A 115,343-nucleotide genomic window follows, 5' to 3' on the forward strand; every position below is an offset into this window, starting at 1 on the left:
TACTTCTCGGTGGCGATGCTGATCCTGCGCGGCACGCTGCTCTGACGCTCTGAAAGCCTCCCGGGCGGACGACCGCCCGGGAGGGGACGACGCGTCAGGCGGGCACGCGACCGTCGGGGGTGTAGCGGTCGATCGCCTGGGGCAGGTCCCGCGACAGGCGGGACAGCAATTCCTCCCTGGACAGGCCCGTCTGTTGCGCGAGGGTCGCCAGGATGTCCGGACCGATGGCCTTTTCGAGGTTTTGCGGCGCGATCTCCTGGTTGGGGCCCTGGTTGACCCAGGACGAAGCCGTCTCGCCGTGGCCGTTCTGGGTGAAACGCTCCACGAGTTCGCTCAATCCGCCGCCGAGGAGGCCGCCCACTCCCGCACCGCCGAGCGCGCCTCCCAACTGGCCGAGGATGCCGCCAAGCCCGCCCTGATCGACCCCGTTCTGACCGGGCCCGCCCTGCTTGTCGGTGACGGCTCCGGATGTGCCCGGAGCCGTGCCCTTGTTCGAAGCGCCGCCCAAAAACTCGGCGATCGTGTCTCTGTTCTGGTAGCCCGCCACGGCGAGCAGGCCCAGCAGGGCCGTCATGGACGGATATCCGCGGCTCATGCGCTTTCTCCCTCAAGGGTTCGCCGCCGGTCTTCGGCGAGGCGACGCGCGTTCAACGTGCAGGGGGCGCGGCGGGATGCATCGGGCCTCCGGACTGCACGGGATGATGCCTTTATGGCGCGCCGCACACAAAACTCGTCCGCCCGGCGGTTGTCCGCCGCGACCCGCGCGTTACGTCGCAAGCGAAGCCGTATGCCGAGGGAACCAGACCCTCGCGGATGGCCTTCTCACCTGTGGCCGGTGCGACCCTGCCGCGAGGTTTCCCAGTGAACGAGATGGCGGTCTGATGCGGCGCACACACGACATGAATTTCGGCGCCGCCATCGCGGCGGACGGCGTGCGCTTCGCCATCTGGGCCCCCACGGCCAGGGACGTCGCCCTCGTGGTCGACGGGGCCGAGCATCCGATCCCCGAGGCCGGCGAAGGCTGGCGCCGCACCACCGTGCCGGATGTCCGCCCCGGCGCCCGCTACGGGTTCCGCATCGACGGCGACCTCGTCGTGCCGGATCCCGCCTCGCGCTTCCAGCCGGACGACGTGTCGGGTCTGAGCGAGGTCATCGATCCGAAGGCGTTCGACTGGAGCGACGGCGAATGGACGGGCCGCCCCTGGGAAGAGACGGTCCTCTACGAGCTGCATGTGGGCACCGCCACGCCGGAGGGCACCTATGCCGCCCTGGAGGCCAAGCTCGAAGACCTGACCCATCTCGGCGTTACGGCCATCGAACTCCTGCCGCTCGCCGATTTCAAGGGCACCCGCAACTGGGGCTATGACGGCGTGCTGCCCTATGCGCCCGATGCCGCCTACGGACGGCCGGACGAGCTCAAGCACCTGATCGATAAGGCGCATTCGCTCGGGCTGATGGTGTTCCTCGACGCGGTCTACAACCATTTCGGCCCGGCCGGGAATTACCTCCACGCCTATGCCAAGACCTTCTTCACCGAGCGTCACCAGACGCCCTGGGGGGCGGGGATCAATTTCGACGGCGAGACCAGCGGCAAGGTCGTGCGCGACTACTTCATCGAGAACGCCCTCTACTGGCTCGAAGAGTACCATTTCGACGGCATCCGCTTCGACGCGGTCCATGCCATCCTGGACGATTCGCCCAAGCACTTCATCGGCGAGCTTGCCGAGACGATCCGCACGCGCCTGCCGGGACGGCACATCCACCTCGTCCTCGAGAACGAGGCCAATCAGGCCCGCTGGCTCGAACGCGACGACAAGGCCCAGCCGATCCAGCACACGGCGCAATGGGCCGACGACCTCCACCATTGCTGGCACGTGCTGCTGACGGGGGAGGATGCCGGCTACTATGTCAGCTTCGCCGACAAGCCGGTGGATCATCTCGCCCGCTGTCTCGCGGAAGGGTTCGCCTATCAGGGCGAGCCGTTCCCGAGCCTCGACAACCATCCGCGCGGCGAGCCCTCCGCCCATCTGCCGCCCTCGGCCTTCGTCACCTTCCTCCAGAACCACGATCAGGTGGGCAACCGGGCGCTCGGCGAGCGCCTGAGCGCGCTCAGCGACCCGGACAAGCTCAGCCTGGCGCGGGCCGGCCTGCTCCTTGCTCCGCAGATCCCGATGCTGTGGATGGGCGAGGAATGGTCGGCCACGGCGCCGTTCCTGTTCTTCGTCGATTTTGCGCCGGACGAGGAGCTGAACAAGGCGGTGCGCGAGGGGCGCCGGCGTGAGTTCAAGAGCTTCGCGGCCTTCGCCGACGACACCTCGGTCATCCCCGATCCGACCGCCGAGGCGACCTTCCTCGATTCGAAGCTCGACTGGTCGGAGCCGGAGCGGCAGCCCCATCGGGGCGTCTGGGCCGATACCCGCAACCTGCTCCAGATCCGGCACCAGTCCGTCGTGCCCCTGACGAAGACCCGCTATCTCGGGGCCGCCGTGACCCGGCCGTCCCCGGATTCCCTCGACGTGACGTGGCGCTACGCGGGCGGCACCCTGCGTTTCGTCGCCAATTTCGGCGCGGATCCCCTCGCCGTCGATTCCCATGGAGGTCAGGTGATCTGGTCGAACGGTCATACGGGCAGCGAGATCGAGCTTCCCTCCTGGACGGGCATCGTGCTGACGGGAGCCGCCCGATGAGCCGCGACCTCGAACGTCTCTCCGATCTCCTCGGCATCGCATCGGGCTATACCGACGCGTTCGGCCAGCCCGTGGCGACCGACATCCAGACCCGGCGCGGCATGGTCGCCGCCCTGGGGTTCCCGGCGGGCACCGACGACGAGATCGCCGACAGTCTCGCGGAGGTGGAATCCGTGCGGCTCGGGCTCGTCCCGTCGCTGATTCCGGTGGAGGCGCGGCGCGCCTCGACGATCCCGCTCCTGGCTGCGGAGGCACACGGCGCCGTATCGTGGCGCCTCGTCGACGAGCGCGGCCTCGCGCGGGAGGGGAGGGCGTCGATCACGGGGGCGGGCGAACCGCATATCGAGCTTCCGCCCCTGACGCCGGGCTACCATCGGCTCACCGTCGCCCTGGGCGAGCGGAAATCGGAATCCTGGATCATCTCCGCGCCGCAGCGCTGCTGGCGCCCGGCCGCCTATGCCGACGAGGGCGCGCGCGATTGGGGCCTCGCCGCGCAGCTCTACGGCCTGCGCTCGCCGCACAATCTCGGCATCGGCAGCTACGCCGATGCGGGCCGCGCCGCGCGGGATGCCGGCATCCGCGGCGCCTCGTTCCTGGGGCTGAGCCCGGTCCATGCCCTGTTCGAATCGGACCGCAGCAAGATCTCGCCCTATTCGCCGTCCTCGCGCCTGTTCCTCGAGACGCTGTTCATCGAGCCCGGCGTGCTGCCCGGTTTCGCCGGTTCGCACGCCGCCGCGCTCCTGGCGGCGAAGGCCACGGACATCGCCGCCCTCCAGGCCGCGACCCTCGTGGACCATCCCGGCATCTGGGACGTACTGTCCCCCGTGCTCGAGGCGTTCTGGCAGGATTCCCCGGCCCGCGCCGGGCAGGATCCCGCCTTCTCGGCCTTCCGCGAGGAAGGCGGGGCGGATCTCGAAGCCCATGGGACGTTCGAGGCCCTGTCCGCCCATTACAAGGCGCTCGGCGCCCATTGGTCCGGCGACTGGCCGGAGGAGATGCGCCGTGCCGGGACGCCGGCCGTGGAGGCGTTCGCGCAGGACCATGCCGAGGCCGTCACCTACCATATCTGGCTGCAATACCTCGCCGATCGCCAACTGGCCGATGCGTCGAAGGCCGCCCTCGAAAGCGGCATGCGTCTCGGCCTCTATCGCGATCTCGCGGTGGGTGCCGATCGCGGCGGCTCGGAGGTCTGGTCACATCCCGAACGCTTCGCCAACGGCGTCTCCATCGGCGCGCCGCCCGATCTCCTGGCACCCAAGGGCCAGGATTGGGGCCTCCCGGCCTTCCACCCCCTCGAGATGGAACGCGACGGCCTCGCCGCCTTCCGCGCCCTGGTCCAGGCGAACATGCGCCATGCCGGCGCGATCCGCATCGACCACGCCTTCCAGCTCGCCCGGCTCTTCCTCATCCCGGTCACCGGCTCGGCCAGGGACGGGGCCTATGTGGCCATGCCGTTCGAGCCGATGCTCGCGGTCCTGCGGCTGGAGAGCCACCGGGCCAAGTGTCTCGTCATCGCCGAGGATCTCGGCACCGCGCCTGAGGGGTTCTCCGACGCGCTGATGCAGGCAGGCATCCTGAGCTACCGCATCCTCGCCTTCGAGCGCGAGCATGGCGGCCGCTTCAAGAGCCCCGGCGCCTATCCCCGCGACGCGCTCACCGCCATCACGACACACGACCTGCCGACCTTCGTCGGCTGGTGGCGCGGCGTTGACACCGACACCCGTCAGGCCCTCGGCCTCTACGATGCCGAGCGGGCGGAATCCGAGCGCCGGGAGCGCGTCACCGAACGCTCCCGCCTCACCGAGGCCCTGGCCTCCGAGCAGCTGCTGCCGGGCTACGACGTGCCCGAGGTGGCGCCGTTCGAAGCGGCGGCCCGCTACCTCGCCCGGGCGCCGTCCATGCTCACGGCGGTGCAGTACGAGGACGTCGTCTCGGAACTCAGCCAGGCCAACGTGCCGGGCTCGACGGAGGGCTATCCGAACTGGCGGCGCAAGCTCGACCGCAGCCTGGAGGCCATCGCCGCGCCGGGCGGCCCCCTGGCCAAACTCGCCGCCGCCCTCTCGGCCGAGGAACGCGGTCCCCGTTCCGGGGCGGCCAGACTCGCCTCGACGCCGCCGCGCGCGACCTACCGGCTGCAGTTCCACAAGGACTTCACCTTCGCCGACGCCGAGCGGATCGTGCCGTATCTGGCCAAACTCGGAATCAGCCACGTCTATGCCTCGCCGATCCAGAAGGCGCGGCCGGGCTCGACCCATGGCTACGACATCGTCGACCATTCCACGATCAACCCGGAACTCGGCGGCGAGGAGGGCTTCGTCCGCTTCTCCGACGTGATGCACCGGCACGGCCTTAAGCTGCTCCTGGACATCGTGCCGAACCACATGGGCGTCGGCGGCGCGGACAATCCGTGGTGGCTCTCCGTCCTCGAATGGGGCGATCTCTCGCCCCTGGCCCATGCCTTCGACATCGACTGGCAGCGGCAGGGTGCCCGCAACAACCTCGTCATCCCGTTCCTGGGCGACCGCTACGGCGAGGCCCTGGAACACGGCACCCTCGACCTGAAATACGACGCGGCGGCCGGGGCCTTCAGCGTCTGGCATTACGAGCATCAGTTCCCGATCTGCCCGCTGCAATATCCGTCGATCCTCAACCGCGCCCTGGCGGCGCATGGCGAGATCGGCGACGACGCGGCGGCGGAGGTTCTGTCCGTCTCCGAGCGTCTGCGGCTCATGAGCGAGGAGACGAACCCGGAGCGGCGCCGGGGCTTCCCGGAGGAGGCCGACGGCCTCAAACGCCGGCTCGCCGACGCGGTGGAGGCCTCGCCCGCCATCGCCAAGGCCATCGACCGGACGCTCACCTTGCTCAACGGGTTCGAGGGAAGGCCCGACAGTTTCGGGCCGCTCCACCGGCTCCTCGAGCAGCAATCCTACCGCCTCGCGCATTGGCGGGTGGCGGCGAGCGACATCAACTACCGCCGCTTCTTCGACGTGAACGGCCTCGCCGGCCTGCGCGTGGAGAAATCCGACATCTTCCACCGTTCGCACGAGACCGCGTTCCGCCTCATTGCCGAGGGGCGGATCGACGGGTTGCGCATCGATCACATCGACGGTCTAGCCGACCCGCAGGGCTATGCGCGCGCCCTGCAGAGCGCCGTGGGACCGGGCTTCTACGTGGTGGTCGAGAAGATCCTAGAACCCGGCGAGAAGCTGCGGCCCTGGCCGGTCGCCGGCACCACCGGCTACGACGTGCTCAACCAGCTCGACGGCATCCTCGTGGACCAGGAGAAGCACACCCGGATCACCCGGTTCTATCGCTGGGCCACCGGCATGGACGAGCCCTACAAGGCTCAGCTCCGGGCGGCCAAGGCGGAGATCCTGGAGATCAGCTTCGCCAGCGAGCTCGAAGTGCTCACCGCCGACCTGAAGCGCATCGCCGATGCGGACCGGCGCACCCGCGACTTCTCGGTGAACGCCATCCGCCGGGCGCTGATCGAGATCATCGCGCGCTTTCCCACCTACCGCTCCTACCTGCCGGGCGATCTCGACGAGAGCGACGTGGAGGCGGAGGATATCCGCCTCATCGAAGGGGCGGTGGCCAAGGCCAAGCGCTGGAGCGCCCTGCCGGACAGGTCGGTCCACGATTTCGCCTCGCAGGCCCTCCTCGGCCGGATCGATTCCGGGGGGCCGGGTCGTCCCGACCCCGCCGTCATCCTGCGTTTCCGCCGCCGCTTCCAGCAGCTCACCGGGCCGGTCATGGCCAAGAGCCTGGAGGACACGCTGTTCTACCGCTTCTCGGAACTCCTCGCCCTCAACGAGGTCGGCGGCGATCCGGGGGAATACGGCATCGACCTCGAGCATTTCCACGCGCTCCAGGCGGCGCGGGCGCGCGACTGGCCGAACGCCATGATCACCACGGCGACCCACGACACCAAGCGCGGCGAGGACGCCCGGTCGCGCCTGCTGGCTTTGTCCGAGATCCCCGAAGTCTGGGCCGAGGCCTGGACGATCCTCGGCCAGTCGGCCCGCACCCACCTCACCGCCATGGAGGAGGGCCCCGCGCCGGACGCCAACGACCAGTGGATGTTCCTGCAGGCCATCCTCGGCGCCTGGCCGCTCGAATTGCTGGACGGGGACGACGAGGCCGCCATCGCGGAGTTCCGCGACCGTCTCGACGCGTATTCCGAAAAGGCCCTGCGCGAGGGCAAGCGCCGCTCGAGCTGGGTCAATGTGGACGAGCAGTACGAGGCGGCGGTCAAGCGGCTGTTCGCCGGGCTGATCGCGCCGGGCGCGAAGTTCATGACGCTGATGCGTCCGATCGCCCGGCGGCTCGCCCATCTCGGCATGATCGCCGGCCTCGGCCGGACGGTGCTGAAGGCGACCCTGCCGGGGCTTCCCGACGTGTACCAGGGCACCGAGTTCTGGGACTTCTCCTTCGTCGATCCCGACAACCGCCGCCCGGTGGACTACGCGGCGCGGGAAGAGGCCCTGAGCGACACGGCCGATCTGCCCGCCTTGCTCGATCACTGGCCGGACGGGCGGGTGAAGCAGGCGACGCTGGCGCGTCTCCTCGCCGATCGGGCGGAGCGCTCCAGCTTCTACGCCGATGCCGACCACATCGCGGTGACGGCCGAGGGCCGACTGAGCGCCCATGTCATCGCATTCACACGCTCCGATGCCACAAGCGGGGAGGGCGACCTCCTCGTGGCGGTTCCGCGCCTCGTCTCCGGCCTCGTCGGCGACGCGACGTGGTCCGGCGAGGCCTTTGTCGGCACCACCCTGCCGGTGGCGGCGGAGAGCCGCTGGATCGACCTGATGACGGGCGGCGAGGTCCAGCCGGAGGGAACTTCGATCGATCTCGGCCGGTTGTTCGCGCGTTTGCCCTACGCGGTCCTGAAGCGCATCGCCTGACTCCCGGATTCGGGACGGCCGCCGAAACAAGAAGGGCTTTCCCCGCCGGGGATCGCCCGTCCCCGCCTCGTCCGCTCTCATGCGGGGGGCCTCCCACGGGAGGGGGGACACGCCAAACCAGAACGGAGTACGCATGAACGCGCCGAGCCCAGCCAAGATCTCCGCCGAGCGGACCGAAGCCGGAACCGTGGCGCTGCCTGCGGGCCTCGCCCCCCGCGCCGAGGGGCCGCGCATCTACAACCTGTTCCCCCTCCTCGTCGGGCGGGTCTCCGCCTGGACGGCGGAGCTTCCCCGCATCGCCGGGATGGGGTTCGACTGGATCTACCTCAACCCGTTCCACCAGACCGGCGGCTCGCGCAGCCTCTACGCGGTCTCCGATCCGGACCGGCTCGACGAGCGGTTCCGCGACGATGACGGCACCTCGGACGACGAGCAGATCCGGCGCTTCTGCGCCGCCGCCGCCGCGCACGGCATCGGCGTGATGACCGACCTCGTCATCAACCACACCGCCAAGGACGGCCCGCTCGCGCGGGACCGGCCGGACCTGTTCCTGCGCGACGAGGCCGGCAATATCGAGAGCCCGGCGGCCGTGGACCCGGACGATCCGTCGATCCGTACGGTCTGGGGCGATCTCGCCGAACTGAACTACCATTCGGCCGACGCCAGGGAGGAGCTGACCCGGCTCTGGGCCGGCTACATCAACCGGATGCAGGATCTCGGGGTCGGCGGGTTCCGCTGCGACGCCGCCTACAAGGTGCCGCCGGATGTCTGGCGCGGCCTGATCGGTGCCGCCAAGGCGCTGGAGCCCGATTGCCTGTTCGCCGCCGAGACCCTCGGTTGCACCTTCGAGGAGGCCCAGGCCACGGCCGGGGCCGGCTTCGACTACCTGTTCAACTCCTTCGCCTGGTGGGACCTGAAGGCGCCGTGGGCGCTGGAGCAATACGACCGCCTGCGCGTGATCGCCCCCTCCATTGCCTTCCCCGAGAACCACGACATGCCCCGCCTCGCCGCCGGCCTCGGCGGCGGTGCGGATGCGGTCGCGCGGCACCTGAAGGCGCGCTACGCCCTGGCCGCCTTCTTCTCGGCCGGCGTGCTCCTGCCCATCGGCTACGAATGGGGCTACCGCCGCGCCCTGCACGTGGTCGAGACCACGCCGGATTCCCGCGAATCCGACACCGGCATCGACATTTCCGGCTATGTCACCGCCATCAACGCCCTGAAGGCCAGCCTCGCCTCCGCCAATGTCGAGGGTGCCCAGTCCCGCATTTCGGCGCCAGACGCGGATTACGTGGCGCTCCTCAAGTTCGACACCGGACACGGCGCCTCGGCGCGCCACGCCACCCTCGTCCTGTTCAATCCCGGCCCCGTGGCGGTGGCGGTGGATGCCGGCCCGCTGGTTGCGCGGACGGGCGGGATGCTCGACCGCTTCCAGGATGTCACGCCGGAAGCGGAGCCCATCGACTTCCTCCCCGGCACGAGCCTCGACCTCGCTCCGGGGGAAATCCGCATCCTCGCCGCCGAACGGCGTGTGGTGACCAAGCCCCCGGCGCCCTCGACGCCGTCCGGCGAAGGCCGCGTCGTCATCGAGGCGGTGTCGCCCGAGATCGACGGGGGCCGTTCCCCGGTCAAGCGCGTGGTCGGCGAAGAGGTGACGGTCACCGCCGACATCTTCAGCGACGGCCACGAGATCATCGATGCCGCGATCCTGTCGCGCATCGTCGGCGCGGAGGAGTGGCGCTTCGACCGCATGGTGTTCGTGGACAACGACCGCTGGAGCGGCTCCTTTCCCCTCGAACACAATGCCCGCTACGAATTCACCATCGAGGCCTGGCGCGACGCCTTCTCGTCCTGGATCCGCGACACCCTGAAGAAGCGCGATGCGGGCGTCGACGTGCGCCTCGAGACCATCGAGGGCGTCAGCTTCGTGCAGGGTGCGGCGGACCTCGCCACCGGGCCGGATCAGGCCCGGCTGCAGGCGGTCGTTTCGGCTCTTGCCGCCGAGAAGACCGGATCGGCGGCGCAGCTCGACCTCATCCTCGCGCCCGAGACCGCGTCCCTGATCCGCAGGCATGCCGAGCGGGTCAACCGCTCGCGCTACCCGGTGAACGTGCCGGTGATCGCCGACCGTCTCGCGGCCCGGTTCTCGGCCTGGTACGAGATCTTCCCGCGCTCGCAGTCGATGGACGTGAACCGCCACGGCACGTTCGACGACGTGATCCGGCGCCTACCCGAGATCCGCGAGCTCGGCTTCGACGTGCTCTACTTCACGCCGATCCACCCGATCGGGAAGACCAACCGCAAGGGCAAGAACAACACCCTCACGGCGCTCGACGGCGATGTCGGCTCGGTCTACGCGGTCGGTTCGGAGGCGGGCGGGCACGAGGCGGTCCATCCCGAACTCGGCACCCTCGACGACTTCCGTCGGCTCGTCGCCGCGAGCCACGCCTACGGCATGGAGATCGCCCTCGATTTCGCGATCCAGTGCTCGCCCGACCATCCCTGGATCAAGAACCACCCGGAATGGTTCGAATGGCGTCCCGACGGGACGCTGAAATTCGCCGAGAACCCGCCCAAGAAGTACGAGGACATCTCCAACGTCCATTTCTACGGCGGCGCGCTGCCCTCCCTCTGGATCGAGCTGCGCGACATCGTCATGGGCTGGGCCGAACTCGGCGCCCGCATCTTCCGGGTCGACAACCCGCACACCAAGCCGATTCCGTTCTGGGAATGGATGATCGGCGAAGTAAACGCGCGCTATCCCGACGTGATCTTCCTCGCCGAGGCCTTCACCCGGCCGAAGATGATGAAGAAGCTCGCCAAGGCCGGCTACCAGCAGAGCTACACCTACTTCACCTGGCGCAACACGAAGCAGGAGCTCATCGACTATTCCACCGAGCTCGCCGGCGAGATGGGCGAGTATTACCGGCCGAATTTCTTCGCCAACACGCCGGACATCAACCCGGTCTATCTCCAGACCAGCGGCCGCGCCGGCTTCGTCGTGCGGGCGACATTGGCGGCGACGCTGTCCTCGGTCTACGGCATCTATAACGGCTTCGAGATGTGCGAGGCAGCCCCTTATCCGGGCAAGGAAGAGTACCTCAACTCCGAGAAATACGAGCTGAAGGCCTGGGACTACCATGCGCCGGGCAACATCCGCGCGCACATCATCAAGCTCAACCGCATCCGGCAGGAGAACCCGGCGCTCTGGGACTTCCGCAACATCACCTTCACGGGGGCGTATAACGACCAGATCGTCGCCTATGCCAAGACGACGCCCGAGGGCGACAATTGCATCTTCGTGATGGTCAACCTCGATCCGAAGAACCGCCAGGAATGCACCTACGAGGTGCCGCTCTGGCTCCTCGGACAGCCCGATGACGGGTCCGTCGAGGTGGAGGACCTGCTGCTCGGCTACACGTTCGAGCTGCGCGGCAAGTCCCACCGCATCGCCCTCGATCCGGCGGAGCGGTCGGCGGTGATCTGGCGTCTGCGCGCGCCCCGCCGGGTTGCGGAGTAGCGGCCCGCGTGTCAGCACAAACCTTCGAGTTTTCAGCCGTCCGTCGCGTTGTCGCCCAGAAGAAGGTGCCAAAGCTGCGGACGACGCGGCCGGCACCGTTCGTATCCGCGAACGGTGCCGCTGTGACGCCGAACACGCCCCTGAACCCGACGCATGAGGCAACGACGCGATGATCGATCGTAGCGATCCGCAATGGTACCGTGACGCCATCATCTATCAGATCCACGTCAAGTCGTTCTTCGACTCGAACAACGATGGGATCGGCGATTTCGAGGGCCTGACGCAGAAACTGGATTATGTGCGGGACCTCGGGGTCACCGCCATCTGGCTGATGCCGTTCTATCCCTCGCCCCTGCGCGACGACGGCTACGATATCGGCGACTACCGCGACGTGAACCCGTCCTACGGGACGATGGAGGAATTCCGGAAGTTCGTGGAGGCGGCCCATGACCGCGGCCTGCGCGTCATCACCGAGCTCGTCATCAACCACACCTCGGACCAGCATCCCTGGTTCCAGCGCGCCCGAGAGGCGCCGGCCGGCTCGCCTGAGCGTGACTTCTACGTCTGGTCGGACACCGACACGCCGTATTCGGACACGCGCATCATCTTCCTCGACACCGAGACCTCGAACTGGACCTGGGATCCCGTCGCCAAGCAGTATTTCTGGCACCGGTTTTACAGCCACCAGCCGGATCTCAACTTCGACAACCCCGCCGTGCTGGAGGGGGTGATTGAGGTCATGCGCTACTGGCTCGACATGGGCGTCGACGGCCTGCGGCTGGACGCGATCCCCTACCTGATCGAGCGCGACGGCACGAATTGCGAGAACCTGCCGGAGACCCACACGGTCATCAAGGCGATCCGCGCGGCGCTGGACGCGAGCTACCCGGACCGGATGCTGCTGGCGGAAGCCAACCAGTGGCCGGAGGAGACCGCGCAGTATTTCGGCGACGGCGACGAATGCCACATGGCGTTCCACTTCCCGCTGATGCCGCGCATGTACATGGCGATCGCCCGCGAGGACCGGCACCCGATCACCGACATCATGCGCCAGACGCCTGAGATCCCGGAGGGCTGCCAATGGGCGATCTTCCTGCGCAACCACGACGAGCTCACCCTCGAGATGGTCACGGCGGAAGAGCGTGACTACCTCTGGTCGTTCTACGCCGCCGAGCGCCGCGCCCGCATCAACCTCGGCATCCGCCGCCGTCTGGCTCCGCTCCTGGAGAACGACCGCCGCAAGATCGAGCTGATGAAATCCCTCGTCCTGTCGATGCCCGGCACGCCGGTGCTCTACTACGGCGACGAGATCGGCATGGGCGACAACATCTATCTCGGCGACCGCGACGGCGTGCGCACCCCGATGCAATGGTCCCCCGACCGCAACGGCGGCTTCTCCCGCGCCAACCCGGCCAAGCTCTTTCTGCCCTCGGTGCAGGACCCGATCTACGGCTTCGACGCCATCAACGTCGAGGCGCAGACCCAGTCGCAGACCAGCCTGCTGAACTGGACGCGCCGCATGATCGCGATCCGCAACAACTCCGTCGCCCTCGGGCGCGGCGGCATGCAGTTCCTGTATCCCACCAACCGCAAGGTCCTGGCCTGGATCCGCGAGTTCGAGGGCGAGCGCGTGCTCTGCGTCGCCAACCTGTCCCGCGCGCCGCAGGCGGTGCAGCTCGACCTCTCCGAGTTCCGCAGCGCCGTGCCGATCGAGCTCACCGGCGGATCGGAATTCCCGGCCATCGGCGAGCTGCCCTATCTGCTCACGCTGCCGTCCTACGGGTTCTACTGGTTCTCCCTCAATGCCGCGAATGCCGGACAGATCGGCCCGCAGCCGGAGACGCCCGAACTGTTCACCCTCGTCCTCACCGGCGGGGTCGAGACCCTGATGGCCGGACGCGAGCGGACCGCCTTCGAGCGCACCGTGGCGCCGCGATTCATCGGCACCCGCCGCTGGTTCGGCGCCAAGGGCACCCGCATCAAGTCGGTCTCGGTGATCGACAGCGCCACCCTGAAGGATGCCGGCGGCGCCACCCGCTTCCTGCTGCCGCGGGTTGCGGTGCATCTCGCCAACGGCGAGCGTCAGGACTACTTCGTGCCCCTCGGAGTCGATGAGGGCCGCGAGGACGAGACGCTGCTGTCGCACGCGGTCGCCCGCGTCCGCCGCGGACCGCGCACGGGCCTCCTGTTCGGGGCCTCCGCCTCGCCCGCCTTCTCGGTCGCCCTCATCGACGGGATGCGCAACGGCATCGAACTGCCGACGGAGACAGGCAAGCTCGTCTTCTCCCATACCTCGGCCTTCGATCGCGACGTGGCCGTGGACCTGGCGGAAGTCCGCAGCCTGAACGCGGAGCAGAGCAACACGTCGATCGCCATCGGCTCGAAGATGATGCTCAAGCTCCTGCGCCGCATGCAGACGGGCGTCCATCCCGAGATCGAGGTGGGCCGGTTCCTCACCGAACAGGCGGGCTTCGCCAACACCCCGGCTCTTCTCGGCGTCGTCGAGCACGTGGCCGAGGACGGGACGCGGACGGCGCTGGCCGTGCTTCAGGCCTTCGTGCCGAACCAGGGCGATGCCTGGACCCTGATGCTGGAAGGCCTGCGCCGGGACTTCGACACCGTCGTGCTGGCGCCCGAAAGCGAGGCGCCGACGCCGACCGAGGCCTTCGCCCCGCACCTGCGCTGGGCCGAGCTCCTCGGTCGCCGCACCGCCGAGCTGCACAACGCCTTCGCCATCGAGACCGACGACCCGGCCTTCGCGCCGGAGCCGTTCACGCATGACGACCTGCGCGACCTCGGCGAGGATGCGCGCCGCCTCGGCGAGAGGGCCTTCCGCGCCCTCGACGCCCTGGCGGGACGCACCTCCAGCACGGCGATCACCGAGCTGGCCGGTCGCCGCCGCGAGGTCGAGCTCCTGATCGAGGACATGACGGCGCGTCCGCCGGTGGGGGCGACCAAGACCCGCATCCACGGGGACTTCCATCTCGGTCAGGTCCTCGCCTCCGAGAGCGACCTCATCATCATCGACTTCGAGGGCGAGCCCGCCCGGCCGGCCGACGAGCGCCGCGCCAAGTCGACGCCGCTGCGCGACGTCGCCGGGATGCTGCGCTCCTTCGCCTACGGGGCCGAGACCGTCACGCGCGAGATCGCGGCGCGGTTCGCGGATTCGGAAGGCCGGGCCCGGAGCGCGTCGATCGCCTGGCGTGGCATGATCGATGCCGCCTTCCTCGATGCCTACCGCAGCGTGGCCTCGACGAGCCGCGCGGCGGTGACCGACCCGGAGACCGAGGCGCGGCTGCTCTCGCTCTCGCTCCTCGCGAAGGCCCTCTACGAGGTCGATTACGAGGCCAACAACCGTCCGGATTGGATCGAAATCCCAGCCCGTGGGGTTCTCACAATTCTGGACGACACCAAGAAAGGCGTTTGAATGACGGATATCGACGAGAGGCTGGCGAAGACGTCCGAGCGCGAGCCGACGCCGTCCGAGAGGGCGGCGAAGCCGGCGGCTGCGTCAGGAGGTTCCCGCCAGCCCGATTCCGGTTCGTCGACCGTCCAAGGCGTCCATCCGGACGCGGTGGCCGCCGTGATGAGGGCGGATCATGGCGATCCGTTCTCCGTGCTCGGCCCACACCAGATCGGCCCCGGCCTGTGGGAGGTTCGGGCCATCCTGCCGGAGGCGAAATCCGCCTCCCTGCTCACGGCGGGCAAGCGCATCCCGTTCGAGCGGCGCCATCAGGACGGGTTCTACGTCGCCCGGGTCCAGAGCGAGGGACGTCCGCTCTATGAACTGGCGGTGGAAGGCTGGGACGGGACAGAGCGTCCGCGCCACGACCCCTACAGCTTCGGTTCGTCGCTGCATCAGCAGGACATCGACAACCTGCGCGAGATCGGCAGCGACGTCACCTATCGGGTGCTCGGCGCCCAATCCATGGTCCTCGACGGTATAGACGGCTTCCGCTTCGCGGTCTGGGCGCCCAATGCCCGCCGGGTGAGCATCGTCGGCGATTTCAACGACTGGGACGGCCGCCGCCATCCCATGCGGCTCTGGCAGAACGGCGGGATCTGGGAGCTGTTCGTTCCGGGTCTCCGCGCGGGCGTCCACTACAAGTTCGAGATCCGCGGACCCGATGGGTCGCTGCTGCCGCTGAAGGCCGACCCCGTCGCCTTCGCGGCGCAGAAGCCGCCCGAGACGGCCTCGGTGCTGCAGGGCACGAACGCGCCCGTCTGGAACGACACCAAGTGGATGGCGACGCGGGGCGAGAAGGACCCGCGCCACACCGCCATCTCGATCTACGAGGTGCATCTGGGCTCCTGGGCGCGCGTCGCCGAGGAGGGCAACCGCTACCTGACCTACAAGGAGCTGGGCGAGCGCCTGATCCCCTACGTCAAGGAGATGGGCTTCACCCATATCGAGATGCTGCCGATCACGGAATATCCGTTCGACGGTTCGTGGGGCTACCAGCCGGTCTCGCTGTTCGCCCCGACGAGCCGCTTCGGTACGCCGGACGACTTCGCCGCCTTCGTCGACGCGGCCCACGAGGCCGGCATCGGCGTGATGCTGGACTGGGTGCCGGGCCACTTCCCCCTCGACGCCCATGGTCTGGGCCAGTTCGACGGGACGCATCTCTACGAACATGCCGATCCGCGCCAGGGCTTCCACCAGGATTGGGGGACCTACATCTACAATTTCGGCCGCACGGAGGTGTCGAGCTTCCTCGCCGCCAATGCCCGGTTCTGGCTCGAACACTACCACCTCGACGGCCTGCGCGTGGATGCCGTCGCCTCCATGCTCTACCTCGACTATTCGCGCCGGCAGGGCGAGTGGATCCCCAACCAATACGGCGGCAACGAGAATCTCGACGCCATCAACTTCCTGCGCAAGACCAACGAGGCGACCTACAGCCACGCGCCGGGTACGATGACCATCGCCGAGGAATCCACTTCCTGGCCGGGCGTCTCCCACCCGACCTATACGGGCGGTCTCGGCTTCGGCTTCAAGTGGAACATGGGGTGGATGCACGACACCCTGGAATTCATGTCGAAGCAGACGATCCATCGCCGCTATCACCACCACGACCTGACCTTCGGCCTGCTCTACGCCTTCTCCGAGAACTTCATCCTGCCGCTCTCGCATGACGAAGTCGTCCATGGAAAAGGCTCGCTGCTGGACAAGATGCCGGGCGACAGCTGGCAGAAATTCGCGAATCTGCGCGCGTATTTCGGCTACATGTGGGGCCATCCGGGCAAGAAGCTGCTCTTCATGGGCGGCGAGTTCGGCCAGCAGAAAGAGTGGAACCACAACCAGAGCCTCGACTGGCATCTGCTCGACGATCCGCTGCATCGCGGCGTGAAGGATCTCGTCCGCGACCTGAACCGCCTCTACACTTCGACGCCCGCCCTCCATGTGAGGGATTGCGAGGCCGCGGGCTTCCAGTGGCTCGTCTCCGACGACCAGGACAACAGCGTCATCGCCTGGGCGCGCAAGGGGACGAATCCGGGGGAGGTCGCCGTTGTCGTCTCCAACTTCACGCCGATCCCGCGTGAGGGATACCGGATCGGCGTGCCGGAGGCGGGGTTCTACCGCGAGGCGATCAACTCGGATTCCGAGCGTTACGGCGGCTCGAACGTCGGCAACATGGGCGGCATCCAGGCGGAGGCCGTGGAGAGCCACGGCCAGCCCTATTCCGTGGTGCTTTCGGCGCCGCCGCTCGGGACGATCATCTTCGTGCGCGAAGGCTGAGATCGGGCCGGTTGGGCCGATGATATGAGAAAGGGCGCCGGTTCGAGGAACCGGCGCCCTTTTTCGTGGGATCGATCGTCGGTCCGAGGCCCGCGCTCATACCAAGTCTCACTGACTCTGACCCATAGGTCAGGGTCAGTGAGGTCCGGCGGACGACCGCCGCCGCGTAGTCGCGCGGGCAGACCTCGATGAGTCAGACTCATCGAGGTCTGGTATCAGACCGTGCGAGCGCGAAGCCCGCCGCCATTGCCCAGGGCCCGCGCGTAGAGCGCCGAGTAATCCATCGCCGCGCCGTCCCATGTGAAGGAGCGGGACATGGCGCGGCGGCGCATGGCGTTGAGGCGCTTCTTCTCGCCGAACGTGTCGAGGGCGCGGCGGACGGCGCCGAGGAACCCCTTCTGCGAGGCTTCGCCAAAGGTGAAGCCGGTGACCCCGTCCTCCACCGTGTCGGCGAGGCCGCCGGTGCGGCGCACGATCGGCAGCGAGCCGAAACGCTGGGCGTACATCTGCGCGAGGCCGCAGGGTTCGAAGCGCGAGGGCATCAGCAGGAAGTCGCTTCCGGCGAACATCCGCCGGGCCTCCTTCTCCTCGAACCCCACCTGGACCCCGACGGAATCCGGATGGCGGCGGGCGAGATCGCTGAGCGCGGTCTCGAACCGGCGCTCACCCTCGCCGATCACGACGATCTGGCCGCCCTCGGCCACGATGGTCTCGGCCGCGCTGAGGCTGAGGTCGATGCCCTTCTGGTGGACGAGGCGGGAGACGATGGCGAAGAGCGGGCCGCGCGAGACGGCAAGGCCGAAATGGCGGCGGACCGTCTCGGCATTGGCGCGCTTGCCCTTCCAGTCGTCGGCCTCGAAGCGCGTGGCGAGGTGGGGATCGGTGCGCGGGTCCCAGCTCTCGTCGATCCCGTTGAGGATGCCGGCGAGACGTCCCTGGGCGGCGCGCGTGCGCAGCAGGCCGTCGAGGCCGCAGCCGGATTCCGGCATCATGATCTCGCGGGCATAGGTCTCGCTCACCGTGGTGACGTGCGAGGCGTAGTAGATGCCGGCCTTGAGGAAGGAGAGGTGGCCGTAGAACTCGCAGCCATCCATCTGGAAGGCGCCGTCCGGGATGCCGAGGCGCCCAAGTGAATCGCTCGGGAACAGGCCCTGATAGGCGAGGTTGTGGATCGTCAGGACGCTGGGGACGCGCTGCCCGGTCCATTCGAGATAGGCGGGGGCGAGGGCCGTCTGCCAGTCGTTGAGGTGAAGGAGGTCGGCCGACCAGGACGGATCGACCCCGCCGGTCAATTCAGCCGCCGCGAGGCTGAGGCGCGCGAAGCGCAGGTCGTTGTCGCGAAAATCTCCCTGCGCGTCGCCATAGGGCGTGCCGTCGCGCTGGTAGAGGTCCGCGCTGAGGATGATGTAGACCTTGAGCCCGTCCCCCGTCTCGATGAGGCCGAGATCGCAGGGCGGGATACCGGCATGGCCCCGCAGATGGGCGACGACGGGGATGTGATCGAACCGGTCCACCACCTGGCGATAGCCGGGAATGAGCACGCGGACGTCGTAGTGGCGACGCAGCGACCGGGGCAGGGCTCCGGCGACTTCGCCGAGGCCGCCGGTCTTGACGAAATCCGCCATCTCTGGGGTCGCGTAGAGAATGCGCGGCTGGAGCGAGAGGCCGCGGATCACCCCGGCGTCCGCCCCGCCTGAGGCGAAAACCGGTGGGGCCAGGTCGGCACTGGAGGTGGTCGTCGCCGGCATAGGATGGAGACCTCTAGGGCAGATCGTGCTCTTCGCGATGCACAACTCAAGCCACCGGGTCGGTTAATACAACGTTCAGTTTGCTGCGGCGCGGGGAAAATGTCGCGCCGCATTAATTTTTTGCGTGTCCCTCCCCGTGACGGGGGTCAATCGGGGTGTCTGAGCAGGATCACGCCCTCGTCCCCCGCCACGTCGAGCACCTCCGAGGCGCCGATATCGGCCCGCCCGGGATGGGTGGAGAGGAGGACGCTCCAGCCTGATTCGCCGCCCAAGGAGAACCGGACCGGACTTGCCGAGAAGTTCAGGACGATCCGCACGGTCTCGCCGGCCTCCACCCTGTCATAGGCGAGGACATGGTCGAGCCCGTCGGTCTCCAGGCGCCGGTAGCTGCCCACCGCCAGGGCGGGATAGGCGCGGCGCAGGTGCAGGAGCCGCCGGTAGAGGGTGAGGATCGAGGTGGAATCGTCGCGCAGGCCCTCCACGTGCCGCCTGTCCCGGTCGGCGCTCAGGGGCAGCCAGGGTTCGGCCTCGCTGAAGCCGGCATGCGCGCTGTCGTCCCACTGCATCGGCGTCCGCTCCGGGTCGCGGCCATGGCCCGGCTCGTTGAACCCCCAGGGGTCGCGCATCCGCTCCTGCGGGATCTCCACATGGGCGAGGCCGATCTCGTCGCCGTAATAGACCGTGGGCGTGCCGCGAAGCGTCAGGAGGAGGATCGCCGCGATCCGCGCCTGCGCCTCGCCGATCCGTGCGGCGATGCGGGGCTGGTCGTGGTTGCCCAGCACCCAGTTCGGCCAGCCGCCGGGGGGCAACGCCTCCTCGTACTCGTCCACCAGGGCCGCCACGGCATCGGCCTGCCACGGGGTCTGGATCAGCTGGAAGTTGAACGGCAGATCGACACCGGACAGGCCGGGGCCGTAATAGGCCACCAGCCGCTCGATCGGCAGGTAGATCTCCCCGATCAGCACCCGGTCGTTGTAGGCGTCGAGCACGCGGCGCATCCCGGCGATGATGTCGAACACCTCCGGGCGGTCGGCGGAATAGACCTGATCGAACCGGTTGATCTCCGGCTGTTCGGGATGGAAGTCGGGGTTCGCCGGATTGTCGCGAAACCCCTCGTCCTTCATCAGGTGCCAGATCACGTCGACGCGGAATCCGTCGATGCCCCGGTCGAGCCAGAAGCGCAGCACGTCGTGCATCGCCTCCCGCACCGCCGGGTTGCGCCAGTTCAGGTCCGGCTGTTCGGCGAGGAAGGCGTGATAATAGTATTGGCCGCTTGCCGCGTCGAAGGTCCAGGCCGGGCCGCCGAAATTGCTCAGCCAGTTGTTGGGCGGCCCGCCATCCGGCGCCGGATCGCGCCAGATGTACCAGTCCCGCCGCGGATTCTCGCGCGAGGCGCGGCTCTCTCCGAACCAGGGATGCGCGATGGAGGAGTGGTTCGGCACGAAGTCGAGGATGACCCTGAGCCGGCGGGCATGGGCCTCCGCGATCAACGCGTCGAGGTCGGCGAGGCTGCCGAAAAGCGGGTCGACGCCGCAATAATCGGCGACGTCGTAGCCGTAATCGGCCATGGGCGACGGGTAGATCGGCGAGATCCAGACGGCGTCGACGCCGAGCCAGGCGAGATAGTCGAGGCGGCGCGTGATGCCGGGGAGATCGCCGACACCGTCGCCGTCCGTGTCCTGGAACGAACGCGGATAGACCTGATAGACGGTCCCCCGCTTCCACCAGACGGCTTTCGCCAGATCCAGAACAGTCGCCTCGCCTGACGTCATCCGTCCCCCGATTCACGCCCCGATATCGGCCACAGCCTAGCCTGTGCCGGAGCGCCAAGCGACCCCGTCGAGCGACCCCGCCGGGCGTGGCCGGGTGTTGCCGCGCCAGCGCGCTTCTGCCGCATTCATGAAACCTTTAGCGCTAAATGGTCTCATTCCCGCACGGTTTGGATGGGAGACAGGCGAATCGCGGGGATCGGTCACCGTCGGCGGGATCGGTCGATCCTCGAAGGCCGACCTGTCCATAGCGACGCCGCCGCACGGGTCACCGCCGGAAGAAGCAGGTGACGAACAACGCTCTGCGGCAGCGACACTGAGGGGGAATGAGACCATGCTGAACGAAATCCTGGCCGCCACCGCCCGGAGCGAGGATATCGGCACCCGCACCGCCGCCGCGGAGACGCAGGCCAGGCCGAGCTGGACCGCTCCCGCCAAGCCCGCCTCCGGCGATCCCGTGGCCGACCTGCGCGAGGCGATCCTCGCCAAGCTCGCCTATGCCATCGGCAAGACCCCCGAGACGGCGCGCGAGCGCGACTGGTTCGCCGCCACGGCCCTGGCCCTGCGCGACCGGATCGTCGATGCCTGCATGGACGGCCGGTCCACCAGCATTCCCAACAAGCGCGTCTATTACCTCTCCCTCGAATTCCTCATCGGCCGGCTCCTGTCCGACGCCATGAACAATCTCGGCCTCGTGGAGACCACCCGCCGCGCCTTGCGCGACCTCGGCATCGATCTCGGCGACGTCGAGGCGGCCGAACCGGACGCGGCCCTCGGCAATGGCGGTCTCGGCCGTCTCGCCGCCTGTTTCATGGAGAGCATGGCGAGCCTGTCGATCCCCGCCATCGGCTACGGCATCCGCTACGATCACGGCCTGTTCAAGCAATCCCTGGAGGACGGCTGGCAGAAGGAGGCGCCGGAGACCTGGCTCGCGGAAGGAAATCCCTGGGAGTTCGTCCGGCCCGAGGCCACCTACACGATCGGGTTCGGCGGCCACGTCACCATGTCGGCGATCTCAGACGGGGTGATCCGTCGGCACTGGCACCCGGCCGAGACCGTGCGGGCCGTGGCGCACGACGTCCCCGTGGTCGGCTGGCGGGGCAAGCACGTCAACACCCTGCGCCTCTGGAAGGCGGAGGCGGATTCGCCCCTCGAACTCGCCCGCTTCAACGGCGGCGACCACGTGGGCGCGGTGGCGGCCCGCTCCAAGGTCGAGGCGATCTCCCGGGTGCTCTATCCGAGCGATTCCTCGGAGACCGGCCAGGAACTGCGCCTGCGCCAGGAATACTTCTTCACCTCCGCCTCGCTGCAGGACCTCGTCTCCCGGCACGCGGCCGAGCGCGGCGACCTGCGCTCCTTGCCCGACCATGCCGCGATCCAGCTCAACGACACCCACCCCGCCATCGCCGTGCCGGAGCTGATGCGCATCCTCCTCGAGGATCATGGCCTCGCCTGGGAGGATGCCTGGCACATCACCACCCATACCCTGAGCTACACCAACCACACCCTCCTGCCCGAGGCCCTGGAGACCTGGCCGGTGGAGCTGATGGAGCGGTTGCTGCCGCGCCATATGCAGATCATCTACCTCATCAACTGGATGCATCTCGAAGAGCAGGGCCGGCACGGCAGGGCCGACGCGGCGCAGCTCGCCTCGGTCTCGCTCATCGACGAGGCCAACGGCAAGCGCGTCCGGATGGGCCATCTCGCCTTCCTCGGCGCCCGCCGGGTGAACGGCGTCTCGGCGCTCCACACCGACCTGATGCGCTCCACGGTGTTCAAGGACCTCCACGCCCTCGACACCGACAAGATCGTCAACAAGACCAACGGCATCACCTTCCGGCGCTGGCTCCACAACTGTAACCCCGAGCTGACGAAGCTCGCGGTGGAGGTGGTGGGCCCGCGCGTCCTCGACGATCCCGAGGCGCTGCTGGGGCTCGCCGACCACGCTGCCGATCCCGCCTTCCAGGCGCGCTACGCCGCCATGCGCAAGTCCCGCAAGGAGGCGCTGGCCAAGGTGGTGGCCGAGACGACCGGCATCGTCGTCAATCCCTCGGCCCTGTTCGACACGCAGATCAAGCGCATCCACGAATACAAGCGCCAGCTCCTCAACGTCATCGAGACCGTGGCGCTCTATCAGGCGATCAAGGCCGAGCCGCACAAGGACTGGACGCCCCGCGTCAAGATCTTCGGCGGAAAGGCGGCGCCGAGCTACGTCCAGGCCAAGCTCATCATCAAGCTCGCCTGCGATGTGGCCAAGCTCGTCAACGGCGACCCGGACGTCGCCGGCCGGCTCAAGGTGGTGTTCCTGCCCAACTACCGCGTCAGCCTCGCCGAGGCGATCACCCCGGCCTCCGACCTGTCGGAGCAGATCTCCACCGCCGGCATGGAGGCGTCGGGCACCGGCAACATGAAGCTGGCGCTCAACGGCGCCCTCACCGTCGGCACCCTCGACGGCGCCAATATCGAGATCCGCGACCATGTGGGGGCCGACAACATCTTCATCTTCGGCCTCGACGCGGCCGGGGTTCAGAAGCGTTCGGCCGAGCCGGATTACGCCGCCAGGGCCATCGCGGCCTCGCCGCGCCTCGCCGCCGCCCTCGCCTTCATCGAGGCGGGCGGTTTCTCCCCGGAGGAGCGCGGCCGCTTCCAGCCGATCGTGGACGACCTGCGCCACAACGACCGCTACCTGCTCACCGTCGATTTCGACGATTACTGGCGCATCCAGCGCGAGATCGACGCCGCCTGGATCGACACGCGGAGCTGGTGGCGGAAGGCCATCCTCAACACCGCCCGGATGGCCTGGTTCTCCTCCGACCGCTCCATGCGCGAATACGCCGACGACATCTGGCGGGTGAAGGTGGGGTGAGCCGAGAGGCTCGTCCTTCCCCCGAGTGGTCGAAACCGGCCTGCCGGCCGTCACCCCCCCCCGGAAGACTCCGGCGCAGCGGGTGACGGCCCGTCCGCGTGCTCGGCCAAGGCCATGTCGTTCCACCCCTTTTCCGGAGAGAAGCGATGTTCACTCACGTGATGATCGGCAGCAACGACCTGGAGCGGGCCCGAGCCTTCTACGACGCTACCTTCGCCGCATTGGGCGCCGAGCCCGGCGAGATGGATGCCAGAGGCAGGCTGATCTATTCCCATGAAGGCGGTCGACTGATGGTCACGAAGCCCATCGACGGCAAGCCGGCAACCGCGGCCAACGGCGGAACGATCGGCATCGCCGCGGCGAGCCGCGATCATGTCCTGGCGTGGCATCGGGCCGGTACGGAGCATGGGGGCACCGCGATCGAGAGCCCGCCCGCAGAGCGTCCGAACGGGGCCTTCGTCGCCTACCTTCGCGAACCCGATGGCAACAAGCTCACCGCACGGACCCGGCCGGCGACGTGACGGCCATCGCGGCCGCCCTGGCCCCGCTCGACCCCGCGGCCGGGTGCGAGGGCTGATGCCGGGCGTCCAGGAACGGGCGGTCGCGACCATGCGCGACGGGGATCGGGCAGGTCAGGTCCGGGCTACCCGGACGCATGGCCTCCGGCTCAGATCCGGCACGCGCCTTCGAGCGCGGTGTTTTCCGCGTCCGTAAAAATCCGCGAGCGGATGAGGAAGCGCCGGTCGCGGCCGTTCTCCAGGGAGAACATGCCGCCGCGGCCGGGCACCACGTCGAGGATCAGGTGGGTGTGCTTCCAGACCTGGAATTGCGGGCGGCTGATCCAGAAATCGGCGCCGGCCACCTGGCCGAGATGGACATCGCTGTCGCCGGTGAGGAAATCGCCCACCGGGTAGCACATGGGCGAGGACCCGTCGCAGCACCCGCCCGATTGGTGGAACATCACCGGCCCGTGCTCGGCCCGCAATTCCTCGATCAGGGCGATGGCCGCCGGCGTCGCCGTGACCCGCAGGGGCGTTCCGTCCGCGCCGACCTGATCGGCGGTGGTCGCTTCGATCGTGCTCATGGAACGCTCTCTCCTGTGGTATGGCCCCGGCCGGGGGATGTCCCGGGCCGGGGTGTTCGATCACGCCGCCTTCTTGGCCGCGGCGTCGCCGTAGAAGGTGCCGCCGGCCTCCGCCATGCGCAGGAGGTTGTCCGGCACCGCGAAACGCGCCCCGTGCCTGGCTTCCAGTCCCTGGGCCAGGGCCACGAACGCCTTCGCACCCATGAAGTCGATGTAGGACAGCGCCCCGCCGGTGAAAGGGGCGAAGCCGAAACCGAGGATGGAGCCCACATCGGCCTCGCGCGGGTCGGTGATGACGCCTTCCCCCACCGTGCGGGCGGCTTCCAGCGCCTGGACCACGAGGAGCCGCTGCTTCAGCTCGGTGAAATCGACGTCGTCGGGGTCGATGCGCGTCGGCTGGAGGTCCGCCAGTCCGGGCCAGAGCTTCTTCGCGGCGCCGTCGGGATAGTCGTAGAATCCCTTTCGGTTCTTGCGCCCGAGCCGGCCCTCGCCCTCCACCAGGGCGGTGAGCAGCGCCTTCTGGTCGGGATCGATCGCCTCGGCGCCGAGCTGCGCCTCGGTGGCCTTGACGATCCTGAGGGCGAGGTCGACGGCGACCTCGTCGGTGAGGGAGAGGGGCCCCACCGGCATGCCCGCCTGCCGGCCGGCATTCTCGATCATCGCCGCGGGAACGCCCTCGATGAGCATCTTGTGGCCTTCGTAGAGATAGGCGCCCACACAGCGATTGGCGAAGAAGCCCCGGCTGTCATTGACGACGATGGGCGTCTTCTTGATCGCGCGCACGTAGTCGAGGGCGGTGGCGAGCGCCCCGTCCCCGGTCTCCTCGCCCTTGATGATCTCCACGAGCATCATCTTCTCCACCGGCGAGAAGAAGTGGATGCCGACGAAATTCTGAGGACGCCGCGACGTCTTGGCGAGGCCCGAGATCGGCAGGGTCGAGGTGTTGGAGGCGAAGATCACGTCCTCGCCGATCACCGCCTCCACCTTGGCGATGACATCGGCCTTCACCTTCGGGTCCTCGAACACCGCCTCGATCACGAGATCACAGGACGACAGGTCGGCGTAATCGGCGCTGGTGGTGATGCGGGCGAGCAGGGCCTCGCGGTCGGCGGTCTTGGCCCGTCCCTTGTTGATCTGGTCGGTGACGAGCTTGTGGGCGTAGGCCTTGCCCTTCTCGGCGGCCTCCGTGGACTGGTCGAGGAGGACGACGTCCATCCCGGCATTGGCGGTGACGTAGGCGACCCCGGCCCCCATGAAGCCGGCGCCGACGACGCCCACCCGCGTGACGCTGGTCCTGGCGATCTCCTTCGGCCGGCGCGCGCCCTTGTTCAGCTCGCCCATGGAGATGAACAGCGTGCGGATCATCGCCGCCGCCTCCGTCGAGCGCAGGATCTTGGCGAAGTACCGGCTCTCCACCCGCAGGGCGAGATCCATCGGCAGCTGCAGGCCCTCGTAGACCGAGGCGAGGATGGCCTTGGCGGCGGGATAATTGTCGTGGGTCTCGCGGCGGTAGATCGCGTTGGCCGGGGGCCAGATCATCATGCCGGCGGGCGAATAGACCTTGCCCGAGGGCGCCTTGAACTTCGGCTGGTCCCACGGGGCGACGGCCGAGCCGCCGGCCCTGATCCAGGCCTTGGCCTTCTCGACGATCTCCTCCTTGGGCGCCACCTCGTGGACGAGGCCCATGGTCTTGGCCATGAGCGGGCGGATCTGCTCACCCTTGAACAGCATCTGCAGGGCGTCGCCGGTCTGCATCAGCCGGGGGACGCGCTGGGTCCCGCCGGCGCCGGGAAACAGCCCGACCTTGATCTCCGGCAGGCCGACGCGGGTCTTGGAATCGTCGGACAGCACCCGGTGATGGCACGAGAGCGAAAGCTCGAACGCGCCGCCGAGGCAGATGCCGTTCACCGCCGCCGCGAAGGGCTTGCCGCAGGTCTCGAGCTTGCGGAAGAGCAGGGTGAGCTTGCGCGATTCCTCGAAGAAGTGGCGCATGGCCTCCTCCTCGCCCTTCTCGGATCTCAGCTTCTCGTAGGCCTGGCCGAGGCCCTGCAACATGGTCAGGTCGGCGCCGCCGGAGAAGTTGTCCTTGCCCGAGGTGATGACGCAGCCCTTCACGGCGGGATCGGCCACGACGGCGTCGATGACCTGGTGCAGGTCGCTCATCACCCCTTCGGTGAAGACGTTCATCGAACGGCCGGGCATGTCCCAGGTGGCGAGCGCGATGCCGTCGGAATCGACCTCGAAGCTGAAGTTCGTGAGATTCATGTCTGATCCTTTGGGGGCGGCTGAGAAAGCGAAGGGATTAAGACGTTTTAAAAACTTGAGATGGATGGTCTTTTCCGGGATCGAGAAGGTGGAACGAGGATTTTTTCGAATGACGGCGCGAAACGTCTGCCAGGGATGCCGAGACGGCGCCGATCTCGACTTTACGTTTACGATGGCGTTCCAACCCATCCTCGATCTGGATGCTCAACGCGTATGGGGATACGAGGCCCTCGTGCGCGGCCCCGAAGGCCAGTCCGCGGCCTCGATCCTCGACCGCGTGACCGAGAAGACGGTCTATCGCTTCGACCAGGCCGCGCGGGTCCGGGCCATCGAGCTGGCCGGCCGCCTGTTTCCCGTGGACGACGAGACCAAGCTGTCCATCAACTTCATGCCGAACGCGGTCTACGAGCCGGCGGCCTGCATCCGCTCCTCGCTGGAGGCCGCGCGCCGGGCCGGGTTCGCCCATGACCGGATCATGTTCGAGTTCACCGAGAACGAGAAATTCCGCGACATCGACCATGTGAAGCGCATCGTCTCCGAATACCGCAAGCAGGGCTTCCTCACGGCGCTGGACGATTTCGGAGCGGGCTTTGCCGGCCTCAGCCTCCTGTCGAATTTCCGTCCCGACCTGATCAAGATCGACATGGACGTCCTGCGCGGAATCGACACGGACAAGGGCCGTCAGATCATCACGGCGGGGATCATCTCCATCGCCCGGCAGCTCGGCGTCGCGGTCATCGCCGAAGGTGTCGAGACGCGGGGCGAACTCGACACCCTGCGCGGGCTCGGGGCGACGCTGTTCCAAGGCTATCACTTCGCCCGTCCCCAACTCGAAGCCCTCCCGCGTGTCGCCGGATTCGAGGCACAGGAGCCCCGCCTCGCCGCCTTGGCGTCGTAGCGCCCCCACGGAACGCCCGCCGCGCCGCCCTGTCCGGACGCTCTGCGCCATCGTTCCGATGCAGGGCCACCCGAGGCGGCGGCCCTGCCGTTGATCCCTGCGCGGGATCGACTCCCGGTCGGTTTCTACTTGGCCGGCGCCGTTCCCGGCAGGGGCGGTGCCCCCGCCGGCCTGTCGCCGGCCGAGGCGATGGCCAGCATGTTCAGGATCTTGGTGACCGCGCCCTGCGAGATCACCGTGACCGTCGAGGCCGGGTCCGAATTGATCGCCTGGAACTTCTGGTAGATCTTGTCGTCGTAGATGCCGCTGAGATGCTTGAGCTCGTCGAGCGTGAATTTCTCGGCATAGGCCTTCGACAATCCCTCGATCATCACCTCGCGCTGCTTGTCGAACTCGGCGCGAACCTCCTTGCGGATGGCCTCGGCCTTGTCCTCGGGCATCGGCTGCACGGTCTTTTCCAGGGCACCGGTGAAGCCGGTTTCGAGGTTCTTGATCAGGGTCTTCTGAACCAGATCCTTGGCGACCGCGACGCGGTCGGCGGCGTCGTCCGCGCGGGCGGCGAACGGCGCGCAGAGCGCGGTCGTGAGCATCAGGGTCGCGAGAAGGCGTGTCATCGTGGCGTGTCTCCCGGAATTTATGATTGCGCCGCCGGCATCGGCGGCGGGAGTGCGCCGTTTAGCAGCGTTTCGAAGGGTTTGGGAGGGACGGCGCCCCATCACACCCGCTCGATGATCGTGGCGGTGCCCATGCCGGCGCCGATGCAGAGGGTGACGAGGGCGCGCTCCTTGCCGGTGCGCTCCAGCTCGTCGAGCACCGTGCCGAGGATCATCGCGCCGGTGGCGCCCAGGGGATGGCCCATGGCGATGGCGCCGCCATTGACGTTCACCTCGGACGGGTTGAGCCCGAAGGCCTGGCAGAAGCGCAGGACCACGGCGGCGAAGGCCTCGTTGACCTCGAACAGGTCGATATCGGCGATGGTCATGCCGGCGCGAGCCAGCACCTTCTTCGTCACGTCCACCGGGCCGGTGAGCATCAGCGCCGGGTCCGAGCCGATATTGGCGAAGGCGCGGATGCGGGCGCGCGGCTTGAGGCCGGCCTTCTCGCCGGCTTCCCTGGACCCCACCAGCACGGCGGCGGCGCCATCGACGATGCCCGAGGAATTGCCGGCATGGTGGACGTGGTTGACCGCCTCCACGTCGGGATGCGCATCGATCGCCACGGCGTCGAACCCGCCCATCTGCCCCATCTGGACGAAGGACGCCTTCAGCCCGGCGAGCGATTGCATGTCGGTGGAGGGGCGCATGTGCTCGTCGGTATCGAGCAGGGTGATGCCGTTGATGTCGCGCACCGGGACGACGGAATTCTTGAACAGCCCCTCGGCCCAGGACTTCGCCGAGCGCTTCTGCGACTCCGCCGCGTAGGCGTCGCAATCGTCGCGGGAGAAGCCGTATTTCGTGGCGATGAGGTCGGCCGAGACGCCCTGGGGCATGAACCACGACTTGATCGCGATGGCCGGGTCCACCGGCCAGGCGCCGCCCGAGGCGCCGAGGCCGACGCGGCTCATGGATTCGACGCCGCCGCCGACGGTGAGGTCGTGCTGGCCGGCCATCACCTGGGCGGCGGCGAAATTCACCGCGTCGAGCCCGGAGGCGCAGAACCGGTTGATCTGGATGCCGGGAACGTGGTCGCCGTAATCGGCCACGAGGGCCGCCGCGCGGGCGATGTCGCCGCCGGCCTCGCCGACGGGGTCGACGCAGCCGAGGATCACGTCGTCCACCTGGCGCGTGTCGAGCCCGTTGCGCTCCTTGAGGGCGCGCAGGGCGGTTTCGGCGAGGCGCAGGGCCGTCACTTCGTGGAGCGCGCCATCCGGCTTGCCGCGGCCCCGCGGGGTGCGGACGTGATCGTAGATGAAGGCCTCGGGCATATGCGTTTCCTTGTTTCCTGACCCTGGCGGCTCGGGCTCGGACCCGCCCCGTGGGGCTGCCGGATTCATAAGTTTCGCGGGTCCCCTCTCCTGGAAGGAGAGGGACAGGGTGAGGTGTGTGACCTATCCGGCGATGGACCACACCTCACCCCAACCCTCTCCTTCCAGGAGAGGGGGGCCCACAGTGCTTCGAGGCCGACCGAGCAGTTGTCGGTGTCCCGACGAGGGTGGCGTCCCCATCGGCACTTGTGAACAGGACGACCCTCGCGGAAGCGGGGGGACATTCGCTGCATCGCTCTAAAACGCCTCGGCGCCGAGCGCCATGGTCGTCTCGGCCCCGGCCTTGATCCGCACCAGCCGCAGGGCGGTCTCGGGGAGCGTCCGCTCCATGTAGAACCGGCCGGTGACGAGCTTCTCGTCCATGTCCTGCGCACGGCCGTCCGCGATCCGCGCCAGGGCGGCCTTGGCGATCCGGGCCCACATGTAGCCCATGGCGACGAGGCCGAGGAGGTGCATGTAGTCGGTGGCGCCGGCCCCCGCATTGTCGGGTTTGGAGAACGCGTTCTGCATGAACCACATCGTGGCACCCTGAAGGTCGTTCAGGCCGGCCTGGAGCGGCCCGGTAAACGGCGCCATGCCCTCCAGCTCGGCATGGTCCTTGATGAAGGTCTGGACCTCGCCGAGGAAGCCCATCATCGCCCGGCCGCCGTCTTTCGGCAGCTTGCGGCCGATGAGGTCCATGGCCTGGATGCCGTTGGCGCCCTCGTAGATCATGGCGATGCGGGCATCGCGCACGAATTGCGACATGCCCCATTCCTCGATGTAGCCGTGGCCGCCGAAGAGCTGCTGGGCCGCCACCGCGTTGTCGAACCCCCTGTCCGTGAGCACGCCCTTCACCACCGGGGTCATCAGGCCCATGTGGTCCTCGGCCTTCTGGCGCTCGGACGCATCGTCGGAGCGGTGGCCGATATCGGCCTGGAGCGCCGTCCACAGCACCAGGGCGCGGGCGGCCTCGTTGAAGGCGCGGATTCCCATGAGGGTCCGGCGCACGTCCGGGTGGACGATGATCGGGTCGGCGGCCTTGTCGGGCGCCTTCGCGCCCGTCAGGGAGCGGCCCTGGAGCCGGTCCTTCGCGTAGGCCACCGCGTTCTGGTAGGCGACCTCGGACTGGGCGAGACCCTGGACGCCCACCGCGAGTCGCGCCTCGTTCATCATCACGAACATCGCGTTCAGGCCGCGATTCTCCTCGCCCACGAGCCAGCCCCTGGCGCCGTCGTAGTTCATGACGCAGGTGGAATTGCCGTGGATGCCCATCTTGTGTTCGAGGGAGCCGCAGGAGACGCCGTTCCGCTCGCCCACCGAGCCGTCCGCCTCGACGAGGAACTTCGGCACCACGAACAGGGAGATGCCCTTCGTGCCCGCCGGCGCGCCTTCGATCCGGGCGATGACGAGATGGACGATGTTCTCCGACAGGTCGTGTTCGCCCGCCGAGATGAAGATCTTGGTGCCGGTGAGGCTGTAGGACCCGTCGCCGTTCGGCACCGCCTTGGTCTTGAGGAGCCCGAGATCCGTGCCGCAATGGGGCTCGGTGAGGTTCATGGTGCCGGTCCAGGCGCCTTCCACCATCTTGGGCAGGTACGTGGCCTTCTGCTCCTCGGACCCGTGCACGAGGAGGGCGGCCATCGCCCCCTGCGTCAGGCCCGGATACATCGTCAGCGCCAGGTTGGCCGACGAGGCGAATTCCGAGATTGCGGTGTTGATCGTGTGCGGCAGGCCCTGGCCGCCATATTCCTCCGGCACGGCGATGCCCATCCAGCCGCCCGCGGCGTAGGCGTCGTAGCCGGCCTTGAACCCGTCCGGCGTGGTGACGCTGCCGTCGGCGTGCCGGGTACAGCCCTGCCTGTCGCCGATGGCGTTGAGGGGGGTGAGCACCTCTTCCGCGAGCTTGGCCCCCTCGGTGAGGACGGCCTGGATCAGGTCCGGCGACGCATCGGCGAACCCGCGCAGGTTGTTGCGGCCGTGGAAGGCGAAGACGTCGTCGAGAAGAAACTGAACGTTCTCCACCGGTGCCCGGTAAGTCGGCATCTCGTCGGTCCTCCACCTGTTCCACCGCGTGCTCGATTCGGCCCGAAAGCCACGGCGCGCTTGATGGTTCACATATAAACTATCTCCGCGGGCAGGGAAAGGGGGACTCTCGCCTCGCCGTCGTGAGGAGATATGGCCAGTTTTGGCACAGAGATTAACCCGCTGTTTACCAAGAGTATCAAATGTCGTGGGTAATCGATCCGCCTCGGTGCCGCTGCGACACCTCCACGTTGCACATTCACACGTCGGATTGGGTCACGGACCTCGCTGCCCCGGGTTTGACGATGAAACGCAACGCGACGCTCAACCTGGAAAAGTTCGACCCGGAAGTCCTCGACGCCGCGCGCGACGTTGCGCGCCGCGCGGGCGTGCCGGTGGAGGCCTGGATCGCGTCGATCGTGTCGCCGGATCAGAAGCCCAAGGCGCGTCGGTCGCGCAACTCCTCGTCGACTCCGCATCCGGCCCGGCCCCGCCCGGACGTCCAGGTCACGTCGCCGCTGCCCGGCGTCGTGGTGGAGACGGCGGTCGCTCCCGAACCTTCGTCCAAGGCCGAGCCCGCCCCCGACTTCTCCCCGGAGGCCGAGCCCGCCGCCCAAGTCCCCGCCACGGGTGACGTCGCTGCCACCGGTGACGTCCCCGCCACGGGTGACGTCGCTGCCGCCGGCGAAGTCGCCGCCACAACCGAAGGCGCTGCCGACGTCGCTGCCGCCGCGCCGGACCCGACCGAGCCGTTCACCACCTCCATCGCCGAGATGATGCGGCGTCTCGACCGGATCGACCACAAGATCGGCCAGGACCAGCAGGCCTCGCAGGAGACGGCGACCCGGGCGATCGAGGAGATCGAGGCCCGGATCAGCACGGTTCTCGATGCCGGCCTGTCCCCGGCGGCCCAGATGGCCGAACGCCTGGCCCAGATCGAGCGCCGCATGGTCGAACTCGGCGAGCAGCTGGCCGCGCCGCGCCCGATCGGCCGGCGCGGTCGTCCCGTCGAGGTCGAGGTGCGCGATGCCGTCGCCGAGATCCGCCAGCGTCAGCGCGAACTCGATTCCGACGGGGCTCCCGCCCAGGGCAAGGCGAGCGGTGCCGCTCTCCGGATGCCGTCTCCCGCCATTTCCGAATTGCAGGCGGAGACGAGCCGCCTGCGCGAATCGATCGGCGGCCTCGCCACGGGCCGCGACGTCGGCGCCCTCGAACAGGCCATGCGCTCCCTCGTCACCGGGGTCCAGCGCGCCCAGGAGCCCGCCGACCTCGCCGCCATCGCGGCCCCGATCGAGTTGATCCGCGTTCAGGTCACCCGTCTCGCCGACGATGTCGCCGAGAACGTCCATGCCCGCGTCGCCAGCGACGTCGAGCGCCTCGCGGCGAAGGTCGACGGTGCCCTCAGCAGCGGCACGCCGGGCTTCGCCGACCGCGACGAACTCGGCATCCTGTTCCGTGAACTCGACGAGATCCGCCGCCTGATCGCCTCCCTGGCCGGGCCGGAGCGGATCCAGAGCCTCGCGCAGGGCCTCCAGGCCATCAGCGCCCAGATCACCGAGCTGCAGGGCGGCGTCGGCGGCGGCGGGACCAACATGGCCGAGCTGCGGCCTCTGCTCGAAGAGATCCGCAGCGGCTTGCGGACCCCTCCATCGGGGGGGATCGAGGAACAGATCCAGGCGATGGGCGCCAAGCTCGACGCCCTGCGGGAAGGCGCCCCCGGCGGCGGCAACTCGGACGCGATCATCGTGCGCATCGACGCCCTGGCCGACAAGGTCGAGCGGGTCAGCGTCAATCCCGTCGGCGACCTGATCGGCCGCCTCGAAGACCTCGGCGAGACCCTGCGCCGGCCGGTGGTTCCCGGCGGCGACCTCGCCTCGATCCACGGCATGCTCCACGACCTCGCGGAGAAGCTCGACCGTGTGGGCGGACCCGTCGGGCCGCGCGCCGAAGGTCTGGATGCGCTGGAGAAGCAGGTCCTGGCGCTTGCCAGCCGCATCGATACGCGGGATGCCGACCCGGCCCTCGCCGGGCTCGAGCGGACGATGTCCGACCTCCTGGCCCAGGTCTCGGCTCTGCGCGACGAGGCGCCGATCGAGGCCGCCGTCGAGCGTGCGGCCCGCAACGCCGTCGCCGGGAGCATCGGCACCACCGGCGATACCGGGGAACTCGAGCTGCTCAAGGCCAGCCTCGCCGACCTTCGCACGCAGCAGGCCGCCTCCGAGCAGCGGATGCAGGCGACCCTCGACGGCGTCCACTCGACCCTCCACAAGCTCGTCGGGCAGCTCGGCACCCTGGCGGATGACGGACCGCTCACCACTCACCGCTCCCGATCGACCCAAGACCTCGCCGAGCGCCTTGCGGTCGCCACGGGCCGTCTGGACGAGCGCGCGCCGATGCAGACGGGCGCCGGGCTTCGGCGTCCCGAGCCCCTGCGGGTCAGCCCTCCGACGCAGTCCTTCGAACTCGGCCACGTGACGGACCTGCCGCTCGAGCCCGGCACCCGGCGCCCGAACCTGGATCCGTCCGCCGACGCCCCGTCGGACGCCGCCGCTCCGACCGAGAGCGACATCAAGACGAGCTTCATCGCCGCCGCCCGGCGCGCGGCGCAGGCGGCGCAGAACGAGGCGGCCGAGTCGGCCCGCTCGCCCGAGATGCGTGGCCGCTCCTCCTCGGACGCCGTCGCCGAAACCCCCATTCCCGGGCGCGGGGCGCGGCTGCGCGCCGAACTCGACAAGCGCCGCAAGCCGCTGCTCCTGGGCCTCGCCGCCATCGTCCTGGCGCTGGGCGCGCTGCAGGCCATCAACACCCGCCGTCCCGAAGCGGACGCGTCCGCCCCTCAGGTCGCCGCGACGACGTCCGCTCCGGCCGAGCCGTCCGAGAGCCCGGACAAGGGCCCCACCGCCACGGCCAGCACGTCATCGACAGGGACGTCGGCGTCCGGCCCGTCCCCGTCCGGCCCCTCGACCGCCGGCACGGAGCCGGCTGCCCGACCCGACCCGGAGACCACCCAGTCGATCTCCGAAGCCGCCCCGGCCGAGCCCGCGGCGCGGCCGCTCCCGCGCTCCGTGCCGAAGGTCGGTTCGCTGCACAACCTGGCCGGCGATCTCGCCGCCGTACCCACCGGGCTCGCGCAGCTTCGCAAGGCCGCCCTCGACGGCGACGGCGCCTCCGTCTACGACCTCGCCGCCCGCGCCCTCGAAGGCCGCGGCATGCCCCGTGATTTCGCCGTGGCCGCGAAGCTGTTCGAGGCCCTGGCCGATGCCGGCTACGCCCCGGCGCAGTACAAGCTCGCCGGCCTCTACGAGAAGGGTTCGGGAGTGGTGCGCGACCTCTCCCAGGCCAAGCTCTGGTACGGGCGCGCGGCGGAGCAGGGCCATGCCCGCTCGATGCACAACATCGCGGTGATCTATGCCGAGAACCCCGCCGCGAACGGCAAGCCGGACTACACCACCGCCTCGCAATGGTTCCGGCGCGGCGCCGAATACGGCATGCGCGACAGCCAGTACAACCTCGCCGTCCTCTACGCGCGCGGCCTCGGTCTGCAGCAGGATCTCGTCCAGTCCTACCTCTGGTTCTCCGCCGCCGCGGCCCAGGGCGACGACGATGCGGGCCGGAAGCGCGACGACGTCGCCGCGAAGCTCCCGCCGAAGGATCTCGTGACGGCGCGGAGCCTCAGCGCCGCGTTCAAACCGAAAGCCGCGGTCCCGGCGGTGAACGAGGCGCCCGCGCCGACGAGCGCCGGTGCGGACGGGTCGATGAGCCTGATCGGCGCGCCGCCCCCGGCCGCTCCGCTGCCGGCGCCGCGTCGCACCACGGGCGCGTGACGCGCTGCGCGTGATAGCGACGCGCATCGTACGAAAGGAGGCTGCGCCGCGGCGAAACGGCGTTGTGCAGCAACGTCTTACCTGGGTTCTCAAGAGGCGCCCGCCCGCCGGCGGCATGGCGTCGGGTCGGCGTTTCGGGCGGTCGGATCCGTGTATATGATCGAAGCCCAAGCGATCCCGCCTCTCGGATCGCGGTTAACGGAGCCGGAGATTCGATGGCGCGTGTGACGCCCATACCGACGTCAGCCCTCGTTCTCGGCGTCGCCGGCCTCATTCCCTTTCTGGGTTTCGCGGTTCTCTCCCTCAGCGGCAGCGATGGCGGCCTCGGCAATGTCGGGCTCGCGCCGCGCACCATCCTCTCCACCTACGGGGCGGTGATCGCCTCGTTCCTCGGCGGGATCCGCTGGGGCGCGGCCGCGTCCGGAGACGCGGGCGGGCGCGACTACGTCATCGCCATCCTGCCCTCCCTCATCGCCTGGGCGGCGCTGGCCTGTCCGGTGCCATGGGACCTGCGCGTGCTCGGGTTCCTCGTCCTCGGCTGGGGCTTCGTCGATCTCGACCTCGTCCGGCGCTGCCTCGTTCCGAGCTGGCTCGGGCGCCTCCGGCTCGTCCTGTCGGTGGTGGCCGGCTGCGCCCTGCTGATCGCGGCGTGAGGGTTCAGGGCCGATCAGGGCTCAGCCGCGCGAGATAGCGCTCCGCCTCGTCCCACGTGCCGCAAGCCCCCGCATAGCCGACATAACCGTCGGGCCTGACGAGGATCAGCCCGTCGCCGTCGGGCGGGCGTCGCGGCGTCGGCTCGACGAGGGCGGGAAACTCCGCGGCGAAGGCGGCGGCCCGTACCGTATCCGCCGCATAGAGGACGAAGAGCGGCACCGATCCGGAGCCGGGGGGCTTTCCGTCATCGGGAAGCGGCGCCCAGCGCATCCCGGCTCCGGGGCCGTGCGAGAGCGGGCTCTCCGCATAGGCGATCTCCACTTCGCTCATCGTGGCCGCCATCCTGTCCTGCACGGCATGGAAGCCGAGCATGAACCGGAGCGCGAGGTTGCGCAGGCCCTGCGCCACGGGATTCGACAGGGTCGCCATGTCGGTGAGCCGGGCGGCATTGCGCAGCACCATCTCGCCGACGGCGTTGCGCTCGGGGCTGTAGCTGTCGAGGAGCGTGGGCGCGGCCTGCCCCCGCTCCACCATCGCCATTTTCCAGGCGAGATTGATGGCGTCCTGCATGCCGGTATTCATGCCCTGGCCACCGGCCGGACTGTGGATATGCGCGGCGTCGCCGGCGAGGACGGCACGCCCGCGCGAATACTGCGAGACCTTGCGCTCGTTGATCCGGAAATGCGTGAGCCAGACCGGATCGACGACACGGAACCCGCCCGCCCGCCGGTCCGCCAGGGCCTGCACCGCGTCGAGGGTCGGGTCCGGGCGCGGATGCGCCGGATCGGTCTTGCCGACCTGGGCGATCAGCCGCGCGCGACCGCCGGGGATGGGGAAGACCACCAGCGGCCCGTCGCGGTGGAGATAGGTAGCGATCTCGTCGCCGGGCGGTGCGCCGTCGCCCTCCACGCGAATATCGGCGAGGAGCCAGTCGTCCCCCTGGGCTGTGCCCTCGAAAGCGAGATCGAGGCCGTGCCGCACGGTGCTGTGCGCGCCGTCGCAGCCGATCAGCCAGGATGCGGACACGGTCTCCTCGGCACCGTCCGCATGACGCAGGGTCGCCTCGACGTGGTTGTCGGCCTGTCTGAAGCTCACGAGTTCCACCTCGCGCTCCACCGCGACGCCGAACGTGGCGAGATGCTCGATCAGCAGGCGCTCGGTTTCCCGCTGCGGGATCATCAGCGCGAAGTTGTAGGCGCCGTCGATCGCGTCGAACCGGATATGGCCGAGAATGCTGCCGGCGCTGCGCAGGGTCGCCCCGTGGGCGCGCAGGCCGGCATCGAGGAAGGCCTGCCTGCAGCCCATCCGGTCCATGAGTTCGAGGGTGCGCGGCCAGACCACGAGGGCCTTCGAGGTCTGCGTCGGCCGCGGGCTCTTGTCGATCAGGCGGAGGCCGATGCCGTACCGGGCGAGTTCGGCGGCGAGGGTGAGGCCGACCGGGCCGGCTCCGACGATGAGCGCTTGAAGCATGACCGGCCGATCTCCGTGGCGACTCGCCGTGAGGCCCCCGGAGGAGACTCGATCGCCCCCGGAGGTCCGGTTCCGGGCCCGATCGCAGCCTCACCGAGATCCGTCGCCCGCATGCTGCGATCTTGCGTGTTCGATGACAAAGATTGCGTAAAGCCGGCGCTCGACGTCGAGCGTCCCGAGGTTTGGTCATGCCTCATCCGCGGGGAGGATGGGACGACGACGGGTCCGGGTGGGTGGCGATGAATTCGCAGATGACCGCGTGGCGGCTTCCGATCGATGGCGGATCGGCCTCCCTCGAGGGTAGCCCTGCGGAGGCCCCGCAGGATGTTCCGCCCCGGGAGCGGGCGACCCCGTCCGCGAGACATCCTCCGCATCGCAGGAAGGGCCGGTGACGGACGACGTCCTGAAACAGACCGCGTCGACGCCCGGCGAGACGATCCGCCAACGGATGCCGAAGAAGTCGGGCCGGACGGGACGGCTCCCTGTCGGCCGGCGCTCAATCCCGCGTCAGCATCGCCTTGCCGATGGCGAAGACCCGGCCGTCGCCCAGGAGATGCGCCGTGAAGCCGGCCGGAAACAGCGGATCGAAGGCCGGGTTGCGCACGTTGAGGCCGCCGGCATAGGCGCCGAACGCCGGCATCACCAGACGCCTCCCGTCGGTGACGAAGCAGCGGCGGCGAACCGCCCGGCCGCGCATGGCGACCTTGCCGCAGGGATGCAGATGGCCGGCGATCTCGCCGTCCGGCGCTTCCGGCGACGGCTCGTGCCGCAGGGTGAGCCCACCGAGCCGCAGCGTCTCGGCATAGCGCCCGCCGACGCCCTCCGAGACGGCCTGGTCGTGGTTGCCGGCGATCCAGACCCAGTCCCGGCCCTCCTGCAGGGCCGCGATCATGGCGCGGTCGCCGGGCTCCATCCGCTCGGGGCCGCGCGCATCGTGGAAGGAATCGCCGAGAGCCACGACGCAGGCCGGGTCGAAGCGGGCCACCGCCTCGTGCAGGCAGGCCAGGGTCTCGCGGGTATCGTAGGGCGGCAGGAACTGGCCGGAGCGCACGGCGAAGGCCGAGCCCTTCTCCAGATGCAGGTCGGACACGATCAGGGTCCGGTGCGCGGCGAGCCACACGCCACCGCAGAGGTCGAGGGTGAGGGCTTCGCCGGCCAGCGTCAGGCCGGGGGTCTTGATGGTCCGTTCGAGTTTCTGGCCGAGCGCCAAGATCGCATCCTCACATCCGGGGAAGGGGCGCGTCACCCGAGCGCCTCTTCGAGAAGCTGCGCCTCGGCCTCCGCCAGGATCTCGTCCGCGCCCTCGCCGTAGACCTTCTCACGCCCGATTTCGAGCATGACGGAGACGGAGAGCGGCGAGACGCGATCCAGGGCCTTGTGGGTGATTCGCCCCTGGATGCGCCTCAACATCATGCCGAGGCGGGCCACGTCGAGGAGTCCGGTTGCCGCATCCTGCCGCGCGGCGCGCAGGAGGAGGTGGTCGGGCTGGTGCTTGCGCAGCACGTCGTAGACGAGGTCGGTGGACATGGTGACCTGCCGACCCGTCTTCTTCTGACCGGGATGGCGCCGCTCGATCAGCCCGGCGATGACGGCGCATTGGCGGAAGGTGCGCTTCATCATCGAGGATTCGTCGAGCCAGGCTTCGAGATCGTCGCCGAGCATGTCCTCGGCGAACAACTCGGCCAGGAAGCCGGGCTCGCGGGCGATGGCCTCGCTCACGTCGCGGGTCATCCACACGGCGATGCCGTAATCGTTGGCGGCGAATCCCAGCGGGCGCAGGCGGGCGCGCTCCATCCGCCGGGTGAGGAGCATCCCCAGGGTCTGGTGGGCGAGGCGGCCCTCGAACGGGAACGCCGTCAGGTAATGGCGGCCGCTCCGCGGAAACGTCTCCACCAGCAGGCCTTCGGGGCCGGGCAGGATCGAGCGCTGACGCTGGAGCAGGAGGTAATCCGCCACCTGCTTCGGCAGCCGGTCCCATTCGAACGGATCGGCGATGAGGGCACGGACGCGGGCGGCGAGGAAGGTGGAGAGCGGGAACTTCGCCCCGGCATAGGACGGGATCGCCGGGTCGGTGCCGGGGCCGGCCCGCGTCGCCAGGGCCTCGTCCTCGGACAGGCCCTCGAAGCGCAGCACCTCGCCGGCGAAGAGGAAGGTGTCGCCCGGCGTCAGGGTGTCGGCGAAATCCTCCTCGATCTCGCCGAGGACGCGTCCGCCCTTGGGCAGGATGGCGCCCGGCTTGCCGCGCACGCCGCGGGCGAGGCGCACCTTCACCTTGGCGGATTCGACGATGGTGCCGACATTCATGCGGTATTGTTGGGCGATCCGCGCGTCGCGCACCCGCCACAGCCCATCCGGCCCGCGTAAAATCTTGGCGAAGCGCTCGTAGGCGCGCAGGGCGTAGCCGCCGGTGGCGACGTAATCGACCACCGCCTCGAAATCCTCCCAGGACAGGGTGGCGTAGGGCGCCGCCGAGACGATCTCGTCGTAGAGCCGGAGCGGGTCGAACGCGTCGGCGCAGGCCATGCCGAGGACGTGCTGGGCAAGGACGTCCGGCGCGCCGAGGCGGGCATCTGGCGTGTCCTGCGCCGCCGCCTCCACCGCGTCGAGGGCGGCCTGGCATTCGAGGATCTCGAAGCGGTTGCCGGGGACGAGATAGGCCTTCGACGGCTCGTCCATGCGGTGGTTGGCGCGCCCGATCCGCTGCATGATCCGGCTCGCGCCCTTCGGCGCGCCGATGTTCACCACGAGGTCGACATCGCCCCAGTCGATGCCGAGATCTAGGGTGGCGGTGCAGACGATCGCCCGCAATTGCCCCGCTGCCATGGCCGCTTCCACCCGTCGCCGCTGGCTGGCGTCGAGGGAGCCGTGATGGAGCGCGATGGGCAGCGACGCCTCGTTGATCCGCCACAGTTCCTGGAAGGTGTACTCGGCCTGGAGCCTCGTGTTGACGAAGACCAGCACCGTCCGGTGCGCCTGGATCAGGTCGTAGATCGCCGGCATCGCCTGGCTGGCGGTGTGGCCGGCGAGCGGCAGGGTCAGGCCGGTCTCGAGCATATGCAGATCGGGCGCGGCCCCGCCCTTCACGACCACGAGGTCGGCCATCGGCGTCGGCTCGGGCGCCACGGCATCGTGGACGCCACGGCGCTCCCTCTCCTGGAAGGAGAGGGTTGGGGTGAGGTGTGTGACCTCTCCGGACAATCCACGCACCTCACCCTGTCCCTCTCCTTCCAGGAGAGGGGACCCGCGCTCCTCTGTCGGACGTGAGCCCTGCGGCACCAGATACCGCCGCAGGTCGTCCGGCTCGCGCACGGTCGCGGAGAGGCCGATGGCGGTGAGGCCGGGGCTCAGGCGGTGGAGCCGCGCCAGCCCGAGGGACAGCAGGTCGCCCCGCTTCGAGGTGACGAGGGCATGCAACTCGTCGAGGACGACGCAGGAGAGGTTCGCGAACAGGTCCGACGCCTCGCGGTGCGCGATGAGCAGGGCGAGCTGCTCCGGCGTCGTCAGCAGGATGTCGGGCGGGCGCTCGATCTGGCGCGTGCGCTTGTGCGAGGGGGTGTCGCCGGTCCGGGTCTCGACCCGGATCGGCAGGCCCATCTCGGCGATGGGCGCCTCGAGGTTGCGGGCGATGTCGACGGCGAGCGCCTTCAGGGGCGAGATGTAGAGGGTGTGGAGCCCCCGCGCTCGTCGCGACGGCGCGCGCTCGGACAGGGCGACGAGGCTCGGCAGGAAGCCTGCCAGCGTCTTGCCGGCCCCCGTCGGCGCCACCAGCAGGGCCGAGCGCCCGTCGCCGACGATGCGAAGAAGCTCGACCTGATGCGGCCGGGGTGCCCATCCGCGCGAGGCGAACCAGGCCTCGAACCGCGCGGGGAGGGAACCCTCAGGCAAGGGTCATCAGGCCAGAGCCATCAGGAACCGGTCGATCAGTTCGAGGGCGCGCTCGGTCATGGCGCCGGGATAGCGCACGAAGACGTGGCAGCCGCCGGGATAGATCGCGGTGTGGCCGCCATTGCCGGCCGCCGCCCAGCGCGACGACATGTAGAGCGTGTCGTCCAGCAGCGGATCGTGCGTGCCCACCGAGAACAGGGCCGGGGACAGGCCCTTCAGGTCGGCATAGAGCGGCGACACGTCGGGCCGGCGCCGGTCGATGCCGTCGCGGACGTAGTCGTTGGCGAAGGTGGTGAGGTCGCGGGTGTTCACCACGAGGCGGGTTTCGCCCCAGTTGCGCACGCTGGGCGTGAGGCCGAGATCGAAGAAGCCGGCATTGAGGTTGGCGCCGCGGAAGGCGCGGGGCAGGTTGTGCCGGTCGCGCAGGCGCAGGAGCGTCATCACGGCGAGATGGGCGCCCGCCGATTCCCCGCCGATGGTGAGGGCCGAGATTCCGAACTCGGCCTTGCCCGGTCCGGCGAGCCAGAGGGCCGCCGCCTCGCAATCCTCCAGCGCCGCCGGGTAGGGATGTTCGGGGGCGAGACGGTACTCGACGGAGAGACAGGCGAAGCCGCAGGCATCGGCGATCCGCTCCAGCCACGGATCCTGCTCGTCGGCCGCGCCCCAGACCCAGCCGCCCCGGTGGATGTGGAGATAGGCGCCGCGCAGCTTCTTCCACTTCCGGGCATCGGGGCGGATCAGCCTCAGGGAGAGCGGCCCGCCGGAGCCGTCGATGACCACTGTCTCGGCGCGGGCGCTGCGGGGCATCGCGGGCGAGGCCTGGGTGCCCTGGCGGCGGCGGGCGCGGACCTCAGAGAGGGGGATGGACCACGGATCGGCCTGTGCCGCATGGGCCGCGACGATCTCGGCGTTCAGGCGGTGGGTTTCCGGATCGATCGTCGCCGGGTCGAACAGGGCGTGGTCGATCATGGAACGATTCGTCTCATCCAGGGTGGGGCCGAAGCAGCGTTCGGGCGGGAGGGTCGAATGTGGGCGAAGCCCGCAACGATGCCAGTCGCCTCGCCGGTACGAGACGGCCTAACGCCTCAATGGACGGACGGTTTCGTCCGGGTGTGTCGCATCGGTCACGCTTCCGCCGGGTTCGGCGGCTTCAGAGAGACCGATGAGGCCCCATATGGCCGAGAGAGTTCGGCCGTCGGACTACGGCCAGAGGATGACAGCATGATCGTCGACAACGACCCGCGCCGACAGGGACCCTACCAGGGCCGTCCCCCCGTCGGGAGCGGCTATTCCGATGGTGAACCCCGCTCGGCCCTGCGGCGCTTCCTCGGCGGTTCGCCCATGGCGGTCCTGGTGAAGCTGCTGTTCCTGTCGGTCCTCGTCGGCGCCATCATGGCGACGTTGGGCGTCACGCCCGGCCTGCTGTTCTGGCACATCTACGATGCGGGTCGTGCGCTCATCGACCTCGGGTTGGAGACCTTCCACGATTTCGGCCGCTGGATCCTGGCGGGCGCCGTGGTGGTGGTGCCGCTCTGGCTGCTGTCGCGGTTCCTGTCGGTGTCGAAATAGGCCGTCCGGGCCGTCCTCGCCCGAGAGACATGAAAAAGGCCGGCGTTTCCGCCGGCCTGTTTCAGTTCAAAGCCTGTCGACGACGATCAGCGCTGGACGATGACCTTCGCGCCGACCTTGGCGCGGGTGTAGAGATCGGCCACGTCGTCGTTGGTCATGCGGATGCAGCCCGACGAGACGGCGGTGCCGATCGTCTCCGGCTCGTTGGAGCCGTGGATGCGGTAGATCGAGCCGCCGAGATACATGGCGCGGGCGCCGAGGGGGTTCTCGATGCCGCCCTTCATGAAGCGCGGCAGGTCGGGGCGGCGGCGCAGCATCTCGGCCGGGGGACGCCAATCGGGCCATTCGCGCTTCATCGTGATGGTCTGGGTGCCGCCCCAGGTGAAGCCGGGACGACCGACGCCGACGCCGTAGCGCAGGGCCTGACCGCCGCCGAGCACGTAGTACAACCGGCGCTCGGCCGTGGAGACGACGATGGTGCCGGGCGCATAATTGCCGCCGAAGGCGACCTGCTCTCGCTGGATCGCCGACATCTGCGGCACGGCCGAGGCCATCGGGTCGGCCGGGTTCAGGGAGGCGTTGGCGGTGGGCACCGCCACGACGGCGGCGGCGGGCTCGGCCTGCGGACGCACGCGCAGCACCAGCGCGTTGTCCAGGGGCTGACGGGTGAGGGGGTCGATTTCATAGGCGGCGGCGGGCGAGGCCCAGACACCAACCATGCAGACGAGCCCGGACAGGGCGGGGGCGATACGGCGCATCAAAGCCTCTCGAAGGCAGGCGAAACGTGGGGGAAACACGGTCGGTAACGCGACGCAGAATACCGTTTTCCGATCGCCAAGACGTAAACGCTGCCGCCCCAAAGCCAAGCTGAATTCGCGATGAAGCGATGGTTGCGGCCGGGTCGTGACTCCGTGGCCACAGTGTGGCGGCTTAGCCGTAGGCCCGGGATTAATGCCGCGCCCGGATGTCCGGAGCGGAACCTTTCACGATGGCCCGTGGCGCGGCGCCCCGGCGTCGCGGCCGGCGCTACGCCGCGTCGAGGCCGAGGTCGATGATCGGCGCGCTGTGGGTGATCCAGCCGCTGGAGATCAGGTCGACGCCGGAGGCGGCGATGGCGCCCACGGTCTCGCGGTTGATGCGGCCCGAGGCCTCCGCGATGGCGCGGCCGTCGATCATCCGCACGGCCTCCCGCAGCTGGTCCGGGCTCATGTTGTCGAGGAGGACGGCGTCGGCGCGGACCGAAAGGGCCTCCGCCAGCTGGTCCAGCGTATCGACCTCGATCTCGATCTTCACGAGGTGCCCGGAATAGGCCCGCGCCCGCTCGATGGCCGGCACGATCCCGCCCGCCACGACGACGTGGTTGTCCTTGATGAGCACCGCGTCGTCGAGGCCGTAGCGGTGGTTGGAGCCGCCCCCGGCCCGCACGGCGTGCTTCTCCAGGGAGCGCAGGCCCGGCGTGGTCTTGCGGGTGCAGACGATCCGCGCCCTGCCGTGCGGTCGGGCCGCCTCCACGAGGCCGGCGGTGGCGGTGGCCACGCCCGACATCCGGCACAGGAGGTTCAGCGCCACCCGCTCGGCGGTGAGGATGGCGCGGGCCGGCCCGTCGAGACGGATCACCACGTCACCGGGCGAGACCCGCGCGCCGTCGCCGCGCTCGACGATGACCGACACGGCCGGGTCGATCAGGCCGAAGGCGATGACCGCCGCGTCGACGCCGGAGATGACCCCGTCCTGCCGGGCCGCGATGACGCCGGAGAGGCGGGCATCGGCGGGCACGATCGCATCGGTGGTGATGTCGCCGGCCCGGCCGAGGTCTTCCAGCAGGGCCGCGCGGACGATCGGCTCCACGAGGAGGCGGGGGAGGGGGACGAGACGGGCATCGCTCATGGGGGCGCTCGTAGAGGGGGCGTTGGAAGGGAGCCGACGGTCCGGGTCGTCCGGTCTAGACCGGAGCGGCCGCGTCGGCCGAGGCGGTCTCCGCGATCCGCCAGACCTCCGCGAGCGTCACGTCGCTATGGCGGGCGGGTGCCTGGTCCGGGTGGTCGCTGCGCCAATGGGCGCCCCGGCTCTCCAGGCGGGACAGGGCCGAGGTCGCGACCATCAACCCGGTGAGGGCGGCATCCGAGCCGAGCTTCGCCGCCGGCGCCAGATGGCGCAGGGCGTCGGTGAGGCCATCCAAGTCGCGCACCACCCCGACCTGGGCTTCCATGATCCCGCGGATCCCGGCGAGATCGGCCTCGTCGTGGCGCCGTGGCTCGGCCGTCGAAGCCGGACCGGGGGCGGGCGTGGACGCGATGGCCTCGGCGATCCAGGGGGCGAAGGCCATCGCCTCGAGAAGGGAATTGCTGGCGAGGCGGTTCGCGCCGTGCAGGCCGGTGGAGGCGACCTCGCCGCAGGCGAAGAGGCCGGGCACGGTGCTGGTGCCGGTGCCGTCCACCTTGATGCCGCCCATGTGGTAATGCGCCGCCGGCCGCACGGGGATCGCCTGGCGCTGCGGGTCGATGCCGGAGGCGGCGCAGAGGCCGGCCACCGTGGGGAACCGCGTCGCCATGCGTGCGCCGAGAGCGCCACGGCAATCGAGAAAGACCTCGGTGCCGCGCCGCCGCGCCTGGAAGATCGCGCGGGCGACCACGTCGCGGGGGGCGAGATCGCCCCCGGCGATGCCGGCCATCACCGGCTCGCCCTCGCTGTCGATCAGCCGCGCGCCCTCGCCGCGCAGGGCTTCGGTGGCCAGCGGCATCGGGTCCAGCCCCACCGAGATGGCGGTGGGGTGGAACTGCACGAACTCCATGTCGCGTAAGGTCGCCCCGGCGCGGACTGCCAGCGCCAGCCCCCGGCCGGTGGCGCCGCGCGGGTTGGTGGTGGAGGCGTAGAGGGCGCCGAGACCGCCCGTGGCGAGCACCACCGACCGCGCGGCGAGTCTCACGGACGCGCCGTCGCGCTCGCAGATCAGTCCGGCGACGGCGCCGCTCTCGTCCTGCATCAGGCCGCGCACGGTGGCGACCAGAATCTCGATGGACGGCGTCCGCGCCACCGCCTTGAGCAGGGTGTCGAGCACCATCCGCCCGGTGGAATCCCCGCCCGCCCGGACGATGCGGCGACGGGAATGGGCCGCTTCGAGGCCGAGCGCCAGGGCGCCGGCGGCGTCCCGGTCGAATGGCGCGCCGAGGCCCACGAGCCAGTCGATCAGGCCGGGACCGGCCTGCGCCACCCGCAGGGCGACGGAGGGATCGGTGAGACCGGCTCCGGCGGCTTCGGTATCGGCCGCATGAAGGGCCGCGGCATCGTCCTCGGCCATGGCGGCGGCGATGCCGCCCTGCGCCCAGCCCGTCGCCGTGCCGCTGCCGAGAGGGGCGGCGCTCACGAGGGTGACCGGGCGGGGGCTGAGCCGCAACGCCGTGGCGAGGCCGGCGACGCCGGCGCCCACGACGATCACGCGGTCCGAGCCGGGAAGGGTGAAGGAGAGGGGGGAATGCGCGTTCATCGCGGACGCACCGCGAGCATGCGCTCCACCGCCGCGCGGGCGCGCCCGGCCAGTTCCGGCTCCACCGTCACCTCGTGGGTGAGGGTCTCCAGGGCATGGCGGATGTTCCGGAGCGACATCCGCTTCATGTGCGGGCACAGGTTGCAGGGCTTGATGAACTCGATGTCCGGGTTGGCGGCGGCGATGTTGTCGCCCATGGAGCACTCGGTGACGAGCACCACCTGACGCGGCCGCTTCTCCGTGACGAAGTTCATCATCATCGCCGTCGAACCCGAGAAATCCGAGGCCGCCACGACGTCGGGCGGGCATTCGGGATGGGCGATGACGGTGACGCCGGGATAGCTCTCGCGCACCTCGTCGATATCGGCGGGGGTGAACTGCTCGTGGACCTCGCAATGGCCCGCCCAGGTGAGGATCTCGACCTCGGGCACCAGGACCTGGACGTTCTGCGCCAGGAACTCGTCGGGGATCATCAGGACGCGGGGCGCATTGAGCGAGCGCACCACGTCCACGGCGTTGCCGGAGGTGCAGCACACGTCCGATTCCGCCTTCACCGCGGCGGAGGTGTTGACGTAGGTCACGATCGGCACGCCGGGATACTTCTCACGAAGCCCACGCACGTCGGCGGCGGTGATCGAATCGGCGAGCGAACACCCGGCCCGCATGTCGGGGATGAGGACGGTCTTGTCCGGATTGAGGAGCTTGGCCGTCTCCGCCATGAAATGGACGCCGGCCAGCACGATGACGTCGGCATCCACGGTGATGGCCTCGCGGGCCAGCGCGAGGCTGTCGCCGACGATGTCCGACACCGTGTGGAAGATCTCGGGCGCCTGGTAGTTGTGGGCGAGGATGACCGCGTTGCGGCTCTTCTTCAGCTCCAGGATCGCCGCGACGTCGTCGGCCAGGGCCGGCCATTCGATGGCCGGGACGTGCCGGCTCACGCGGGCGTAGATCTCGGGCAGGGGCAGGGTCGAAACCCGGTCGATCGGGAAACTCGTGGCCGCCATGGACGCGTCCTCATTTATGCTCAATCTGAGCATTGTGCCGACTAACGTAGGCGCGCGAGATACGCTTGTCTAGATATGCTGAGCCTGAGCATATTCATTTTGCGTTGCAATATTCTGCAATCGTTTCGGCTTCGTGAGCGTGGAACTGCAGAATCCCCGGGGGGAGGTCATCGACCTATGCCGGTGTCGCACCGGTTCCTCACGACGACCGGCGCGACGGGGTCAGCCGGAATCCCGGCGCCGGCCGTTCCAGCAGCACTTCCCGGCGGAAACGCACGAGGCGGGCGGGCCGGCCGGCGGCGCCGCTGGTGACTTCGTCGGTCTCCTCCACCAGCCCCTGCTGGGCGACGAGGCGGCGGAAATTCTGCTTGTGGAGATTGGCGCCCGACAGGGCTTCCACCGTGCGCTGCAGCTGGAACAGGGTGAAGGTCGGCGGCATCAGCTCGAACACCACGGGGCGATACTTGATCTTGCCGCGCAGGCGGCCGATCGCCGTGGCGAGCACCCGGCGGTGGTCGAAGGCCATGGGGCGCCCCGTCGTAGCGATATCCGCGACGCGTGCCTCGCCGGCCTGTCCCTGCGCCTCGGGAATCAGCCCGGCCTCGAACAGGAGTTCATAGCGTTCGAGCACGCGCTCCTCGTTCCAGGCCCCGCCGCCGATGCCGAAGGTGAGGCCGAGCCTGTCCTCGCGCCGGCGCCCGACCTTGGGATCGGAGGCCCCGGCGGCCCAGGCCAGGAGCTTGGCTTCGATGCCGTCCAGGGTCGCGGGCCGGCCCGCGCGCCAATCCTCCCAGGGGAGGAACGCGTACCAATTGTGCCACGACGCCTCGGCGAGGGCGGCGGAGCGCATCTCGCGCACGAGGGCGAGATAGGCCACGGACAGGGAGTGCAGGCCGCCCGAATCGTCGCCCTGCCGGTCGCGGTCGCCGAAGGTGTAGAGCTGTTCCACATAGCCGAGGCGCTGCTGCGTCTGGCGTTCCACCCAGGCGCGCAGGCCGCGCTCCAGCGTCGGGTGCTCGGGCACGAGGGGGCCGGCCGGCAACCCGGTCTCGCGGCCCGTGGCCTGGCCGGGCACCCTCACCGTGAGGGCGCGCGGTTCGCCGTCCGTCGCCGCGACGATGACGGCGACGAGCCCGACCGCCGACGGATTGGGAAGCGCACCGGCCGCCTCCACCGCAAACCCGTCCTGCGCCCTCGTCACCTGTCCGACTCCCCGGTCCGCGAATGAGCCGTCATGGCAGATTGCGTGCCGGAATCAACGCGCGACAGGATGCGCGCGTCGCCTCAGGCCTTGGCGGGGACCGGCCGAGCCGGATTGCCGACCACCGTGGCGCCGGGCGCCACGTCGCGGGTGACGACGGCCCCGGCCCCGATGATCGCATGGTCGCCCACCGTGACGCCGGGCAGGATCAGCGCGCCGCCGCCGATCCAGACGTTGCGCCCGATGGCGATGGGCCGCGCGAATTCCTTCCCGGCCTCGCGCGCCTCCGCCTCGCGGGGATGGTCCGCCGTGAGGATCTGGACACCCGGCCCGATCTGCGTCCGGTCGCCGATCGTCACCGTGGTGCAATCGAGGATGACGCAGTTGAAGTTCAGGAAGACGTGGGCGCCGAGGTGGATGTTGAAGCCGTAATCGCAATGGAACGGCGGCCGGATCACCGCCCCGTCGCCGACGCGCGCGAAGATCTCGCGCAGGAGAACCCGGCGCTCGTCGGCGGGGCGCCCGAGCATGGCGTTGTAGCGCGCGAGCCAGACCTGGCAGGCGCGCAGGTCGGCGGCGAGTTCCGCGTCGTCCGGGTGATAGAGCTCTCCCGCGATCATCTTCTGCTTCGGCGTGCGCCCGGCCCCGGTGGTCATGCCTGTCTCCGTGCTTCGTCGATGCGGGGAGTAGGCCGATGGGCCGGGACCGGCAAGCGACGCGGCGCGGATCGGCTTCCCGTGGCACCGCCGCCCGCCTAGGATGCCGCCGCTGCGGCTCATCGGAGGAACGACGTGATCGGACGTGACACCGCCCCAGGCTCGACCGTGCCGGTCGACGTGAGGCTCTACGGCATCCTCGACGTGGACGTCTGCGGCGATGACGGCGCCGACCTCGTCGAGATGGCGGCCGAGGCCGTCAGGGGTGGCTGCACCCTTCTCCAATACCGCGAGAAATCCATAGAGAACGCCCGCGAGGCCCTGGCGCGCATCCGCGCCATTCGCGTGGCCATCTCGGGCACCGGGGTGCCGCTCCTCGTCAACGACCGCTGCGACCTCGCCCTGGCGGCGGAGGCCGAGGGCGTGCATCTCGGCCAGTCGGACCTGCATCCGGCGGAGGCACGGCGCATTCTGGGGCCGCGCTCGATCATCGGCCTGACCCTGAAATCGGCGGCCCAGGCGGACGAGCTCTATCGCCTGCCCGTGGATTACGCCTGCATCGGCGGCGTCTTCGCCACCACGAGCAAGGACAATCCCGATCCGCCGGTCGGGCTCGACGGCTTCACGCGCATCGCCTTCCGGGCGCGCCTCGCCCGGGGCACCGGGTTTCCCGTAGGCGCCATCGCCGGGATCGACGGCAGCAACGCCGCCGCCGTCATCGCGGCGGGCGCCGACGGCGTCGCCCTGATCTCCGCGCTGTTTTCCACCGAGGAGGTGGAGGCCCGCGCCAGGGACCTGCGTTTCCGGGTGGATTCGGCTCTCGCGACGAGGCGCGCGGCCGGCTAGGCTGCGTACTGGCGGGGTGGCCGGTGAAATTCTCTAAGTCCCTGTTGTAAAATCATTTTCAATCCCGCCGGATTTCCCCGTTCCGGACGATGGTCTAAGCAGGTTCGCATTGACAGGCCGAGGCTTCACTTCGCTGAGGCCTTGAGAGCCGTCGCAGGTTCGAGGACGCAAGGACCGGCGACCATTTTTGCCGAACCTGCTCGGGGTTGCCGCAACGCAAGGGACGAGGAACGCCATGACATCCATCGCGGTCACCATAGCGGGCTCCGATTCCAGCGGCGGCGCCGGCATCCAGGCCGATCTCAAGACCTTCGCGGCGCTGAAGGTCTACGGCGCCAGCGTCATTACCGCGCTCACGGCGCAGAATACCCTGGGCGTCCAGGCCATCCACGACGTGCCGGCCGATTTCATCGCCGCCCAGATCGACAGCGTGTTCTCCGATCTCGCCGTCAAGGCGGTGAAGATCGGCATGCTGTCGAAGCCCGCCGTGATCGAGGCGGTGGCCGCCGGGCTCAGCCGTCATGCCTCGCGCATCCCCATCGTCCTCGACCCCGTCATGGTGGCCACGAGCGGCGACCGTCTCATCTCCGACGAGGCGGTGGAGGCCATGCGCCGCCACCTCCTGCCCCTGGCCGATCTGGTGACGCCGAACCTCCCCGAGGCCGCCACCCTGATCGAGGCCCCCGTGGCGAAGAGCGAGAACGAGGCCGTGGTGCAGGGGCGCAAGCTCCTGGCGATGGGCGCGAGGGCGGTGCTCATCAAGGGCGGTCATGCCGAGGGTACCGAGAGCGTCGATCACCTCATGAGCGCCGACGGCACGCTGCGGCGCTTCGCATCGGCGCGCGTCGACACCCGCAACACGCACGGCACCGGCTGCACCCTGTCCTCGGCCGTGGCGGCGGGTCTCGCCCGCGGTCTCCCCCTGACGGAGGCCGTCGCCCAGGCCAAGCGCTACGTCACCGCCGCCATCGCCGCATCCGGCTCCGTGAATGTGGGGCGGGGACACGGACCGGTCCATCATTTCCACGCCCTCTGGCACTGAGACGAAGGAGAAGTTGGCCTGCTTCGCCTTGCATCGGATGCCTGATTGCGTTTGAAGTACCGCACGATCGTTCGATGTACGGAACGGCGCGATAGGTTCTGGGACAATGCAAGATCAGGCGACGACGCCCGAACGGGGGCGGCAGCGGGACATCCTGAACGGAGCACAGGTTCTCTCGGGCCAGCTCGGCAAGACCATCCAGCGGCTGCGCAAGGCCTACAATCTCTCGCTCTCCGAACTCGCCGAGCAGTCCGGCGTCGCGAAATCGATCATCAGCCAGATCGAGCGCAACGAGACCAACCCGACCCTGGCGACGATCTGGCGCCTGAGCCAGGCCCTCGACGTCTCCATCGAGCGGGTGCTGGCCACCAGCGACGAGGAGCCCTTCATCGAGAAGACCTCCCGCGCCGACACGCCGATCCTGCTCTCGGACGACGGCAAGATCCGCCTGGCCATCGTCGGCTGGATCAAGACGGTGGAATGGCTGCAATGGTACGAGGTCACGGCCGATCCCGGCGGCGTGCTCGATTCCGATCCGCACCAGCGCGGCTCAGTGGAATCCCTCACCGTCACCGAGGGCGCCCTCGAAGTGGAAGTGGCCGGTACGTTCCAGCGGGCACGGGCGGGCGAGACGCTGCGCTACCGCTGCGACAGGCCGCACACCGTGCGCTGCGTCGGCGCCGAGCCGGCCAAGGCGATCATGGTGGTGATCATGAAGGCCGCCGTGATGGAGTGAGCGTGCGACGCGCTCCTCCCCGGGATCAGTGCCCGGAATTCACCCAGCGGACGATATCGGCGAGCACGATGCTGAGGGCGGCATCGAGACCGACCGCGGCGCTGCCCGCCTCGATCTTGGCCACGGGCACCCGCGCGGTGAAGATGCGGGCGGCGACCACCTTGCCGGTGCCGTCGGCGATGAGCTTGGCCGAGACGTCCACCACCGCTTCCCCCGAGTTCGAGGCGATGTCGAAGGCGCGGATCTCGCTGATGAGGGCGTAATCGGCGACGATCTTGTCGCCCGGCCGGCTCACCGATTTCAGGCGCCCGGAATTCTCGAGGCTCTGGATCAGCCGCGTCTGGACGAGGCGCGGCAGGCGGTCGGCCCATTGGCCGCCGCCGAGGAACGACAGGGCGCCCCCGGCCTGACGCACGATGATGCGGTCCTGCTCGAAGGGCTGGAGGCCCACCGGTTCCGCCACCGAGATCGACCGCGCCGCCGCGCTCGGCCTGCCGGAACTCGGCAGGGCGGCGAGGTCGAAGGTCATGGGCGCGCCGCCGCCGCACCCGCCGAGCACGGCGGACAGGCAGGCGATCACGAGGGCATGCGAGCGAAACGTCATACGAAAGGCCTGGAAACCTGTGCGGTGCGGCAGGAAGCGCAACCATAAACTACGGCAAAGCGGTTTCCGTGCCGTGACGTCGGGCACATGCGACCCGGCAGTGCCGGGTTCAGCGACCACCGTTGTATTCCGGCAACGATGGCTTGCCGCCGAAGATCACCTGGGAGGGGTCGCGCTCGAGGCTCTTCACCGTCCGGTTCAGGGTGTTGAGGGTCCGCTGGCCGTCCGACGACAGGGCTTCGACCTCGCGTCGTCCGGTCCCGCTGAGCTTGCTGAAGCTCGACGCGATGGTGGAGGTGCGCTTGTCGAGGTTCTCGGAGAGGGTGCGGAACGCCTTGCCGGCGTCGCGCACCGAGATCGCCGCGTCGCGCACCTCGGCGAAGGTGCTGCTGCCGGTCTGGCCCGAGGCGGAGCCGAGGAAGCTCTCGGCCCCCTTCAGCACGTTGTCCACCCGGTCGGCCGAGGCGTTGAGCTTGCCCGCCAGGGAGCGCGCATCCTTGACCGCGCCCTCGATATCGGGGCTGGCCGTGCTGAGCGCCGCCGAGAAGCGCTCGGCATTGTCGATGACGCGGTTGAGCTTCTGTCCGTCGATGGCCTTCACCAGCGAACTCACGGCGGGGCCGGCATCGTTGAGGGTCTTGGAGAACGATTCCACGTTGGCGAGGGTGCGGGTGATGGCGCCCTCGTTGCCGGCCACGAGCTTGTCGAGGCGCTGGAGCATGTCGTCGGCGCGCTGGGCGATCTGCTTGGCCGCCGTCATCATGTCCTGGATGTCGGAGCTGTCGGCGAAGATGGTCGGGGTCTGGTCGCCCGAGCCGGGCGTCAGGGCCGGGGCATCCGCGTTGCCGCCGGAGAGGGAGATCGTCGAGACGCCGGTGAGCATCGCCGAATCGAGACGGGCGCGGGTGTCGGCGCGCAGGGGCGTCGTGCGGTCCACCTCCACCATGGCGACGACGCGGCGCGGATCCTGCGGCAGCAGGCGCACGTCCATCACCTCGCCGACCTTGATGCCGTTGAAAGCCACGGTCGAGCCCTTGGCGAGGCCGCCGACGCTGCCGGAGAAGACGATGCGCACGCCCTGCCGCGCCTGGCTGCGCGATCCGCCCTGGAGCCAGAACACGAAGCCGAAGGCGGCCACGACCACCGCGAGGGTAAAGGCGCCCACGAGGGCGTAGTTCGCACGAGTCTCCATGGTCTCAGCCATACTCCGGATGGTCATCGCCCGTGCGGTGCGCGGATGCACGCAAGGCATGCGCCGAACCCGGCTTTCCCGAGCGGGGGGCGCGCCTTACGGGGCGTGCGATCGGGTGCCCGCACCCGGATGTCGGAAGGACCTCAGACATGGGCCCGCGGCCTGGTGTCGGTGACGATGGCCCGCGCGCGCTTGCCGTGGAAGTAGGAGCGCAGCCAGGGATGGTCGCTCGCCAGCATGGCCTCGATGGAGCCCTGCGCGATGATCTGCCCGTCGCCCAGCGCCGCGATGCGGTCGCAGGCGGTGTAGAGGCTGTCGAGGTCGTGGGTCACCATGAAGACGGTGAGGCCGAGCGTCTGCTTCAGCGTGGCCACGAGTTCGTCGAACTCGCCCGCGCCGATCGGGTCGAGCCCCGAGGTCGGTTCGTCGAGGAACAGGATTTCCGGGTCGAGGGCCAGCGAGCGGGCGAGCGCCGCGCGCTTGATCATGCCGCCCGAGAGTTCCGAGGGGAGCTTGTCGGCGGCGTCGGGCTTGAGGCCCACCATCTCGATCTTGAGGCGGGCGAACTCGTCGAGCAGGCGCTCGGACAGGTTCAGGTGCTCGCGCATGGGCATCTGGATGTTCTGCTTGACCGTGAGCGCCGAGAACAGGGCGCCCTGCTGGAACAGCACGCCCCAGCGCTGCTCGATCTGCCGGCGGCGGGTCATCGTCATCGCGTCGACGTCCTCGCCGAACACCTCGATCGTGCCCGAGCGCTTCGGCACCAGGCCGAGGATGGTCCGGGTGAGGACCGACTTGCCCTGTCCGGACGGGCCGACGAAGCCGAGGATTTCCCCGCGATAGATGTCGAGGTCGAGCCCCTTCATCACGATCTTGTCGCCGAATCCGACCACGAGATCGCGGACGCCGATGATGACGTCGCGGGCTGGGGCGCTGTCGAACCGCGCGGGGGGCGAAGACATGTGATTCACGGGCGTCAGAAATCGATGGCCGCGAAGAACACGGCGAATAGTCCATCCAGGACGATAACCATGAAGATAGACTTCACGACTGAGGCCGTGACGTGACGGCCGAGCGATTCCGCCGACCCTTCGACCGCGAAACCTTCGATCGTGGCGATGATCCCGATGATCAGCGCCATGAACGGCGCCTTGATCAGGCCCACCGCCACATGGTGGAACGAGACGGCGGCCTGGAGCCGGGCGAGGAACGCGTCGATCGTCATGCCGCCATAGAGCGAGGCGGTGAGGCCGCCCCCGGCCAGGGCCGCCAGCGAGGCGAGGAAGGCGAGGATCGGCAGGCCGATCACCAGGGCGAGGATGCGCGGGACGATGAGGATCTCGATGGGGTCGAGGCCCATCACCCGCAGGGCATCCACCTCCTCGCGCATGCGCATGGAGCCGATCTCGGCGGTGAAGGCCGAGCCCGAACGCCCGGCCACCATGATCGAGGTGAGGAGGACGCCGAGCTCGCGCAGGATGAGCAGGCCGATCAGGTTGACGACGAAGCTCTGCGCGCCGAAGCGCTGCAGCTGGAAGATGCCCTGCTGCGCGACGATGCCGCCCACTAGGAACGAGATCAGCATGATGATCGGCACGCCCCGGAAGGCGACCTGCTCGAGCTGGTTGACCAGGGCCGTGCCGCGAAAGGTGCTCGGCCGCGAGGCGACCCGGATGCAGGCGGTCACCACCTCCCCAAGGAAGGCGAGGCCGCTCACGAGGTCGGATTTCGCGCCGACGACCCGGACCCCGAGATCGTGCAGGAAGCCGACGAAGCGTCCGCGTTTCGGTGTGCCGGCATAGCCGTCGTCGGGCAGCTTCATCTCGCCGAGCAGGATGCGGTGCTCGGCCGAGGCGCCCGCATAGGCGAGACTCCCGCCGGAGGCCTCGATCTCGCCGCGGGTCCGCTCCAGCACCCAGGCGCCGAGCGTATCGAGGCGGGCGACGTTGGAGAGATCGACGAGGATGGAAGCGCCGTTGGTGCTGTCCGCGATCTGCGCGGCGGCCTTCTCCACGGACGAGCCCTGATCCGCCGTCCAGCGGCCGCTCAGGACCACGCGTCCGCCCTCGCCGGGAATCGCGGCTTCTGCGGCGTCTGGGTTCGGCTTGGCAGCAGCGTGGCGCACGAAGCGCGACTCCCGGTTCATGCTTCGGAAAAAAGCAGATCAAGGTTACGGAATGGTCAAGGTTCGCGAACCGACGGCCGAGTGCTGACCTACAAACGAGGCCGTGTGAAGGGCGCATCGGTCGCCGCGCGTGCGGAAAGTGACACGAGACACAGGCCGGACAGGGCCAGCGGCGCCATCAGCGCGAAGGCGAGGCTGCCTCCGCCGGCCTCGTAGGCGACCCCGCAGAGGATCGTGGCGCTCGCCGAGGCGCAGGCATTGACCGCGCTCGAGGTGCCCTGGGCCCGCCCCCGCGCCCCATCGGGCGCGAAAGCCGAGATCGCCGTCATGGCCCCGAGCTGCGTCGCGCCGAAGCTGAAGGCGTGGAGGGTCTGCAGGAGCAGGGCCGGGACGAGGTCGCCTCCCACCTGGGAGAGGCCGACGACGCGGATCAGGGACGCGGCGGCCCCGAGCCCGATGAGGCGGAACGGCGTGCGCCAATGGGCCGGCCAGCGCCCCACGGTGGCGAAGAACACGATCTCGGCGGCGACGCCCGTCGCCCAGAGGACGCCGATCCACGAGGACGAGATGCCGCTGGCCTGCCAATGGATGCTGCCGAAGGCGTAGGTCGCCGCGTGGCTCGCCTGGATCGTCGCCTGCGCGCCGATGCAGAGCCAGAGCACCCGCGGCAGCTTCGGGCGTTCGCCGGGCACGATGCGCGGCTGAGCCGCATGCGCGTCCACCGGACTGGCGAAGATGGTGGCGGCGGCGACGAGGGCGAGGCCGGTGAGGAGGACCGGCACGGCGAGGCGCTCCCCCATGGCGCCGAGGGCCGCCCCGCCGAGCAGGCTGGCGATGAGGAAGCCGATGGATCCCGCCATGCGGATGCGGGCGTAGTCGAGCCGCTTGCTGTGCCGCACGGCGGCGAGGGTGAGGTAGTCGATGGTCGGCACCAGCGGCGCACCGGCCGCGGCGTTCACGGCGACGAGCAAGGCGAGGACCGGCCAGGCGATGGCGGCGCCGGCCGGCATCAGCGCGTAGGTCGCCGCCACCACGAGGCTGCCGACGAGGAGGAGGCGGCGCGCGGCCACGCCCCGGTCGATCAGCCCCACCAGGGGCGCCGTGGCGATGATCTTCATGACGATGGGCAGCGCCAGGAGGGCGCCGATGATCCGCGCATCGAGGCCGAGCGCCTTGAGCCAGACCGGCATGAACGGCATGGCGATGCCGATCTCGACGAAGACGACGGCATAGAGCAGCGACAGACGCGTCGCGTTCGGCTCCGTCGGAGAGGTTTGGGACACCGGATGGACCGCTCGAGCGAGGGGCGGAGCGGCCTGACGGCGAAGCGTTGCCGGCCGCTGACGACGATTCGACCCGTAAAGGGGGCGTTAAAGGCATCGTGTCAATCTGGGGGAGCTGGTCCCCGCGACTTCGCGCAACGGCGCGAGGCACCATCAAGGACACGAGTTCCATGTCTGTCATGCGTTCGCTCACATCGGTCGACGAGTCGGAATACGACCGGATCGAAGCGGCGATGTGCGAGAGCGAACGCGGCCGCTGGTTCCTCGCCGAATACACGCGGCGCAACCGCAGCGCCGACACCGACATGCTCCTCGACGCCATCGCGCGCCTGGAAAGCGCCGTGACGGCGGACCGGCCCTCCGACCGGGAGGCCGAGCGGGTCGGACGCATGCGCGGCGACCTCATGGACATGGCCCATGCCATCGCCCGCACCAAGGCCGAGATCGCGGCGATCAGCACCGTGGATCAGGACCACAGCCGGCTGGGTATCGCCTCCGTCGCCCTCGATGCCATCGTCCGGGCCACCGAGCGCGCCACCTCCGACATTCTCGGTGCGGCGGAGGAGGTGCAGGAAACCGCCTGGACCATGCGCGAAACCGGCGCCGACGCGGAGATCTGCGACGTGCTCGACCGCCGGGCCACGGAGATCTACACCGCCTGCTCGTTCCAGGACCTGACGGCGCAGCGGACCGCGCGCATCATCCACACCCTGCGCTATCTGGAAGAACGCCTCGCGGCGATGATCGCGATCTGGGGCGGCGAGGTGGAGCCGATCCCGCCGGCACCGGGCTCCACCGGGGCGACCGGCGCCCAGGATCTCGACCAGAGCGACGTGGACCGGTTCATCGGCATGGATTCCCCGCCTTCGGAGGCCAGGGCGGCGGCCGTGCCGGCGATGCCGCCCGTCGCCCCGGCGGAACCCCTCGAGGACGAGACCCTGTCCGGCGAGCCGCACGCATTCGAGGCGATGGCCGAAGGCGCGTTCGACGGGTCCGATCCCGAGGCGCACCATCCCGAGACATCCGAGCCCGAGACATCCCTGCTGGAGGCCGCCGACCCGGAGGAGGCCGACACGACCGATCTCGACGAGGCCGCCTTCGGCGACGTCGAGCCCGAGGAGACCACCTTCGACGACGTCGAAGCCGAGGACGCGAAGCCGGAACCGGTGGCGGAGAAGACCGACATCGCCACGGCCTTCGCCGATATCGACGCCCTGAGCGAGAAAGAGAAACTCGCCTTGTTCTCCTGAGGGAGGCGAAAGCCCCGCGCGCATTCTCGCCGGCGCTGATAAGAGGGCGGGCATGGCCCTTCACCTCCTGAAGCTCTGCGTCGGACCCGCGACGATCGAAGACCTCGAACAGCGCATCGCCCGGAACCGGGACGACGCGGTGCAGGCCGGGCGCGATCCGTCCACGTCGCACGTCACCCGCATGGTCCCGAAGCGGGCCTCGGCCATCGCCGGGCAGGGCTCGATCTATTGGGTCATCAAGGGCACGCTGTGCTGCCGCCAGGCCATCACGGCGATCGAGCCGTTCACGGATACCGACGGGATCGGCCGCTGCCGCCTCATCCTCGATCCCGTGGTGGTCCCGGTCAACCCGCGCCCCTGCCGGCCCTTCCAGGGCTGGCGCTACCTCACGGCGCGGTCGGCACCGGCCGATCTCGCCATGGGCCGGACCGACGGCCTCGCCGACATGCCGGAATCGTTGCGCCGCGAACTCTCCGTCCTCGGCCTAATCTGATCTGATCCGACGCCGCTAGGGCTCGGCGACGGAGCGGCGATGCCGCCCCGTCGACGGGGATGTCATCCAACGTCTCACGTGAGCCCGACCCCAGGGGCCGGGCTCATGGGCCGAGCTCACGGGCCGGGCTCATCGAGGCCTGGTATCAGGCCCCTTCGAAGCGCCCGCTCGCATGGGCGAGCATGGTGTAGACCTTGCCCGTCTCCGAGGTGAGGTAGGCATCGGCGCGGCGCGAGTCGCGGTCGTTCTTCGAGACCTCGCCGAGCAGCCGCTCGAACTCGCCGACATATCGGTCCACCGTCCGGCGGAACTCGGCATCGGCCGCGTAGCGCCTGCGGATCTCCTCGAAGGTCTGCCGACCCTGCGCCGTGTAGAGGCGGCGGTCGAACAGGTTCGGCTCACCGCGACGGTAGCGCTCCCACAATTCCACCGCCGTCTGATGCTCGATCATCTTGGCGATGTCGGTGGAGATCGTCTCCAGGGCGGTGCGGCTCCGCTCGACGGCGGCCCTGTTCGACTCGGCACCGGCCGCTCCCTTGGCCGGCTCGGCCTTCGCCGCACCGGCTTTCGCGGATTTGGGCTGATCGGCGTTCGCCGGATCGGACCCGTCCGTGTCGTCGTCGAGGGAGGCGCGGGTCAGGAGATCCGAGAGCCAGCCGCGATTGTCGCGTCCGTCGCGGGACGCCGGGACGGCGCCGCGCGCGGTTTCACCGGGACGCAGGGCGGGCTGGTTGCCGGCCCGGCCCGCTGCCGCCGGCGCGGACACGATGGTCATCTGCTGGGTCGGGCGGGGGTCGGATCCCTTGTCCTCGCGGGCCTTCGGCTCGGAGGGTTTGGCGACCGCCGGCGTCGCGGCCGGATTGGCCGCGGCCTGCTTCGGCTTGGCCGGAGCGGCGTCCGGGACCGGCACGGCCTGCTGCTTCGCGGGCTGGACGTCCGCCTTCTGCTGGGCGGGGGCTGCCGCCTCGGTCACGTCGACGCTGCGGCGCGAGCGCGAGACGAGGGAGGACAGTTCGTTGAGCGCCTTGATCTGGTCGGACACGACCCGACGCATCTCGCCGGTGGCTTCCTGGGTCTCCCGGGGGATTTCCAGGACGCCGCGCTGCAGGTCCGCCCGCGTCGCTTCGAGTTCACGGCGGATCTCCGCCGCCATCTCGCGCATCCCCGCCACCGAGTCGCCGAAGCGGCTGGCGGCGCCCTCGAACACCGTCATCATCTGCTCGGATGCGCCGGAGATCGCCGCACGGACGGCGGTGGCCGTCCGCTCGCCCTCGCTGCCGGCCTCCTTGCGCAGACCCTCGAAGGCTCCGGTCACGCTGGCGCCCGCGCTCTGGGCCGCCTCGGACAGGCTGCCGGCGATGCCGCGCGCCCGCTCCTCGGCGGAGCGAAGGGTCGCGGCCATCTGCGTGTCGAACCGCGCGGTCTGCTCCTCCAGGGCGCCGGACCGCGCCTCGATGCGGGCCAGCACCTCTTCCACCGCCTTGTCGCGGCTGGCGAGGAGATCGACGAGGCGCGTCTCGACGGTCTCGAGCGAGCCCGCCGCGCTGGTGAGCGTGCCCGAATGGGCGCGGGCGATCTCGGTGAGCGAGGTCCCGCGGGCATCGAGCGAGGCGGCGAGGTCGGCCGCATCGCGCAGGGCGCCCTCGGCCACCGATTTCAGCTGATCGACCTGATCGGCCACGCTCCGGCTGGCGCGCTCGGTCTCGCTGCCGATGGCGGAGAGCGTCGCCTGCACCTGCTCGACCCGGCCCGACAGGCCCTGCTCGATGGCGCCGAGATTCTCGCCGGCATCGGTGACGAGGTCGCGCAGGGCCGCATTCGCGCCCTCGACCCGGTTGAGGACGCCGCCGAGTTCGCGGTGGAGCCGGTCGCTCGCCTCGTTGAGGCTCGCCAGGGCGCGGGAGGCGCCGCCGTCGATGGCCGCGAGCAGGGCGTTCCTGGACGCATCCGACTGTTCGGCGAGGTCGCGGATCCGCTCGCGCAGGGTCTCGGCCAGAGGCGTTCCGCTCTCGTCGAGGATGCGCGCGATCTCCTGGTTGCGCTCGCCCAGGGAGGCGACGAGCCGGGTGGCCGGGCCTTCGACGATCTCGCGGAGGCGCTCGGAATGGGTGGCCATCGCCTCGACCACCTGGTTTCCGCGACCGTCGATCGTCTCCACGATCGATCCTCCGCGCTCCTCGATGGCGCGGGTAATGGTCTCCGCGCTCTCGGCGAGACGGCGCGCGAGCGACTGCCCGCGAGCCTCGATCAGCGAGGCCAGGGCGGTGGAGCGGCGATCGAAGCCGGCGACCATGTCCTGGTTGCGGCCGTCGATGAGGGCGGCCACGGCCTCGTTGCGCTGGTCCAGGGCCGTGGCGAGGGCATCGGCATGGGCCTGGGCGAGGGCGGCGTGGCGGCTCACGCGCTCGTCGAAGGCGGAGAGCATCGTCGCGTTGCGCTCGTCGACCAGGGCCGCGTAGGCGTCCTGGCGATCGTCGAAGGCGTTGGCGAGGGCATCGCCCCGAGACGCGACGAGGGACGCGAACACCTTCATCCGGCTGTCGATCCGGTTCGTGAAGGCTTCGCTGCGGGCATCCACGGCCTGGGTCAGGGCGGCGCCGTGATTGTCGATCGCATGGGCGAAGGCGGTCGCACGGCTGTCCACGAGCTGGTCGAGGGCGCGCAGGCACTCGTCGAACAGGGCGGCGATGGCCTGCGTGCGGGCATCGACCGACTGGGTCAGCGACAGGCCCTGATCGTCCACGGTGCGGGTGAACGCGCCCGTCCGGTCTTCGACGAGATCAGCGAGGGCCCGCATGCGCGCGTCGAACACGCTCCCGAGGGCCTGCGCGGTGGCCTCGACGGCCTGGCTCAGGGACGTGCCGCGATGGTCGATGGTCTGCGTCAGCTCGGCGGCACGGTTGTCCACGAGTTGGTCGAGGGCGCGCAGGCGCTCGTCGAACAGCGTCCCCATGGACTGGGTGCGATCGTCCACCGACTGGTACAGGGCGTTGCCCTGCATCTCCACGGTGCGGGCGAACTCCGCCGTCCGGTTCTCCACGAGGGCGTTGAGCTCGCCCAGGCTCCCGTCGAAGAGGGCGCGCAGGGAACCGGTCCGGTCGTCCAGGGACCGGGTGAGGCTGCCGCCGCGCTCGTCCACCGTGTGGATGAGTTGCGCCGTGTGGGTCTCGATCAGTTCGTCGAGGGCGCGCAGGCGCTCGTCGAACAGCGTGCTCATCATGGCCGTGCCCGCATCGACCGAATGGGTCAGGGCGGAGCCCTTCGTGTCGAGGGTCTGGACGAAGTCGGCCGAACGGTTCGCCACCAGGGCGTCGAGGGCCTGCATGCGGTCGTCGAACAGCGCACCCATCGCGTGGGTCCGGTCGTCGACGGTCTGCGTCAGGGCGGTGCCCTTGGTGTCGATGGTGCGGACGAGGTCGGCCGCGCGGTTCTCCACGAGGTCGTCGATCGCCCGCAGGCGCTCGTCGAACAGGGCGCTCAAGGCATGGGTGCGCGCATCGACCCGGTCGGTGAGCGCCTCGGCGCGGCTGTCCACCAGGCCGTCGAGGGCGCTGAGGATGTCGTCAAACAGGGTCCGCAGCCCATGGGTGCGGGCTTCCACGGATTCCGCGATCCTGGCGCCGCGACCGTCCACGAGTTCGTCCAGGGCTCCGATGCGCTGGTCGAACAGCGCGACGAGGTCGCGGGTGCGGGCTTCCACGGCCCCGGCCGCGCCGCCGAGGCTGGCCTCGATCGTGTCGACGAAGGCCCGGCCATGCTGGCCGAGGGACTCGTGCAGGGGCGCGAGCCGGTCGTCGAGGCTGCCGGTGAGAACCTGCGAGTGATCGTCCAGCATCGTCCGGATCTCGTTGGTCCGGTTGTCGAGGAGCTGGTGGACGGTGCGCACGCCCTCATCGAGGAGGCTGCCGATATCGGTGGTCCGCGTCTGCAGGGTGGAGCCGAGGCGGCCCTCGCCCTCGCTCAGCAGGCGGTCCGCATCGGTGACGACGTCGCGCAGGCGGGTGATGATGGTGTCGCCGCGCTGTTCCAGAAGCTCCGCCAGGGAGGAGCCGCCGCGATCGAACAGATGGGCCAGTTCGGTGATGCGGGTGCCGAGGGCGCCGAACACGATGCGTCCCTTCTCGTCGAGCTCCTGGCCCATGGCGGCCGTGCGCTCGTCGATCAGAGCGGCCAGGGCCTCGGCCCGGTGCGAGAACGAGGAGCGGATCGCCTCCGCCTGTCCGGCCAGCGCCTCGTTGGCGTGGCCCGTCCGGCTCTCGATCATCTCGACGAGCTCGCGGGTCCGGTTGGCGAGATCCTCGTCCACCGCGCGGGTGCGGCTCTCGATGAGGCGGATCGCCTCGAAGGCCTGGGAGCCGAAGGTCTCGTCGATCAGGCGGCTGCGCTCCTCGAGCGCCGTGGCGATGGCGTCGAGACGCCCGATGACGCTGGTGTCGAAGCGGCCGACGCCGTCGTCGATGCGGCGGGACAGGTCGATCGCCTGGCGCTCGAAGCGTTCGGCGATCTCGGTGGAGCGGCTGCCGAAGGTGTCGCCCAGGACCAGGCTGCGGGCGGCGATGTCCTGCGCCATGCCGTCGGCGCGGGCATCAAGGGTCTGGACGAGGTCGCGGCTTCCCTCGACCATGATGCGCGCCATCTCGCCGGTGCGCAGGATCAGGGCCTCGTTGAGGGCGGTGGCGCGGGAGCCGAGCTGCCCGTCGATCTGGTTCACAAGATGCGTAAAGGTCTCGCCGATCTCGGCGGAACGCTTCACCGAGCGCTCTTCCAGGGCGCCGAGCTGGCTCTCCACGGTCTCGCGGGCTTCGCGGGTGCGCTCGGCGATGGTCTCGGCCACCGCCTTGCCCTGCACCGTGATGACCCGGTCCATCTCCTGCAGCTGACCGGCTACGGTCTCGCTGAGGGCGGAGGTGTCGCGGGCGATGCGGTCGGCGAGGATGTCGCCGCGGGCGATGGTCTCCTGCAGCGCCGCGAGACGGTCGTTGAGGACGGTGTCGAAGGCCTTCGCCCGGTTCTCCGTCGTGTCGGCGAAGGTGGCGCCGCTCTGGGCGAGGGCATCGCTGACGCGGGCGCTCTGGGCGGTGACCGCCAGCACGATCTCGCGGCCGGTCGTGGCGAGCTGGCCGTGGGCCTCTTCCGCATGGGTGGCGATGAGGTCGGTGAGGCCGCGGCTATGGGTGCCGAAGGCGGCCTCGACATCCTTGATCCGGGCGGCGAGTTCGCCCCCGACATTCTCGGCCGCGCGGGCGATGGAGCCCGTCGCCTCGGTGGCGCGGTGGACCAGGGTCTGGTCGATCTCGGCGAGGGTGCGGCGCAGGGCCTCCATCGCGTCCTGGGCGCGTTCTCCCACCTCTCCGCTGAGGCCGCTGGCGGCCTGCTGGAGGAGCTGCGCGGCCTCCGCCGTGCGGGCGGCGAGTTCGGAGGACGTGGCGGACAGACGCTGCTCGAAGATCTGCACGGCCTCCACGGTCCGGGCCTCGAGTTCGCCGGTCGCGCTCGCCGAGGACCGCCGCAGGGACTGGGCGGCCTCCGACGTGCTGGCGCCGAGGGCCACGGTGGTCTCTTCCGCGCTGCGGCGGAAGATGTCGGCGGCCTCGCTGGTCCGCGAGCCGATCTCGGTGGCCAGGGTGTCGAGGACGGCGCGCAGGCTCGCGATCGCGCTGCCGGACTGGGATTCGAAGGTGCTGCCGAGAACGCCGAAGGCGCCGGTTAGGGTGAGGGTCGCGTCCTCGACGCGCTGGGTGACGAGTCCGCCCACCTGCTCGCCGGCCTTGTTCAGGCGGCGGATGCTGGTGTTGACGACGGAGGCCGTGTCCTCGGCGCTATTGCGCAGCGCGGTGGCGGCCTCGGCCGACCGGGCGTCGATCTCGCCGTTGAGGCCGGCCACGGTGCCCCGGAGGGTCTCCACCGTGCCCATGGCCCGAGTCTCGAAATGGGTGCCGAGGGCGGCCAGGGCCGCCTCCATCGCCCGCGCGGCCTCCTCGGAGCGCTGGGTGACGAGGTCTCCCATCCGCTCCCCGGCGGAGGAAAGGTTGCTCTCGAGCGAACCGCCCTGGACGGTGAGGGTCTCGTGCAGGCGGGTGGCCACCGTATCGATGCGCTCGGCCAGATGGCCGGCGCGCTCGTCGATCCCGCTGCCGGCGGTCTCGATCGAGCGGACGAGGTCGTCGCGCAGGGCGCCCGTCCGTGCGGCGAAGGTCTCGACGATCCCCTCGGAGGCCTGGGCCAGACCGGCCTGCGCCTCGCGGGTGCGGATCTCGATCGCCTCGGACACGCCGCTGCCGGCAGCCTCGATCTCGGCGCGCAGGGCCGCGCCCCGGGCGGCGATGTCGTCGGTGATGGTGGCGCCCGTGGCGGCGAAATGCTCGCGCAGGGCGGTGCCGGTCTCGGCGAACCGGGCGGTGATCTCGCCGCCGGTATGGGAGAAGGTCGTGGTCAGTTCGTTGCCGCGGGAGAGGAACGTGTTCTCGAGGCCGCGCGCGGATTCCTCGAAGGTCCGGCGGACGTCGCTACCCTGGCGGTTGAGGCTCTCGATCACCTCCATGCCGGTCTGGGCGAGGGTGCGGGCGACCTGGCCGGCATTGTCGGCGAGCGTCGCGGTGAGCATGCCGCCCGTCCGCTCGAAGGCGAGGGTGACGTCCGCCGCCCGGCTCTCCAGGGACTGCGTCAGGGTGTTGCCGACTTCGGTGAGGCTGGTGCGGACGCCTTCGCTGGTGCTGGCGAGGCGCTGGACGAGGTCGTCGCCACGGTCGGTCACGAGCCCGACCACGCGGTCCCCGGCCTCTCCCAGGGCGGCGGTGATGGCGTCGCCCCGGTTGCCGAGGGCCGAGGTGATGGCCTCGCCACGGGCGTCGAGGGCGCCGGTGACCCGGTCTCCGGCGCCGGTGACGGCGGCGACGATGCGCTCGGCCGCCCCGTCGAGCTCCTGGGTCAGGTTCTGGTGCGACCCGGTGATCGCGCCGCGCACGCGCTCGGCATTGGCGACGATGGATTCGCGCTGGGCGACGAGTTCGTCGACGAGGGAGCGGATGCGGATCTCGTTGTCGGAATAGGCCCGCTCCAGGGTGGCGATCTCGCCGCGAACCAGGGTCTCGAGCTCGCCGGCACGGGCCAGGGCCCGCTCGACGCCGTCGCCGACGGCCGCGACCTCGCGCCGGACCGTCTGCGACATGGTGAGGACGGCATCGGTGGAGAAGTTTTCGGGCTCGGCGAGGCGAATGGCGACTTCGCCCACGGCGCGGGCCACGAGGCGCATCTCCTGGGCGCGGACGGCGAGCATCGCCATGATCGCGAACAGGACGATGGGGCCGACGATGGCGGTGGCGCCCACGGCGGCCTGAAGCGCCGTCATCCCGGCGATGAAGCCCTTCAGCTCGCCCCCCGACTGGTTCCAGGCCAGCGCGAGGAGGGCGGCGAACCAGAGGGCGGAGACGATGGCGGCGACGATGTAGGGTGCGCCGGACGGCCGCACGCGCAGGGTCTGCTGCAGGATGCCGATGTTCTGGCGGTCGTCGTTGGCCACCATGGAGCGGTCGGGCGGCAGCAGGCCGCCTTCGCGGCGCGGCCGGTTGCGGTCCGGCGGCGGCAGGTCGGAGGCCAGGGGCTGGTCGAGATCGAGGCGCGGGGGGGCGAGGCGGCCGCCGGGATCGTTCAGGGGATCGCTGTCGCCCACGTCCGGAAGCCGCGGTTCGACCCGCGGTTCCGTCGCCTGCGCCGAGGGGAAGTCCAGGTTGAGGGCCTGCTCGATGGCGGAAAGAGCCGCCTCGGCCGGGTCCTTGAGCTTCTTTTCCGTGGCCATCCAACGCCTCGTTACGCAGGTCGTCGAAGCCGGCCGCATCCGGTGATCGACGCCATTTTTACCAATTTACCAAGGAAGTTTAGACCTCGGCGCGAGACCCGGATACCCGAGTGGGTCGAACCGTCCAAAAAACCTTAACGGAATGGTTACCAAGCCTGTGGCCGGTTTCATCCCGTCAGCATTCTGCATGATGCCGCAAGGCTTAAACGGAAGCGAACGATCTCGGTCGCTCCTGTGGATAGACCGGCGGAGGGGCGCGCAAACGTCCGGTTCGGTTAAGGCGAGGCGACAGGTGACCAGTCTGATCGATCACGCTCACCTCGCCGAGCAGACATTCGGCGACGGCGACCTCGCCCGCGAACTGCTCGGGCTGTTCGCCGGCCAATGCCGCCGGCTGCTGCCCGGGATCATCGATCCGGGCCTCGATGGATCGCATCGCGCCGACCTCGCCCACACGTTGAAGGGCTCCGCCCTCGGCATCGGCGCCGCGCGGGTCGCCGACCTCAGTGCCGCCATCGAGGATGGCCTGCGCCAGGGGAGGGAGGTTCCGGCGGAGACGGTCGCCCGCCTCGGCGAGGCCGTGGCGGCCACCCTGGCGGAAATCGACGCACTTGGCTGATCTCGCCACGCTTCGAGGGAACGGGTCGGCGTCTGCGACGTAAGCGCAGGAATGTAGGGCGACGAGGCCGGTGCCGCTTGCATTCGCCGGGCCGCGCCTTCAAGGCAGTCGCGCCGCACAACCGGCCGCAGACGTGTTGTACGAGCCTGGAGTCTTCGATGCCCAAGATCACCTACGTCGACCATGCTGGAACGGCCAGGACCGTGGAAGCCGACGTAGGATCGACCGTCATGGAAGCGGCGATCCGCAACAACGTGCCGGGGATCGATGCCGAATGCGGCGGCGCCTGCGCCTGCGCCACCTGCCATGTCTATGTGGACGCGGCGTGGGTCGATGCCGTGGGACCGGCCGAGCCGATGGAGCAGGACATGCTCGATTTCGCCTCCGACGTGCGCGCGACATCCCGCCTGTGCTGCCAGATCCGGATCAAGCCGGAACTCGACGGCCTGACGGTCGTCACGCCCGCCCGTCAGGGCTGAGCCGGCGTCGTCCGAGACTCTCGGCAAAGCGCAGCAGATACCCGTTGGGATCCTGCACGAGGAACTGCCGGAGGCCTTCTTCCTCCTCGCCGACCCGGCACCAGGCCTCGTGGGCGGGCCGGAACAGCGGCCAGGAGGCGGCGTCGAGGGCCGCCAGGATCGGATCGACGGCATCGATCGTGATCTGGAGGTTGATCCCGCGCCCGAGCGGCGGCTCGAGGTCGCCCGTCCGCCAGTTGCCGTTGACGACGTTGAGCATCACCTGCGCCCCGCCCCGCTCGAGATAGGCAAAGCCGTTCTCCGGCCGGGCATAGGCCACCGAAAATCCGAGCGTCCCGCACCAGAAGGCGAGGGAGGCGGGCAGGTCGCGAACGTCGAGTTCCGGCACGAGGGGGTTGAACCCGCCGGCCGGCAGCCCGTCGCCCGTCATCGCACCAGCGCCCGCATGGCCCCGTCGATCCCCTCGATGTTCAGAGGGAACATCCTGTCCGACACGATCCTGCGGATCATGCCGATGGACTGGGTGTAGGCCCAGTGCTCGGCGGGGACCGGATTGAGCCAGACCGATTTCGGGAACCGCTCGAGCACTCGTTCCAGCCAGACCTGGCCCGGCTCCTCGTTCCAATGCTTCACCGAGCCGCCCTGCATGGCGATCTCGTAGGGGCTCATGGAGGCGTCGCCGACGAAGACGACGCGATAGTCGGACGGATAGATGCGCAGCACGTCGAGAAGCGGGATCGCCTCGTCGTGGCGCCGGCGGTTCTCCTTCCAGACGCGCTCGTAGGGGCAGTTGTGGAAGTAGAAATGCTCCACGTACTTGAACTCGGCGCGGGCCGCCGAGAACAGCTCCTCGGCGAGCGCCACGTGCCAGTCCATCGACCCGCCGACATCGAGGAAGAGCAAGACTTTTACGGCATTGCGGCGCTCCGGACGCAGCTTCACGTCGAGATAGCCCTTGGCCGCCGTCTCGCGGATGGTCCCGTCGAGATCGAGCTCGTCGGCGGCGCCCATGCGGGCGAAGCGGCGCAGGCGGCGCAGGGCCACCCGCATGTTGCGGGTGCCGAGTTCGACGCCGTCGTCGAGATCCCTGAACTCGCGCTTGTCCCAGACCTTCACCGCGCGAAAATTCCGGTTGCCGTCCTGGCCGATGCGGATGCCTTCGGGGTTGTAGCCATAGGCGCCGAACGGGGAGGTGCCGCCGGTGCCGATCCACTTGTTGCCGCCCTGGTGGCGTTCCTTCTGCTCGGCGAGCCGCTGTTTCAGCGTCTCGAACAGCTTGTCCCATCCGAGCGCCTTCAACTCCGCCTTCTCGGCGTCGGTGAGATATTTCTCCGCCAGCTTGCGCAGCCATTCCTCGGGGATCGCCGTGGGCTCCGCCGCCTCGCCGAGGGTCTCGATCCCCTTGAACACGGTGCCGAACACCCGGTCGAAGCGGTCGAGATGGCGCTCGTCCTTCACCAAGGCGGTGCGGGCGAGGAGATAGAACTCCTCGACGCGCTTGTCCGCCAGATCCCGGTCCAGGGCTTCGAGCAGCATGAGATGCTCCCGCAACGTGACGGGAACCTTGGCATCGCGCAGGGCCGTGAAGAAATGCAGCAGCATGGGCGGAGAACGCGCGATCCCGGCGTTCGGGTCAAGGGCGCAGACGCATCGGTTCGCGCCCGACCGGCCGCCACCGTTCACGGGCCGATGAACTGAGCCGGATAACGGAAATCGCCTGATTTCAGCGGGACATGCGGGGCGTTCTCGTCGTTCGGCACCGACGAAGCTGGGTATAAGTCGGGAATTCTGTTGATATCACCGCAAACTGTGTTCGTTGCACCTTCAACACTGTCATTGGAATCAAACAGCTGAGAGGCAGAGTGAACGTCAAGTCAGGGCCGGGGTATTTGGCAGAGTTAAGGGTGGACGTTATGGCGCTCGTCTTGCGCTCCTTGAGTGATTTCAAGCGGTTTCTCGCGAAGCCGGGCGCGACGATTCAGATCGTGCGGAACACCTTCATCGAACGCCAGGCCGCCTCGTTCCAAGAGGCCTATCGCCAGAAGGGCATGTACGAGCCGCGCACCGTCCAGGCGATCTCGAAGAAGGCGGCGGTCTTCGCCATCAAGGGCCATCCGACGACGGTCTGGCTCTATTGGGACAAGGGCACGCGGAACTGGCGCTATTCCGGCGACACCGTGGCCGTGCCCCTCAATACCGGCGTCGGCCCTCCCGACGAGATCATCTATCGCTGCAGCTTCTCGCCGGGATCAGAGCCGAAGGCCCGTGCGCCCGCCCGCGCCAAGACCGCCGATCCCGCGCCCGCATCGCCGCCGGACAAGCCGACCCCGACCATGCCCGAACGCGGCCAAGGCCGCCTGTTCTGACCCCTATCCACGGCATGTCTCGTCAAACCGATTCGTGAGCGGCAGATCAGCGCCGGCCATCGCCATGTCTCCAAAGTCGACAATAGCCTGAAGCTACCCCGGGCGCCGACCTTCGCAATAGCTTTCGTTGGTCGATGCGGCTCAATTCAGAGACTTTGGCGAGTTATCCACGTCTCCGACAGAGTCGCCGTGCCGTTCTGTACGAAACAGGACGCAATCCGGGATCGATCAGGCACTCTTGGCGGTAGGTTCTTCTTTTGCCGGTGCTTCCCGCGCCTCCGTCACCTTCCCCGCCTCCACGTTCTTGCCCACGGTGCGGCGCGCCCGGAAGGCCGGCCTCACCTCGGTCTCCTTGCGCTTGAGCATGGACCGGTACTCGTCGCGCCGCTCGTGGATCGAGGCGATGACGAGGCCCATGGGGACGCCCACATCGACCAGCACGGCTTCGGAGAGCTGCAGGGACGCCTCGATCGTCTCCGGCACGGCGTCGTCGACGCCCATCTCGTAGAGCGCCGTGGCGTGGCGGGCATCCCTGGCGCGGGCGACGATGGTGATGTCGCGCCGTTCGGCGCGCGCCGCTTCCACCACGGCCTCCACGGCGCGGGGATTGTCGAGGGTGACGACGAGGGCGCGGGCATTGGCGATGTCGCAGCGCCGCAGCAGCTCCGGGTTGGAGGAATCGCCGAAATAGACCGGGTTGCCGAGGCGGCGGTGCTCGGACACGCGGGCCGCGTCGGCATCGAGGGCGAGATACGGGATCTTGTGGCGGGTCAGCATCTCGCCGACCTGGCGTCCGACCCGGCCGTAGCCGGCGATGATGACTCGGTTCTGCTGCTTGTCCGGCACCGGCTCGGCGCGGGCGCGGCCGAGATGGGAGCGGGACATCCGCTTGCCCAGGCGCCGGGCCAGGCTCGCGAGACCCGGAATCGCGATCATCGTCACCGTGGTGACGATCAGCGCCGCCTGGCCGAGGCCGTCCGGCACGAGGCCGCCGGCAATGGCGCCGCCGATGAGGACGAAGGCGAATTCGCCGCCGGGGCCGAGGAGGAGCGCGGCTTCCAGGGCGACGCCGCGCGGGATGCGCAGGAACCGGGCCGCCACGAGGATGACCGCGCCCTTGATCAGGATCAGCCCGATGGACAGGCCGAGGATGGTCTTGGGCGCCGCCATCAGCTGGGCCGGGTCGAGGTTCATGCCCACGGACACGAAGAAGACCCCGAGCAGCAGGCCCTTGAACGGATCGATCGTCGCCTCGATCGCCCGGCGATACTCGGTCTCGGCCAGGAGCAGGCCGGCGACGAAGGCACCGAGCGTCATCGAGAGGCCGCTCACCGCCGCCGTCAGGGCGGTCGCCACGATGACGAGGAGGCAGGCCGCCATGAACAGTTCCGGCGAGCGGGTCCGGGCGACGAGCTGGAACAGGGGGCGCAGGGCGAGGCGGCCGGCGACCACGATGAGGACGAGGGCGATGGCCGCCTGGCCCAGGGCGATGGCGAGCGCGCCTCCCACATCCGCCCCGTCGCTGCGGCCGAGCACCGCGATGGCGAACAGCATCGGCGCGACGGCGAGGTCCTGGAACAGCAGCACGGCGAAGCTCGCGCGGCCCGCCGGCGTGTTCAGGCGCTTCTGCTCGGCCAGGACCGGCAGGACCACGGCGGTGGAGGACAGGGCGAGGGCGAGACCGACGATGACGGAGGCGGCCAGCGGCACGTCGAGGGCGAACAGGATGATGCCGATGACCAGGGAGGAGGCGAGCACCTGTGCCGAGCCGAGGCCGAAGACGAGGCGACGCAGGATGCGCAGCCGTTCCCAGGACAGCTCGACGCCGATCATGAACATCAGGAAGATCACGCCGAACTCGGCCAGATGCGCGATCTCGGACCGGTTGCCGATGGTGAAGATCGAGAGCCATGGCACCGTGTCGGCGAGCCGTCCGAGGCCGAAGGGACCGAGAAGCGCGCCCGCGCCGATGAAGCCCAGCACCGGACTGATCCGCAGCCGATGGAACAGCGGCACCACCACGCCCGCGGTGACGAGAAAGATGATCGCTTCCTTGTAGGATCCGGCGTGAACGTCCGTCATCGAGCTGGGCAATCTCCCGAAAGTGGTGCGCGCGAGGGCTGGCCGAGATGGGGCGGCCGAAGTTCTGCACAGGGAACTCCGGCTGCGGGAATCGATCGGACCGCCGACAGCGTTGAGACCATGCAAGCCCCTATGGCGCCTGGGCAACCTGCTTTTTGCCCGCTCATGCGGAAATCATCCCGCGCGCCGCCGAGCCATGCATGAGGGGCGCGCTGGCGCGCGCGGCTTTTGCGCTGCGATACGGAATGGCGCAAAAACGGCACAATGGCCGCATAGGGCGGATCTTAACGATCGGTTAAGCCCGGCTCGCCTCACGATGTGTTGCGTCGTTCGCCGCGTTTTTTGAAGACACGAGTGCCTCATGCGAAAGTCGCCTCCCAGCCGGGATGTTCAGCGCGAACGACGTGACTGGATCCGCGAGTCCGAGCGCTGGACCCACGAGCGCCATCTCGAGAAGGGCTACCGGATCAAGTGGGGCTATGTCGGGATCGCGTATCTCGTCGAGTTCATGGTCATCGGCGCGTCCCTCTGGGGCGCCTGGCTGTTCGCCGGGGTCTACAGCGACGGGGACGACAAGGCCTTCTATTTCATGCTGCTGGCGCCGCTGGTCTATGCGGCGGTGGAACTCTGCCGCGTGCCGCTGGGCATCCTGGCCCGCACGCAGCGCTCCTACTTCATCCGGGTATTGGCCATCGTCGGCATCATCTTCGCCGCCGGCGTGACCACGAAGTCGGTGTCGCAGCTCGGCGAGATGATGTTCCACCCGCGCCTGATGGACGCGGCCAAGGCCAAGACCGCCCTCAAGGACGCGCAGGCCGACCGCTCGACCATCGACAACCGCATCGCCGCCGCCGATGCCCGCGTGGCCCAGTACACGACCGAACTCGACCAGATCGAGAAGCGCGCCGCCGAGAATGCGAGCCAGCTCTCCGCCTTGCCCGCCCAGCGCTGCGAACGCGTCTCCGGCACCAACAGCAAGGGCCAGCGCTATTCCAACCTGAAATGCGTCACCGATCCGCGTACCGCCACCCTGAACGCCAGCGTCGGCAAGGCCGGCGCCGACCGGGCCGTGGTGACGAAGTCCCTCGAAGAGGCGCGCAGGGCGCGGGCCGAGCTCGATCGCGGCGCGGCCGAGCGCAAGGTGGCCGATGCCGAACAGGCCTACCGGAACTCGGTGAACCGCTCGCAGCTCCACTCCTTCACCGCCATGGTCTACGGCGTCGACCCGATCGACGTGACCGATGCGCAGGTCCACGCCTTCCTGCGCATCTTCGTGTTCGTGCCGGCCCTCTGCGCCGCCTTCGCCTCGACGATCCTGGCACTCTGCGCCGTCTCGGTGCGCAAGACCTTCATGGACGAGGACGATCTCGGCGCGGCCGTGAACCTCGAAGCGACGCCCTACATGCTCGACTCGATCACCGAGTCCCTGCGCCGGGAAATGGGGATGGCACCGCCCAAGCCCGTGCGTGACGTGACGCCCACGGGCGAGGTGATCCCGCTGGATCGCCGGACCGCGCCCAGTGCCAACGTGCCGCCGGTGGCCAGCGCGGGAGCGGGCGCATGAGCATCCATGCATCGGGGACGCCGGAGAACGTGGTTCTCGCCCAGAGCGTCAACGGCCGCCTCCGGGCGGAGACGCGGATCACCGCCGCGCGCGCCTTCCTGTTCCGGGCGATCGGGGCGGGCGCCTTCGCGGCGCTGGCCGGCATCGGCGTCGGCGCCGCCTCCTACGGCTGGGCCTACATGAACCAGTTCGATTCGGCGGCCGAGAAGATCGCCGCCGCCATGCAGGCGGCGCTGGCCGACGTGACCCTGAAGACGAAGGGCGAGGTGACCCTCACCGACAACGTCCTGAAGCTGGAGGGAGGGCCCGTCCGGTCCTCCCCGGCGCCGACCCAGGCCCAGCTCGGCAAGGACGCCGCGCCCGCCTCGAAGGCCACGGTGAACACCACCTTCACGGTGTTCAAGCAGGTGCCCTACATGGACGGCCAGATCGTCACCGGCTGGAACTTCCGCGCCAACGAGGAAGTGCCGTTCCAGCAATATTGCTATTTCTCGCGCCGGACCAACGAGGCCAAGGGCCAGGTCGAGATGAAGATCGACCTCGCCATGGACGGCAAGGTTCTGCCGCAACCGCAGAAATCCGACGTGAACCTCGCGATCCTCGCCTCGAACTGCGTGTGGAGCGACGGGAAGTCGCTTTGAGGCGCCTGTTCAGGCCGGTCGATCCTCCGGTGCCTGCCGCGTGGGGTTGATGACCGTCAGACCGGTGAAATCCCGCTCGTTCGCGGTGACCACGACACAGTCGTGCACCTGCGCGATCGCCGCAATGATCATGTCGAGGGCAGAGCGGGGGCGGCCGGCCCGCCGCCCCTCCGCCATCAGCCTCGCCCATACGAGTGCCGCGTCGCCGTCAAAGGACAAAATTCGGCCCGCGAACAGGGCGACGGGTCCGTCCTCGCCGAAAAACCACGTTTCCAGATCGTCTCGCTTGCGGCCGCTGGGCATCTCCAGAATGCCCCTTCGGATCTCCGCCATCGTGAGGGAAGCAATGAAAAGGTCGGAATCCGGTCGATCCGCCAGCCAAGCCGTCAGCAAGGGGGACGGCGTCGGCTTGACGATGTCGCTGATGACGTTGGTGTCGAGAAGATAGCGGGTCACAGGTCGATCCCGCGCCCCGTTCCCTTGTCGCGATTCAGTTCCAGATCCGACCCCACCAGAGGAGACCTGCGCAGGGCTGCGAGAATACCGCCCGTCTTTTCGGGTGGGTTCTGGAGTGCGTCGGTGAGGGCAGTGCGGATGCGGGCGGCGTCCGGCCCGTCCTCCGTCAGCCGACGGGCGATGGAACGGATGAGCGGTCGGTCGGTTTCCCTCGCCGCAACTTCGAAGCGTGCGATGCCGCGCTGCGTCAGTCGGAGCCGATAGGCGCTGAGCGCTCGCTTCTGCGACGTGTTGTCCATGGCTCGCCTCCACCGTATATCCGGTCATATATCCGGTCGGGTAGACACCGACAAGAAACGGCGCGAGGAACGGCGATGGTGCCGTACTGGGCCGTTGGCCCCGCAACCCCCGCACGGACGGACGCCTCATGCGCTTTACCGGCACCGCCGATTACGTCGCCACCTCGGACCTCACCACCGCCGTCAACGCGGCCATCGTGCTGGAACGGCCGCTTCTGGTGAAGGGCGAGCCCGGCACCGGCAAGACGGTGCTCGCCGAGGAGATCGCCGAGGGGCTCGGCGCGCCGCTCCTCACCTGGAACGTCAAATCCACCACCAAGGCGCAGCAGGGCCTCTACGAATACGACGCGGTCTCGCGCCTGCGCGACAGCCAGCTCGGCGATCCGCGCGTGTCGGAGATCGGCAACTACATCCGCCGCGGCAAGCTGTGGGAGGCGTTCACCCATCCCCAGCGCCCGGTCCTCCTCATCGACGAGATCGACAAGGCCGATATCGAGTTCCCCAACGACCTCCTGACCGAACTCGACCGGATGGAGTTCCACGTCTACGAGACCGGGGAGACGGTGAAGGCGGTCCGCCGCCCCATCGTCGTCATCACCTCGAACAACGAGAAGGAACTGCCGGACGCGTTCCTGCGCCGCTGCTTCTTCCACTACATCAAGTTCCCCGATGCCGAGACGCTGAAGGCCATCGTCGAGGTGCATTACCCCGGCATCAAGCACCGCCTCGTGGAGGAGGCCCTGCGGGTCTTCCTCGAGACGCGGGAGATGCCGGGCCTGAAGAAGAAGCCGTCCACGTCGGAATTGCTGGATTGGCTCAAGCTCCTCGTCTCGGAGGACGTCTCGCCGGAGACCCTGCGCGAACGCGACGGCCGCAAGCTGATCCCGCCGCTTCACGGCGCGCTCCTGAAGAACGAGCAGGATGTCGGCCTGTTCGAGAAACTGGCCTTCATGATGCGTCGCGAGGGCAGGGGTGGATAGGACGGCCCCTGGCGAAATCGCCCTCGCCGGCCACATCAACTCCTGATGTCGCGTCCCCATCCTGCAAGCGGAGCGCACCCATGAAACTGAAAAAGCTCGGCCGGACCGGCCTCGACGTGTCGCCGCTCTGCCTCGGCTGCATGACCTACGGCATTCCCGAGCGCGGCCCCCATCCCTGGACCCTGCGCGAGGAGGAGAGCCGCCCGCTCATCCGGCAGGCGATCGAGCTCGGCATCAACTTCTTCGATACGGCGAACTACTATTCCGACGGCACCAGCGAGGAGATCCTCGGGCGCGCCCTCAAGGATTTCGCCGACCGCGATTCCATCGTGCTGGCCACAAAGTGCTACTACCCCCTGAAGGACCAGCCCAATGCCGGCGGTCTCTCGCGCAAGGCGATCTTCGCCTCCATCGATGCCAGCCTGAAGCGCCTCGGCACCGACCATGTGGATCTGTTCCAGATCCACCGCTGGGATTACGGCACACCCATCGAGGTGACGATGGAGGCCCTCCACGACGTGGTGAAGGCCGGAAAGGCCCGCACGATCGGCGCGTCCTCCATGTACGCCTGGCAATTCGCCAAGGCCCTGTTCACCGCCGATCTGCATGGTTGGACGCGGTTCGCGACGATGCAGGACCATTACAACCTCCTCCACCGCGAGGAGGAGCGCGAGATGCTGCCGCTCTGCGCCGACCAGGGCATCGGCGTCCTGCCCTGGAGCCCCCTGGCGCGCGGGCGCCTGACCCGCGACTGGGACGAGGGCAGCGCCCGCCAGGATTCCGACGAGGTCGGCAAGCGCCTCTATGCCTCCGCCGAGGCGGCGGACCGGGCTATCGTCGCCAAGGTGGCGGAGATCGCCCAGGCGCGGGGCGTGTCGCGGGCGCAGGTAGCCCTGGCCTGGGTCGTCCAGAAGCCGATCGTTACCGCGCCGATCATCGGGGCGTCGAAACCCACCCATCTCACCGATGCCGTGGCGGCCCTCGACCTGGCCCTGGATGCCGACGAGATCTCCGCCCTCGAAGCGCTCTACACCCCGCATCCCGTCGTCGGCTTCCAGTAAGGTCCATCGCCCATGCGCCGCCTGATGCTCCTGCGCCACGCCAAGTCCGACCGTTCGCCGGGGGTGCGCGATATCGACCGTCCTCTGAATCCACGGGGCTTCAAGGCCGCGCCGCAGATGGGGGCCTATCTCGCGGAGCATGACCTCGTGCCCCGGAAGGTCGTGGTCTCGCCCTCCCTCAGGACGCGGTCGACCTGGGAGGGCATGTCCGCCGCCCTCGGCGACCCCGAGGCCGAGATCGTCGACGCGATCTACGAGGCGCCGGACAGCGCCCTGCTCAAGGTCATCCGCGCGACGCCCGCCGATGTCCGGACCCTGCTCATGATCGGGCACAATCCCGGCCTCCAGGACCTCGCCCTCGACCTCGTGGGTGACGGTCCGCGGGAGGCGAGGGCGCGGCTCTCCGTGGAGTTCCCGACCGCGGCGCTCGCCGTGATCGACATCGAGGGCGAGGCCTGGACGGAGTTTCGTCCCGGCAAGGGCCGGCTCGAACGGTTCGTGACGCCAAAGGGCCTCGACCGCGACGAGGCCGCCTGACGCGGTGCGGGGCGATTGAACGGATCGTCGGCTGGGCCGTTGCTCACCGCCATGGCCCGCCACCGCTGATCCCGTGTTCGTCACCACGCTCCTCGTCCTGACATCCCTGCTGCCGCGCGCGGATATCGGCCTCGACGCCGTGAGGACGGGCGTCGCCCGTGTGGAAACGGCTTTGACGATGGCCGCCGTCTCGCCGGACGCTCCCCGGTTCGTTCCCGAAGACCGGGCCGTATCGACGTGGCGGGCGGAAGCCGGGACGGCCCTGCGTCCCGTTTCGCTGGCCCTGGTGGCCCGCTACGCGCCGGTGCCGCCGGCTTTCGTCGCGCGCTGCGTCAAGCTCAACAATTACTGGTGCATCAAGAGCGCCCGCTGGCGGGGCGAGATCGGCAGCGATGCGGAGGGGCATACCGGGTTCGCCACCGCCGGCGACGGCGCCGACGCGGCGGCCCTCCTGCTGCGGCGCTACTACCGGGAGTTCGGCCGCCGCAACGCCCTGTCCATCGTGCGCCGTTGGGCGCCGGCGGAATGCTCCGTTTCGGGCGCCGGGGGGGCGGGCGGAAAGGTCGCCAGCGGTCTCGCGCCCCTCGGTCTCGGCAAGACCCTGCGGGCCCGCTACCTCGCCCGCCATGCGCGGGGAGGCGCGCGAAAGCCGCGCATGGTCGCGCGGGGCGGACCCCTGCGGGTCCAGCCCTGGTCCCCGCTGGCGAGGATGGCGGGCCGGCCCAAACCCAGACCCATCCGCGTCGCGGGGGCGGCCGAGACCATCGGCCGGCCCGCGATCACGGCGATCATCGCGAGCCCGTCCGATACCCCGGCGGCATCGCCGTCCTCCCGGCTGGCGGACCGGTTCGCTGCGGAATCCGCGGCTCTGCCCGCCCTCGCGGCCGGGATGCCGGGCCTGCGGCTCCAGGATCTCGCGGCACCGGCGCCGCTCTGCGGCAACGACGAGGTCCGGATCCGCAACTACGCCACCCGCATTGCCGCCAGTGTCGGCCTCAGGATCGAGGACGATCTGGCGCTGTTCGATGCGGAGGGCCGGCCCTCGCCCCGTCTCGCCCCGGTGATGCTCGCCATGTCGGCGGTGGAACTCGGCGCGTTGCGGGCGGGGCCGGATCTGGTCGAGGCGGCCATTGCCCGGCTCGTCGCCGCCCGCGTCGATCCCGTCGCGATGGACCGATGACGCGTCCGGTTCTTGCGTTCGTCTGAGACGCGCGCCACCTCACCCCTGCATCCATCGCCCGTCCTCCCCCTCCGGCCACACGAGACCTTCGCTTCATGATCAGCTTCGCCTCGCGCGCGGGCTCCGCGATCCAGGCCTTCGCCGAGGCATCGAGCGATCTCCTGATCCAGCCGACCCTGAGGCTCGGCGTCACCGGTCTCGCGCGGTCGGGCAAGACGGTGTTCACAACGGCGCTGATCCACCATCTCGTGGAGACCCACGCCCTGCCGGCCTTCGCCCCGGCGCATGAGGGACGGCTGCGCCGGGCCCGCCTCGTGCCGCAGCCGGACGACGACGTGCCGCGCTTTCCCTACGAGGATCATTTCGCGGCCCTGACGGAGCAGCGCCTGTGGCCGCGCTCCACCGACCGGATCAGCCAGTTCCGCCTCGCCATCGAATACGAGCGCAAGGGCGGCTGGCGCTCGGGTCCGGGCACGCTGATGCTCGACGTGGTGGATTATCCCGGCGAATGGCTCCTCGACCTCGCCCTGATCGACCAGAGCTACGCGGACTGGTCCGCCGCCACCATCGCGGGCACCCGCCGCACGGGACGCGCCGCCATCGCCGCGCCCTGGCTGGCGGTGCTGAAGGACCTCGACCCGTCCGGCCCCCTCGACGAGGTCGTGGCCGAGCGCGCGAGCATCGCCTTCACCGCCTATCTCACCGCCCTGCGCGCCGGGCCGGAATCGGTGGCGACCACGCCGCCGGGCCGGTTCCTGATGCCCGGCGACCTTGCCGGATCGCCGGCCCTGACCTTCGCCCCCCTCGACGCCCTGCCGGAGACGATCTCGTCGGCCAGCCTCGCCGGGCTGATGGAGCGGCGCTTCGAGGCCTACAAGGCCAAGGTGGTGGAGCCGTTCTTCCGCAACCATTTCCAGCGGGTGGATCGCCAGATCGTCCTCGTGGACGTGCTCGCCGCCGTCGATGCCGGTCCGGCCGCCCTCGCCGAGCTGGAAGAGGCCCTCGACACGGTGCTGCTCAGTTTCCGGATCGGCCGCAACACCATCCTGTCGCGCCTGTTCGCGCCGAGGGCGGACCGCATCATGTTCGCGGCCACCAAGGCGGACCACCTGCACCAGACCAGCCACGACCGGCTGGAGGCCTTGCTGCGTCTCCTCGTCTCCCGCGCCATGCGCCGGACCGAGGCGGCCGGCGCCCGCGTCGGCACGGTGGCCCTGGCTTCGGTACGGGCCACGCGGGAAACCACGGTCCATGACGGCGGCATGACCCTGCGCGCGGTCTCGGGGACCCCCGAGGCGGGCGAGCATGTGGGCGACGAGGTCTTCGACGGCCTGAGCGAGGCGGCGGTGTTCCCAGGCGAGCTGCCGTCCCGGCCCGAATCCGTGCTGGAGGGCGCGGTGCCCCCCGGCTCCCTCCGCTTTCCGCGCTTTCGTCCTCCGCTGATCCGGCCCGACGCCCATGGCCGCCCCGGCCACCTGCCGCAGATCCGCCTCGACCGGGCGATGCAGTTCCTCATCGGCGACAAGCTGACGTGAGCGTCGGGCTGAGCGAGTCCCCCTCTCCCCGCAGGCGGGGAGAGGGGAGATCCACCGATCGATCCGTTGTGTCATCACCAAAGGTCCGCCCATGACCTCTCCGAACCGTCCCCGCGCCTTCCGCATCCCCGCCGCCGAACCGGCCGAGGGCCCGGAGGGCGTCGGTCCGCTGCCGGCCCCGCCGAACGCGGTGAGGATCGTCGAAGAGCCGTTCGAGATCGTCGAGGCGGCGGACGGTACCGCCGTGCCGGTGGCGCCGAAATCGCGGGCGCCGTGGCTGTCGGTGCTGATGCTGGCGCTGAGTGGCCTCGTTTCCCTAGGAATTGGCCTGTCCCTGGAGCGGATGATCGCCGATCTGTTCTCGGCCGCCCCCTGGCTCGGCGGGGTCGCCCTGGCCCTGCTCGCGATCGCAGGGATCGCCTTCCTCGCTCTGGTGATGCGTGAACTCGCCGGAATCTGGCGCGAGCGCCGGATCGAGACGCTGCGGGCGAAAGCCGTCGAGGCCATCGCCACGCGGGATCATACCGGTGCGCAGGCGGTGGTCGCCGAACTCTCCACCCTCTACGCCACCCGGACCGGGCTCGCGGCCGGGCGCCAGCGCCTGGCTGCCTTGGGCGAGACGATCCTCGACGTGGACGACCGGATCGGGCTCGCCGAGCACGAACTGCTCGAACCCCTCGACCGGCAGGCCCGCAACGCCATCGCCTCGGCCGCCAAGCAGGTCTCGGCGGTGACGGCGCTCAGCCCGCGCGCCATCGTCGACGTGGCCTTCGTGGTCTTCGCCGCCATGCGCCTCCTGCGCCAGATCGCGACGATCTATGGCGGGCGGCCGGGCTTCCTCGGGTTCCTACGTCTGGCCCGCTCTGCCTTCGCGCATCTGACGGTCACCGGCGGGATGGCGGTGGGCGAGAGCATGATCCAGCAGGTGCTCGGCCTCGGCATCGCCGCGCGGGTCTCGGCGAAGCTCGGCGAGGGCGTCCTCAACGGCCTGATGACCGCCCGGTTCGGCCTCGCCGCCCTGGCGGTCTGTCGCCCGCTCCCCTTCGTCAGGGAGGAGCCGCCGCGCCTCTCGGACGTGGCCGGGGAGCTGTTGAAGCCGATGGGCGGGGCCGACAAGGAGTGAATCAGAGCCCCTTCAGGAAGCCCGCCAGGCGCATCAGACCTTCCGGCCAGGGACCATGCCCGCTCGCCACGTTGATGTGGCCGGATTCGCCGGCATCGACCAGGGCGGAGCCCCAGGCATAGGCGAAGTCCTCGGCCCGGTCGTAGGCGCAATAGGGGTCGTTGCGGCTCGCCACCAGCAACGAGGGGAAGGGCAGGGGATCGCGCGGCACCGGCGCGAAATCCGTGACGCTGGACGGCAGGTTCGGCGTGCGCTCCACGTCCGGGAACGCCACGAGGAGGGCGCCCCGCACCTTGCCCTCGGGAAAGGCCGGTGCCGCCTGCACGGAGGCGACCACGCCGAGGCTGTGGGCGATGAGCATCACGGGGCGCGTTGCCGCCTCCACCGCCTCGACGATGCGTGCGCGCCAGGAGGCGGCTTCCGGATGGTGCCAGTCGTCCTGCTCGACGATGCGGGCATTGGCCATGCGGGCGGCCCAGCCGGCCTGCCAATGACCGTCTTCCGAGCCTGCATAGCCGGGGAGGATGAGGATGTCGCAATCGGCGAGCTTCATCCTGCCCGGATAGCGGCTCCCTCACGCGGCGTCGAGACGGATCAGGGGGATTCGCGCAGGGCGTCGACGGCCTGCCCGGCGAGGTTGGCGCCGAAAAGCCGCTCGACATCGATCCCGGCGAGGGGACGCAGGCGGCCCGGCAGGTCGGCCACGGCGCGCCGCCGTTCGAGAGCGGCCTCTCGCGCCGCCGCCAGGGTCACGGCCTCGAACCGGATCGGATCGCCGGGGCGGCGCTGGGCGAGGCGGCGCAGATCGGCCGAGATCACCGTGGCGATCTTCGGATAGCCCCCCGTGGTCTGCCGGTCCGCCATCAGCACGATGGGACGGCCGTTGCCCGGCACCTGGATCGAGCCGGCCACGGTGGCGTCGGAGACGATGTTGTAGCCGCCTGCGCCATGGGCGATGGCGGGGCCGTCGAGCTGGTATCCCATCCGGTCGGCGCGGTGCGACACGGTGAAGGTCGAGCCCAGCAGCGTGTCGATCCCGGCTTTGGTGAAGCTGTCCGCCTGCGGACCGAGCATAATGCGGATCGGCGCGTCGCGGTCGAGGGGCACGGCATCGACCGTCCGGTCGTCCGGTGCGGCGTGCTCCGTCGCCGGGAAGGCCAGAGTGTCGCCGGCCTGGAAGGTCCGGCCGTCGATCCCCCCGATGCCGGCGCGGAGATGGAGGGAGATGCTGCCGAGCAGGGGGCGCGCCTCGAACCCGCCGGCCACGGCGAGGTAGACGAACGTCCCCTCCCGCGGCGGGTCGATCACCAGTTCGGCGCCCTCCGCCAGGGTGACGGTGCGATGGCCCGCGATCGGCGCGCCGTCGAGACGGAGCGTGCAGGGCGCGCCGGCGCAGGCGAACCGTCCCCGTCCCGCCTCCACGACCAGGCGGCCGCCGCCGAGGCCGAATTCGAGGACCGGCGCCTCCACGGCATTGCCCACCAGCACGTTGGCGGTCGCCATGGCGAGGGGGTCCATGGCGCCCGAGCCGGAGAGGCCGTAGCGCTGGTAGCCCCGTCGTCCGCCATCCTGCAGGCTGAGCGCGCTGTGGCATCGCGTGAGGGCGAGGCGGCCGGTCACGAGGCGATCTCGCCGTCGACGATGCGCTCCCCGGCCTGCGCCGCCCGGTCGAGTTCGTCCCATCGCTCCGGTTCGATGGGGAGGAAGCGGATCGCGTCGCCGGGCTCGAACAGGAAGACCGGATCGCGCCCCGGCAGGAACGAGCGCACGGGGGTGCGCCCCAGGAGGTGCCATCCGCTGGGGGCGGCGATGCTCGCCACCAGCGCCTGGACGCCGCCGATGGAGATGGTCCCGGCCGGCGTCACCGGCCTCGGACTGTCCCGGCGCGACAAGGCGAGGCTCGGGTCGAGCCCGGAGAGATAGGCGTAGCCGGGGAGGAACCCGTTCATGGCCACGCGATACTCGGGGGCCGCGTGCCGGGACACGATGTCGTCGGGGGTCGTCCCGTGATGGGCGGCGACATCCGCGAGATCGATGCCGAAGGCCCCGCCATACACCACGGGAATGCGCCAGAGCCGGCGCGGCGCCGTCTTGGCGGGGACCGGACCGACGAGGGCGAGGAGAGCCGATTCGATCTCGCCGGGCTCGACCGCGCAGGGATCGAGGTGAACGGTGAGCGACCGGTAGGTGGGGACGCTCTCGATGAGCCCCGGAATGCCAGCTTCCCGCACGGCACGATCGAGGGCGAGGACCAGGGCGGTGGCGTCGGGGTCGATCCTCTCACCGAACTCGACGGTGATCGCGGTGTCGCCGCACCAGAGCAGGCGGGGCTGAGGGGCTGCCACGGGTCGCAAGGTCTCGCTCGTCGGATCGTCGCTCCAGTCGGAACACGAAGGGGCGGCGCTGTCGAGCGCCGCCCCTGTGTCATCATTGAACGCGTCGGGTAATCGGCGTCAGTGCGTCCGCACCGGGGCCACGTCGGGCTTCCGGAACGGCTCGGCGCCGCCTTGCGTCGCGGCATTGAGATTCTCGGGGTCGAGGGCACTCTCCACGAACTCGCGGCCGCGGTCGGCGAAGTCGCGGGCGTAGCGGATGCCCTGGTCCTTCACCTCGTCGGCCCAAGGACCCACCGTCTCGTCCTCGCGGCGCGTCCTCGGCAGGAGGGCGCCGAGGAGCAGCCCGGCCGCGAGGCCGACCACGCCCACGAGAAGCGGGTTCTGCGTGACGAACTGCTCGACATTGGTCTTGCCGCGGTCGAGGCGCTGGCCGCCGCGCTCGGCGAACTCGCCGATGCTGCGGCGGGTGGACCGATGGGTGTCCGACGCCCAGTCGCGGGCGTCGTCGTAGGTCTCGGACGCGCGGTCGATCAGCGACTCCGCCTTGTCCTTCACGGTGTCCCGCGCGTCGAGCGCGGCGGCCTTGGCGCGGTCGGCATAGCCCTCGGCCTTGGCCTGGGCGTCGTCGGCGAGGTCGCCGGCCTGATCGCGGATATGTCCCGCCGTCGCCCGCGTCTCGGTGCGGGCCCGCTCGGAGATGTCGTGGAGCGAACGGCTGGTCTCGTCACCATGGGGGAGGCCGGCGGCGAGGGCGATGTCGTCGGGAAGCGAGCTCTTGGGCTCACCCGGAATGCTGCTATGACTCATGGAGGCGACTCCTGTCGGATGGGAAGGGGGCAGCGATGCCGCTGCCGGGTCTGTCAGGTCTGGATCGGCCGTATGCAGGCTCAAATCTGGGTTTCCTCCGCCAGTTCCTTCACGGGCTGGCGGGTCGGCTGGTCGGGATCGTAGACCTTGGCCGCCGCGCCCGGCGTCACCGGCAGCGCACCGTTGGGATCGATGATGGGACGCTTCGTCAGCGTCTGCCGATCCTTGCCCGTGCGATGCAGCAGCCAGCCGATGCCGGCCGCGATGAGAAGGACGGGGACCGGATTGCGGCGGATCGCATCGAGGGCCCCATCATAGGCCCCGCTCAGCGGGGTGCGGCGGACATTGCCCAGCATGTCGTCGACGATGCTCGGGACGGAGAGCCGGTCCTGAATGCGGTCGATGGTCTGGTCGAGGCGGGCACGGCTCGCCTCGATGTCCTTCTCGAGGTCGTTCAACGATTCACTCATCCCGATACCCTTTCCGACAATGCGCGCGCATCCTGGCGCATCTGCCGTGTCGTGCGGGTCGGCGCCAGGGTGGAGAGGGACATGGCGTTCCGTCCGATCAGGGCGAAGACGATGGCCACCACCAGAAGCACGCCGCCGACGATGAGGGCGGACAGGGCTTCCGAATGCACCACCGTGGCGAGCCACTTCACCAGGGCGTCCACCAGGACGAACAGGGCGACGACCCCGAACACGCCGGCGCCGACCATCAGCGCCAGGCCGATGAACAGCGTCCGGACGTTGCTCGTCATTTCGGTGCGAAAGAGAGCCATCTCCTTGCGCGCAAGTTCGCTCGTCTCGCGCAGGGCATCGCCGAGGAGGCTTTGAATGCTGGATTGCGGGCCGTTCGACATGACGTCCGGCCTAGCTGCGGAACGAGTCGCGGGCGTCGCGGTCATGCGCGATGCTCGACGACTTGATGAAGCGCGAGACGACGAAGCCGGTCACGAAGGTGGCGACCGCAACGGCGACGGGAGCGCGGCGGGCGAAGGCCTCCGCCTCGTCGTAGAACTCGGCGAAGCTGCGGTTCTCGATGGAGCTTCCGAGCTGTTCGAGACCCTCGGCGGCGCTGTCGAAGAACGCCTTGATGTTCGGCTGCTCGTCGAAGGACTTGCTCGAATCCCTCAGGCCCTGGGCGAGGTCGTTGACGGACTGGGCGGCGTCGCCCTTGCGCCGGTCGGCATAGTCGGTGGCGTGGGCGCGGGCGGCGGCCACGAAGCCGCGGCCGCGCTCAACGGCGACGTCCGCGATCCCCTCGACGTCGCCGCGAAGCGCCTTCCAGTCACCGCTCGGGTTCGCGTCGATCCCTGGAGCATTCGCGGCGGATGCCGGGCCAGTCGGTTGGTTTGCGTTCACGGGCAGACTCCTCGATCGCTTTTCGGCGATGTCACATGTGGCTCTTCAACAACATGGAAACAGACGCGGTTCCGCAAGGAATGTGCGACGTGAAACGGGGTGGCGGCCACAGGCCGCGACATCCCCGCCGATGCGCTCCGGGCCGCGTTCCCATAAGACTTTTCGAAGTGGTCGAGCTTGAACGGAAACGCGTATCGTCGGGCGGGGCGGAGCCCGGTGATCCACTACGGAACGGGACATTCGTCTCGCCCTGCCCTGGCCGTAGACGATGCGGTCGGGTAGGTTGGCTGACGGAATATGAACAGACGTGGCCGTATCGGACGGATCACGGTCGCGTTAAGCGCGTTGAACATCGGAATGTCTTGTCCGGCGCGCCCAGGGTGCGCTGCACGCTGAGGACCGGAGCCCGCTGAGTGGCACGCCTTGTCATCGTATCGAACCGTGTGGCCATCCCCGAGGACAGCGGAAAATCCGTTGCCGCAGGAGGCTTGGCGGTCGCCGTCAAGGAGGCCTTCACCTCCTATGAGGGCTTGTGGTTCGGGTGGAGCGGCAAAGTCGTCGAGGATCCGTCCGAGGAGCCCGAACTGATCGATCGCGGCCGCGTCCAGTACGCCGTAGTCGATCTCTCGCCCCAGGACCACCGCGAGTATTACAGCGGCTTTGCCAATCGCGCCCTCTGGCCGATCATGCATTACCGTCTCGGCCTCGGGGCGTTCTCCCGCTCGGATTATGCCGGCTACCAGCGCGTCAACCGCATCTTCGCGCGGGCGCTCGCCAAGCTGATCGAGCCCGACGACATCATCTGGGTCCACGATTATCACCTGCTGCCCCTGGCCTCGGAACTGCGCGGTCTGGGCATCGCCAACCCGATCGGCTATTTCCATCACATCCCCTGGCCGGCCGCGGACGTGTTCAACACGCTTCCCGCCAGCAACGACCTCCTGCGCGGCATCGCCGATTACGACCTGATCGGCCTTCAGACCGACCCGGACGTCCATAACCTCTCCCGCAACCTCATCGACGAGTTGCGGGCGATCCCTCTCGGCGGCGGCTCGCTGATGGTGGACGGGCGCCGCACCCGCATCCGCAGCTTCCCGATCGGCATCGACGTGGCCGGGTTCAAGGAGGCGGCGGAGAATGCCGGGGCGAACAAGACCGTCCGCGAGACCATGGCGGGCCTGCGCACCCGAAAACTCCTCATCGGCGTCGACCGGCTCGATTATTCCAAGGGCGTGCCCGAGCGCATGGAGGCGGTGGACCGCTTCTTCGCCTCGAACCCGGACCAGCGCGGCAACGTCGTCTATCTGCAGATCACGCCGAAATCCCGCACCGAAGTTCCGGAATACGAGGAGCTCAGCCGCGAGGTGAACGAGACCGTCGGCGAGATCAACGGCGCCCTCGGCGAGCCGAACTGGACCCCGATCCAGTACGTCACGAAGGCCTATCCGCGACCCGTCCTGGCGGGACTCTATCGCGCCGCCCGCGTCGGCCTGGTGACGCCCATGCGCGACGGCATGAATCTGGTGGCCAAGGAATACATCGTCGCCCAGACGGCGGACGATCCGGGCGTCCTCGTCCTGTCGAAATTCGCGGGCGCGTCCCGGCAGCTCCCCGAGGCCCTCCTGGTCAATCCCTACGACCGGTTCGAGGTGGCGGAGGCGATCCGCACGGCGCTCTACATGCCGCGCGGGGAGCGGATCGAGCGGTGGAAGCCCATGGTCGACCGCATGACCCGTGAAGACGTGGATTGGTGGGCGCGGAATTTCTTGACGGACCTCGAGAACTTCCGCACCGTCGAGCGCGAGCCACCCCGCGCCGCCGCCGCCGCCGAGTAGCGTCCTCGTCCTGCTCCGTCAGGTGATGCGAGCGACGCCGGCTCATCGAGCCGGGTGCGGGACGAGGCTTGCGGGTCTCGTTCTTGCGTGACCCGCGGCGACGACCGGCCCGTCTCCATTGGGCCGATGTACCTGCGAAAGGCCTCCATGATCGGCATCGACGAGGGCGTACCCGGACCTCTCGGGGCGCATTTCGATGGTCGCGGTGTCAATTTCGCGCTGTTTTCCCAGAATGCCACCGGAATCGACCTGTGCCTGTTCGAGCCGGGTGAACGCCACGAACATCGCGTGATCCCGCTTCCCTGCCGCACCGACGACGTCTGGCACGGCTACCTGCGCGGCGTCTTTCCCGGACAGCTCTACGGCTACCGCGTCCACGGTCCCTGGGACCCCGCCAACGGCCATCGCTTCAACCCGGCCAAGCTGGTCCTCGACCCCTATGCGCGCGAAATCCAGGGCCGGATCCGCTGGCACGATTCCCTGTACGGGCACCGTCGCGGCCTCCAGCGGGAGGACCAGATCGACCGGCGCGACAGCGCGGCCTTCATGCCGCGCGGCGTGGTGACGGCCCCCGACCTACCCGAACTCGCGATCACTCCCATCCGCCGGCCGATGGGCCAGACGGTGATCTACGAGGCCCACGTCAAGGCGCTGACGCAGCGTCACCCCGCCATTCCGGAAGCGGAGCGCGGCACCTACGCGGCGCTCGCCCATCCGGCGATCATCGACCACCTGCTGAAGCTCGGCGTGACGGCGATCGAGCTCCTGCCGATCCAGGCCTTCGCCGACGACCGGTTCCTGGTGGAGAAGGGCCTCGTCAATTTCTGGGGCTACTCGCCGCTGGGCTATTTCGCGCCGGAGCCGCGCTATCTCGGAGCCGCCGGGATCGGCGGCCTCAAGGCGGCGATCCGCGAACTCGCCGCGGCCGGGATCGAGGTCATTCTCGACGTCGTCTACAACCACACCTGCGAGGCCGACCATACCGGACCGACCCTGTCGTTCCGCGGCATCGACAATGCCAGCTACTACAAGCTCGACCCGGAGAACCGCCGGCAGGAGATCGACTGCACCGGGTGCGGCAACACCCTCGATCTCGACCATCCGAGGGTGATGCAGCTCGTCCTCGATTCCCTCCGGCACTGGGTGACCGCCTACGGCGTGGCCGGGTTCCGCTTCGACCTCGCCACCAGCCTCGGCCGCACGCCGCACGATTTCACCGCCAAAGCCGCTTTCTTCCAGGCCATCGCCCAGGATCCGATCCTGTCCCGCGCCAAGATGATCGCGGAACCGTGGGACATCGGCATGGGCGGCTACCAGCTCGGCGCCTATCCGCGCGGCTGGGCCGAGTGGAACGACCAGTTCCGCGACAGCGTCCGCGCGTTCTGGCGGGGCGATCACGGCATCCTGCCCAAACTTACGCAGGTCCTGTCCGGCTCGCGGGAGATCTTTTCCGGCTCCGGCCGGTCGCCGCTGGCCAGCATCAACTACGTGGCGAGCCATGACGGCTACACCCTGGCCGATGTCGTCGCCTATGAGGAGAAGCACAACCACGCCAACGGCGAGGACAATCGCGACGGCCACGGCCACAACCTCTCGCGCAATTACGGCGTCGAGGGCCCCACGGACGATCCGGCGATCCTGGCGGTGCGGGCCCGGCAGAAGCGCAACCTGCTGGCGACGGTGCTGCTGGCCCAGGGCGTCCCGATGCTCCTGGCCGGGGACGAGCGGTCGCGCAGCCAGAACGGCAACAACAATGCCTATGCGCAGGACAACGCCGTCAACTGGCTGGATTGGGAGACCGATCCCGATCCCGGCCTCACCGCCTTCGTCGCCAACCTCACCAGCCTGCGCAGCGAGCAGCCGGCCCTGCGCCGCCTGACCTTCCTCACCGGCGCCGTCATCGGGGAGGGACCGCTGCGCGACGTCCACTGGCTCTCGCCCTGCGGCGCGGAAATGGACGACGCGGCCTGGGCCGATGGACACCGTCAGGCCTTCGGCATGCAGATCGGCAACGACCTGCCGAGCGCCGACCGCCTGCTGATCCTCATCAACGCCGCCGACGAGGCGATCGACTTCACCCTGGCCCCGGTCATCGGCGGGCCGTGGATGGTCGTGTTCGACACGACCCGGCCGACGGGCATCGTCCAGGCCGGACAGGCGCTGTTTCCCCCCCAGGCGCGCCTGCGCCTCGAACCCCGTTCGCTCTACGTCCTGCGCGCGAGACAGGCCGCGTCCTACGAGATCTGACCCCCGTCCGCCCCGCGAGGGTCGGTGTCAGCGCGCGTCCACGCCGCGCCATGCCGGACGACGATCCGTCTCCGCCAGGGTATCGCGCGACGCCCCGGCGACCGATCCCGCCACCTGCCGGACCAGGGCGTCGGTACCCCGGCTCAGCGCCGTCTCGCGCGCCTCGCGGGGCAGCGCGTCCCAGGCGAGAGAGGCGGTGTTCTCCACGGACGGCGCCGACAGGCGCGCGGCGAGAGCCGGATCGTCGCGATGGGCGGCGAGGTAGGAGAGGACGCCGATCGCCAGGCAGGCGCGAAGGAGGAACGACATGGAAGTCCCGGGTTGGTTCGGTGCCGGCCGTGAGCGGCCCGTTGCGACCGAGCCTCGGCGCAGAACGTAAAGCGCCTCTCACACGCGCGCTGGAATCGAGAACCATGGTGAACGCGGCTTTGCCGCCATGCCCCTTCGAACCTGCATGTCGTGCCCGGTCCTGTGGATAGCGGGCGATCTGCCCCGAAAGGAACCCCCTCCCGAACCGGTCCGGTTACGGACCGGAAAGCATCCGCGAACAATCGGTGGGGTCTGCGCAACACTCGCTTAAGTCGGGTCTGCGAGGTTTGGCGTCAGTCGAGTTCAAGTCGAATTCGGGTCTAGTCCAGCAAGGGGCGACGAAGCGGCCGGTACGGCACTTCGCGCTGTGCGTGTGCGTATTGCGTATCTACAGCGGCCTGGCTTCCCTGATCGATCTCCGGCTCGCCGGGCTCGTCCACCAGTCGGTGATCGAGGACGATGCCGTGCGGTTTCGGCACGAGCGGTTCCTGGTGTCGCGCCTCGCCACCGGGATCGTGATGATGGCCGCCCTGCCGCCCTACCTGCTCTGGCGCGGCGTCCCCACCGGACTCGAAGTCCTCGCCATCGCCAGCTTGATGCTGCCGGTCTTCGCCGCCGTGTTCCTGTCGCGGACGGGGATCCTGTGGGTCGCCCATGCGATCTCGTCGGCCGGTCTCACCGGCCTCGTGGTGTGTCTCGCCCTGATGTCGGGCGGCGTGAACTCCGCCGCCGCGATCTGGCTGGTGGCCATCCCGCTGGAGGCCGTCGTGTCCGGCTCGCGCCGGGCGACCCTGGCCGCCGCCCTCATCGCGATGATCGGCGCCCTCGTCGTGGCGTTCCTGCCGCACGGCTCCATCTCGCTGCCTCTCCTCGACCTGTCCCGGTCCCTGGCGATGCCGGTCTTCGCCATCACCGCCATCGGTCACGTGGCCGCCCAGGCCATGGAGCATCTGCGCCACGAGGGCCGCTGGCTCGCCCGGATGCGCGACAACGAGATGCGCGACCGCATGCTGCTCTCGGCCATCGACGACCTCGTCACCTGGCATGACCGGAACGGTCGCATCATCGAAGCCAGCGCCTCCTCGGCGCGCTTCGTCGGCATCGAGTCCGTTCGCCTGCGCGGATACGGGCTTCTCGACCGGGTCCATGTGGGAGACCGTCCCGCCCTCCTGCAGACGATCAGCGACGTGGCCGCCAGCGGCATGCCGGCCACCGTGCAGTTCCGCCTGCATCTCGACCCGGCGGCCCTGCGCGCCGAAGGCGAGCCGCGGGTGATCTTCGCCGAGATGCGGGCCCACCGCATCGCCGGCACCCCCTCCGGAGTCGAGGGGTCGAGCGTGGTGGCCGTGACCCGTGACGTCAGCGAGCATCGTCGCCACGCGGAGGAGCTGGAGCGCGCCCGCGCCGAGGCCGAACGCGCCGACGACCTGAAGAGCCGCTTCCTCGCCACCGTCACCCACGAGCTGCGCACGCCGCTCAACGCCATCATCGGCTTCTCGGAGGTCCTGGCCGGCCAGGGGTCCATGACCCTCGGCCCCGAGCGCAGCCGCGAATATGCCGAGATCATCGGCAGCTCCGGGCGCCATCTCCTCGACGTGGTCAACGCGCTCCTCGACATGTCGCGGATCCAGAGCGGCAATTTCGATTACGTCCCGGAGACGATGAATGTCGGCTCCCTCGTGCGGACCTGCTGCGACCTGATGCAGCTGCGGGCCGACCAGGGCGGGATCACCCTCGTGCGCGGCACCGAAGCGCCCGGCATCGAGATCAATGCGGACCCGCGCGCCTTCCGCCAGATCCTCATCAACCTCCTGTCCAACGCGGTGAAGTTCACCGCTCCGGGCGGGCGGATCGAGGTCTCGTTCCGGCGGAGCGCGTCGCATCTCGACATCGTGGTGGCGGATACCGGAATCGGCATCGGCGCCGACGACCTGCCCCGGATCGGTGCGCCGTTCTTCCAGGCCGGCGGCGGATACGACCGGACGCATGAGGGAACCGGACTCGGTCTCTCGGTGGTGCAGGGGCTCGTCGGACTCCATGGCGGCAGCATCTCCATCGAGAGCGCCGAGCGCCAGGGCACCAGCGTGACCGTGACGCTGCCCATCGATTGCCGACGCGGGTCCAGCGCCGCCCCCCCGGCCCCGATCCGGACCGAAATCCGTCGCGCCATGCCCCTGCCGGTGCAGGAGGGGACGCTGGTCCCGGTGCGCCGGCCCATGGGCTTGTTCGACCCCGCGCCCGAGGCGGTGAGAGAACGCTACATTCCGATGCAGCGCGCGGGATGAGCCCCTCATCTGGTCACCGCGACCCGACGCGCGCCTCGTCCCGGCTTCGACGGACCGGGCGAGGTGCGCGCGACCCGTACCGGCACGGCGCTGCGCCGGGGCCGGTCTTCCGTTGTCGGCCCGACCCGTCGGGCCGTCTTCCGCGTTCGAGAGGATAGACCATGCGCGAACCGCTGCCGAAGCGCGACCAGCGCGAGATCGTCGTTCCGACCAGGGCCGCGCAGACCGCCGCTCCGCGCCGGAAACCCGCCGCCACCCCCGCCCGCCGGCCCGCCTTCGGCTGGCTTCGCGGCGTGGCCTCGGCGCTGGGCGGTTTCGGCCGGCTCTGCCTGCGCAGGCCGGGGGAGGTCCTCGGCTCGGTGGTCGCCGTCGGCGCGGTGGCGGCCGTGGCCATGAATGCGCTGGGCTACCAGGGAGGCCGTCACCCGGCGCCGCTCTTCCCCACCCTCGGCAAGGGCACCGCCGCCGCCAGGCCCACGGCCGGCCCGTCGCCCGAGCCGGTCAAGGTCGCGGAGGCCCCGCCGCGCAGGATCGAGGCGCCGAAGGTGGAGACCGCGCCCGAGCCGAAGGCCGCGCCGGCTGCCGAGGCGGCGAGACCATCGCCAAAACCCGCCGCGGCGGCGCCGTCCACCAAGCGCGACGTCATCGCCGACATCATCAAGGCCGGGGAGACCACCGCCTCGGTGACGCCGAAACCCGACCAGGCCGTGGCGCAGGCGCAGCGGGCCCTGGTGAAGCTCGGCTACGGACCCCTCGTCGCCGACGGCGTCCTCGGCCCCGGCACGCGGGCGGCCATCGAGAAATTCGAGCGCGACCGCAAGCTGCCGGTGAAGGGCGTCGCCGCCGGCCGCACCTTGCGCGAACTCGCCTCGCGCGCCGGGTCGACGAAGGGGTAGGGACCCGGCGTTCGGGCCGCGCCGTGAAGGCCCGAGACGGGTGGGAAACGGTCTTCGGCCCTTGGCTCAAAAGCAGACATTCCGACTTCGACCCGAGCTGGCCGCTCTGCGAGGTTCAAGCGGCCTCCGAAGCCGGACGCGCCATCGGCGACCAACACCGGGCTCGGTCCGCCCGTCCCCGTTGAACCGTCGATGCTCCTCAAGACGTTTTCGCGTGGGCTTTCCCCATCTGCCCTAGATGGCTGATCCCGAAGCCCCCGGCGTATTTCAGGCCGTATCCCAGGCTGCGGTCAAAACCGATATGCGCAGCCCAGACGAGCCCCGCCGTCAGAGCCAGAGGCCCATGACCTGACGCCCCCCAGACAAGGCAAGCAAGCGGCAGGACGTACCAATGGGCGAGGTTGTACAGCGCCGCTCCGGTCCTCGGCCCCGCCACGTAGCCGATCATGCTCAGGTCGGGCACGAAGAACAGGGCGGCGTACAGCCACCAGCTTTCACCCTGCCGAGCGTAGATCATCGATGCCGCAATCAGCACGGCCAAACCTTCGAGACGCAGGAGCACCTTCGGCCACCCGGCGACGATCCCGTGCATGGTTCATCCTTCAAGCTCGACCTTCGGAGGCCGAAATCGGGGCGATGGAAACGGGTCCTATGCGACTCGTCCCTCTTCGACCAGCCACCGCTCCGGAGCGTGCCAGACCTGTCGGCCGGTCAAGGGCGTCGCCGCCGGCCGCACCTTGCGCGAACTCCCGGCGCGCGCCGGGTCGACGACGAAGTAGGGGTGGGCCTGGGATTTGGGCTCAGTCGTGAGCTTCCGAGACGAGTGGTGAGCGGACCCTGGCCTTTTGGCGTGAAATGGACGTTGCACATCCGCTCCCCCAGAAACTTCATCATCCGCGACAGATCCCCTTGGCAAAAAAAATTGCGGATGGCTGGCTGACAGCGACCATCAACACGGGAGCCTTTCGTGCATCTAGAAATCCAACGGGTCATATATTTTACGGAGAATGTCGAAGCGATGAGCCGCTTTTATCGCGAGGTCCTCGGCTTGGAGCCAATTGTCGGCGGCGATGGAGGATGGCAGGAATTTAAAGCAGGTGGCTGCAATATCGCGTTACACCGTGGCAAACCCAGTCCTGGCGCTCGCGGCCCCAAACTCGTGTTCTACAGCGCCGATGTTGCGGCTAGCCGCGCTGAACTTCTCAAACGAGGTGCGTCCGACTTGGGAAAAGTCATCTCCGGTGATGATCTGACCCTATGCGATGGTAGAGACCCGGATGGAAATCCGTTTCAGATATCAACCCGCAGAAGATAGGGTGCATGGTCCTCTCGTTTGACCACTGACAGTTTACCAACCGAGCCGGTCTGAGGTCACCGTCCATGACATTGTCGCGACGCGGACTTTCTCAGGGTCTGTGAAGGGTCGCCACCGGACGAGACCAAGCTCCCGACCCTGTCCGCAGCCGGCGCTTCTTCCAGGCTCGTGCCCGCGCCACGCCGTTCGGTGCTATAGGCGGGCCATGCCTCGCCTGCGCTCCGATTTCTGGGTCTCGGCCCATCTCCGCCGCCTCGCCGTCGAGGGGATCGACGCGGTGCAGCGCCGGCGCGGCGCGGCGGAAGCGGGAGCCATCTTCGTGAAGGTCGATCGCCTGGATGGTCGGGCCGATCTCTATGGCCCGGCCCCGCAATCCCTCGTCGATACCGGGGACGGCGCCGATCGCAGCTTCGTCCGGGTGATGAGCGAAGCCTCGCCGCCCGATGTCGAACTCCGCCTCGGCAGGGAACTGCGCTTCGACGACGATCTCTGGATCATCGAGATCGACGACCGGGCCGGCCGCCACCATCTCGACCTCGCCGAGTAGGACGCGGCGCGTCCCGGCGGAGGGTCAGCTCGACGCCGATTGCCTCACCCGGCCGGGAAGGGCCGGGCGGAGCGGGGCGCGCTCCGTGGCGGCCGGCGCCATGCGCGGGCGGACCGCATCGGGTGCGGTGTAGGGCTGGTGGGCGCTGCCGCCGTTGAGCCGCTCGGGCAGCGGCGTGTCGAGGACCGCGCTGAGAAGGTCGCGGGCCGCGCCGCGCGGGATGGTGCGGAACAGTTTTACCAGATCGTAGACCCGGTCCACCGAACGGGCCACGGTCTCGTTGAGGGTGAGGAAGACATACACCGCCTCCTCCTCGTGCAGCCCGGCCGCCCGGAGGGCGAGGGTGAGGAGTTCGTAGCGCCGGCTCGGGTCCGGCGTCGCCGCGAGGAAGTTGCGCGGCAGGCCGAGCATCTCGCCGAGAGCGGCGACGAAGGCGGCGACGTCCTTTCGGCCCGAGAAGCCGGTGAGGACGGCTCCCGCCTCGCGCGGCATGGGAGGCGGCGGCCGAAGGGCTGCGCGCGAGCTCACCGCCCGGCCGATCGCCTCGCGCAGCTCCTCGTCGGCGAAGAGGAACAGCGGCGCCAGATCTCCCGGCGCGAGGTCCGGGCGGGCGAGAAGCGCCTGGGCCAGATCGGGCTTCGTCCGCGCCCGGCCGACGAGGAGGGCGACGGTGGCGCCCTGAAGGCCGAGCTGCCAGTTCTCGGCCAGAGCCAGGTCGATGGCGGCCACGTCGCGCGAGGCCATCTCGTCGATGAGGCTGCGGCTCAGATCGGCCCTTCGGGCGATGGCGGCGGCGATGTCGGAGCCGTCGGCGAGGGCGGCTTCGATCACGCGGGCCGACAGCTCCGGCGCCTGCGCAATGATGAGGTCCCTGATCTCGCCGCCGCGTGCGGCGAGCGCCGCGAGGACGGATTGCGGTGTCGCGGGGAAGGGCGCGAGCTTGCGCGCCACGATCTCCGCCGTCTCGTCGTCGACGGTGGGGATCAGACCGCCGGCGAGGGATTCGAACGCCTCCACCGTCTTGCGGTCCCGCACCGAGGCGGTGAGGAACAGATCGGTCTGCACCCGGAGGATGACAGGTTTCAGATCGAGGTCACCGAGACGCGACAGTTCGATCAGGCCGGAGAAGTCCGGCGCATCGTCGAGAGATGGGGACATGGCACTTCGTTTACGCAGAACTCGCTGGACACAGCTTTAGCGAGCTTGCGTGAACCGACCTTTAAAGGGCGCCGCCGCGGCGCCGCCCTTCTTGCCCCATTGCGGGATCAGCCGACCAGCCGGGCCTTGGACTCGGGCGCCGAATCGGAGGCCTTCGGCGGCGGAAACACCACCGGGGTCGCAGCGCCGGTCGCCATCGGGCCGGTGGCGGGGGCCGACGGCGCCGATACCATCGCGGCTCCGTTGACCACGGCGGGCTCGGCGGGCTTGGCCGGCGCGGCCGCGGTCACCGGGGCCGGCATCTCCGTGGCCGGACTCGACGTCACGAGCGCCGGCTGGCTGCGGTCGTCCCTGTCGTCGAGGTCGCCGGTCACATCGTTGCCGGACGGGCCTTCGAGCAGCTCGGTGGGCGCCTTCCACACGAAGGCGTCGAGATGGCCGGTGACCGGCGAGACCGGCGCCCAGCGCTCGGAGGCGACCCCGTCGGCGATCCACATCGGATCGCGCGGGGCATGGGCGGCGCGGGCCAGCCATTCCCGCGCCCGGCCGGAACCGGCCCCGTGCTCGGCCTCCTCGACCTTCGCCATGGCGAGGCAGGCGCGGACCGTCGGGCGGTCGGCCAGGAGAGGCGCCAGGGCCTCGCGTGCCTTGCCGAATTCCTGCGCCTCCAGGGCCGCCTGCGCCAGGGCGAGACGGGCTTCGGGATGCCAGGTGGAGATCCGGGCCAGGGTCTCCGCACGGGCGAGCCGGTCGCGTACGGAATCGCCGACACGCAGGCCGAGATAGACCTTGGCGAGATCGGGATGGGGATTGGCGCGCCAGGCCGCCTCGACGATCTTGGCCGCCTTCTTCAGGTCGCCGCGCCGCGCGAGGAGCCGCCCGGCGACGCAGGCGGCGGGGACGAGGTCCGGCGCCAGTTTCACCGCGTCGAGTGCGCGCTGCGTCGCCGCTTCGGGCTCGCCCGCTTCGCGGGTCTGGGCGGCGGCGGTGAGGAGCACCGCGCGCTGGCGGCGGGCGAGCCCCTTCTCGATGAGGCCGAGGGAGGCACGGCGCTCCACCGTCTGGACGGCCCCGCTCCAATCGCCATCGGCGCATTGCGCCTCGAGCATGGCCTCGTTGGCCCAGGTGACGCTGGGGGCGAGGCGCGCCGCCTCGGCGGCATAGGCGCGGGCGGCGACGTCGTCCTCGCGGCGACGCGCCTCGACGAAGAGACCGCGCAGCCCGAGCACCCGCGTCTCCGGATCGTTGGCCATGCGCTGGAACGCGTGCTCCGCCGCCTCGCGGTCGCCGGAGATCTGTGCCGCCTGGGCCTTCAGGAGGAGCGCCAGGGGCTCGGCCCCGAGCAGGCGCTCGGCATCGCTGGCATGGCGCCGCGCCGCCAGGGGATCGCCCGAGCCGACCGCGACCATGCCGCGGGAGAGGGCGGAGAAGCCCTTGGCCCGGCGACGCTCCTTGGAGCCGCGGACCAGGGTTTCGGGCAGGGTGATGATGCCCCGCACGATGGCCCAGATGAAGCCGATGACGATGGCGGCGATGAACACGCCGATGAGGGCGATGGCGAGGCTGGTGGCGAGCTCGTAGCCGTTCCAGACGATGGTGACCGTGCCGGGGCGGTCGGCGATCCACGTCGCCCCGAAGGCGGCGATGGCGAGAAGGGCTAGGAAGGCGAGGGCGCGCCACATGGGATCACGAACTCCGGAAGGTGGCGTCGGCCGGGGAGGGGACGCGCGTATCGGAAAGGGCGGGCGCGCCGCGCCCACAGATGATGATCGAGGTGCCGCTATCCGGCATTCCGGACGGCCGAGGCGGACGGGCGACCCTCACCGGGCGGTGCCGGTGGAGGGCAGGGCCTTGAACGCATCCGCCAGGAGCGCCTGCGCCGCGTCGCCCGCCGCGGCGCGCGAGGCGAGCTTGGTGCCGAACTCGCCGAACTGCTTGCGGGTCTCCTCCGGCAGGCCGGCGAACGCCTTGGCCGCCTCGGCGATGGCGCCGCGATCCAGGGCCTCCTGCACCTTCGGCACCGCGTCGTCCGGCGCGGCCTCGCCGGGGGCGGCGGGAGCGTCGACCTTGCGGACCTGGACGACGGATTCGGCCATGCTCATCAGGCGCTGCTTGATGTCGCCGGTCTCGGCCACCGACTTCGCCTGCGCCGCCTTGCGGCTCGCGGCGATCCGCTCGGCGATGGGACGGAACTCGGCCGCCAGGCTCCTCGCCGTCGGGGCGCCCTTGTCCGCGAAGGCGGCCACGGCGCTGAGCCGGGCCGGATCACCCGGCTCGGAGCTGCGCAGGGCCGCCAGTGCATTGGCATAGGGCGAGCCGGTATTCAGCGCGCCGACGATGCGATCCGCCGCCACGACCCGCATGGCGGCCTGGACGGAGGAGGCCTCCGCACGGGTGGCCACGGCCTTGTCGAGGCCGGCGATCTTCTCGGCTTGCGCCTGGAGGAGCCGCTCCACCCCCTTCGCGGCTTCCGCCGCCTGGGCCTTGCTGGCGTCGACCGCCTGCTGGCTCGCCTGCGTCGCCGACTGGACCGCCTCCGTCGCCGCCTTCACCCGCGCTTCGAGGGTCTGCTGGAGGCTGGCCAGCTTCTGCGTCAGGGCCTCGTCCGCCTCGGAATTCGCCTGGGTCCGTTTCTCGAGTTCCCCCTTCAGCGCGGTCACCTGGCTGGCCAGGGCCTCGTCGGCCGCAGGCTTGGCGGCGGTCTCCACCTTGCCCTCGACGGCCTTCAGCCTGTCGTCGAGGCCGGACAGAGCCTGGGGCGAGAGCGCGGTGAGAGCGGCATTGCCGGACTGGTCGCGGCCGGGCTCCTCCTGGAGGGCGGCCACGCGCTGGTCGAGCCCGTCGAGGCGGGCGACGAGATCCTGCGGCAGCGCCGCCGGCGCAGGGGCGGACCCATCCGCCGGCGGACTTGCCGAGACGGCCCCCGCCTTCTGCAGCGCCTCCTTGGCGGCCGCATCCGCCGAGCGGATCGCCTCCGGCAGGGGCTTCAGCACGGCCTCGTTGGCGCCGATGCGCTTGTCGAGGGCGGCGACGGCCTCCTTCGGCGCGAGGGCCGCGATCTTCTGGTCGAGGGCCGCGATGCGCCCGTCGTCACCGACGCCCAGGGCACCGGAACGCTCGACGGCAAAGAGCAGGCCCGCGCCGATGACGCCGCCGAGGAGCCCGGCCGCGGCCACCGAGCCGAAGCCGGCGCCGCCGCGTTTGGGTTCCGTGGCCGCGACGGCCGGGCCGATCTTGGGCGTCGTCGAACCGGCGGGCTTGGTGTCGGAGCCGGCGGGTTTGCCATCGGAGCCGGCAGGCTTGGCATCCGATGGGGACGGGCCCTTGTCCGGGCTCGCGGTGAAGATGCCGGAGCCGGACGGCTTTGTCGCGCTCGACGCGGAGCCGGCCTTCGTGGCCTCGCTCGGATCGGGAACCCGCTTGGCCTTCAGGTCGATGATCGGCCCATCGGTGAGATCCGCCTTCGACGGCATGGCCTGAGCCCCGCTGCCCGATGGGCCGGTCTTCGGCGGGTCGGTCCTCATGGAGGACGGGTTGGCCCCTGTCGGATTCGCGCCGGCAGAGCCCGGACCGGCGGCTTTCGGCGGCTCGGACTTCAAGGGCTCGGATTTCGACGGCTCAGCCTTGGCGGGCTCAGCCTTGGCAGGGTCGGTTTTGGCGGGCTCGGTTTTGGCCGGCTCGGTCTTGAGACCACCGGTCTTGCCGGCGTCGAAGCTCGATGCCGTCGGCTTGGGTGGCTCGGATTTGACGGGCTCGGCCAGGGGGGCGGCCGCCTTCGCGGCATCGGGCTTTGCCTCGCCCGGCTTTCCGTCGAGGGGCCTGCCTTCCGGAGGCTTGCCTTCGAGAGCCTTGCCTTCAGAAGGCTTGGGAGCCGTCGAAACCGGCGCCACGGCGGGCTTCGGTACGTCGGTCCTTGGCGCCTGTGACGGCGATGCCGAAGGTTGCGTCGGCGGCTTGACCGCACCGGGACCCGTCGCGCCCGTATTCGAGGAGCCGGAAGTCGTCGTGCCGGGATTCGTCGTACCGGGCTTGGCCGGCTCGGGCTTGCCGGCTTCGGACTTACCTGGTTCGGACTTACCTGGTTCGGGCTTGCCTGGTTCGGGCTTGGGGCCGTTCGGCCCCGTCGAAGTTCCCGGACCTTTTCCGTCGCTGTTGGATGGATTCACGGGCGTCTTGCTCCCTTCCCGACTTTCGTCTGCCGCGTGCCGCAACCCCGGCGCGTTTCGCGCTCCGTTGGCGGCCCTGCGGTCACAGCGTATGCGTTCGTCCTAACACCGAGGCCGCGGCCTCGGCGAGACCGCTTATCGGAAACCTGATCTCAGACCCGCGAGAAGGGACTCCTCGTTGGCCTGTTCCGCGACGAAATGCGGAGCGATCCCGGCCTCGGCCAGGGGGAAAGCCACGTCCGCCGACAAGCAGTAATGCCTGAGCGCCGCGAAAGCTCCGCCATATCCCGCCTCCCCGGCGAGTTCGCAAGCCGTCGCCGCGCTTCTCCGTGAGTAGTGGAGCACGCCCGTCAGGGTGGAAGGGGGGCCGAACGCCAGCGCCACCACGGCGGGCAGGGCGGCCACCGGTCTCGCGCCGTAGGCGATGTGCGTCGTCACCCGGAAGCCCGCTCCGGTGAGGGATGCCGCCGGTTCCGCCTTGTGGTCCTCGCCCGCCAGATGCAGCAGCGAGGCCCCCGGCGCGACCTCCCGCCCCACGAGGCCGACGAGATCGGCGGCGTTTCCACCCGCCGTTTTCACCGCGGTGAATCCGCTTTCGCGGGCCAATGCCGCCGTCCGCGCGCCCACCGCGAACACGGGGACTTGGTGGATCCGCCGCCAGCCCGAGGCGGGCCGGAGCGCGTTCGCGCTGGTGACGAGGAGGCCGTCGAAGGGGCCCGGAGGCAGGGGCGCACCGGTCGCCTCCACCACGAGGACCGGCGCCACCAGAGCCTCGTAGCCCAACGCGGCGAGCCGTTCGGCCGTGCGCGTGGCCCCCGGCTCGGGCCGCGCGATCCATATCCGCATCGCCACCATGCCTCCGGATTCGCCCCTCCGGGCGGCCTTGGCAAGCCGTTTCCGTGACGCGCCGCGTCGATGGCACAGGGTACCCCGTGCGCGGCCCTCGCTTCCCCCTGCCGTCGTTGCCCTCCACCGTCATGCCCGGCTAGGGTGGGAAACCCTGTCTCCGAAGAATCCAAAGTATCGTCATGAACGTCCTCGGCATCGAAACGACCTGCGACGAGACGGCCGCCTCGATCGTCATGCCGGGCGAGGATGGGCGCGGCCGCATCCTCTCCAACGAAGTCCTGAGCCAGATCGCCGAACACGCGGCCTATGGCGGCGTCGTGCCCGAGATCGCGGCCCGCGCCCACGTGGAGGTCCTCGACCGCCTCGTGGCCCGTGCCCTCGACACGGCGGGGATGAGCCTGTCGCAGGTGGACGGCATCGCGGTGGCGGCGGGGCCGGGCCTGATCGGCGGGGTGCTGATCGGCCTCGTCACCGCCAAGACCCTGGCGCTGGTGGCGCGAAAGCCCCTCATCGCGGTGAACCATCTGGAGGCGCATGCGCTGACGGCCCGGCTCACCGACGGCATCGGCTTTCCCTACCTGCTGCTCCTCGCCTCCGGCGGCCATACGCAGCTCGTGGCGGTGAAGGGCGTGGGCGATTACGTCCGCCTCGGCACCACCGTGGACGATGCCATCGGGGAGGCCTTCGACAAGGTGGCCAAGCTCCTGGGCCTCGGCTATCCGGGCGGCCCCGAGGTGGAGCGCATGGCCGAGACCGGCAATCCCGAGCGGTTCGCCCTGCCGCGCCCGATGCTCGGCCGGCGCGAGCCGAACTTCTCCCTCTCCGGCCTCAAGACCGCCCTGCGGATCGAGGCCGAACGGCTGGAGCCGCTCTCCGGCGCCGATGTGGCCGATCTCTGCGCCAGTTTCCAGGCGGCGGTGGTGGATGTGGTGGTGGACCGGGTCCGCGTCGCCCTGCGCGAGTTCGGCGCCATGGCGGGCCATCCCACCGCCCTCGTCGCCGCCGGCGGGGTCGCCGCCAACGGGGCGATCCGGCGCGCGCTGACGACCCAGGCCAACGAGGCCGGCCTCGCCTTCGTGGCGCCGCCCCTGTCCCTCTGCGGCGATAACGGCGCGATGATCGCCTGGGCGGGGATCGAGCGCCTGCGCCTCGGCCTCGTGGACGATCTCACCGCGCCCGCCCGCGCCCGCTGGCCCTTCGCCGAGGCGGCGGCCGTTGCCTGAGGGGAGTTCGCCAGGGACGCTGAAGCTTGGGACGCTGCAGCGGAACTGGCGCGACCTCGTCGACCGGCGCCTGCCCCAGGCGGCCCGTGCCCGGCCGGACTGGCCGGTGCGCCTCGATCACTGCTTCGCTCGCATCCTCCTCGACAATGCCTGCGGCGGCCCCTGGCGCGAGAGCGTGGCCCCGCCGGCCTGGGCCAACATGCCGCCCGAACGACTCGCCGTCGCCATCGATCTCGGCGAGGCGGTGCTGGCGGAGACGGCCGATCTCGGGCTCCTGAACCGGCGCTCCCTCGCCTGGCGCGGCAAGGTCCGGCGCGCCGTGTGCGCCTCGACCCCCGCCTCGCTCACCGGACAGGGCTTCGTCCTCCGGCGCTGGGTCCGGGCGGACGACGCGCCCTTCGCCGAGCTCAACGCCGATCCCGAGGTGATGCATCATTTCCCCTCCACCAAGAGCCGGGGCGAGAGCCTGATCGAGGCGCGCGCCATCGACCGGCGCTTCGAGTCCGACGGATTCGGCCCCTGGGCGCTGGAGGTGCCGGGAGAGGGGTTCGTCGGTTTCGTCGGCGGCATGCGGTTGATCCGGCCGATGCCGTTCGCGGGCGGGGCCGTCGTGGGCTCCGTGGTGGAGATCGGCTGGCGCCTCGCCCGCCCGGCATGGGGGCGCGGTCTCGCCACGAGGGCCGCGCGGCTCGCCCTCGCCGACCTGTTCGCACGCTGCGGCCTCCCGGCGGTGGTGGCCTTCACGGCCACCTGCAACGGTCCGTCCCTGCGGGTCATGGAGCGCCTCGGCATGACCTTTTCGGAAGACTTCCTCCATCCCGCCCTGCCGGCGGACCACCGCCTCCAGCCGCACGTGCTCTATCGCCTGACGGCGGGCGGGTCGTCCGCCGAGGCGGACCAGGCGCCAGAGGATCATCGATCATGAGCGACCGGATTGCGGTGGTGGGCGGCGGCGCCTGGGGAACGGCGCTCGCCAACGCGGCGGCGGCCACGGGGCGGCCCGTGACCCTGTGGCTGCGCGACGGGGAAGCCGCCGCGCGGCTTCAGGCCAGCCGCGAGAACGCCCGCTACCTCCCCGGCGTGACGCTGCACGACGGCATCCGCGCCACCGGCGAGGCGCGCGATCTCGCCGGGGCGGGCATCGTCCTCCTGGTGACGCCGGCCCAGACCCTCCGGGGCGTTCTGGAAAACCTGCGCTCGTCCCTCGACCCGGATGCGGCCATCGTGCTCTGCGCCAAGGGGATCGAGCGCGGCAGCGACGCCTTCATGAGCGCGGTCGCCGCCAAGGCGATGCCCGGCGCGGCCGTGGCGGTCCTGTCCGGCCCGAGCTTCGCGGCGGACGTCGCCCGCAATCTGCCCACCGCCGTGACCCTGGCCGCCGAGGATGGCGATCTGGCCGGGCGCCTTGCCGCTGCCCTGTCCGGCCCGGCGCTGCGCGTCTACCACACCGACGACGTGCGCGGCGTCGAGATCGGCGGGGCGGGCAAGAACGTGCTTGCCATCGCTTCCGGCATCGTCGCGGGACGCGGCCTCGGCGAGAGCGCCCGCGCCGCCCTCATCGCGCGGGCCTTCGCCGAACTCATGCGCTTTGCCCGCGCCTATGGCGGGCGGCCCGAGACGCTGATGGGGCTGTCCGGCCTCGGCGACCTCGTGCTCACCGCCTCCTCGCCGCAATCGCGCAACTTCGCCTTCGGCCAGCGCCTCGGCGCGGGGGCCAGCCCGGAGGAGGCGGCCGGCGGCAAGCTCGCGGAGGGGGCCTTCACCGCCGCCGCCCTCATCGCCCTGGCACGCCGCAACGCCGTCGAGATGCCGGTGGCCGAGGCCGTGGCCGCCATCGTCTCGGGGGAAGCGAGCGTCGACGCCGTGGTGGCGGGCCTCCTCGCCCGCCCCCTCAAGCGGGAGGCCGAATGAGCATGGGGCCGATCCACGCCTTCCTCGCCGGTCACGGACGCGACGGCGCGCGGCGCAGCCTCGCCGACATCCTCGCCTTCGACGATGCGCGGATCGAGGGCGTGCACGACTACATCCAGTGGTGCTTTCCCCTGAGCGAAGCGAGCCGGGCCGTGCCGGGGGCGCCGGTGCTCGGGCGCGGCGAGGCCGAGGCGATCCGGTCCGACGAGGCCGCACGCGCCGGCCTGCGCGCCGCGCTCGCCCGGATGACGGAGTTCTACGCGCGCACCGACGGCTGGCTTCGCCCCTACGACCACAACCACCTGCGCATCACCCGGATCGTCACCGCGATCCGCAGCCTCCTCGGCCCGGACGAGGCGCAGGCGTTCCATGCCTTCGTGACCGCGCGCAACGGGGAGGCGGGCTCGCCCATCAACGGGGACAGCCTGCGCTTCTGGGGATCGGCCCTCCGCGACGCCTGACGGCCACGTTTCCGCACGCTAAGGATGCGCCTCGATCCGAGAGGCGACCGATGGCGTACTGGCTCTACAAATCCGAACCCAAGACCTGGTCCTGGGAGCAGCAGGTCGAGGCCGGCGAGCACGGCACGCCGTGGAACGGGGTGCGCAACCACGTCGCCAAGCTCAACCTCATGGCGATGCAGGTAGGCGAGCGCGGGTTCTTCTACCATTCCAACGAGGGCAAGGCGGTGGTGGGGATCGTCGAGGTGATCCGCCCCTACTACCCGGACGACACCGATCCCACCGGCCGGTTCGGCATGGTGGATCTCCGTGCCGTCGAACCTCTGCAGCGCCCCGTGACCCTGGAGGCGATCAAGGCCGAGCCGCGCCTCAAGGCGATGGTGCTGGCCAACAATTCCCGCCTCTCGGTGCAGCCCGTGACGGAGGAGGAATGGGGGATCGTACGGGAGATGGGCGGGCTGGGGTAACGCTTCCGCACCCATCGTCCGATCCGGCGATCAGGCGGTCATGAATTGCGCCACGGTACGCTGGAACGCGTCCGGAGCTTCCTCGGCGACGAAATGGCCGGACTCCTCAACGACGACCGTCGTCAGGTCGCCGGCCTCGATCTTCAGCGCATCGGACAGTCGCGACCCGACACCGTAGCGGCCGGCAATGGCCAGGACCGGCATGGCGAGGCTCTTCCCCCTGAAGCTGGCAGCCAGCGCGGCGTCGTCCCTCAGGGCGCGATAGTAGTTGAACCCCGCGCTCATGCCGCCCGGCGATGCGTAGTGCCGCGCGTACTCGTCGATCGCCTCTTCCGTGATGGCCTCCTTGCGGTGGGACCACGCGCGAATCTGCTCGCGGACATAGTCTCGCTCCCGCCCGGCGGTGAGCATTTCGGGGATATCGGGGGCCATGTGGAACCCATAGTGCCACGCCCCGCCGCGCAGCGAATCCATGTTCTCCGTTCCCGGCAGGAGGCAATCCACCAGGGCGAGCCGGGAGACGCGGTCGGGGTGACGATGCGCCAGGACATAGGCCGCCTTGCCGCCCATGTCGTGTCCGAGCAGGCTGGCGCGCCCGCCCGCCTCGTGGTCGATCAGGGCGCGGATGTCCTCGGCGATGGTGCGCTTGTCGTAGCCCGATACGGTGCGTTCCGAGAGGCCGAGACCCCTGAGATCGGGGGCGATGACGGTGAAGCGATCCGACAGTGCCGCCATCGTGTTCCTCCAGGCCGCCCAGGTCTGCGGCCATCCATGCAACAGGACCAGGGGCGGGCCGGACCCGGCGACGACGTAGTGAAGACGGATGCCATTGAGCGGCGCGAAGCGGCTCACCGCCCCCGGCGGCAGCGTGCCCGCATCCGGCCCGGAATTGGATACGGCCGCGAGCGCAGGGCTGGTCACGAGTTCGGGGAGAATGCCGAGCGCGACCGAAGCGCGTGCGGCGGAACGGAGGAGGTCTCGGCGTTGGATCGGCATGTCGGCATCCGTCATCGTCACGATGCAGGATGGTTGTCCGCCGTCGATGCAGCGTCTACGCGATGGACGGCGCTCTCTGCCATAACCGGAGGTTATGCATGGATCTCACCGTCGCCCTGCGAGCCTTCATCCGCACCGTCGAGCGCGGGTCCATGACCGCCGCCGCGCAGGATCTCGGCATTTCGCAGCCGGCGGTGAGCAAGCTCCTGCGCAACCTCGAAACGCATGCCCGCGCCCGGCTGCTGGAGCGAAACTCGCGGGCGGTCCGGCCGAGTCCCACGGGACTGCGCCTCTACGAGGCCTGCAACGGTGCCCTCGCGACCATCGACGCCGCGATCGACGAGGCCCGGAACGAAGCCGGGACGATCGAGGGGACGCTTCGCCTGCATGGCCCGATCTGCCTCGGGGAGAGCCGTCTCCACCGGATCGTCGCCGACTTCCAGCACCGTCACCCGGCCGTCTCGGTCCGCCTGACCCTCGAGAACCGCTCGGCCGATCTCGTCCACGAAGGTTTCGATCTCGCCATCTGCATGGGCCGCCCGGTCGATCAGGATGCGATCCTGCGTCGGATCGGGCTGGTCCGGCGCATCCTCGTCGCGGCACCGTCGTATCTCGAGAAACGGGCTTCGGTCACCGAGCCGCGCGATCTCCTCGACCACAGCCTCCTCGTCACCGACACCGTGTTGTCCAGGGCCGATACGCTGCCCCTGTGCCGGAACGGCGAGACCATGGAGATTCCGGTGTGTCCGGTGCTGACGACCAACAACGCTCGCGTCCTCATCGACGCCCTGCTGTCGGGGCGGGGGATCGGGACGGCACAGGTCCAACTCGTGGCGGAGGATCTGGCGAGCGGGCGTCTGGTCAGGGTCCTGGGGGATCATGAGATCCGGCCGACCGAACTCTACGTGACCTATTCCTCGGCGAGGTTCCTGCGGCCGACGGTGCGCGCCTTCGTCGATTTCGTCATCCCCGCCCTGCGCAGGATCGACGGCATCGTCTGATTGCCGGGACGGGCCGTCTCAGCCCTGCCGCTGCGCCTGGGTCACGGCCACGTGGATGAGTTCGGCCAGCGTCCGCACGCCGAGCTTCTGGCGCATCTGCGAGCAGGCGTTGGTGACGGTCTTGTAGCTCACCGACAGGTCGCTCGCGATGGCGCCGTAGGATTTGCCCTGGGCAAGGCGCGTGAGGATCTGCTGCTCGCGCGGGGTCAATTGCCCTTCGGGCGTGCGGCGCGGATCGGTGCGCAGCATGGCGACCTCGGTGGCCAGACGCCGGTCGAGATAGACCTGTCCGGCGCGGACCTTCTCGAACGCCTCGAACAGCTCGACCGAGGCATGGTCCTTCAGCACGTAGCCGAGCGCCCCGGCTTCGAGGGCGCGCGAGACGATCACCGGGTCGTTGTGCATGCTGAAGACCAGGATGCGGATGCCGGGCGAGGCGCTGCGCATCCGGCGGATGAGATCGAGCCCGGCGAGCCCGCTGCCCTGGAAGGTCAGGTCGCAGATCACCATCGAGGGGCGCAGGCGGAAGAACAGGCGGTAGCCGGCCACCGTGCTGGTGGCCTCGGCGATCCGCTCGATCCCGGCGTCCTCGAGGACGCGTCGGCAGCCCTGGAGGACGATCGGATGATCGTCGATCACGAGGACGGGCGCGTGGGTCGATGTCGGCGTGAACGCATTCATACGGAAACGATCGGGCTCGTGTCCTCGGCCCGCTCGGGATCGAGCGGTATCGCTATCCGGACAACCGTCCCCGGCGCCGCGTTGTCAAGCCGAAAAGTGCCGCTGAGGGCCTCCACGCGCTCCCGCATCCCCGATAAACCCATTCCGCCGCGAAAGCCGCCATCGAGGTTGGCGGATGGCGTGCCGTGGCCGGCGGGCAGGCCGGTGCCGTCGTCGCGGATGACGAGGCGCAGTTCGTCGGCGGCCCCGCGCTCGCTCGCCTCCACCGTCACGGTGCGCGCCGCGCCATGGCGCACGGCGTTGGTCATGCTCTCCTGGATGCAGCGGAACACCGTGAGATCGATGAGGTCGCCGTAGCCGCGGGCGAGGTCGGTGAAGCTCCCCGAGAACGTCGTCCCCGGATGGCGGCTGCGGAAGTTGCGCAGCAGCAGCTGCAGGCACTCGGCGAGGGGCACCTGCCCGAGGGCATGCGGGCGCAGGCGGTTGAGGAGGTCGCGGTTGAGGCCCTGGACCTGCCCCACGATGGCGCTGATCTCCTCGGCGCGCGCGGCGAGCTTGCTCCGGTCGGGCTCGGACGAGCCCTGCGCCATCCGCGTCACCGAGGCGGCGTTGGCCTCCAGGGCGAACAGGCACGGGCCGAACTCGTCGTGGAGCTCCAGGGCCGTGCGGCGCCGCTCGTCGTCCTGGGCGGTGAGGAGCTGGCGGTTGAGGCGGCCGTTCGCGGCGCGCGCCTCGGCCAGCGCCCCGGCCACGCTGTTGAAGCGCTCGGCGATGACGGCCAGTTCCCGCGAGGCCGGCGGGTCGAGCCGCGCGGTGTAGTCGTGCCGTTCGAGCTGGGTCAGCCCGTCGGCGAGCTGGGTAAGGGGGGCGAGGACGCGGCCGAAGGCGATGTAGAGGGCGCCGAGCAGGCCGAGATTGAGGCACAGGCTCGCCAGCGAGAGGGAGACGGTATAGCCCCAGACCTCGTCGATCTCGTCGAGGGGCTCCGTGGTGATGAGGGCCGTGCCGATCCGCTGCTCCTGCGCCACGATGGGAAGATCGTCCCGCTGCGGCGTCGGGGCGATCAGGGCGGCGAACCAGTGCGGAGCGAGATGGCTCTCGCGGCGTGGGCGCGGGATCGCGAGGGCGACCTTCCGCCCCTCCGCATCGAAGACCGCGACCCGGACGTGGCGAAGCCCCTGGACGCGCAGTTCCAGCGTCTGGAGCAGGCGCGCGGGCGAGTCGGACTGGGCGAGACCGATCGTATCGGAGACGATCAGCTCGATGTTGGCCAGCGCCGCGTTCATCTCGACCTCCACGGCCGAGCGGGCATTGACCACGATGAGGCTGAACGAGACGAGGGCCGCCAGCAGGTCGATGGCGAGGACGAGGACGACGAGGCGTGCCCGCGTCGGCAGGGAGGCCCAGGCCCGGCGCGGCGGCGCGCGCCTGGCCGGTTCCATGGGGCGAGGGCCGGGGGGAGACAGGGTCATCGTCGATCGTACCGGGATGGATCGGGTGCGGCGTTGGGCTTGTAGCGATATCCCATCCGCCGGGAATGCGCGCGTGCGGGACGGAGCGGACCGGTTCCGGCCCTGCCCGAGGCCATGTGACGATGGCCTCCGGTCTCAAGTCCTCGCCGGATACCGAGCGTTAAGCGCCCCTGCTTTATCCAGATTCATGTGAGCGACGACACGGGCGTGACTGGCGACGTGTCCGAGGACATCTTTGTGCCCGAATGTCGGCATCACGTCTGCGCCGTACCGTCGCGATTCCGTGACGGTCAACCGTTTTTTCGAGCATTGTTAGAGATCTCGCCCGATGATGCAGGTTGCCATCGACCCGAGCGAAAGGCGTGACGCCGGCCCCCGCAAGCCGGCTCCGGCCAAGCCCGCAGTGGCGCGGCCGGTGAAGCCTGCCGCGCGCGGTCGCACGATCGTCCTCGGGACGCTGGGCTGCGTGGCCGTGGCCGGCCTCGCTGTCGCGGCCTATTCGGCGATGGGCAGCCTCGCCGGTCCGCAGGTGGTGCGGCCGAACCTCTACCAGATGCAGAAGGCGCAAGGCGCCCCGGCCAGCGCCGGCGATTGGCCCGACCTGCGCGACGGCGTGCCGGCCCTGGCCTCGGCCGCCGGATCGTCCGCGGCGACCCGCGATCCCGGCATCCAGCTCGTGGAGAGGCGTGCCCTCGTCGAGGAGCCGGCGAAGGCCGAGCCGTCTGCGAAGGTCCAGGTTCCCGCATCGGTTCAAGCCGCCGCCAAGGCCGAAGCCATTTCCAAGGTCGACGCGCCCGCGAAGATCGAAGCGCCCGCGAAGGTCGAAGCTCCGGTGTCGCTGGCGGCGGCGACGCCCGCTCCCCCCGTCGTCAAGGCCGAAGCGCCCCGGTCGAAGGCGCTGCCGCCGATCGAACCGGTGAGTCTCGCCCTGCCGCCCAACGCGCTCTCGCCCATCGTGCCGAACCGCGTCGCCGCCGTGATCGCCCCGAGCGCGGCCCAGACGATCAAGGCCCGCTCGGCCGAGACCAGTTTCGCGTCCCTTCCCGCCGAGCCTGCCCGGGCTGCGGCGGAGCCGGCCAAGCCCGCCGCCAGCGTCGTGGCGAAGCCCGCCGTCGCCAAGCCGAGCGTGGCGGTGGCCAAGCCCAAGCCGGTCAAGGCCGCAAAGCCCGTGCAGGAGGCCAGCGCCGAACCCGCGGCGGCCCCCGTCGCGGCGCCGGAGCCGGAACAGAGCGAAATCTTCGGCCTCAAGGTGCCGTCCCTCGCCCCGGCCGGCCGCAAAATCGCGGAGGGCGTGGAGGCCCTCGGCAACGCCGTGAAGAACCTGCCGAACCAGTTCTGACCGTCGAATGCGACGGGTGCCGAGTGGGCTGCGGACCCGTCCAGAGACCTAAACTTCGTCCCGTGGCGGATGCCCGAACAGGGCCTTGTAGGCGCGGCTGAAGGCGGCCTCCGACGTATAGCCGATCCGCAGCCCTATCTCGCCGACCCGCGCTTCGCGCCTCGCGAGCATGTCCCGCGCGAGATTGAGTCGCCACTCGTTCTGGTATCGCAGCGGCGCGCGTCCCACGAGCTCGGTGAACCGCTCGGCGAAGCCCGAGCGGGACATGCCGGCCACGCCGGCCAATTCGTCGATGCGCCAGGGCCGCATCGGCCTCTCATGCATGACCTTGAGCACGCGGGCGATGCGGGCATCGGAGAGACCGCTCAGCCACCCGGACGAATGCCCGAGATGGACCCAGGTGCGCAGGGTGCGGATGACGAGCAGGTCGATGATCCGCGAGATCATCAGGGCCGCGCCGGGCTGCGGGTCGACGGTCTCGCGCATCATGAAATGCACCATGCCGTCCAGCCATTCCGCCCCTTCTTCGTGCCGGATGTGGATCCGGTCGGGCAGGGCCGAGATCATGCCGCGCAGGCTGTAGGGATCGAACCAGAAGCGGCAGAGGATGACGGTGGTCGGCTCCGATGACCCCAGGAGCCGTGAGGCTCCGGGACCCCGGGGCAAGAGCATGAGGTCGCCCGTGTCGAGCAGGAGCGGTTTCTCGGCGCCACCGCCCAGGTGGAGCGCGCCCGCGGCGACGACGAGAATATGCGCCGCATCGGCATCCAGCTCCAACGGTTCGTCATGCGAAACGGTACGGGATTGGACCCGGTCGCCGGTGAGCCGGATCTGCTCCAGCACCTGCGACAGGAGATCGGCATCCTCCGGCGGACCCATCTCCGGACGATCGGTCAAGTCTTTCCGCGTATCCGTCATGGCTGATGCCGGCCCCGAAACTTACACATGCGGTCAGTGAAGACGCCCCTCCGTAAGGCGAAGGGGCGACGTCTCACGAAGACCCGAGGATCTGATGGCTCACGTCGCGCGCGATGATTTGCCGATTCTCGGAAGGGTCTACACACGAGAGGGACACCGACATGACTATCCCCATGGCAACTCCTACCGCATCACGCTGGCTGACATCCTATTACTTCGTCCGGGCCGGTGTTTCCGCCGCCTGGGTCGCCGCCGCCGTGACCGTCGGACCGACCATGAGTCCGGTCGCGGCGGCACTCCTCGTCGCCTATCCCGCCTGGGATGCCGCGGCCAACCTCGCCGATGCGCAGCGCAACGGTGGATGGAGAGCCAACACCAGCCAGGTCGTCAACGCCGCGATCAGCGTCGTCACTGCCCTCGCGGTCGCCGTCGCCCTCGGACGGAGCCTCCATGCGGTGCTGGCGGTGTTCGGCATCTGGGCCATCCTCGCCGGTCTGCTGCAACTCGCCACCGGCATCCGGCGCTGGAGCACCGGCGCTCAATGGGCGATGGTTCTCAGCGGCGCGCAATCGGCGCTCGCGGGCGTCTTCTTCCTCACGAAGGCGACGGGCGTCGCCGCGCCCGGCCTCGCCGACCTCGCGCCCTACGCCGCCTTCGGTGCTTTCTATTTCCTCCTGTCGGCCGTGTGGCTGACACTGGCCCGGTATCGACGCGATGGTGCAGAGATGCGGTCTGCAAGGTCGAAGGCGGCGGCGTGATTGGCGTAGAGGAGGCGACCCGAACATGACGCGAATCCTGCCATGGCGCCTGGCCTTCTGGGCGTGTCTTCTGGCAGCCGCCTCCGCGTTTGCCCATCCGATGGGGCGGGACGGAGCGACCCTGACTCCCGACTGGCTGGTGGTGCCCCATGCCGGGATCGGTCGGCTCGTCTTCGGCCTCAAACCGGAGGAGGTAGCGGCCGTGGCGGACCCGGTCTACGGCGCGCCCACGCCCCTCATCCGAGGCGCGGAGGCCGCCGCCGATGCAGAGGCGGTGATCGCCGGGTCGGGCGCCTCGCTGTCGGCGGCCGACATCGCGGCCATCAGGCAGGCCGCAAGGGATCTGGCCGGCCTCGACCGGCAGAATCTCGAGAAGGACCGCATTCCGATCCTTCTCGAATACCGCGACGGGCGGCTGGACGGGGTGACGGTCGAGGCGCGCCATGCCGAGACGCAATTTCGCAACGAACGCGTCTTCTCGCTCGATGCGCTCGAGGTGCTGCGGCTGTTCGAGCGGGCGAACGGCGCCCCCGGCCGGTTCCGGTCCACGGAGGCGGCGTTCGACAACCTCGCGGTCTCGCTCTTCGCGTTCAGCCGGGTCTCACCGGACGGAAAGGTCCAGGCGGTGCGGGCCGACGACCCGGATTTTGCCGAGCGCTCCGTGACCCTGCGCCGTGCGCCCTATCGGCCCGCCAACGAGATGGACCGGTTCGTCACGGCGTCGTTCGACTGACGGCGCGGTTACGCGGCGTCCCCCTCCCCCTTGCGGGGAGAGGTCAGGAGTGGGGTCGCTCCGACAGCCTCGGCAAGCTGAGGGTCGCCCAACCACCCCCACCTCCAACTCCTCCCCACAAGGGGGAGGAGGGGGGAGGAAGGAAGAGCCGTCGCTTTCAGCGCGGACGGCGCTGCGGCGGCTTCTTGCCGGCCTCCCGCTCGTGGCGGGCGGCGCGGGGGCTCTTGAACCCCTTCGGGCCCTCGGCCTCGCGGTCGGGCTCGCCGCCGAGAAGCGCCTCGACCTGGATTTCCGGCGAGCCGTTCTTGGCGAAGGTCGCGGCGAAGCGCGAGGCGGCCCCGCCGCGGATCTCGAACTTGGTCTCCCGGTCGAAGATGCGGATGGCGCCGATCTCCTGGCGGCCGATATTGCCGCGACGGGTCAGCATCGGCAGGAGGCGGCGCGGGTCGGCATTGTCGCGGCGGCCGAGATTGAGCCGGAACCAGACCGAGGGGCCTTCCGCGTCGATCCGCGACGTGTCGGCGGGGTCGTAGACCCGGCGTTCCTTGCGCTCGGGGCCGGCGCCCGGATCGGTGACGTCCTCGGGCTCGGGCAGGCGGGCGCGGTAGATCTTGGCGAGGGCGGCGGCGAGTTCCTGCGGCGTGCGCTGGGCCAGCAGGGCCTCGCCCATGGCGAGGTCTTCCTCGGACGGCGTCTCGGTGAAGAGCGGGTCCTGCCACATGCGCTCGCCGTCGAGGCGGCGGATCTCGTCGGCCGTGGGCGGGGCGGCCCATTCGGCGTTGACCTTGGCGATGGCGAACATCTGCTCGGCGCGGCGGCGCTTCGAGGCCGGGATCAGCAGGACGCTGGTGCCCTTGCGGCCCGCGCGCCCGGTCCGGCCGGAGCGGTGCTGCAGCACCTCGGCGTCATGCGGCAGGTCGGCATGGATGACGAGGCTGACCGTCGGCAGGTCGATGCCGCGGGCCGCGACGTCGGTGGCGACGCAGACCTTGGCGCGGCCGTCGCGCAGGGCCTGGAGCGCGGCGTTGCGCTCGCCCTGGCCGAGTTCGCCCGACAGGGCCACCGCCGAGAAGCCGCGCTCGGTGAGCACCGCCTGGAGGTGGCGCACGGCGTTGCGGGTGTTGCAGAAGACGATGGCGGTGGGCGCATCGGTGTAGCGCAGGGTGTTGACCACCACGTGCTCGATCTCGCGCGGCACCACGCGCACGGCGCGGTAGGTGATGTCGGTATGGCCGCGCTCCTGGCCCTTCACGGCGATGCGCAGGGCGTCGTTCTGGTAGCGCTCGGCGAGACTGGCGATCGCCTTCGGCAGGGTCGCGGAGAAGAGCAGGGTGCGCCGCTCCTTCGGGGTCACCGAGAGGATGAATTCGAGGTCGTCGCGGAAGCCGAGATCGAGCATCTCGTCGGCCTCGTCGAGGACGGCGACGCGCAGGTTCTGGGTGGCGAGGTTGCGCCGCTCCAGATGGTCGCGCAGGCGGCCGGGCGTACCGACGACGATATGCGCGCCCTCGGACAGGGCGCGGCTCTCGCGGCGGGGGTCCATGCCGCCGACGCAGGCGATCACGCGGGCGCCGGTCTCGGCATAGAGCCATTCGAGCTCGCGCTGGACCTGGAGCGCGAGTTCGCGGGTCGGGGCGATGACGAGGGCCAGGGGCGGACCGGCCGGCTCCAGCCGCTCGGCATCGCCCAGGAGCGTCTCGGCGAAGGCGAGGCCATAGGCCACGGTCTTGCCGGAGCCGGTCTGGGCCGAGACGAGGAGGTC

At 69.7% G+C, this 115,343-nt stretch carries 90 protein-coding genes (2 of these 90 cut by a window edge); 43 read left to right on the plus strand and 47 right to left on the minus strand.

Going from position 1 to position 115,343, the window contains the following annotated elements; genetic code table 11:
- A protein-coding gene (gene mgtE / locus MKK51_RS12290) for a magnesium transporter (RefSeq protein WP_243977403.1) crosses the window boundary here: on the plus strand, positions 1 to 45 show its 3' end. 1,326 nt of this gene lie to the left of the window's left edge; 45 of the gene's 1,371 nt are visible here — the last part of the coding sequence; its start codon lies off the left edge, out of view; its stop codon occupies positions 43 to 45.
- A 49-nt stretch (positions 46 to 94) separates the two neighbouring features.
- On the opposite strand, the gene MKK51_RS12295 is transcribed toward mgtE, so the two are convergent.
- Entirely contained in the window at positions 95 to 595 is a 501-nt protein-coding gene (locus tag MKK51_RS12295) for a YidB family protein (RefSeq protein ID WP_243977405.1), read from the minus strand.
- 286 nt (positions 596 to 881) lie between these two features.
- Between MKK51_RS12295 and treZ the strand changes: the two genes are divergently transcribed.
- The 5 genes from treZ to glgB all read left to right on the plus strand — a co-directional run bounded on the left by treZ (position 882) and on the right by glgB (position 16,851).
- Positions 882 to 2,687, plus strand: a complete 1,806-nt coding sequence (treZ, locus tag MKK51_RS12300) for a malto-oligosyltrehalose trehalohydrolase (protein WP_243977407.1) — start codon at positions 882 to 884, stop codon at positions 2,685 to 2,687.
- Positions 2,684 to 7,594: a malto-oligosyltrehalose synthase gene (locus tag MKK51_RS12305; protein WP_243977409.1), complete on the plus strand. Its 4,911-nt coding sequence runs from the start codon at positions 2,684 to 2,686 to the stop codon at positions 7,592 to 7,594. Before treZ ends, MKK51_RS12305 begins: the two co-directional genes overlap by 4 nt.
- 133 nt (positions 7,595 to 7,727) lie before the next feature.
- Positions 7,728 to 11,111, plus strand: coding sequence for a maltotransferase domain-containing protein (locus tag MKK51_RS12310; RefSeq protein WP_243977411.1), 3,384 nt, complete (start codon positions 7,728 to 7,730; stop codon positions 11,109 to 11,111).
- A 169-nt stretch (positions 11,112 to 11,280) separates the two neighbouring features.
- Complete coding sequence (gene treS, locus MKK51_RS12315; RefSeq protein WP_243977413.1) at positions 11,281 to 14,538, plus strand: maltose alpha-D-glucosyltransferase; 3,258 nt, start codon at positions 11,281 to 11,283, stop codon at positions 14,536 to 14,538.
- Positions 14,539 to 16,851 (plus strand): 1,4-alpha-glucan branching protein GlgB, encoded by a 2,313-nt coding sequence (glgB, locus tag MKK51_RS12320; RefSeq protein ID WP_243977415.1) that lies wholly within the window; start codon positions 14,539 to 14,541, stop codon positions 16,849 to 16,851.
- A gap of 215 nt (positions 16,852 to 17,066) precedes the next feature.
- On the opposite strand, the gene glgA is transcribed toward glgB, so the two are convergent.
- Together glgA and MKK51_RS12330 are read right to left on the minus strand one after the other, a co-directional pair.
- Positions 17,067 to 18,599, minus strand: a complete 1,533-nt coding sequence (gene glgA, locus MKK51_RS12325; protein WP_279601103.1) for a glycogen synthase GlgA — start codon at positions 18,597 to 18,599, stop codon at positions 17,067 to 17,069.
- A gap of 146 nt (positions 18,600 to 18,745) precedes the next feature.
- Positions 18,746 to 20,371, minus strand: a complete 1,626-nt coding sequence (locus tag MKK51_RS12330; RefSeq protein ID WP_243977417.1) for an alpha-amylase family glycosyl hydrolase — start codon at positions 20,369 to 20,371, stop codon at positions 18,746 to 18,748.
- A gap of 331 nt (positions 20,372 to 20,702) precedes the next feature.
- Here MKK51_RS12330 and MKK51_RS12335 point away from each other — a divergent pair, with 331 nt between their 5' ends.
- Both MKK51_RS12335 and MKK51_RS12340 read left to right on the plus strand, forming a co-directional pair.
- Positions 20,703 to 23,234: a glycogen/starch/alpha-glucan phosphorylase gene (locus MKK51_RS12335; RefSeq protein WP_243977418.1), complete on the plus strand. Its 2,532-nt coding sequence runs from the start codon at positions 20,703 to 20,705 to the stop codon at positions 23,232 to 23,234.
- Between the two features lie 146 nt (positions 23,235 to 23,380).
- Complete coding sequence (locus MKK51_RS12340) at positions 23,381 to 23,755, plus strand: VOC family protein (protein ID WP_243977420.1); 375 nt, start codon at positions 23,381 to 23,383, stop codon at positions 23,753 to 23,755.
- 146 nt (positions 23,756 to 23,901) lie between these two features.
- On the opposite strand, the gene MKK51_RS12345 is transcribed toward MKK51_RS12340, so the two are convergent.
- Entirely contained in the window at positions 23,902 to 24,318 is a 417-nt protein-coding gene (locus tag MKK51_RS12345; RefSeq protein WP_243977422.1) for a DUF779 domain-containing protein, read from the minus strand.
- A gap of 60 nt (positions 24,319 to 24,378) precedes the next feature.
- On the minus strand, positions 24,379 to 26,583 hold the full coding sequence (locus MKK51_RS12350; RefSeq protein ID WP_243977424.1) for a 3-hydroxyacyl-CoA dehydrogenase NAD-binding domain-containing protein: 2,205 nt from the start codon (positions 26,581 to 26,583) through the stop codon (positions 24,379 to 24,381).
- A 109-nt stretch (positions 26,584 to 26,692) separates the two neighbouring features.
- Between MKK51_RS12350 and MKK51_RS12355 the strand changes: the two genes are divergently transcribed.
- Positions 26,693 to 27,481: an EAL domain-containing protein gene (locus MKK51_RS12355; RefSeq protein WP_243977425.1), complete on the plus strand. Its 789-nt coding sequence runs from the start codon at positions 26,693 to 26,695 to the stop codon at positions 27,479 to 27,481.
- A 125-nt stretch (positions 27,482 to 27,606) separates the two neighbouring features.
- Here the strand turns inward: MKK51_RS12355 and MKK51_RS12360 are convergent, their stop codons facing one another.
- From MKK51_RS12360 to MKK51_RS12370, 3 genes are all read right to left on the minus strand, one after another.
- On the minus strand, positions 27,607 to 28,095 hold the full coding sequence (locus MKK51_RS12360) for a hypothetical protein (protein ID WP_243977427.1): 489 nt from the start codon (positions 28,093 to 28,095) through the stop codon (positions 27,607 to 27,609).
- A gap of 101 nt (positions 28,096 to 28,196) precedes the next feature.
- Positions 28,197 to 29,405, minus strand: coding sequence for an acetyl-CoA C-acetyltransferase (locus MKK51_RS12365; RefSeq protein WP_243977430.1), 1,209 nt, complete (start codon positions 29,403 to 29,405; stop codon positions 28,197 to 28,199).
- A gap of 297 nt (positions 29,406 to 29,702) precedes the next feature.
- Positions 29,703 to 31,490, minus strand: coding sequence for an acyl-CoA dehydrogenase C-terminal domain-containing protein (locus MKK51_RS12370; protein WP_243977432.1), 1,788 nt, complete (start codon positions 31,488 to 31,490; stop codon positions 29,703 to 29,705).
- Positions 31,491 to 31,774: 284 nt separating this feature from the next.
- Between MKK51_RS12370 and MKK51_RS12375 the strand changes: the two genes are divergently transcribed.
- Both MKK51_RS12375 and MKK51_RS12380 read left to right on the plus strand, forming a co-directional pair.
- On the plus strand, positions 31,775 to 35,293 hold the full coding sequence (locus tag MKK51_RS12375) for a tetratricopeptide repeat protein (protein ID WP_243977433.1): 3,519 nt from the start codon (positions 31,775 to 31,777) through the stop codon (positions 35,291 to 35,293).
- 215 nt (positions 35,294 to 35,508) lie between these two features.
- Entirely contained in the window at positions 35,509 to 35,946 is a 438-nt protein-coding gene (locus MKK51_RS12380; RefSeq protein WP_243977435.1) for a DUF3429 domain-containing protein, read from the plus strand.
- A gap of 4 nt (positions 35,947 to 35,950) precedes the next feature.
- On the opposite strand, the gene MKK51_RS12385 is transcribed toward MKK51_RS12380, so the two are convergent.
- From MKK51_RS12385 to MKK51_RS12400, 4 genes are all read right to left on the minus strand, one after another.
- Entirely contained in the window at positions 35,951 to 37,417 is a 1,467-nt protein-coding gene (locus MKK51_RS12385) for an FAD-dependent monooxygenase (RefSeq protein ID WP_243977437.1), read from the minus strand.
- Positions 37,418 to 37,913: 496 nt separating this feature from the next.
- Complete coding sequence (gene pdeM, locus MKK51_RS12390) at positions 37,914 to 38,627, minus strand: ligase-associated DNA damage response endonuclease PdeM (protein WP_243977438.1); 714 nt, start codon at positions 38,625 to 38,627, stop codon at positions 37,914 to 37,916.
- Positions 38,628 to 38,659: 32 nt separating this feature from the next.
- Positions 38,660 to 41,302: a ligase-associated DNA damage response DEXH box helicase gene (locus MKK51_RS12395; RefSeq protein WP_243977440.1), complete on the minus strand. Its 2,643-nt coding sequence runs from the start codon at positions 41,300 to 41,302 to the stop codon at positions 38,660 to 38,662.
- Between the two features lie 6 nt (positions 41,303 to 41,308).
- The gene (locus MKK51_RS12400) at positions 41,309 to 42,271 is read right to left on the minus strand and encodes an alpha/beta hydrolase (RefSeq protein WP_243977441.1); all 963 of its coding nucleotides are present in this window, start codon (positions 42,269 to 42,271) and stop codon (positions 41,309 to 41,311) included.
- A 252-nt stretch (positions 42,272 to 42,523) separates the two neighbouring features.
- Here MKK51_RS12400 and MKK51_RS12405 point away from each other — a divergent pair, with 252 nt between their 5' ends.
- Positions 42,524 to 42,871, plus strand: a complete 348-nt coding sequence (locus tag MKK51_RS12405) for a DUF6460 domain-containing protein (RefSeq protein WP_243977442.1) — start codon at positions 42,524 to 42,526, stop codon at positions 42,869 to 42,871.
- An 86-nt stretch (positions 42,872 to 42,957) separates the two neighbouring features.
- Here the strand turns inward: MKK51_RS12405 and MKK51_RS12410 are convergent, their stop codons facing one another.
- From MKK51_RS12410 to MKK51_RS12435, 6 genes are all read right to left on the minus strand, one after another.
- Positions 42,958 to 43,629 (minus strand): L,D-transpeptidase, encoded by a 672-nt coding sequence (locus MKK51_RS12410; protein ID WP_243977443.1) that lies wholly within the window; start codon positions 43,627 to 43,629, stop codon positions 42,958 to 42,960.
- 268 nt (positions 43,630 to 43,897) lie between these two features.
- Positions 43,898 to 44,758, minus strand: a complete 861-nt coding sequence (gene nadC / locus MKK51_RS12415; RefSeq protein ID WP_243977444.1) for a carboxylating nicotinate-nucleotide diphosphorylase — start codon at positions 44,756 to 44,758, stop codon at positions 43,898 to 43,900.
- 55 nt (positions 44,759 to 44,813) lie between these two features.
- Positions 44,814 to 46,355, minus strand: a complete 1,542-nt coding sequence (locus tag MKK51_RS12420; protein ID WP_243977445.1) for an L-aspartate oxidase — start codon at positions 46,353 to 46,355, stop codon at positions 44,814 to 44,816.
- On the minus strand, positions 46,352 to 47,362 hold the full coding sequence (gene nadA, locus MKK51_RS12425) for a quinolinate synthase NadA (RefSeq protein WP_243977446.1): 1,011 nt from the start codon (positions 47,360 to 47,362) through the stop codon (positions 46,352 to 46,354). Before nadA ends, MKK51_RS12420 begins: the two co-directional genes overlap by 4 nt.
- A gap of 199 nt (positions 47,363 to 47,561) precedes the next feature.
- Positions 47,562 to 48,563, minus strand: a complete 1,002-nt coding sequence (locus tag MKK51_RS12430; protein WP_243977447.1) for an NUDIX hydrolase — start codon at positions 48,561 to 48,563, stop codon at positions 47,562 to 47,564.
- A gap of 83 nt (positions 48,564 to 48,646) precedes the next feature.
- Positions 48,647 to 49,219 carry a sugar O-acetyltransferase gene (locus MKK51_RS12435; protein WP_243977449.1) on the minus strand — a complete coding sequence of 191 codons (573 nt, stop codon included), beginning with the start codon at positions 49,217 to 49,219 and terminating at the stop codon, positions 48,647 to 48,649.
- Between the two features lie 135 nt (positions 49,220 to 49,354).
- Here MKK51_RS12435 and thiE point away from each other — a divergent pair, with 135 nt between their 5' ends.
- The 3 genes from thiE to MKK51_RS12450 all read left to right on the plus strand — a co-directional run bounded on the left by thiE (position 49,355) and on the right by MKK51_RS12450 (position 51,843).
- Positions 49,355 to 50,065, plus strand: coding sequence for a thiamine phosphate synthase (gene thiE / locus MKK51_RS12440; protein ID WP_243977451.1), 711 nt, complete (start codon positions 49,355 to 49,357; stop codon positions 50,063 to 50,065).
- 235 nt (positions 50,066 to 50,300) lie between these two features.
- On the plus strand, positions 50,301 to 51,107 hold the full coding sequence (gene thiD / locus MKK51_RS12445; RefSeq protein WP_243977453.1) for a bifunctional hydroxymethylpyrimidine kinase/phosphomethylpyrimidine kinase: 807 nt from the start codon (positions 50,301 to 50,303) through the stop codon (positions 51,105 to 51,107).
- A gap of 106 nt (positions 51,108 to 51,213) precedes the next feature.
- Positions 51,214 to 51,843, plus strand: a complete 630-nt coding sequence (locus MKK51_RS12450) for a helix-turn-helix domain-containing protein (protein WP_243977455.1) — start codon at positions 51,214 to 51,216, stop codon at positions 51,841 to 51,843.
- A gap of 25 nt (positions 51,844 to 51,868) precedes the next feature.
- Here MKK51_RS12450 and MKK51_RS12455 read toward each other — a convergent pair whose 3' ends face one another.
- From MKK51_RS12455 to MKK51_RS12475, 5 genes are all read right to left on the minus strand, one after another.
- Positions 51,869 to 52,447 carry an ABC-type transport auxiliary lipoprotein family protein gene (locus tag MKK51_RS12455; RefSeq protein WP_243977457.1) on the minus strand — a complete coding sequence of 193 codons (579 nt, stop codon included), beginning with the start codon at positions 52,445 to 52,447 and terminating at the stop codon, positions 51,869 to 51,871.
- Between the two features lie 109 nt (positions 52,448 to 52,556).
- Positions 52,557 to 53,639 (minus strand): MlaD family protein, encoded by a 1,083-nt coding sequence (locus tag MKK51_RS12460; RefSeq protein WP_243977460.1) that lies wholly within the window; start codon positions 53,637 to 53,639, stop codon positions 52,557 to 52,559.
- Positions 53,640 to 53,782: 143 nt separating this feature from the next.
- Positions 53,783 to 54,601, minus strand: a complete 819-nt coding sequence (locus MKK51_RS12465) for an ABC transporter ATP-binding protein (RefSeq protein ID WP_243977462.1) — start codon at positions 54,599 to 54,601, stop codon at positions 53,783 to 53,785.
- A gap of 14 nt (positions 54,602 to 54,615) precedes the next feature.
- Positions 54,616 to 55,785 carry an ABC transporter permease gene (locus MKK51_RS12470; RefSeq protein WP_243977464.1) on the minus strand — a complete coding sequence of 390 codons (1,170 nt, stop codon included), beginning with the start codon at positions 55,783 to 55,785 and terminating at the stop codon, positions 54,616 to 54,618.
- Positions 55,786 to 55,853: 68 nt separating this feature from the next.
- Positions 55,854 to 57,047 (minus strand): MFS transporter, encoded by a 1,194-nt coding sequence (locus tag MKK51_RS12475; RefSeq protein WP_243977466.1) that lies wholly within the window; start codon positions 57,045 to 57,047, stop codon positions 55,854 to 55,856.
- A 170-nt stretch (positions 57,048 to 57,217) separates the two neighbouring features.
- Here MKK51_RS12475 and MKK51_RS12480 point away from each other — a divergent pair, with 170 nt between their 5' ends.
- Together MKK51_RS12480 and MKK51_RS12485 are read left to right on the plus strand one after the other, a co-directional pair.
- Positions 57,218 to 58,297, plus strand: coding sequence for a hypothetical protein (locus MKK51_RS12480; RefSeq protein WP_243977468.1), 1,080 nt, complete (start codon positions 57,218 to 57,220; stop codon positions 58,295 to 58,297).
- A gap of 52 nt (positions 58,298 to 58,349) precedes the next feature.
- Entirely contained in the window at positions 58,350 to 58,790 is a 441-nt protein-coding gene (locus MKK51_RS12485; RefSeq protein ID WP_243977470.1) for a DUF1489 family protein, read from the plus strand.
- A gap of 145 nt (positions 58,791 to 58,935) precedes the next feature.
- Here MKK51_RS12485 and MKK51_RS12490 read toward each other — a convergent pair whose 3' ends face one another.
- On the minus strand, positions 58,936 to 66,585 hold the full coding sequence (locus tag MKK51_RS12490) for a hypothetical protein (protein WP_243977472.1): 7,650 nt from the start codon (positions 66,583 to 66,585) through the stop codon (positions 58,936 to 58,938).
- Between the two features lie 292 nt (positions 66,586 to 66,877).
- On the opposite strand from MKK51_RS12490, the gene MKK51_RS12495 reads away from it, so the two are divergent.
- Both MKK51_RS12495 and MKK51_RS12500 read left to right on the plus strand, forming a co-directional pair.
- The gene (locus MKK51_RS12495; RefSeq protein ID WP_243977473.1) at positions 66,878 to 67,204 is read left to right on the plus strand and encodes an Hpt domain-containing protein; all 327 of its coding nucleotides are present in this window, start codon (positions 66,878 to 66,880) and stop codon (positions 67,202 to 67,204) included.
- A gap of 158 nt (positions 67,205 to 67,362) precedes the next feature.
- Positions 67,363 to 67,683, plus strand: coding sequence for a 2Fe-2S iron-sulfur cluster-binding protein (locus MKK51_RS12500; protein WP_243977475.1), 321 nt, complete (start codon positions 67,363 to 67,365; stop codon positions 67,681 to 67,683).
- Here MKK51_RS12500 and MKK51_RS12505 read toward each other — a convergent pair.
- Positions 67,661 to 68,113, minus strand: a complete 453-nt coding sequence (locus tag MKK51_RS12505) for a bleomycin resistance protein (RefSeq protein WP_243977477.1) — start codon at positions 68,111 to 68,113, stop codon at positions 67,661 to 67,663. The two genes, MKK51_RS12500 and MKK51_RS12505, sit on opposite strands and share 23 nt — an antisense overlap.
- A complete protein-coding gene (locus tag MKK51_RS12510) occupies positions 68,110 to 69,285 on the minus strand; it encodes a vWA domain-containing protein (protein WP_243977479.1) in 1,176 nt (391 codons plus the stop codon). Before MKK51_RS12510 ends, MKK51_RS12505 begins: the two co-directional genes overlap by 4 nt.
- Before the next feature lie 311 nt (positions 69,286 to 69,596).
- Between MKK51_RS12510 and MKK51_RS12515 the strand changes: the two genes are divergently transcribed.
- Positions 69,597 to 70,049 (plus strand): hypothetical protein, encoded by a 453-nt coding sequence (locus MKK51_RS12515; RefSeq protein ID WP_243977481.1) that lies wholly within the window; start codon positions 69,597 to 69,599, stop codon positions 70,047 to 70,049.
- Between the two features lie 228 nt (positions 70,050 to 70,277).
- Here MKK51_RS12515 and MKK51_RS12520 read toward each other — a convergent pair whose 3' ends face one another.
- Positions 70,278 to 72,131, minus strand: a complete 1,854-nt coding sequence (locus MKK51_RS12520; RefSeq protein ID WP_243977483.1) for a cation:proton antiporter — start codon at positions 72,129 to 72,131, stop codon at positions 70,278 to 70,280.
- A gap of 361 nt (positions 72,132 to 72,492) precedes the next feature.
- Here MKK51_RS12520 and MKK51_RS12525 point away from each other — a divergent pair, with 361 nt between their 5' ends.
- Positions 72,493 to 73,695 carry an ATPase gene (locus tag MKK51_RS12525; RefSeq protein WP_243977485.1) on the plus strand — a complete coding sequence of 401 codons (1,203 nt, stop codon included), beginning with the start codon at positions 72,493 to 72,495 and terminating at the stop codon, positions 73,693 to 73,695.
- Positions 73,692 to 74,336, plus strand: coding sequence for a hypothetical protein (locus MKK51_RS12530; RefSeq protein WP_243977487.1), 645 nt, complete (start codon positions 73,692 to 73,694; stop codon positions 74,334 to 74,336). Before MKK51_RS12525 ends, MKK51_RS12530 begins: the two co-directional genes overlap by 4 nt.
- A gap of 9 nt (positions 74,337 to 74,345) precedes the next feature.
- Here the strand turns inward: MKK51_RS12530 and MKK51_RS12535 are convergent, their stop codons facing one another.
- Positions 74,346 to 74,792 carry a type II toxin-antitoxin system VapC family toxin gene (locus MKK51_RS12535; protein ID WP_243977488.1) on the minus strand — a complete coding sequence of 149 codons (447 nt, stop codon included), beginning with the start codon at positions 74,790 to 74,792 and terminating at the stop codon, positions 74,346 to 74,348.
- A complete protein-coding gene (locus tag MKK51_RS12540) occupies positions 74,789 to 75,091 on the minus strand; it encodes a hypothetical protein (protein WP_243977489.1) in 303 nt (100 codons plus the stop codon). The genes MKK51_RS12535 and MKK51_RS12540 overlap by 4 nt, the downstream gene beginning before the upstream one ends.
- A gap of 128 nt (positions 75,092 to 75,219) precedes the next feature.
- On the opposite strand from MKK51_RS12540, the gene MKK51_RS12545 reads away from it, so the two are divergent.
- The 6 genes from MKK51_RS12545 to MKK51_RS12570 all read left to right on the plus strand — a co-directional run bounded on the left by MKK51_RS12545 (position 75,220) and on the right by MKK51_RS12570 (position 81,507).
- Entirely contained in the window at positions 75,220 to 76,071 is an 852-nt protein-coding gene (locus MKK51_RS12545; RefSeq protein ID WP_243977490.1) for an AAA family ATPase, read from the plus strand.
- 80 nt (positions 76,072 to 76,151) lie between these two features.
- On the plus strand, positions 76,152 to 77,132 hold the full coding sequence (locus MKK51_RS12550; RefSeq protein WP_243977491.1) for an aldo/keto reductase: 981 nt from the start codon (positions 76,152 to 76,154) through the stop codon (positions 77,130 to 77,132).
- Between the two features lie 12 nt (positions 77,133 to 77,144).
- Positions 77,145 to 77,669 carry a SixA phosphatase family protein gene (locus MKK51_RS12555; RefSeq protein WP_243977492.1) on the plus strand — a complete coding sequence of 175 codons (525 nt, stop codon included), beginning with the start codon at positions 77,145 to 77,147 and terminating at the stop codon, positions 77,667 to 77,669.
- 73 nt (positions 77,670 to 77,742) lie between these two features.
- On the plus strand, positions 77,743 to 78,849 hold the full coding sequence (locus tag MKK51_RS12560; protein ID WP_243977493.1) for a hypothetical protein: 1,107 nt from the start codon (positions 77,743 to 77,745) through the stop codon (positions 78,847 to 78,849).
- Positions 78,850 to 78,944: 95 nt separating this feature from the next.
- Positions 78,945 to 80,384 carry a YcjX family protein gene (locus tag MKK51_RS12565; RefSeq protein ID WP_243977494.1) on the plus strand — a complete coding sequence of 480 codons (1,440 nt, stop codon included), beginning with the start codon at positions 78,945 to 78,947 and terminating at the stop codon, positions 80,382 to 80,384.
- Between the two features lie 91 nt (positions 80,385 to 80,475).
- On the plus strand, positions 80,476 to 81,507 hold the full coding sequence (locus MKK51_RS12570) for a YcjF family protein (RefSeq protein ID WP_243977495.1): 1,032 nt from the start codon (positions 80,476 to 80,478) through the stop codon (positions 81,505 to 81,507).
- A gap of 1 nt (position 81,508) precedes the next feature.
- On the opposite strand, the gene MKK51_RS12575 is transcribed toward MKK51_RS12570, so the two are convergent.
- The 7 genes from MKK51_RS12575 to MKK51_RS12605 form a co-directional block, all read right to left on the minus strand.
- The gene (locus tag MKK51_RS12575; RefSeq protein ID WP_243977497.1) at positions 81,509 to 82,060 is read right to left on the minus strand and encodes an RBBP9/YdeN family alpha/beta hydrolase; all 552 of its coding nucleotides are present in this window, start codon (positions 82,058 to 82,060) and stop codon (positions 81,509 to 81,511) included.
- 41 nt (positions 82,061 to 82,101) lie between these two features.
- Positions 82,102 to 83,127 (minus strand): biotin-dependent carboxyltransferase family protein, encoded by a 1,026-nt coding sequence (locus MKK51_RS12580; RefSeq protein ID WP_243977499.1) that lies wholly within the window; start codon positions 83,125 to 83,127, stop codon positions 82,102 to 82,104.
- A complete protein-coding gene (gene pxpB, locus MKK51_RS12585) occupies positions 83,124 to 83,852 on the minus strand; it encodes a 5-oxoprolinase subunit PxpB (protein WP_243977502.1) in 729 nt (242 codons plus the stop codon). Before pxpB ends, MKK51_RS12580 begins: the two co-directional genes overlap by 4 nt.
- A 108-nt stretch (positions 83,853 to 83,960) precedes the next feature.
- Positions 83,961 to 84,650 (minus strand): hypothetical protein, encoded by a 690-nt coding sequence (locus MKK51_RS12590; protein ID WP_243977504.1) that lies wholly within the window; start codon positions 84,648 to 84,650, stop codon positions 83,961 to 83,963.
- A gap of 80 nt (positions 84,651 to 84,730) precedes the next feature.
- A complete protein-coding gene (locus MKK51_RS12595) occupies positions 84,731 to 85,120 on the minus strand; it encodes a DUF3618 domain-containing protein (RefSeq protein WP_243977506.1) in 390 nt (129 codons plus the stop codon).
- Positions 85,117 to 85,512 (minus strand): phage holin family protein, encoded by a 396-nt coding sequence (locus tag MKK51_RS12600; RefSeq protein ID WP_243977508.1) that lies wholly within the window; start codon positions 85,510 to 85,512, stop codon positions 85,117 to 85,119. The genes MKK51_RS12595 and MKK51_RS12600 overlap by 4 nt, the downstream gene beginning before the upstream one ends.
- 10 nt (positions 85,513 to 85,522) lie before the next feature.
- Positions 85,523 to 86,014 carry a hypothetical protein gene (locus tag MKK51_RS12605; protein ID WP_409565671.1) on the minus strand — a complete coding sequence of 164 codons (492 nt, stop codon included), beginning with the start codon at positions 86,012 to 86,014 and terminating at the stop codon, positions 85,523 to 85,525.
- Between the two features lie 413 nt (positions 86,015 to 86,427).
- Between MKK51_RS12605 and MKK51_RS12610 the strand changes: the two genes are divergently transcribed.
- Together MKK51_RS12610 and glgX are read left to right on the plus strand one after the other, a co-directional pair.
- Entirely contained in the window at positions 86,428 to 87,849 is a 1,422-nt protein-coding gene (locus MKK51_RS12610) for a trehalose-6-phosphate synthase (protein WP_243977510.1), read from the plus strand.
- A 147-nt stretch (positions 87,850 to 87,996) separates the two neighbouring features.
- Positions 87,997 to 90,096, plus strand: coding sequence for a glycogen debranching protein GlgX (gene glgX / locus MKK51_RS12615; protein WP_243977591.1), 2,100 nt, complete (start codon positions 87,997 to 87,999; stop codon positions 90,094 to 90,096).
- A gap of 27 nt (positions 90,097 to 90,123) precedes the next feature.
- Here glgX and MKK51_RS12620 read toward each other — a convergent pair whose 3' ends face one another.
- Positions 90,124 to 90,405: a hypothetical protein gene (locus tag MKK51_RS12620; protein ID WP_243977512.1), complete on the minus strand. Its 282-nt coding sequence runs from the start codon at positions 90,403 to 90,405 to the stop codon at positions 90,124 to 90,126.
- A 371-nt stretch (positions 90,406 to 90,776) separates the two neighbouring features.
- On the opposite strand from MKK51_RS12620, the gene MKK51_RS12625 reads away from it, so the two are divergent.
- Together MKK51_RS12625 and MKK51_RS12630 are read left to right on the plus strand one after the other, a co-directional pair.
- The gene (locus tag MKK51_RS12625) at positions 90,777 to 92,690 is read left to right on the plus strand and encodes a sensor histidine kinase (RefSeq protein ID WP_243977514.1); all 1,914 of its coding nucleotides are present in this window, start codon (positions 90,777 to 90,779) and stop codon (positions 92,688 to 92,690) included.
- A 161-nt stretch (positions 92,691 to 92,851) separates the two neighbouring features.
- Complete coding sequence (locus MKK51_RS12630) at positions 92,852 to 93,586, plus strand: peptidoglycan-binding domain-containing protein (RefSeq protein ID WP_243977515.1); 735 nt, start codon at positions 92,852 to 92,854, stop codon at positions 93,584 to 93,586.
- A gap of 199 nt (positions 93,587 to 93,785) precedes the next feature.
- Here the strand turns inward: MKK51_RS12630 and MKK51_RS12635 are convergent, their stop codons facing one another.
- Positions 93,786 to 94,178, minus strand: a complete 393-nt coding sequence (locus tag MKK51_RS12635; protein ID WP_243977517.1) for a DUF4260 domain-containing protein — start codon at positions 94,176 to 94,178, stop codon at positions 93,786 to 93,788.
- 375 nt (positions 94,179 to 94,553) lie between these two features.
- On the opposite strand from MKK51_RS12635, the gene MKK51_RS27550 reads away from it, so the two are divergent.
- Entirely contained in the window at positions 94,554 to 94,901 is a 348-nt protein-coding gene (locus tag MKK51_RS27550) for a VOC family protein (RefSeq protein WP_409565672.1), read from the plus strand.
- Positions 94,902 to 95,106: 205 nt separating this feature from the next.
- Complete coding sequence (locus MKK51_RS12640; RefSeq protein ID WP_243977518.1) at positions 95,107 to 95,448, plus strand: DUF1491 family protein; 342 nt, start codon at positions 95,107 to 95,109, stop codon at positions 95,446 to 95,448.
- A gap of 24 nt (positions 95,449 to 95,472) precedes the next feature.
- On the opposite strand, the gene MKK51_RS12645 is transcribed toward MKK51_RS12640, so the two are convergent.
- From MKK51_RS12645 to MKK51_RS12660, 4 genes are all read right to left on the minus strand, one after another.
- Complete coding sequence (locus tag MKK51_RS12645; protein ID WP_243977520.1) at positions 95,473 to 96,606, minus strand: DUF2336 domain-containing protein; 1,134 nt, start codon at positions 96,604 to 96,606, stop codon at positions 95,473 to 95,475.
- A gap of 107 nt (positions 96,607 to 96,713) precedes the next feature.
- Positions 96,714 to 98,288, minus strand: a complete 1,575-nt coding sequence (locus MKK51_RS12650; RefSeq protein ID WP_243977522.1) for a heme biosynthesis protein HemY — start codon at positions 98,286 to 98,288, stop codon at positions 96,714 to 96,716.
- Between the two features lie 138 nt (positions 98,289 to 98,426).
- On the minus strand, positions 98,427 to 100,496 hold the full coding sequence (locus MKK51_RS12655; RefSeq protein ID WP_243977524.1) for a COG4223 family protein: 2,070 nt from the start codon (positions 100,494 to 100,496) through the stop codon (positions 98,427 to 98,429).
- Between the two features lie 411 nt (positions 100,497 to 100,907).
- Positions 100,908 to 101,618, minus strand: a complete 711-nt coding sequence (locus tag MKK51_RS12660; RefSeq protein ID WP_243977526.1) for a uroporphyrinogen-III synthase — start codon at positions 101,616 to 101,618, stop codon at positions 100,908 to 100,910.
- Between the two features lie 182 nt (positions 101,619 to 101,800).
- Here MKK51_RS12660 and tsaD point away from each other — a divergent pair, with 182 nt between their 5' ends.
- Genes tsaD through MKK51_RS12685 form a run of 5 tightly spaced genes read left to right on the plus strand, consistent with a single transcriptional unit; the run spans position 101,801 to position 105,683 of the window.
- Positions 101,801 to 102,844 carry a tRNA (adenosine(37)-N6)-threonylcarbamoyltransferase complex transferase subunit TsaD gene (gene tsaD / locus MKK51_RS12665; protein ID WP_243977528.1) on the plus strand — a complete coding sequence of 348 codons (1,044 nt, stop codon included), beginning with the start codon at positions 101,801 to 101,803 and terminating at the stop codon, positions 102,842 to 102,844.
- Positions 102,837 to 103,769, plus strand: coding sequence for a GNAT family N-acetyltransferase (locus tag MKK51_RS12670; RefSeq protein ID WP_243977529.1), 933 nt, complete (start codon positions 102,837 to 102,839; stop codon positions 103,767 to 103,769). Before tsaD ends, MKK51_RS12670 begins: the two co-directional genes overlap by 8 nt.
- Positions 103,766 to 104,755, plus strand: a complete 990-nt coding sequence (locus tag MKK51_RS12675; protein ID WP_243977530.1) for an NAD(P)H-dependent glycerol-3-phosphate dehydrogenase — start codon at positions 103,766 to 103,768, stop codon at positions 104,753 to 104,755. Before MKK51_RS12670 ends, MKK51_RS12675 begins: the two co-directional genes overlap by 4 nt.
- Entirely contained in the window at positions 104,752 to 105,216 is a 465-nt protein-coding gene (locus MKK51_RS12680; protein WP_243977531.1) for an opioid growth factor receptor-related protein, read from the plus strand. The genes MKK51_RS12675 and MKK51_RS12680 overlap by 4 nt, the downstream gene beginning before the upstream one ends.
- Positions 105,217 to 105,266: 50 nt before the next feature.
- Positions 105,267 to 105,683: an EVE domain-containing protein gene (locus MKK51_RS12685; RefSeq protein WP_243977532.1), complete on the plus strand. Its 417-nt coding sequence runs from the start codon at positions 105,267 to 105,269 to the stop codon at positions 105,681 to 105,683.
- A gap of 30 nt (positions 105,684 to 105,713) precedes the next feature.
- Here the strand turns inward: MKK51_RS12685 and MKK51_RS12690 are convergent, their stop codons facing one another.
- Positions 105,714 to 106,679 (minus strand): alpha/beta fold hydrolase, encoded by a 966-nt coding sequence (locus tag MKK51_RS12690; RefSeq protein ID WP_243977533.1) that lies wholly within the window; start codon positions 106,677 to 106,679, stop codon positions 105,714 to 105,716.
- 98 nt (positions 106,680 to 106,777) lie between these two features.
- Between MKK51_RS12690 and MKK51_RS12695 the strand changes: the two genes are divergently transcribed.
- Positions 106,778 to 107,680, plus strand: a complete 903-nt coding sequence (locus tag MKK51_RS12695) for a LysR family transcriptional regulator (protein WP_243977534.1) — start codon at positions 106,778 to 106,780, stop codon at positions 107,678 to 107,680.
- Positions 107,681 to 107,698: 18 nt separating this feature from the next.
- Here the strand turns inward: MKK51_RS12695 and MKK51_RS12700 are convergent, their stop codons facing one another.
- Both MKK51_RS12700 and MKK51_RS12705 read right to left on the minus strand, forming a co-directional pair.
- Positions 107,699 to 108,361, minus strand: coding sequence for a response regulator (locus MKK51_RS12700; RefSeq protein WP_243977536.1), 663 nt, complete (start codon positions 108,359 to 108,361; stop codon positions 107,699 to 107,701).
- Positions 108,358 to 109,803 carry an ATP-binding protein gene (locus tag MKK51_RS12705; protein WP_243977592.1) on the minus strand — a complete coding sequence of 482 codons (1,446 nt, stop codon included), beginning with the start codon at positions 109,801 to 109,803 and terminating at the stop codon, positions 108,358 to 108,360. Before MKK51_RS12705 ends, MKK51_RS12700 begins: the two co-directional genes overlap by 4 nt.
- Positions 109,804 to 110,161: 358 nt before the next feature.
- On the opposite strand from MKK51_RS12705, the gene MKK51_RS12710 reads away from it, so the two are divergent.
- The gene (locus MKK51_RS12710) at positions 110,162 to 111,172 is read left to right on the plus strand and encodes a hypothetical protein (protein WP_243977537.1); all 1,011 of its coding nucleotides are present in this window, start codon (positions 110,162 to 110,164) and stop codon (positions 111,170 to 111,172) included.
- Between the two features lie 48 nt (positions 111,173 to 111,220).
- On the opposite strand, the gene MKK51_RS12715 is transcribed toward MKK51_RS12710, so the two are convergent.
- The gene (locus MKK51_RS12715) at positions 111,221 to 112,090 is read right to left on the minus strand and encodes an AraC family transcriptional regulator (protein ID WP_243977538.1); all 870 of its coding nucleotides are present in this window, start codon (positions 112,088 to 112,090) and stop codon (positions 111,221 to 111,223) included.
- 173 nt (positions 112,091 to 112,263) lie between these two features.
- Between MKK51_RS12715 and MKK51_RS12720 the strand changes: the two genes are divergently transcribed.
- Both MKK51_RS12720 and MKK51_RS12725 read left to right on the plus strand, forming a co-directional pair.
- Positions 112,264 to 112,848: a DUF308 domain-containing protein gene (locus tag MKK51_RS12720; protein WP_243977539.1), complete on the plus strand. Its 585-nt coding sequence runs from the start codon at positions 112,264 to 112,266 to the stop codon at positions 112,846 to 112,848.
- A 25-nt stretch (positions 112,849 to 112,873) separates the two neighbouring features.
- On the plus strand, positions 112,874 to 113,581 hold the full coding sequence (locus tag MKK51_RS12725) for a hypothetical protein (RefSeq protein ID WP_243977540.1): 708 nt from the start codon (positions 112,874 to 112,876) through the stop codon (positions 113,579 to 113,581).
- A gap of 157 nt (positions 113,582 to 113,738) precedes the next feature.
- On the opposite strand, the gene MKK51_RS12730 is transcribed toward MKK51_RS12725, so the two are convergent.
- Positions 113,739 to 115,343, minus strand: partial view of a DEAD/DEAH box helicase gene (locus MKK51_RS12730; protein ID WP_243977541.1) — the 3' portion only. 111 nt of this gene lie beyond the right edge of the window; only the last 1,605 of its 1,716 coding nucleotides appear in the window; its start codon lies off the right edge, out of view — the gene reads right to left on this strand; its stop codon occupies positions 113,739 to 113,741.

It is taken from the genome of Methylobacterium sp. E-045, from assembly GCF_022829685.1.
Lineage (GTDB): Bacteria > Pseudomonadota > Alphaproteobacteria > Rhizobiales > Beijerinckiaceae > Methylobacterium.

Excerpts from the sequence above, each read along its gene's own strand:
- MKK51_RS12295 (WP_243977405.1), bottom strand. The coding sequence starts at position 595 with ATGAGCCGCGGATATCCGTCCATGACGGCCCTGCTGGGCCTGCTCGCC.
- treZ (WP_243977407.1), top strand. The coding sequence starts at position 882 with ATGCGGCGCACACACGACATGAATTTCGGCGCCGCCATCGCGGCGGAC.
- MKK51_RS12305 (WP_243977409.1), top strand. The coding sequence starts at position 2,684 with ATGAGCCGCGACCTCGAACGTCTCTCCGATCTCCTCGGCATCGCATCG.
- MKK51_RS12310 (WP_243977411.1), top strand. The coding sequence starts at position 7,728 with ATGAACGCGCCGAGCCCAGCCAAGATCTCCGCCGAGCGGACCGAAGCC.
- treS (WP_243977413.1), top strand. The coding sequence starts at position 11,281 with ATGATCGATCGTAGCGATCCGCAATGGTACCGTGACGCCATCATCTAT.
- glgB (WP_243977415.1), top strand. The coding sequence starts at position 14,539 with ATGACGGATATCGACGAGAGGCTGGCGAAGACGTCCGAGCGCGAGCCG.
- glgA (WP_279601103.1), bottom strand. The coding sequence starts at position 18,599 with ATGCCGGCGACGACCACCTCCAGTGCCGACCTGGCCCCACCGGTTTTC.
- MKK51_RS12330 (WP_243977417.1), bottom strand. The coding sequence starts at position 20,371 with ATGACGTCAGGCGAGGCGACTGTTCTGGATCTGGCGAAAGCCGTCTGG.
- MKK51_RS12335 (WP_243977418.1), top strand. The coding sequence starts at position 20,703 with ATGCTGAACGAAATCCTGGCCGCCACCGCCCGGAGCGAGGATATCGGC.
- MKK51_RS12340 (WP_243977420.1), top strand. The coding sequence starts at position 23,381 with ATGTTCACTCACGTGATGATCGGCAGCAACGACCTGGAGCGGGCCCGA.
- MKK51_RS12345 (WP_243977422.1), bottom strand. The coding sequence starts at position 24,318 with ATGAGCACGATCGAAGCGACCACCGCCGATCAGGTCGGCGCGGACGGA.
- MKK51_RS12350 (WP_243977424.1), bottom strand. The coding sequence starts at position 26,583 with ATGAATCTCACGAACTTCAGCTTCGAGGTCGATTCCGACGGCATCGCG.
- MKK51_RS12355 (WP_243977425.1), top strand. The coding sequence starts at position 26,693 with ATGACGGCGCGAAACGTCTGCCAGGGATGCCGAGACGGCGCCGATCTC.
- MKK51_RS12360 (WP_243977427.1), bottom strand. The coding sequence starts at position 28,095 with ATGACACGCCTTCTCGCGACCCTGATGCTCACGACCGCGCTCTGCGCG.
- MKK51_RS12365 (WP_243977430.1), bottom strand. The coding sequence starts at position 29,405 with ATGCCCGAGGCCTTCATCTACGATCACGTCCGCACCCCGCGGGGCCGC.
- MKK51_RS12370 (WP_243977432.1), bottom strand. The coding sequence starts at position 31,490 with ATGCCGACTTACCGGGCACCGGTGGAGAACGTTCAGTTTCTTCTCGAC.
- MKK51_RS12375 (WP_243977433.1), top strand. The coding sequence starts at position 31,775 with ATGAAACGCAACGCGACGCTCAACCTGGAAAAGTTCGACCCGGAAGTC.
- MKK51_RS12380 (WP_243977435.1), top strand. The coding sequence starts at position 35,509 with ATGGCGCGTGTGACGCCCATACCGACGTCAGCCCTCGTTCTCGGCGTC.
- MKK51_RS12385 (WP_243977437.1), bottom strand. The coding sequence starts at position 37,417 with ATGCTTCAAGCGCTCATCGTCGGAGCCGGCCCGGTCGGCCTCACCCTC.
- MKK51_RS12400 (WP_243977441.1), bottom strand. The coding sequence starts at position 42,271 with ATGATCGACCACGCCCTGTTCGACCCGGCGACGATCGATCCGGAAACC.
- MKK51_RS12405 (WP_243977442.1), top strand. The coding sequence starts at position 42,524 with ATGATCGTCGACAACGACCCGCGCCGACAGGGACCCTACCAGGGCCGT.
- MKK51_RS12410 (WP_243977443.1), bottom strand. The coding sequence starts at position 43,629 with ATGCGCCGTATCGCCCCCGCCCTGTCCGGGCTCGTCTGCATGGTTGGT.
- nadC (WP_243977444.1), bottom strand. The coding sequence starts at position 44,758 with ATGAGCGATGCCCGTCTCGTCCCCCTCCCCCGCCTCCTCGTGGAGCCG.
- MKK51_RS12420 (WP_243977445.1), bottom strand. The coding sequence starts at position 46,355 with ATGAACGCGCATTCCCCCCTCTCCTTCACCCTTCCCGGCTCGGACCGC.
- nadA (WP_243977446.1), bottom strand. The coding sequence starts at position 47,362 with ATGGCGGCCACGAGTTTCCCGATCGACCGGGTTTCGACCCTGCCCCTG.
- MKK51_RS12435 (WP_243977449.1), bottom strand. The coding sequence starts at position 49,219 with ATGACCACCGGGGCCGGGCGCACGCCGAAGCAGAAGATGATCGCGGGA.
- thiD (WP_243977453.1), top strand. The coding sequence starts at position 50,301 with ATGACATCCATCGCGGTCACCATAGCGGGCTCCGATTCCAGCGGCGGC.
- MKK51_RS12450 (WP_243977455.1), top strand. The coding sequence starts at position 51,214 with ATGCAAGATCAGGCGACGACGCCCGAACGGGGGCGGCAGCGGGACATC.
- MKK51_RS12455 (WP_243977457.1), bottom strand. The coding sequence starts at position 52,447 with ATGACGTTTCGCTCGCATGCCCTCGTGATCGCCTGCCTGTCCGCCGTG.
- MKK51_RS12460 (WP_243977460.1), bottom strand. The coding sequence starts at position 53,639 with ATGGAGACTCGTGCGAACTACGCCCTCGTGGGCGCCTTTACCCTCGCG.
- MKK51_RS12465 (WP_243977462.1), bottom strand. The coding sequence starts at position 54,601 with ATGTCTTCGCCCCCCGCGCGGTTCGACAGCGCCCCAGCCCGCGACGTC.
- MKK51_RS12470 (WP_243977464.1), bottom strand. The coding sequence starts at position 55,785 with ATGAACCGGGAGTCGCGCTTCGTGCGCCACGCTGCTGCCAAGCCGAAC.
- MKK51_RS12480 (WP_243977468.1), top strand. The coding sequence starts at position 57,218 with ATGTCTGTCATGCGTTCGCTCACATCGGTCGACGAGTCGGAATACGAC.
- MKK51_RS12485 (WP_243977470.1), top strand. The coding sequence starts at position 58,350 with ATGGCCCTTCACCTCCTGAAGCTCTGCGTCGGACCCGCGACGATCGAA.
- MKK51_RS12490 (WP_243977472.1), bottom strand. The coding sequence starts at position 66,585 with ATGGCCACGGAAAAGAAGCTCAAGGACCCGGCCGAGGCGGCTCTTTCC.
- MKK51_RS12500 (WP_243977475.1), top strand. The coding sequence starts at position 67,363 with ATGCCCAAGATCACCTACGTCGACCATGCTGGAACGGCCAGGACCGTG.
- MKK51_RS12505 (WP_243977477.1), bottom strand. The coding sequence starts at position 68,113 with ATGACGGGCGACGGGCTGCCGGCCGGCGGGTTCAACCCCCTCGTGCCG.
- MKK51_RS12510 (WP_243977479.1), bottom strand. The coding sequence starts at position 69,285 with ATGCTGCTGCATTTCTTCACGGCCCTGCGCGATGCCAAGGTTCCCGTC.
- MKK51_RS12515 (WP_243977481.1), top strand. The coding sequence starts at position 69,597 with ATGGCGCTCGTCTTGCGCTCCTTGAGTGATTTCAAGCGGTTTCTCGCG.
- MKK51_RS12520 (WP_243977483.1), bottom strand. The coding sequence starts at position 72,131 with ATGACGGACGTTCACGCCGGATCCTACAAGGAAGCGATCATCTTTCTC.
- MKK51_RS12525 (WP_243977485.1), top strand. The coding sequence starts at position 72,493 with ATGCGAAAGTCGCCTCCCAGCCGGGATGTTCAGCGCGAACGACGTGAC.
- MKK51_RS12530 (WP_243977487.1), top strand. The coding sequence starts at position 73,692 with ATGAGCATCCATGCATCGGGGACGCCGGAGAACGTGGTTCTCGCCCAG.
- MKK51_RS12540 (WP_243977489.1), bottom strand. The coding sequence starts at position 75,091 with ATGGACAACACGTCGCAGAAGCGAGCGCTCAGCGCCTATCGGCTCCGA.
- MKK51_RS12545 (WP_243977490.1), top strand. The coding sequence starts at position 75,220 with ATGCGCTTTACCGGCACCGCCGATTACGTCGCCACCTCGGACCTCACC.
- MKK51_RS12550 (WP_243977491.1), top strand. The coding sequence starts at position 76,152 with ATGAAACTGAAAAAGCTCGGCCGGACCGGCCTCGACGTGTCGCCGCTC.
- MKK51_RS12555 (WP_243977492.1), top strand. The coding sequence starts at position 77,145 with ATGCGCCGCCTGATGCTCCTGCGCCACGCCAAGTCCGACCGTTCGCCG.
- MKK51_RS12565 (WP_243977494.1), top strand. The coding sequence starts at position 78,945 with ATGATCAGCTTCGCCTCGCGCGCGGGCTCCGCGATCCAGGCCTTCGCC.
- MKK51_RS12570 (WP_243977495.1), top strand. The coding sequence starts at position 80,476 with ATGACCTCTCCGAACCGTCCCCGCGCCTTCCGCATCCCCGCCGCCGAA.
- MKK51_RS12575 (WP_243977497.1), bottom strand. The coding sequence starts at position 82,060 with ATGAAGCTCGCCGATTGCGACATCCTCATCCTCCCCGGCTATGCAGGC.
- MKK51_RS12590 (WP_243977504.1), bottom strand. The coding sequence starts at position 84,650 with ATGAGTCATAGCAGCATTCCGGGTGAGCCCAAGAGCTCGCTTCCCGAC.
- MKK51_RS12595 (WP_243977506.1), bottom strand. The coding sequence starts at position 85,120 with ATGAGTGAATCGTTGAACGACCTCGAGAAGGACATCGAGGCGAGCCGT.
- MKK51_RS12600 (WP_243977508.1), bottom strand. The coding sequence starts at position 85,512 with ATGTCGAACGGCCCGCAATCCAGCATTCAAAGCCTCCTCGGCGATGCC.
- glgX (WP_243977591.1), top strand. The coding sequence starts at position 87,997 with ATGATCGGCATCGACGAGGGCGTACCCGGACCTCTCGGGGCGCATTTC.
- MKK51_RS12620 (WP_243977512.1), bottom strand. The coding sequence starts at position 90,405 with ATGTCGTTCCTCCTTCGCGCCTGCCTGGCGATCGGCGTCCTCTCCTAC.
- MKK51_RS12630 (WP_243977515.1), top strand. The coding sequence starts at position 92,852 with ATGCGCGAACCGCTGCCGAAGCGCGACCAGCGCGAGATCGTCGTTCCG.
- MKK51_RS12635 (WP_243977517.1), bottom strand. The coding sequence starts at position 94,178 with ATGCACGGGATCGTCGCCGGGTGGCCGAAGGTGCTCCTGCGTCTCGAA.
- MKK51_RS12640 (WP_243977518.1), top strand. The coding sequence starts at position 95,107 with ATGCCTCGCCTGCGCTCCGATTTCTGGGTCTCGGCCCATCTCCGCCGC.
- MKK51_RS12645 (WP_243977520.1), bottom strand. The coding sequence starts at position 96,606 with ATGTCCCCATCTCTCGACGATGCGCCGGACTTCTCCGGCCTGATCGAA.
- MKK51_RS12650 (WP_243977522.1), bottom strand. The coding sequence starts at position 98,288 with ATGTGGCGCGCCCTCGCCTTCCTAGCCCTTCTCGCCATCGCCGCCTTC.
- MKK51_RS12660 (WP_243977526.1), bottom strand. The coding sequence starts at position 101,618 with ATGCGGATATGGATCGCGCGGCCCGAGCCGGGGGCCACGCGCACGGCC.
- tsaD (WP_243977528.1), top strand. The coding sequence starts at position 101,801 with ATGAACGTCCTCGGCATCGAAACGACCTGCGACGAGACGGCCGCCTCG.
- MKK51_RS12675 (WP_243977530.1), top strand. The coding sequence starts at position 103,766 with ATGAGCGACCGGATTGCGGTGGTGGGCGGCGGCGCCTGGGGAACGGCG.
- MKK51_RS12680 (WP_243977531.1), top strand. The coding sequence starts at position 104,752 with ATGAGCATGGGGCCGATCCACGCCTTCCTCGCCGGTCACGGACGCGAC.
- MKK51_RS12685 (WP_243977532.1), top strand. The coding sequence starts at position 105,267 with ATGGCGTACTGGCTCTACAAATCCGAACCCAAGACCTGGTCCTGGGAG.
- MKK51_RS12690 (WP_243977533.1), bottom strand. The coding sequence starts at position 106,679 with ATGCCGATCCAACGCCGAGACCTCCTCCGTTCCGCCGCACGCGCTTCG.
- MKK51_RS12695 (WP_243977534.1), top strand. The coding sequence starts at position 106,778 with ATGGATCTCACCGTCGCCCTGCGAGCCTTCATCCGCACCGTCGAGCGC.
- MKK51_RS12700 (WP_243977536.1), bottom strand. The coding sequence starts at position 108,361 with ATGAATGCGTTCACGCCGACATCGACCCACGCGCCCGTCCTCGTGATC.
- MKK51_RS12705 (WP_243977592.1), bottom strand. The coding sequence starts at position 109,803 with ATGGAACCGGCCAGGCGCGCGCCGCCGCGCCGGGCCTGGGCCTCCCTG.
- MKK51_RS12710 (WP_243977537.1), top strand. The coding sequence starts at position 110,162 with ATGATGCAGGTTGCCATCGACCCGAGCGAAAGGCGTGACGCCGGCCCC.
- MKK51_RS12715 (WP_243977538.1), bottom strand. The coding sequence starts at position 112,090 with ATGACGGATACGCGGAAAGACTTGACCGATCGTCCGGAGATGGGTCCG.
- MKK51_RS12720 (WP_243977539.1), top strand. The coding sequence starts at position 112,264 with ATGGCAACTCCTACCGCATCACGCTGGCTGACATCCTATTACTTCGTC.
- MKK51_RS12725 (WP_243977540.1), top strand. The coding sequence starts at position 112,874 with ATGACGCGAATCCTGCCATGGCGCCTGGCCTTCTGGGCGTGTCTTCTG.